Origin of the sequence: Sphingomonas sp. ATCC 31555 (assembly GCF_000282895.1) — a bacterium.
In the GTDB taxonomy this organism is placed as follows: Bacteria; Pseudomonadota; Alphaproteobacteria; order Sphingomonadales; family Sphingomonadaceae; genus Sphingomonas.
Window position 1 is genome coordinate 56,215 of the sequence record NZ_ALBQ01000021.1, and the last position, 113,110, is coordinate 169,324.

General features: G+C 66.7%; 106 protein-coding genes and 1 tRNA gene (2 of these 107 running past the window's edge). 57 read left to right on the plus strand and 50 right to left on the minus strand.

Features of this window, described 5'->3' with window-relative positions; all coding sequences use genetic code 11:
- The 9 genes from B215_RS0111240 to B215_RS0111280 all read left to right on the plus strand — a co-directional run.
- Positions 1-300: the 3' portion of a M20/M25/M40 family metallo-hydrolase gene (locus B215_RS0111240; RefSeq protein ID WP_019369743.1), read on the plus strand. It extends 999 nt beyond the left edge of the window; 300 of the gene's 1,299 nt are visible here — the last part of the coding sequence; its start codon lies beyond the left edge, outside the window; its stop codon occupies positions 298-300.
- Between the two features lie 90 nt (positions 301-390).
- On the plus strand, positions 391-1,116 hold the full coding sequence (locus tag B215_RS0111245; RefSeq protein ID WP_019369744.1) for a response regulator: 726 nt from the start codon (positions 391-393) through the stop codon (positions 1,114-1,116).
- Positions 1,113-2,441, plus strand: coding sequence for an ATP-binding protein (locus tag B215_RS0111250; RefSeq protein WP_019369745.1), 1,329 nt, complete (start codon positions 1,113-1,115; stop codon positions 2,439-2,441). Before B215_RS0111245 ends, B215_RS0111250 begins: the two co-directional genes overlap by 4 nt.
- 107 nt (positions 2,442-2,548) lie before the next feature.
- Entirely contained in the window at positions 2,549-3,643 is a 1,095-nt protein-coding gene (locus B215_RS0111255; protein WP_019369746.1) for a Gfo/Idh/MocA family protein, read from the plus strand.
- On the plus strand, positions 3,640-5,874 hold the full coding sequence (locus tag B215_RS0111260; RefSeq protein ID WP_019369747.1) for a glycoside hydrolase family 3 N-terminal domain-containing protein: 2,235 nt from the start codon (positions 3,640-3,642) through the stop codon (positions 5,872-5,874). The genes B215_RS0111255 and B215_RS0111260 overlap by 4 nt, the downstream gene beginning before the upstream one ends.
- A complete protein-coding gene (locus B215_RS0111265; RefSeq protein ID WP_236704437.1) occupies positions 5,871-7,217 on the plus strand; it encodes a GntT/GntP/DsdX family permease in 1,347 nt (448 codons plus the stop codon). The genes B215_RS0111260 and B215_RS0111265 overlap by 4 nt, the downstream gene beginning before the upstream one ends.
- 13 nt (positions 7,218-7,230) lie before the next feature.
- The gene (locus B215_RS0111270; RefSeq protein ID WP_019369749.1) at positions 7,231-8,283 is read left to right on the plus strand and encodes an SMP-30/gluconolactonase/LRE family protein; all 1,053 of its coding nucleotides are present in this window, start codon (positions 7,231-7,233) and stop codon (positions 8,281-8,283) included.
- 30 nt (positions 8,284-8,313) lie between these two features.
- Positions 8,314-9,051, plus strand: a complete 738-nt coding sequence (locus B215_RS0111275) for an NUDIX hydrolase (RefSeq protein ID WP_026009178.1) — start codon at positions 8,314-8,316, stop codon at positions 9,049-9,051.
- The gene (locus B215_RS0111280) at positions 9,048-9,776 is read left to right on the plus strand and encodes an extensin-like domain-containing protein (RefSeq protein WP_019369751.1); all 729 of its coding nucleotides are present in this window, start codon (positions 9,048-9,050) and stop codon (positions 9,774-9,776) included. Before B215_RS0111275 ends, B215_RS0111280 begins: the two co-directional genes overlap by 4 nt.
- A gap of 6 nt (positions 9,777-9,782) precedes the next feature.
- On the opposite strand, the gene B215_RS0111285 is transcribed toward B215_RS0111280, so the two are convergent.
- Positions 9,783-10,334 (minus strand): hypothetical protein, encoded by a 552-nt coding sequence (locus B215_RS0111285; RefSeq protein WP_019369752.1) that lies wholly within the window; start codon positions 10,332-10,334, stop codon positions 9,783-9,785.
- Positions 10,335-10,750: 416 nt separating this feature from the next.
- Here B215_RS0111285 and B215_RS0111290 point away from each other — a divergent pair, with 416 nt between their 5' ends.
- Positions 10,751-11,278 carry a CHAP domain-containing protein gene (locus B215_RS0111290; protein WP_019369753.1) on the plus strand — a complete coding sequence of 176 codons (528 nt, stop codon included), beginning with the start codon at positions 10,751-10,753 and terminating at the stop codon, positions 11,276-11,278.
- A 6-nt stretch (positions 11,279-11,284) separates the two neighbouring features.
- Here the strand turns inward: B215_RS0111290 and msrB are convergent, their stop codons facing one another.
- The 3 genes from msrB to B215_RS0111305 all read right to left on the minus strand — a co-directional run bounded on the left by msrB (position 11,285) and on the right by B215_RS0111305 (position 14,008).
- Positions 11,285-11,776, minus strand: a complete 492-nt coding sequence (gene msrB / locus B215_RS0111295) for a peptide-methionine (R)-S-oxide reductase MsrB (RefSeq protein WP_019369754.1) — start codon at positions 11,774-11,776, stop codon at positions 11,285-11,287.
- Between the two features lie 88 nt (positions 11,777-11,864).
- Positions 11,865-13,082: an ABC transporter permease gene (locus B215_RS0111300; protein WP_019369755.1), complete on the minus strand. Its 1,218-nt coding sequence runs from the start codon at positions 13,080-13,082 to the stop codon at positions 11,865-11,867.
- Positions 13,079-14,008 (minus strand): ABC transporter ATP-binding protein, encoded by a 930-nt coding sequence (locus B215_RS0111305; RefSeq protein ID WP_019369756.1) that lies wholly within the window; start codon positions 14,006-14,008, stop codon positions 13,079-13,081. The genes B215_RS0111300 and B215_RS0111305 overlap by 4 nt, the downstream gene beginning before the upstream one ends.
- 43 nt (positions 14,009-14,051) lie before the next feature.
- On the opposite strand from B215_RS0111305, the gene queG reads away from it, so the two are divergent.
- The 4 genes from queG (at position 14,052) to B215_RS0111325 (ending at position 17,998) form a co-directional block, all read left to right on the plus strand.
- Entirely contained in the window at positions 14,052-15,170 is a 1,119-nt protein-coding gene (gene queG, locus B215_RS0111310) for a tRNA epoxyqueuosine(34) reductase QueG (protein ID WP_026009179.1), read from the plus strand.
- Positions 15,171-15,237: 67 nt separating this feature from the next.
- A complete protein-coding gene (locus B215_RS0111315; RefSeq protein ID WP_019369758.1) occupies positions 15,238-16,656 on the plus strand; it encodes an amino acid permease in 1,419 nt (472 codons plus the stop codon).
- On the plus strand, positions 16,653-17,519 hold the full coding sequence (mtnP, locus tag B215_RS0111320; protein ID WP_019369759.1) for an S-methyl-5'-thioadenosine phosphorylase: 867 nt from the start codon (positions 16,653-16,655) through the stop codon (positions 17,517-17,519). The genes B215_RS0111315 and mtnP overlap by 4 nt, the downstream gene beginning before the upstream one ends.
- Positions 17,519-17,998 carry an FKBP-type peptidyl-prolyl cis-trans isomerase gene (locus B215_RS0111325; protein WP_019369760.1) on the plus strand — a complete coding sequence of 160 codons (480 nt, stop codon included), beginning with the start codon at positions 17,519-17,521 and terminating at the stop codon, positions 17,996-17,998. The genes mtnP and B215_RS0111325 overlap by 1 nt, the downstream gene beginning before the upstream one ends.
- Positions 17,999-18,061: 63 nt before the next feature.
- On the opposite strand, the gene B215_RS0111330 is transcribed toward B215_RS0111325, so the two are convergent.
- Together B215_RS0111330 and acnA are read right to left on the minus strand one after the other, a co-directional pair.
- A complete protein-coding gene (locus tag B215_RS0111330) occupies positions 18,062-19,237 on the minus strand; it encodes an NF038122 family metalloprotease (RefSeq protein WP_019369761.1) in 1,176 nt (391 codons plus the stop codon).
- A gap of 259 nt (positions 19,238-19,496) precedes the next feature.
- Positions 19,497-22,169, minus strand: coding sequence for an aconitate hydratase AcnA (acnA, locus tag B215_RS0111335; RefSeq protein ID WP_019369762.1), 2,673 nt, complete (start codon positions 22,167-22,169; stop codon positions 19,497-19,499).
- Between the two features lie 340 nt (positions 22,170-22,509).
- On the opposite strand from acnA, the gene B215_RS0111340 reads away from it, so the two are divergent.
- Positions 22,510-23,307, plus strand: a complete 798-nt coding sequence (locus B215_RS0111340) for a hypothetical protein (protein ID WP_019369763.1) — start codon at positions 22,510-22,512, stop codon at positions 23,305-23,307.
- A 9-nt stretch (positions 23,308-23,316) separates the two neighbouring features.
- Here B215_RS0111340 and B215_RS0111345 read toward each other — a convergent pair whose 3' ends face one another.
- The 12 genes from B215_RS0111345 to B215_RS0111400 all read right to left on the minus strand — a co-directional run bounded on the left by B215_RS0111345 (position 23,317) and on the right by B215_RS0111400 (position 38,825).
- Positions 23,317-25,344 (minus strand): TonB-dependent receptor plug domain-containing protein, encoded by a 2,028-nt coding sequence (locus B215_RS0111345; RefSeq protein WP_019369764.1) that lies wholly within the window; start codon positions 25,342-25,344, stop codon positions 23,317-23,319.
- Between the two features lie 161 nt (positions 25,345-25,505).
- Entirely contained in the window at positions 25,506-26,690 is a 1,185-nt protein-coding gene (locus B215_RS0111350) for an NAD(P)/FAD-dependent oxidoreductase (RefSeq protein WP_019369765.1), read from the minus strand.
- Positions 26,691-26,781: 91 nt separating this feature from the next.
- Entirely contained in the window at positions 26,782-28,176 is a 1,395-nt protein-coding gene (lpdA, locus tag B215_RS0111355) for a dihydrolipoyl dehydrogenase (protein ID WP_019369766.1), read from the minus strand.
- A gap of 191 nt (positions 28,177-28,367) precedes the next feature.
- Positions 28,368-29,591, minus strand: coding sequence for a 2-oxoglutarate dehydrogenase complex dihydrolipoyllysine-residue succinyltransferase (gene odhB, locus B215_RS0111360; RefSeq protein WP_019369767.1), 1,224 nt, complete (start codon positions 29,589-29,591; stop codon positions 28,368-28,370).
- A 2-nt stretch (positions 29,592-29,593) separates the two neighbouring features.
- On the minus strand, positions 29,594-32,524 hold the full coding sequence (locus tag B215_RS0111365) for a 2-oxoglutarate dehydrogenase E1 component (RefSeq protein ID WP_026009180.1): 2,931 nt from the start codon (positions 32,522-32,524) through the stop codon (positions 29,594-29,596).
- 65 nt (positions 32,525-32,589) lie between these two features.
- Positions 32,590-33,474 carry a succinate--CoA ligase subunit alpha gene (gene sucD / locus B215_RS0111370; RefSeq protein ID WP_019369769.1) on the minus strand — a complete coding sequence of 295 codons (885 nt, stop codon included), beginning with the start codon at positions 33,472-33,474 and terminating at the stop codon, positions 32,590-32,592.
- Positions 33,475-34,068: a hypothetical protein gene (locus B215_RS0111375; RefSeq protein WP_019369770.1), complete on the minus strand. Its 594-nt coding sequence runs from the start codon at positions 34,066-34,068 to the stop codon at positions 33,475-33,477.
- Positions 34,038-35,000, minus strand: a complete 963-nt coding sequence (gene mdh / locus B215_RS0111380) for a malate dehydrogenase (RefSeq protein ID WP_019369771.1) — start codon at positions 34,998-35,000, stop codon at positions 34,038-34,040. The genes B215_RS0111375 and mdh overlap by 31 nt, the downstream gene beginning before the upstream one ends.
- A gap of 166 nt (positions 35,001-35,166) precedes the next feature.
- Positions 35,167-36,279, minus strand: a complete 1,113-nt coding sequence (gene zapE / locus B215_RS0111385; RefSeq protein WP_019369772.1) for a cell division protein ZapE — start codon at positions 36,277-36,279, stop codon at positions 35,167-35,169.
- 82 nt (positions 36,280-36,361) lie between these two features.
- Positions 36,362-37,144, minus strand: coding sequence for a succinate dehydrogenase iron-sulfur subunit (locus B215_RS0111390; RefSeq protein ID WP_019369773.1), 783 nt, complete (start codon positions 37,142-37,144; stop codon positions 36,362-36,364).
- A 97-nt stretch (positions 37,145-37,241) separates the two neighbouring features.
- Positions 37,242-37,817, minus strand: coding sequence for an ATP-dependent Clp protease proteolytic subunit (locus tag B215_RS0111395; protein WP_019369774.1), 576 nt, complete (start codon positions 37,815-37,817; stop codon positions 37,242-37,244).
- 36 nt (positions 37,818-37,853) lie between these two features.
- Positions 37,854-38,825 (minus strand): C13 family peptidase, encoded by a 972-nt coding sequence (locus B215_RS0111400; RefSeq protein ID WP_019369775.1) that lies wholly within the window; start codon positions 38,823-38,825, stop codon positions 37,854-37,856.
- 132 nt (positions 38,826-38,957) lie between these two features.
- On the opposite strand from B215_RS0111400, the gene B215_RS0111405 reads away from it, so the two are divergent.
- A complete protein-coding gene (locus B215_RS0111405; protein WP_019369776.1) occupies positions 38,958-40,343 on the plus strand; it encodes a PQQ-dependent sugar dehydrogenase in 1,386 nt (461 codons plus the stop codon).
- 44 nt (positions 40,344-40,387) lie between these two features.
- On the opposite strand, the gene B215_RS0111410 is transcribed toward B215_RS0111405, so the two are convergent.
- The 3 genes from B215_RS0111410 to B215_RS0111420 form a co-directional block, all read right to left on the minus strand.
- Complete coding sequence (locus tag B215_RS0111410; protein WP_019369777.1) at positions 40,388-40,693, minus strand: polyhydroxyalkanoic acid system family protein; 306 nt, start codon at positions 40,691-40,693, stop codon at positions 40,388-40,390.
- A complete protein-coding gene (locus B215_RS0111415) occupies positions 40,690-41,106 on the minus strand; it encodes a VOC family protein (RefSeq protein WP_019369778.1) in 417 nt (138 codons plus the stop codon). The genes B215_RS0111410 and B215_RS0111415 overlap by 4 nt, the downstream gene beginning before the upstream one ends.
- Before the next feature lie 245 nt (positions 41,107-41,351).
- Positions 41,352-42,212 carry an aspartyl/asparaginyl beta-hydroxylase domain-containing protein gene (locus B215_RS0111420; RefSeq protein WP_019369779.1) on the minus strand — a complete coding sequence of 287 codons (861 nt, stop codon included), beginning with the start codon at positions 42,210-42,212 and terminating at the stop codon, positions 41,352-41,354.
- A 126-nt stretch (positions 42,213-42,338) separates the two neighbouring features.
- On the opposite strand from B215_RS0111420, the gene B215_RS0111425 reads away from it, so the two are divergent.
- Positions 42,339-45,206 (plus strand): M16 family metallopeptidase, encoded by a 2,868-nt coding sequence (locus B215_RS0111425; protein ID WP_019369780.1) that lies wholly within the window; start codon positions 42,339-42,341, stop codon positions 45,204-45,206.
- A 30-nt stretch (positions 45,207-45,236) separates the two neighbouring features.
- On the opposite strand, the gene B215_RS0111430 is transcribed toward B215_RS0111425, so the two are convergent.
- The 3 genes from B215_RS0111430 to B215_RS0111440 are packed head-to-tail and all read right to left on the minus strand — an operon-like array spanning position 45,237 to position 49,828.
- Positions 45,237-47,021 carry an AMP-dependent synthetase/ligase gene (locus B215_RS0111430; RefSeq protein ID WP_019369781.1) on the minus strand — a complete coding sequence of 595 codons (1,785 nt, stop codon included), beginning with the start codon at positions 47,019-47,021 and terminating at the stop codon, positions 45,237-45,239.
- A gap of 49 nt (positions 47,022-47,070) precedes the next feature.
- Positions 47,071-48,801, minus strand: coding sequence for a gamma-glutamyltransferase (ggt, locus tag B215_RS0111435; RefSeq protein WP_019369782.1), 1,731 nt, complete (start codon positions 48,799-48,801; stop codon positions 47,071-47,073).
- Positions 48,802-48,841: 40 nt separating this feature from the next.
- Complete coding sequence (locus tag B215_RS0111440; RefSeq protein WP_019369783.1) at positions 48,842-49,828, minus strand: quinone-dependent dihydroorotate dehydrogenase; 987 nt, start codon at positions 49,826-49,828, stop codon at positions 48,842-48,844.
- Positions 49,829-50,066: 238 nt separating this feature from the next.
- Here B215_RS0111440 and B215_RS0111445 point away from each other — a divergent pair, with 238 nt between their 5' ends.
- The 11 genes from B215_RS0111445 to B215_RS0111495 all read left to right on the plus strand — a co-directional run bounded on the left by B215_RS0111445 (position 50,067) and on the right by B215_RS0111495 (position 59,346).
- Complete coding sequence (locus tag B215_RS0111445; protein WP_019369784.1) at positions 50,067-51,002, plus strand: AraC family transcriptional regulator; 936 nt, start codon at positions 50,067-50,069, stop codon at positions 51,000-51,002.
- A gap of 43 nt (positions 51,003-51,045) precedes the next feature.
- Positions 51,046-51,561, plus strand: coding sequence for an SUF system Fe-S cluster assembly regulator (locus tag B215_RS0111450; RefSeq protein ID WP_019369785.1), 516 nt, complete (start codon positions 51,046-51,048; stop codon positions 51,559-51,561).
- Positions 51,561-53,024 (plus strand): Fe-S cluster assembly protein SufB, encoded by a 1,464-nt coding sequence (gene sufB / locus B215_RS0111455; RefSeq protein WP_019369786.1) that lies wholly within the window; start codon positions 51,561-51,563, stop codon positions 53,022-53,024. Before B215_RS0111450 ends, sufB begins: the two co-directional genes overlap by 1 nt.
- Positions 53,025-53,115: 91 nt before the next feature.
- The gene (locus B215_RS0111460; RefSeq protein WP_019369787.1) at positions 53,116-53,535 is read left to right on the plus strand and encodes a hypothetical protein; all 420 of its coding nucleotides are present in this window, start codon (positions 53,116-53,118) and stop codon (positions 53,533-53,535) included.
- Positions 53,536-53,540: 5 nt separating this feature from the next.
- The gene (gene sufC / locus B215_RS0111465; RefSeq protein ID WP_019369788.1) at positions 53,541-54,284 is read left to right on the plus strand and encodes a Fe-S cluster assembly ATPase SufC; all 744 of its coding nucleotides are present in this window, start codon (positions 53,541-53,543) and stop codon (positions 54,282-54,284) included.
- Positions 54,281-55,426 carry a SufD family Fe-S cluster assembly protein gene (locus tag B215_RS0111470; protein WP_019369789.1) on the plus strand — a complete coding sequence of 382 codons (1,146 nt, stop codon included), beginning with the start codon at positions 54,281-54,283 and terminating at the stop codon, positions 55,424-55,426. Before sufC ends, B215_RS0111470 begins: the two co-directional genes overlap by 4 nt.
- A 77-nt stretch (positions 55,427-55,503) precedes the next feature.
- The gene (locus B215_RS0111475; protein ID WP_019369790.1) at positions 55,504-56,682 is read left to right on the plus strand and encodes a cysteine desulfurase; all 1,179 of its coding nucleotides are present in this window, start codon (positions 55,504-55,506) and stop codon (positions 56,680-56,682) included.
- Entirely contained in the window at positions 56,679-57,146 is a 468-nt protein-coding gene (locus B215_RS0111480) for an SUF system Fe-S cluster assembly protein (protein WP_019369791.1), read from the plus strand. Before B215_RS0111475 ends, B215_RS0111480 begins: the two co-directional genes overlap by 4 nt.
- Before the next feature lie 139 nt (positions 57,147-57,285).
- The gene (locus tag B215_RS0111485; protein WP_019369792.1) at positions 57,286-57,645 is read left to right on the plus strand and encodes a HesB/IscA family protein; all 360 of its coding nucleotides are present in this window, start codon (positions 57,286-57,288) and stop codon (positions 57,643-57,645) included.
- Between the two features lie 181 nt (positions 57,646-57,826).
- A complete protein-coding gene (gene mgrA / locus B215_RS0111490; protein ID WP_019369793.1) occupies positions 57,827-58,888 on the plus strand; it encodes an L-glyceraldehyde 3-phosphate reductase in 1,062 nt (353 codons plus the stop codon).
- Positions 58,885-59,346, plus strand: coding sequence for a GreA/GreB family elongation factor (locus B215_RS0111495; RefSeq protein WP_019369794.1), 462 nt, complete (start codon positions 58,885-58,887; stop codon positions 59,344-59,346). Before mgrA ends, B215_RS0111495 begins: the two co-directional genes overlap by 4 nt.
- Positions 59,347-59,436: 90 nt before the next feature.
- On the opposite strand, the gene B215_RS0111500 is transcribed toward B215_RS0111495, so the two are convergent.
- The 5 genes from B215_RS0111500 to B215_RS0111520 form a co-directional block, all read right to left on the minus strand.
- Positions 59,437-60,288: a fumarylacetoacetate hydrolase family protein gene (locus B215_RS0111500; protein ID WP_019369795.1), complete on the minus strand. Its 852-nt coding sequence runs from the start codon at positions 60,286-60,288 to the stop codon at positions 59,437-59,439.
- A gap of 128 nt (positions 60,289-60,416) precedes the next feature.
- Positions 60,417-60,683: a hypothetical protein gene (locus B215_RS0111505; protein ID WP_026009181.1), complete on the minus strand. Its 267-nt coding sequence runs from the start codon at positions 60,681-60,683 to the stop codon at positions 60,417-60,419.
- An 81-nt stretch (positions 60,684-60,764) separates the two neighbouring features.
- Positions 60,765-62,195 carry an efflux transporter outer membrane subunit gene (locus tag B215_RS0111510; protein WP_026009182.1) on the minus strand — a complete coding sequence of 477 codons (1,431 nt, stop codon included), beginning with the start codon at positions 62,193-62,195 and terminating at the stop codon, positions 60,765-60,767.
- A gap of 5 nt (positions 62,196-62,200) precedes the next feature.
- Positions 62,201-65,377 carry an efflux RND transporter permease subunit gene (locus B215_RS0111515; protein WP_019369798.1) on the minus strand — a complete coding sequence of 1,059 codons (3,177 nt, stop codon included), beginning with the start codon at positions 65,375-65,377 and terminating at the stop codon, positions 62,201-62,203.
- A 6-nt stretch (positions 65,378-65,383) separates the two neighbouring features.
- On the minus strand, positions 65,384-66,583 hold the full coding sequence (locus tag B215_RS0111520) for an efflux RND transporter periplasmic adaptor subunit (protein ID WP_026009183.1): 1,200 nt from the start codon (positions 66,581-66,583) through the stop codon (positions 65,384-65,386).
- Between the two features lie 101 nt (positions 66,584-66,684).
- On the opposite strand from B215_RS0111520, the gene B215_RS0111525 reads away from it, so the two are divergent.
- From B215_RS0111525 to B215_RS0111540, 4 genes are read left to right on the plus strand one after another with little or no spacing between them, the layout of a single operon-like run.
- A complete protein-coding gene (locus B215_RS0111525) occupies positions 66,685-67,317 on the plus strand; it encodes a TetR/AcrR family transcriptional regulator (protein WP_236704417.1) in 633 nt (210 codons plus the stop codon).
- Between the two features lie 48 nt (positions 67,318-67,365).
- A complete protein-coding gene (locus tag B215_RS0111530) occupies positions 67,366-68,133 on the plus strand; it encodes a (Fe-S)-binding protein (RefSeq protein ID WP_019369801.1) in 768 nt (255 codons plus the stop codon).
- A complete protein-coding gene (locus tag B215_RS0111535; RefSeq protein WP_019369802.1) occupies positions 68,130-69,521 on the plus strand; it encodes a lactate utilization protein B in 1,392 nt (463 codons plus the stop codon). Before B215_RS0111530 ends, B215_RS0111535 begins: the two co-directional genes overlap by 4 nt.
- A complete protein-coding gene (locus tag B215_RS0111540; protein WP_019369803.1) occupies positions 69,518-70,135 on the plus strand; it encodes a LutC/YkgG family protein in 618 nt (205 codons plus the stop codon). Before B215_RS0111535 ends, B215_RS0111540 begins: the two co-directional genes overlap by 4 nt.
- Before the next feature lie 46 nt (positions 70,136-70,181).
- Here the strand turns inward: B215_RS0111540 and B215_RS0111545 are convergent, their stop codons facing one another.
- From B215_RS0111545 to B215_RS0111565, 5 genes are all read right to left on the minus strand, one after another.
- On the minus strand, positions 70,182-70,685 hold the full coding sequence (locus B215_RS0111545) for a DUF4262 domain-containing protein (protein ID WP_019369804.1): 504 nt from the start codon (positions 70,683-70,685) through the stop codon (positions 70,182-70,184).
- 88 nt (positions 70,686-70,773) lie between these two features.
- Positions 70,774-72,054: an L-fucose:H+ symporter permease gene (gene fucP / locus B215_RS0111550; protein ID WP_019369805.1), complete on the minus strand. Its 1,281-nt coding sequence runs from the start codon at positions 72,052-72,054 to the stop codon at positions 70,774-70,776.
- A gap of 34 nt (positions 72,055-72,088) precedes the next feature.
- Positions 72,089-72,856, minus strand: coding sequence for an SDR family oxidoreductase (locus B215_RS0111555; RefSeq protein WP_019369806.1), 768 nt, complete (start codon positions 72,854-72,856; stop codon positions 72,089-72,091).
- On the minus strand, positions 72,853-74,139 hold the full coding sequence (locus B215_RS0111560) for an L-fuconate dehydratase (RefSeq protein ID WP_019369807.1): 1,287 nt from the start codon (positions 74,137-74,139) through the stop codon (positions 72,853-72,855). The genes B215_RS0111555 and B215_RS0111560 overlap by 4 nt, the downstream gene beginning before the upstream one ends.
- Positions 74,139-74,879, minus strand: a complete 741-nt coding sequence (locus tag B215_RS0111565) for an SDR family oxidoreductase (RefSeq protein WP_026009185.1) — start codon at positions 74,877-74,879, stop codon at positions 74,139-74,141. Before B215_RS0111565 ends, B215_RS0111560 begins: the two co-directional genes overlap by 1 nt.
- 120 nt (positions 74,880-74,999) lie before the next feature.
- Here B215_RS0111565 and B215_RS0111570 point away from each other — a divergent pair, with 120 nt between their 5' ends.
- The 5 genes from B215_RS0111570 to B215_RS0111590 all read left to right on the plus strand — a co-directional run bounded on the left by B215_RS0111570 (position 75,000) and on the right by B215_RS0111590 (position 81,124).
- Complete coding sequence (locus B215_RS0111570; protein ID WP_019369809.1) at positions 75,000-75,854, plus strand: IclR family transcriptional regulator; 855 nt, start codon at positions 75,000-75,002, stop codon at positions 75,852-75,854.
- A gap of 73 nt (positions 75,855-75,927) precedes the next feature.
- Positions 75,928-76,569 (plus strand): uracil phosphoribosyltransferase, encoded by a 642-nt coding sequence (gene upp, locus B215_RS0111575; RefSeq protein ID WP_019369810.1) that lies wholly within the window; start codon positions 75,928-75,930, stop codon positions 76,567-76,569.
- A 302-nt stretch (positions 76,570-76,871) separates the two neighbouring features.
- Complete coding sequence (locus tag B215_RS0111580; RefSeq protein ID WP_019369811.1) at positions 76,872-77,273, plus strand: DUF2147 domain-containing protein; 402 nt, start codon at positions 76,872-76,874, stop codon at positions 77,271-77,273.
- A 40-nt stretch (positions 77,274-77,313) separates the two neighbouring features.
- Complete coding sequence (locus B215_RS0111585) at positions 77,314-78,600, plus strand: OmpP1/FadL family transporter (protein ID WP_019369812.1); 1,287 nt, start codon at positions 77,314-77,316, stop codon at positions 78,598-78,600.
- Positions 78,601-78,730: 130 nt separating this feature from the next.
- A complete protein-coding gene (locus tag B215_RS0111590) occupies positions 78,731-81,124 on the plus strand; it encodes a hypothetical protein (protein ID WP_026009187.1) in 2,394 nt (797 codons plus the stop codon).
- A gap of 8 nt (positions 81,125-81,132) precedes the next feature.
- On the opposite strand, the gene B215_RS0111595 is transcribed toward B215_RS0111590, so the two are convergent.
- A tRNA-Thr gene (locus tag B215_RS0111595) sits at positions 81,133-81,207 on the minus strand.
- 101 nt (positions 81,208-81,308) lie between these two features.
- On the opposite strand from B215_RS0111595, the gene B215_RS21555 reads away from it, so the two are divergent.
- The gene (locus tag B215_RS21555; protein WP_019369814.1) at positions 81,309-81,446 is read left to right on the plus strand and encodes a hypothetical protein; all 138 of its coding nucleotides are present in this window, start codon (positions 81,309-81,311) and stop codon (positions 81,444-81,446) included.
- 34 nt (positions 81,447-81,480) lie between these two features.
- Here B215_RS21555 and B215_RS0111605 read toward each other — a convergent pair whose 3' ends face one another.
- A complete protein-coding gene (locus tag B215_RS0111605) occupies positions 81,481-83,277 on the minus strand; it encodes an aminopeptidase P family protein (protein ID WP_019369815.1) in 1,797 nt (598 codons plus the stop codon).
- 113 nt (positions 83,278-83,390) lie between these two features.
- Positions 83,391-83,717: a hypothetical protein gene (locus B215_RS0111610; RefSeq protein WP_019369816.1), complete on the minus strand. Its 327-nt coding sequence runs from the start codon at positions 83,715-83,717 to the stop codon at positions 83,391-83,393.
- Between the two features lie 93 nt (positions 83,718-83,810).
- Here B215_RS0111610 and B215_RS0111615 point away from each other — a divergent pair, with 93 nt between their 5' ends.
- Positions 83,811-84,545, plus strand: a complete 735-nt coding sequence (locus tag B215_RS0111615; RefSeq protein ID WP_019369817.1) for an energy transducer TonB — start codon at positions 83,811-83,813, stop codon at positions 84,543-84,545.
- Positions 84,546-84,718: 173 nt separating this feature from the next.
- Here the strand turns inward: B215_RS0111615 and B215_RS0111620 are convergent, their stop codons facing one another.
- Entirely contained in the window at positions 84,719-85,012 is a 294-nt protein-coding gene (locus tag B215_RS0111620) for a 4a-hydroxytetrahydrobiopterin dehydratase (protein ID WP_019369818.1), read from the minus strand.
- 47 nt (positions 85,013-85,059) lie between these two features.
- Between B215_RS0111620 and B215_RS0111625 the strand changes: the two genes are divergently transcribed.
- Genes B215_RS0111625 through B215_RS0111635 form a run of 3 tightly spaced genes read left to right on the plus strand, consistent with a single transcriptional unit; the run spans position 85,060 to position 86,662 of the window.
- Positions 85,060-85,464 carry a metallopeptidase family protein gene (locus B215_RS0111625; protein WP_019369819.1) on the plus strand — a complete coding sequence of 135 codons (405 nt, stop codon included), beginning with the start codon at positions 85,060-85,062 and terminating at the stop codon, positions 85,462-85,464.
- Positions 85,461-86,030, plus strand: coding sequence for a heme ABC exporter ATP-binding protein CcmA (ccmA, locus tag B215_RS0111630; RefSeq protein ID WP_019369820.1), 570 nt, complete (start codon positions 85,461-85,463; stop codon positions 86,028-86,030). The genes B215_RS0111625 and ccmA overlap by 4 nt, the downstream gene beginning before the upstream one ends.
- The gene (locus tag B215_RS0111635; protein WP_019369821.1) at positions 86,027-86,662 is read left to right on the plus strand and encodes a heme exporter protein CcmB; all 636 of its coding nucleotides are present in this window, start codon (positions 86,027-86,029) and stop codon (positions 86,660-86,662) included. The genes ccmA and B215_RS0111635 overlap by 4 nt, the downstream gene beginning before the upstream one ends.
- Positions 86,663-86,708: 46 nt before the next feature.
- Here B215_RS0111635 and pyk read toward each other — a convergent pair whose 3' ends face one another.
- Positions 86,709-88,178, minus strand: a complete 1,470-nt coding sequence (gene pyk / locus B215_RS0111640) for a pyruvate kinase (RefSeq protein ID WP_026009188.1) — start codon at positions 88,176-88,178, stop codon at positions 86,709-86,711.
- Positions 88,179-88,250: 72 nt separating this feature from the next.
- On the opposite strand from pyk, the gene B215_RS0111645 reads away from it, so the two are divergent.
- The 6 genes from B215_RS0111645 (at position 88,251) to ruvC (ending at position 92,431) form a co-directional block, all read left to right on the plus strand.
- The gene (locus B215_RS0111645; protein ID WP_019369823.1) at positions 88,251-88,625 is read left to right on the plus strand and encodes a DUF1244 domain-containing protein; all 375 of its coding nucleotides are present in this window, start codon (positions 88,251-88,253) and stop codon (positions 88,623-88,625) included.
- Positions 88,626-88,654: 29 nt separating this feature from the next.
- Positions 88,655-89,980 carry a metal-dependent hydrolase family protein gene (locus B215_RS0111650; protein ID WP_019369824.1) on the plus strand — a complete coding sequence of 442 codons (1,326 nt, stop codon included), beginning with the start codon at positions 88,655-88,657 and terminating at the stop codon, positions 89,978-89,980.
- A gap of 395 nt (positions 89,981-90,375) precedes the next feature.
- Positions 90,376-90,612: a DUF2312 domain-containing protein gene (locus B215_RS0111655; protein ID WP_010543233.1), complete on the plus strand. Its 237-nt coding sequence runs from the start codon at positions 90,376-90,378 to the stop codon at positions 90,610-90,612.
- 84 nt (positions 90,613-90,696) lie between these two features.
- Positions 90,697-91,440, plus strand: a complete 744-nt coding sequence (locus B215_RS0111660) for a YebC/PmpR family DNA-binding transcriptional regulator (protein WP_019369825.1) — start codon at positions 90,697-90,699, stop codon at positions 91,438-91,440.
- 104 nt (positions 91,441-91,544) lie between these two features.
- Positions 91,545-91,946: an endonuclease domain-containing protein gene (locus B215_RS20885; protein WP_236704416.1), complete on the plus strand. Its 402-nt coding sequence runs from the start codon at positions 91,545-91,547 to the stop codon at positions 91,944-91,946.
- Entirely contained in the window at positions 91,943-92,431 is a 489-nt protein-coding gene (ruvC, locus tag B215_RS0111670) for a crossover junction endodeoxyribonuclease RuvC (RefSeq protein WP_019369827.1), read from the plus strand. Before B215_RS20885 ends, ruvC begins: the two co-directional genes overlap by 4 nt.
- A 197-nt stretch (positions 92,432-92,628) precedes the next feature.
- Here the strand turns inward: ruvC and sdhA are convergent, their stop codons facing one another.
- From sdhA to sdhC, 3 genes are read right to left on the minus strand one after another with little or no spacing between them, the layout of a single operon-like run.
- On the minus strand, positions 92,629-94,431 hold the full coding sequence (sdhA, locus tag B215_RS0111675) for a succinate dehydrogenase flavoprotein subunit (protein ID WP_019369828.1): 1,803 nt from the start codon (positions 94,429-94,431) through the stop codon (positions 92,629-92,631).
- Complete coding sequence (gene sdhD / locus B215_RS0111680) at positions 94,431-94,823, minus strand: succinate dehydrogenase, hydrophobic membrane anchor protein (RefSeq protein WP_019369829.1); 393 nt, start codon at positions 94,821-94,823, stop codon at positions 94,431-94,433. Before sdhD ends, sdhA begins: the two co-directional genes overlap by 1 nt.
- Positions 94,816-95,238: a succinate dehydrogenase, cytochrome b556 subunit gene (sdhC, locus tag B215_RS0111685; protein WP_019369830.1), complete on the minus strand. Its 423-nt coding sequence runs from the start codon at positions 95,236-95,238 to the stop codon at positions 94,816-94,818. Before sdhC ends, sdhD begins: the two co-directional genes overlap by 8 nt.
- A 255-nt stretch (positions 95,239-95,493) precedes the next feature.
- Between sdhC and B215_RS0111690 the strand changes: the two genes are divergently transcribed.
- On the plus strand, positions 95,494-96,819 hold the full coding sequence (locus B215_RS0111690) for a methyl-accepting chemotaxis protein (protein WP_019369831.1): 1,326 nt from the start codon (positions 95,494-95,496) through the stop codon (positions 96,817-96,819).
- Between the two features lie 11 nt (positions 96,820-96,830).
- Positions 96,831-98,192, plus strand: coding sequence for a methyl-accepting chemotaxis protein (locus tag B215_RS0111695; RefSeq protein WP_019369832.1), 1,362 nt, complete (start codon positions 96,831-96,833; stop codon positions 98,190-98,192).
- Between the two features lie 18 nt (positions 98,193-98,210).
- On the opposite strand, the gene B215_RS0111700 is transcribed toward B215_RS0111695, so the two are convergent.
- A complete protein-coding gene (locus tag B215_RS0111700) occupies positions 98,211-98,954 on the minus strand; it encodes a dienelactone hydrolase family protein (RefSeq protein ID WP_019369833.1) in 744 nt (247 codons plus the stop codon).
- Positions 98,955-99,535: 581 nt separating this feature from the next.
- Between B215_RS0111700 and B215_RS0111705 the strand changes: the two genes are divergently transcribed.
- Both B215_RS0111705 and B215_RS0111710 read left to right on the plus strand, forming a co-directional pair.
- Positions 99,536-100,240, plus strand: coding sequence for an SDR family NAD(P)-dependent oxidoreductase (locus tag B215_RS0111705; RefSeq protein ID WP_019369834.1), 705 nt, complete (start codon positions 99,536-99,538; stop codon positions 100,238-100,240).
- Positions 100,230-101,171, plus strand: coding sequence for a 50S ribosomal protein L11 methyltransferase (locus tag B215_RS0111710; protein WP_019369835.1), 942 nt, complete (start codon positions 100,230-100,232; stop codon positions 101,169-101,171). The genes B215_RS0111705 and B215_RS0111710 overlap by 11 nt, the downstream gene beginning before the upstream one ends.
- A 9-nt stretch (positions 101,172-101,180) precedes the next feature.
- Here the strand turns inward: B215_RS0111710 and phhA are convergent, their stop codons facing one another.
- The gene (gene phhA, locus B215_RS0111715) at positions 101,181-102,047 is read right to left on the minus strand and encodes a phenylalanine 4-monooxygenase (protein ID WP_019369836.1); all 867 of its coding nucleotides are present in this window, start codon (positions 102,045-102,047) and stop codon (positions 101,181-101,183) included.
- A gap of 219 nt (positions 102,048-102,266) precedes the next feature.
- On the opposite strand from phhA, the gene B215_RS0111720 reads away from it, so the two are divergent.
- Positions 102,267-102,539, plus strand: a complete 273-nt coding sequence (locus B215_RS0111720) for a hypothetical protein (protein WP_037513664.1) — start codon at positions 102,267-102,269, stop codon at positions 102,537-102,539.
- Positions 102,540-102,673: 134 nt separating this feature from the next.
- Here the strand turns inward: B215_RS0111720 and B215_RS0111725 are convergent, their stop codons facing one another.
- Together B215_RS0111725 and B215_RS0111730 are read right to left on the minus strand one after the other, a co-directional pair.
- Positions 102,674-102,922, minus strand: a complete 249-nt coding sequence (locus B215_RS0111725; protein ID WP_019369838.1) for a hypothetical protein — start codon at positions 102,920-102,922, stop codon at positions 102,674-102,676.
- 11 nt (positions 102,923-102,933) lie between these two features.
- Positions 102,934-103,980 (minus strand): glycerophosphodiester phosphodiesterase, encoded by a 1,047-nt coding sequence (locus tag B215_RS0111730; RefSeq protein ID WP_019369839.1) that lies wholly within the window; start codon positions 103,978-103,980, stop codon positions 102,934-102,936.
- A gap of 78 nt (positions 103,981-104,058) precedes the next feature.
- On the opposite strand from B215_RS0111730, the gene B215_RS0111735 reads away from it, so the two are divergent.
- Together B215_RS0111735 and B215_RS0111740 are read left to right on the plus strand one after the other, a co-directional pair.
- Positions 104,059-104,970 (plus strand): XdhC family protein, encoded by a 912-nt coding sequence (locus tag B215_RS0111735; protein ID WP_019369840.1) that lies wholly within the window; start codon positions 104,059-104,061, stop codon positions 104,968-104,970.
- Positions 104,957-105,571: a nucleotidyltransferase family protein gene (locus B215_RS0111740; RefSeq protein WP_019369841.1), complete on the plus strand. Its 615-nt coding sequence runs from the start codon at positions 104,957-104,959 to the stop codon at positions 105,569-105,571. Before B215_RS0111735 ends, B215_RS0111740 begins: the two co-directional genes overlap by 14 nt.
- On the opposite strand, the gene B215_RS0111745 is transcribed toward B215_RS0111740, so the two are convergent.
- The 4 genes from B215_RS0111745 to B215_RS0111760 are packed head-to-tail and all read right to left on the minus strand — an operon-like array spanning position 105,540 to position 110,251.
- Positions 105,540-106,739 (minus strand): ABC transporter permease, encoded by a 1,200-nt coding sequence (locus B215_RS0111745; RefSeq protein WP_019369842.1) that lies wholly within the window; start codon positions 106,737-106,739, stop codon positions 105,540-105,542. The genes B215_RS0111740 and B215_RS0111745 overlap by 32 nt on opposite strands.
- 3 nt (positions 106,740-106,742) lie before the next feature.
- A complete protein-coding gene (locus B215_RS0111750; protein WP_019369843.1) occupies positions 106,743-107,453 on the minus strand; it encodes an ABC transporter ATP-binding protein in 711 nt (236 codons plus the stop codon).
- 1 nt (position 107,454) lies between these two features.
- Complete coding sequence (locus B215_RS0111755; RefSeq protein WP_019369844.1) at positions 107,455-108,780, minus strand: efflux RND transporter periplasmic adaptor subunit; 1,326 nt, start codon at positions 108,778-108,780, stop codon at positions 107,455-107,457.
- Complete coding sequence (locus B215_RS0111760) at positions 108,770-110,251, minus strand: efflux transporter outer membrane subunit (RefSeq protein WP_037513640.1); 1,482 nt, start codon at positions 110,249-110,251, stop codon at positions 108,770-108,772. Before B215_RS0111760 ends, B215_RS0111755 begins: the two co-directional genes overlap by 11 nt.
- A gap of 135 nt (positions 110,252-110,386) precedes the next feature.
- On the opposite strand from B215_RS0111760, the gene acs reads away from it, so the two are divergent.
- On the plus strand, positions 110,387-112,324 hold the full coding sequence (gene acs / locus B215_RS0111765) for an acetate--CoA ligase (protein ID WP_019369846.1): 1,938 nt from the start codon (positions 110,387-110,389) through the stop codon (positions 112,322-112,324).
- Between the two features lie 143 nt (positions 112,325-112,467).
- Positions 112,468-113,110: the start of a M13 family metallopeptidase gene (locus B215_RS0111770; RefSeq protein ID WP_037513642.1), read on the plus strand. 1,388 nt of this gene lie beyond the right edge of the window; 643 of the gene's 2,031 nt are visible here — the first part of the coding sequence; it begins with the start codon at positions 112,468-112,470; its stop codon lies off the right edge, out of view.

The window sequence follows — 113,110 nt, forward strand, 5'->3', positions numbered from 1 at the left end:
GCCACGCTGCGCCGCCTTGCCAGCGCGCCGGCCGCCCCCACGCCGGTGGTGATCGGCGGTGCGCTCGCCACCGACACCAGCGTCAAATGGCCGGCAGTGCCCGGCGCGGCGAAATACCGCGTCTATTGGCGCGCCGCCGATGCCGATGCCTGGAGCCGGCATGTCGATGTACCCGGAAGCCAGACCGAAACGGCGTTGAAGGGCGTGATCGTCGACGATAGCTTTGTCGGCGTCTCCGCCATCGCTGCCGATGGGGCGGAAAGTCTGGTGAGCTTCGGCGGCCGCGCCGCGCCGCGCTGATCTCCTAACGCAGACAATTGAACCCCGGCGCTTCAAGGTTCATAGGGAGCGCAATGCGGGGGCGTATCAGAAGTGTAAGGCAGCGTAATCATGCTCGCAACCCAAGCCGCCATTGACGACCCCGCCACCCTGCTGGTGGTGGATGACGACCGCGACATCCGCCTGCTGCTCGCCAACAGCTTGGGTGCGCGCGGATATCGCGTCGAAACCGCGTCGAACGCGCGCGACATGGATCAGATTCTCGAAACAACGCCGGTCGATCTCGTGATCCTCGACGTGATGATGCCGGGCGAGGACGGGCTCTCCGCCTGCCGCCGCATCGCCACGCCCGACGGCCCGGACGTGATCCTGCTGAGCGCGCTGGGCGAGGAACAGGATCGCATTCTCGGGCTGGAGGTGGGGGCGAGCCATTATCTGCCCAAGCCGTGCAGCCCGCGCGAGATCCTTGCGACGGTGCGTGCCGCGCTGCGCAAGCGCGGCACCGCGCCCACCTCGCCGAGCGGCGATGTTTACAGCTTCGAAGGCTGGCGTATCGATCTGGGCAGCCATGAACTGTTCGATCCGCAGGGAGTGCTGGTGGGCCTTACCGACGGCGAATTCGCCGTGCTGCGCGTGTTCATCGAACGGCCGCGCCGGGTGCTGTCGCGCGAGGCGCTGCTCGCGGCCGCGCGCGGGCCGGATTCCGATGCCTATGATCGCGCCATCGACGTGCAGGTCAGTCGCCTGCGCCGCAAGCTGCGCGCCGGCGGCGACGAGATCATTCGTACGGTGCGCAACGAAGGCTATCTGTTCGTGCCGCGCGTCCTGCGCGCGTGAGCCAGGGGACTGCGGCGCGTTCGCCGCTGTTCCTGCGCATTTTCCTGCGGATGCTCGCCTGTGTCGGCGTCGTCCAGCTGCTCAATCTCGGCTTGTTGTTCGCCATTCAGCTGCCGCGGGCGAAGCTCTACACGGTCGGCCATGTCGCGCAGGCGATGCACCACCCGGAAGCGCCGCCGGATGGCTTCGGGGTCAACATCGTCGCGGATGTCCGCCCGCAACCCTGGAACCCGCGAATCGAGCGAACCCAGCTGGCGCTCGCCACCGCGCTGGGCGTCGCACCCGATCGCGTCATCTTCCGGTTTCCACCCGGCTTTCTGCAACGCCAGCCGGTCTATGATCGCTCCAGCGTGCCGCGAACGCCGCCGCCGGCGAGTCGCGCCGCCGCGCAGGATGTGGTGATCGCCGGCCCGTTCGAAGCGTCGCTGCGCCTGCCCGATGGGCGTTGGCGGACGGTTTCCACGCGCGAGGGGCTGGAGCCCTGGCGCTTGCTCTTCCTTGCCTGGCTGGCGCTATCTGCCGTTGCAGTCGCGCCCTTTGCCTGGGCGCTGGCGCAGCGCTTCGCGCGGCCGATCGGCGCCTTTGCGGCGGCGGCGGAACGGCTCGGCCGCGATCCGCGTGCGCCGCCGATCGAACTCGACGGCCCCGCCGAAATCGCAGAGGCCGCACGCGCCTTCAACGACATGCAGGCGCGGCTGAATCGCTATGTCGACGACCGCGCCACGATGATCGCTGCCGTCGCCCACGATATGCGGACGCCGCTGATGCGGCTCGGTTTGCGCATCGAGGATGCGGAGCCGGGCATACGGGCCGCCTGCGAAAACGATATTCGTGAAATGCAGGCGATGCTTTCGGCGGTGATGGCCTATGTCCGCGAAACCAGCCGGATCGGCATGCGACGCACGCTCGACCTGCGCTCGCTGGCCGAAACGGTGGTGGACGAGGCTGCGGATCGCGGCGCGGCGGTGACGCTGGCGCCCGGCGATCCGCTGGTGATCGAAGGCGATCCGGTCGCGCTGAAGGCGATGCTCGCCAACCTTGTTGGCAATGCGGTCAAATATGCCGGTGCAGCCGACGTGGCGTTGCTGGTCGCCGAGGAAGCGGTGATCCATGTCGCCGATCGCGGCCCCGGCATCCCCGATGCGGATATCGAGCGCGTGTTCGATCCCTTCTTCCGTGGAGAGCGTTCGCGCAATCGCGACACGGGCGGCATGGGGCTGGGCCTGGCAAGCGCACGCGCCACGGCACGGGCGCATGGCGGCGACATCGTGCTTGAAAACCGCGCCGGCGGTGGATTGATCGCAACGGTGACGCTGCCGCACTAGGGCGCCGCGCGAATCTACGACCTCGACTTGCTGGTTCGCCGCCAACTTTGTTGATAACGCTACCGAATGTACGGCGGGCAAGCGCCGCGACGAGGAGGAGCAGGATCATGGGAACGCGACGCGACGTGCTCGGCGGGATCGGCGCGGGCGTGCTGGCGAGCACGCTGGGCGGTTCGGCCTGGGCGCAGGGCAAGCGCAAGCTCGGCTATGCCGTGGTCGGCCTGGGCAGCTACGCCACCAATCAGATCATGCCGCGGATCAAGGACTGCGAATTTGCCGAGCTGAAGGCGCTGGTCAGCGGCACGCCGGCCAAGCTCGAGAAGTACGGCGCGCAGTACGGCATCCCCAAGACGCACTGGTACAGCTACCAAGATTACGATCGGATACGCGACAATCCGGATATCGACCTTGTCTACGTCATCCTGCCCAACAGCCTGCATGCGGAATATTCGATCCGCGCCAGCCAGGCCGGCAAGCATGTGCTGTGTGAGAAGCCGATGGCGACCTCGGTCGCGGAATGCCAGGCGATGATCGCCGCGGCGAAAAAGGCCGGCAAGAAGCTGATGATCGGCTATCGCAGCCGGTTCGAGCCGCACAATCTGAAGGCGATCGAAACGGTGCGCTCCGGCGCGCTGGGCAAGCCGACGCTGATCTTCGCCGAGCATGGTTTTCCGATTTCGCCCAACCAGTGGCGATTGGACAAGCCGATGTCGGGCGGCGGATCGATGATGGATATCGGCATCTACAGCCTGAACGCTGCCCGCTATCTCGCCGGTGAGGAGCCCATCGCGGTAAGCGCGATGGAGTTCACCGATCGCAGCGATCCACGCTTCAAGACGGTGGAAGACCGGATCGACTGGCAGTTTCGCTTTCCCAGCGGCCTGATCGCCAATTGCGTGTCGAGCTATAGTTCGGCGCACAATGCGTATCGCGTCACCGGCAGCAAGGGGTGGGTCGGGCTCGAGCCCGCCACCTCCTATCAGGGGCAGGAGATGTGGACGCGGATCGGCGGCAAGCGCGAGCAACTGGTGTTGCCCCAGCCGCCGAAGAACCAGTTCGTCGGCCAGCTCGATCACCTGGCCGAGTGCGCCATCTCCGGTCGCGAACCGATCGTCTCGGGCGAGGAGGGCTTGCGCGACATTCGGCTGATCGAAGCGATTTACCGCTCGGCCCGCGAACAGCGCACGATCACGCTGGCATGAAGCGTCGGGACGTGTTGGCGGCGGGTGCGGTGCTTGCCGCATCTGCCTGGACTCCGCTCGCCCGCGCCGCTCGGCCGCTGGCTGCCGATCACCGCGCTCGCATCCAGGCGCTGATCGGGCAGATGACGCTCGCCGAAAAGGTCGGGCAGATGAACCAGATCGCGGGCGGGCGGCAGAAATCGCTCAACTCTAAGCTCGACGCGGCGATGCTCGATCGGGTGCGCAAGGGCGAAATGGGCTCGTTCCTCCACGTCGCGGGTGCGGAGCCGCTCCGCGACTTGCAACGCGTCGCAGTGGAGGAATCGCGGCTCAAGATTCCGCTCTTGTTCGCGATGGACGTGATCCATGGCTATCGCACCATCCTGCCGGTTCCCCTGGCATTGGCGGCGAGCTGGGATCCCAAGGTCGCCGAGCAGGCGGCGCGGATCGCGGCGGAAGAGGCTTGGGCGGCGGGGCTGCACTGGACCTTCACGCCGATGGTCGATGTCGCGCGCGATCCCCGCTGGGGTCGGGTGGTCGAAGGCGCGGGAGAGGACGCTTATCTCGGCAGCCGCATCGCCGAAGCGCAGGTCGCCGGTTTCCAGGGTGCGGATCTCGCCAAGGGCGTGCGAATGATGGCCTGCGCCAAGCATTTCGTCGGCTATGGCGCGGCGAGCGGCGGGCGCGATTATGACAGCGCTGACATTGGTCCGCGCACCCTCAACGAGGTCTATCTTCCACCCTTCCACGCCGCGGCGCGGGCGGGGGCCGGCAGTTTCATGACCGCGTTCAACGATCTCGACGGCGTGCCGATGACTGCTCATGCCGATCTGGTGCGCGGCTTCCTGCGCGCGCGCTGGAACTATCAAGGTCTGGTGGTGAGCGATTGGAACGCCATCCGCGAACTGGTCAATCACGGCATCGCTGCCGATGCGCGCGAAGCGGCGGTGCTGGCGCTCAAGGCTGGGGTGGACATGGACATGGCGAGCGGCAGCTACGCCACCTACCTTGCCGAAGCCGCCACGGCCGATCCGGGCCTCGTGCCGCTGATCGACGAAGCGGTTGGGCGCATCCTTGCTGCCAAGGCGCGGCTGGGTCTGTTCGACGATCCCTATGGTTTCGGCGATCCGGCGCGCGACAAGGCGCCGCTGCGGCGTACGGAAGCGCGTGATCTTGCGCGGCGCTCGGTGGTGCTGCTGCGCAACGAAGGCGCGGTCCTCCCGCTCAAGCCGGATGCCAAGCTTGCGCTGATCGGCGCCCTGGCCGACGACGCCTCCTCGGCGATCGGATCGTGGCGCGCGCGCGGGCAGGCGGCCGACGCGGTAACGCTCAAGACCGCGCTGGCCGGCGCAGAGTATCAGCCCGGTGCCGACATCGCGGCGGCGGTCGAAGCGGCAAAGCGCGCCGACGTGGTGCTCGTCGCAATCGGTGAGGATTTCGATCGTACCGGCGAAGCGCGCAGCTATGCCGATATCGGTCTTCCCGGCACGCAAGGCGCGTTGCTGGAGGCGCTCAAGGCGACGGCCAAGCCGATCGTCGCAATTCTGATGGGCGGCCGGCCGCTCGCGCTCGAACGCGAATTGACCGGTGTGCCAGCGGTTTTGCAGACTTGGCTACTGGGCGTCGAGAGCGGGCCGGCGATAGCGGAAATCCTTTCCGGCAAGGCCGCGCCCGGTGGTCGTCTTCCCATCGGCATGCCGCGCAAGACCGGCCAGTCGCCGCAAAGCTATGCGCATCTGCCAACCGGCCGCCCGGCGAACCCGGATCTTGCAGTCGATAGCGCGCGCTATCACGATACCGACATCGGGCCGCTCTTCGCCTTCGGCCACGGTCTCAGCTATGGCGACATCGCATATGGCCCGCTGACGCTCAGTGCGGAGACGCTGGCGCCGGGCGGTCGCGTCACTGCCTCGGTGCAGGTCACCAATCGTGGCACATCGGCGGCGGAGGAGGTGGTACAGCTCTACGCGAACGATCCGGTCGCCGCGGTGTCGCGGCCGGTGGCGGAACTGCGCGGCTTTGCGCGCGTGCCGCTGAAGCCGGGGCAGAGCCGCACCGTGCGCTTCACCCTCACGCCCGAACAGTTCGCCTTCTGGCGTGACGGCACATGGATCGTCGAAGCCGGCGAGATACGGCTGATGGTCGGCGCTTCCTCGGCCGATTTGCGCGGGGAGGCGAAGTTCCACATCGCGGCAGGTTCGGAGGGGCAGGTGCCCGCGGCCTCGCTCGCTACCAAGGTGGAGATCGCATGATGGGCGAGCCCTGGAATACGCTGGCGATCGTCACCGCCAGCATCGCGGCGGTCATCCTGCTGGTGTTGCGGCTGAAGCTGCAGCCCTTCGTGGCGCTGCTGCTGGTGGCGCTGATAACCGGCCTTGTCTTCGGCAACGATCCGCAGGCGGTGATCGCGGCGATCCGCAAGGGCACCGGCGAGGCGCTTGGCTTCGTCGCGGTGGTGATCGGCCTCGGCGCCGTGCTGGGCGGGATGCTTGAAGCCTCGGGCGGCGTCCAGGCGATCGCGCGGCGGCTGCTGGACCTGTTCGGGGAAAAGCGCGTCCCCTGGGCGCTCACTGCAATCGGTATCGTCGTCGGCATTCCGCTCTTCTTCGACGTCGCCTTCATCATCCTGGCGCCGCTGCTCACCACGCTGGCGGTACGCGCCGAGCGGCGCGTCACCTATTTCGCGCTCCCGCTGCTCGCCGGCCTGATGACGATGCACGCGCTGCTGCCGCCGCATCCGGGGCCGGTGGCGGTCGCCGAACTGCTCCAGACCGATTATGGCCGCATGGCGCTCTATGGCCTGATCTGCGGTATCCCCTCCGCGATCCTTGCCGGCCCGGTCTTCGCCAAGCTGGCGCATGGCGCGCCGGGCTATGGTACGATCGGCGCTCCGCCAATGCTCGACGAAGGCGCGCCGCAGACGCACGCGGTGGGGTTCTTGCCGGCGCTCGCGGCCATGCTCCTGCCCTTGGCCCTCATCCTGACCGGCACGGTGGCCGGCGAGACGATGGCGCCGGGGCTTGCGCGTTCGACGCTGGTGTTCCTTGGGCACCCCTTCACCGCACTGGTGATCGCGGTGATCGGCGCGATGCTGTGGCTGCGCCTGGTGGCGGGCGCCGGCTTCGAAACGCTGTCGAAGATCAGCACCCGCGCGCTTGAACCGGCGGGCCTGATGGTCCTCATCATCGGCGCAGGCGCAGCGTACAAGGAAGTGCTGATTCAGTCGGGCGCGGGTCAGCAGATCACCCAGGCGGTGACCGCGGCCCAGGTTTCGATCCCGGTCTTCGCCTTCCTCCTCTCCGCCTTCGTTCGGGTGGCGCAGGGCTCGGCAACCGTCGCCATGGTCACCGCCGCCGGCCTGGCCGCCCCGCTGATCGGGGCGGCGGGGCTCAGCCCGGACCGGATCGCGCTGGTCACCGTCGCGATCGGATCGGGCGCGACGATCGCAAGCCATGTCAACGACACGGGCTTCTGGCTGGTGAAGCAATATCTCGGGCTCACCGAGGCACAGACCTTTCGCAGCTGGACGCTTGGTGCCACCATTGCGGGACTGACCAGTTTCGCCATGGCGCTGCTGCTATGGCCGTTCGTCTGAGGGGATCCTGACCATGCTCGCCACCACCCGCCGCACCCTGCTCGGCGGCCTTGCCGCATTGCCGCTGCTGCCGGGGATCGCGCGCGGCGCGGGGGCGGGGACGATTACCCGGCTTGATCCCGAACTCGATACGCTGCTCGACATCCAGTCGCCGCTTGAGGTGATTGCGGGCGGCATTCAATGGGCGGAAGGGCCGGTATGGATCCGCGACGGCGCGGTGACCGGCGGCGCATCGGGGGGCGCGAGCGCGTTTGATCGCAGCTATCTGCTTTTCTCCGATCCGCCGGCCAACATCGCCTATCGGTGGGACGGCCGCGAAACCAAGCCGTTCCTCGTCCCCTCGGGGCTGGCGGGTCCCATTCCCGCGGGCGTGCGCGAGGCGGGGTCGAACGGCATGATCCAGGGCCGCAAGGGCGAACTGCTGATCGCTGACAGCGGCACCCGCGCGATCGCCGCGGTTGACCTTGAGACCAAGGAAAAGACCATCCTCGCCGGTCGGTATCAGGGCAAGCGGTTCAACAGCTGCAACGATCTGGTGCAGGCGAAAAACGGCGCCATCTACTTCACCGATCCGCCCTATGGCTTCACCGAGGGGGACAAATCGCCGATGAAGGAATTGCCTTTCAACGGCGTATATCGGCTCGATCCGAACGGCACCGTTCACCTGATCGATTCGAAGCTCACCCGGCCCAACGGCATCGGCCTCTCTCCGGACCAGCGGACACTTTACGTTTCGGTTTCCGATGATGCTACCCCCTACACCTGGGCATACCCCCTAGGCGATGACGGCTTGGCGACGGGGCGGCGGATGTTTCTTGATCATAGCGCCGGAACCGCGGCGGGGCTGGAGGGCCATGCCGATGGGATGAAGGTGGCAGCCAGCGGCCATCTCTACGCCAGCGGCCCCGGCGGCATACACGTCGTCGCGCCGGATGGCCGCCGGCTAGGCCTGATCTCCACCGGCAAGAAGGCGGCAAACTGCTGCTTTGGCGAGGACGGCAAGACGTTGTTCATCGCCTCCAGCGACGAGATATTCCGCCTGCGCCTGCGCGCCTCCGGCTGGTAACCCCACGGCAGGCGGCGTAAAGGCGGCGCTATGTCCCCCGTCGCCGAACCCATTCCCGCCGCCACCGTCGTGGTGATGCGCGATCGGGCCGGCGGGCCTCCCGAATTGCTGATGGTCGAACGATCGCGAGCGATGGCGTTCGCGGGTGGCGCGCTCGTGTTTCCGGGGGGGCGGGTCGACCCCGGCGATCATCTCTTCACGCATGCCTATCCCGATGCCGCTGCGCGGGTCGCTGCGATTCGCGAGACGATCGAGGAAGCCGGTGTCGCGCTCGGCATTGATGACAAAGCGGATCGGCTGAAAGAACTTCGAGCCGCGCTTTATGGCGGTGCCCCGTTCGCCCAGCTGCTCGAAGCGGCGGGGCTGACGCTCGATCTGGACGTGCTGGTGCCCTTTGCGCGCTGGCTACCGCACGGCCTGCCGCACCGCGTGTTCGACACCCTTTTCTATCTGGCGCGATCACCCGAAGGCGCGGAGCCGCGGGTCGATGGCAACGAGAATGTGCGGCTGTTCTGGATCACCGCGCAAGGCGCGCTCGATCTGGCGGATCGCGGTGATGCGATGCTGATCTACCCCACGCGCCGCAATCTGGAACGCCTGGCGCTCTTCGACGGTTTCGAATCGGCGATGGCCCATGCCCGCGCCTTTCCCATCGAGCCGATCACGCCGCGCGTCCAAACGCGAGGCGGCATCGACTATCTCTGCATTCCTGAGGGGCTCGGCTATCCGATCACCGCCGAGCGATTGGATCGCGCGGTGCGTGCGTGAGGGCCCTGAAACAGGCCATCTGGGTGGTGATCTTGTTCCTGCTGATCGCAGGCGTCGCGCTGGTGCTGCTGACGCTGGCGCGTAGCCGGCCGCAGGACGTGCCCTGGACCCCGCTCGATCTTGGCCAGCCTATCGGCGCCTTTACCGGCCGCAAGCTGGCGGGACTGGGCGAGGATTTCGGCCAATGCCAGGCGCTGCTCACTCGGGCGGGCGTGCGCTATGACAGGCTGGCGCCGGTCACTCGGCAGGATCAATGCGGCTATAGCAACGGCGTGCGGTTCATGCCGGGCGGCGCGCGGACGATCGGCTTCAGCCCGGCGCTCGGCACCGCCTGTCCGGTGGCGGCGGGGCTGGCTCTGTGGGAGTGGAACATCGTCCAACCCGAAGGGCAGAAGCATTTCGGCTCGCGGGTTGCGCGGATCGAACATTTCGGCAGCTATTCGTGCCGCCGCATGTATGGTCGCAGCAGCGGCGACTGGAGCGAACATGCCCGCGCCAATGCGGTGGACATTGCGGCCTTCGTGCTGGCGGACGGGCGGCGCATCAGCGTTCTGAACGACTGGGAAGGCGAAGGCGAGAAGCCCGCGTTTCTGCGGGCGGTGCGGGACGGAGCCTGCCGACTGTTCGCGACCGTGCTGTCACCCGAATACAATGCCGCGCACCGCGACCACCTCCATCTCGACCAGGCTGCGCGGGGAGAGATGGGGTGGCGTGCGTGCCGCTGAGGAAGTTCAGTTCGGCAGCGCGTTGGTGTCGATCTTTTCCACCCATTGCGGGAAGAAGCTCGGCTGGCGGTTCGACCAGCCCGATGCGGTCGCCGCGGCTTCGCTGATCGACTGGAGCAGCTTGCGGCGCAGATCCGGATGGAGGTGCGGCAGTGCCGATGCCGAGCAGAAGGCCGCCGGCAGCCAAGGCCGCACTTCCGCGCCGAGAAGCCGCTCGTAGAGAAAGCGATAGGCCGAGAAGCTGGTCAACCGACCCTGGCCGAGATCGAATGCCGAAAGCGTCACCAGCGGCGCCATGAACGGTTCGATCGCGTTCAGGTCGCTGTCGTTCGGCAACATCGCGCGGATATCGGAAAGGCGTTCATAGATGCGGGCCTGCGCCCGAATGCTGGCGGCCTCCACCACGTCGCGCGACCAGCGCGATAGCGCGTCGTCCCGCTCCAGTCCCACGTCCAGCGAACGGCGAACATAGCGCTGGGTCGCTGCGGTGAAGCCCGCGAATTCCTTCATTTCCGCCAGCGTCATCGCACCTTCGGCCGGTTTCGCTCGTGCAGCCATTTCGATTCTCCCGCTCGGTTCCTTCTAGCCCCGTGGAAGAGGATCATGCTCCGGACTGGTTAACGCAGAGCTTAATGACCCCCTCCGTATCCCCACGAACATTGGAACCTAAAATGTGCTGCGACGCAACATCGGTTTGCGACGAATGGATGACACTAGGGAAACATCCTTAGGTTACTGATTTAATGTCGTATTTTCCCGTAGGCCGGTGGGCCGGGCTGCAAATCGGCAAACGGTTGCACGCGGCGGGGCAGGGTAGACTCGAACTTGGTTCCCGACGTTCATAAACCGTTCAGCGCACCTCGTCTGCGCATTACAACGGTTCGTCGGATCGGCGTGCCGCAGGGCTGTACGGGCGTCCTATAGTTTGGCTAGCAACCCTCAACCACTTCCTTTCCTGACCGGGGGGTCCAAAGATGTTCACTCGTTTCGCAGCGCGTTTTGCGCTGATGGCGGCGTGCGCCCTGATGACTGTCGTACCCGCGCAGGCAAAGGGGACCTTCTGGCAGTGCGTCACGTTCGCGCGTCAGGCCTCCGGCGTCGAATTGCGCGGCAATGCCTGGACCTGGTGGAACCAGGCGGAAGGTCGTTATCAGCGCGGCGAAACCCCTGCCGTCGGCGCGGTCATGTCGTTCCAGCGCACCGCGCGGATGCCGATGGGCCATGTTGCGATGGTTTCCGAAGTGATCAGCGCACGCGAAGTGCTGCTTACCCACGCCAATTGGTCGCGTCCCGGCGCGGTCGAGCGCGACGTGCGCGCAATCGACGTGTCGCCCAATGGCGACTGGAGCGAAGTGCGCGTGTGGTACGGCCCGGTCGCCGGCCTGGGCACGTCGGTCTATCCGGTCAACGGCTTCATCTATCCGGGCGCTGCGCCGTCGAACGACTGGGCGAACGTGCAGGTCGCCTCGCTGGTCCTGCCGACGCTGGTCGCTACCAACTGATGCCCATCACGCGCGCGCCGTGAAGCGCAGCGCGACCCCGTTCATGCAATAGCGCTTGCCCGTCGGCCGCGGGCCATCGTCGAACACATGGCCCAAATGCCCGCCGCAGCGTCGGCACAGCACTTCGGTCCGCTCCATCCCCAGGCTGCGATCGCTCCGCGTCACCACTGCGCCGCGAAGCGGAGCATAGAAGCTCGGCCAGCCGGTGCCGCTATCGAATTTGGTCGCCGCATCGAACAGCGGTAGCGCGCAGCCGGCGCAGCCGAACACGCCCTTACGGTGCTCCTTGTTCAGTGGGCTGGTGAAGGGATATTCGGTCCCGCCATGTCGCAGCACATTATAGGCGGCCGGGGTCAGCTTCTTCTTCCATTCCGCATCGCTCAGCTTGAACGGAAAATCCGGCAGCGGCGCGGCCGGCGCGCTGCCGCAGGCGAACAGCGGCAGCGCCATGGCGGTGGCTCCGGCGGCGGCAAGCAACTGGCGGCGATCGATCGACATGGCAAACCTCATCGGGAATGGTCCTCGATATAGGTTCGGTGCCGGCAGCTGAAAGGTTGCAGGCGTCCGCCGAAACAAGGTGCACTCTTCAGGTCGTCGCCTTGCGACGCCGCTTCGGCCCGCCGGATTTCAGCACGCCGCGGCGGAACAGCCGCGCGGCGATGCCCAGCGTGATCGCCACCCACAGGGCCTGCCAAGCAAAGCCTAGCAAATGCGGCCACAGAGTCGGCACGGCCGCCGCCCGCGCCACCATCGCCATTGGCGAACTGAACGGCACGATGGCTGCCACAATGGCGACCCAGCTCTGCGGATTGCCTGCGGCATAGGAGGCGAGGCCGAACATCGCGAACTGGAAAATCGTGATCGGCAGCGACAGCATCTGGATCTCGCGCTGCGTAGAAGCGAGGGATCCGACTCCCAGGAACACCGCGCTCTGCAGCAGATACGACATAACGAAATAGCCGACGAACAGCAGCGGAAACAGCGGCCCGACCGCTACGCCCAGTTGCGAGACGAAGCCTGCCACATCGCCCGGCAGCAATCGCGGCAGGTTGGCCACGAGCGCGCCCCAGAAGCCCACGAACAGCAGCGCCGACCCGAACGCGCCCAGCAGCTTGCCGAAGAACACGCTTTCCAGCGGGACGGCGGCGGCGAGCACTTCGATCACCTTGTTCGAACGCTCCTCTGCCATCGCGCCCACCGCTTGGCCCGACAGCATCAGCGTGAGGAAGAAGATGCCGAAGGTCGCGAAATAGGCTGTCTGACCCTTTCCGCTTTCGCTGGGCACCGCGCGCCCGATCGTCTCGAACCGGGGCGTACTGGCGGCACCGGCATCGCCCGCCCGCTCGGCGCGGACGACTTGCAGCGCCAACACGGCGAGGTAGCGGCCCTCGGCCTTGGCGCCAACGCGCTGCAGGATGGTAGGACGGTCCATCGGCCCGTAGAGAATGGCCGCAGGCTCGATCGCGGGATCGTCGAACAGCGCGCGGGCCTGGCGGGCACGATCGCCCGCCAGCGTGTCGACGCGCAGGACAGGGCGGACATCGGCGCGCGTGAAAACCCGGCGCAGCTCCCGATCGACAGCGACAATCCGTGCTTTCTGGTCCTCGGGCGCGATCACCACCAGGCGCTGCCGCGCCTCGCCGGCATTGGTCGCGGTCGATGCGCTCAGGCTACCGATCACGCCGAACCCGATCATCAAGAGCGGACTGAGCAGGAACAGCAGGAAGGTAGGGGTCATCACCGTCGCGGTGATGTCGCGCCGGGCGATCGTCAGCGCCTGACGGAGGAAGCGGGCGGCGCTCATGCTTCGGCCTCCATCTGGGTCCCGGCCAGGGCGTCGGCGCCGACGATCCGCACAAAGGCGTCGTGCAAACCGGGGCGCTCGATCGACAGGCCGGAAATGCCGTGTCCTGCCTCGATCAGCCGCACCAGCAGCGACTCGATGCCGGATTCTGGCACAGTGAAGCGCCAGCTGCCTTCTTCATGGACCGCATCCGGCGGCAGCATCGCGGCGATGCCGGGGCCGTCTTCGCGCGGGGCATAGCGTGCGCGTGCGGGCAGCAGCGCGCGCGCCGTGTCCACCGTGCCTTCGAAACGGACCTTGCCCCCGGCGATGATCGAGATGCGTTCGCACAGCCGTTCGGCATGTGCCATGACATGGGTCGAAAACAGGATGGTCGCGCCACGATCGCGCTGGGCGCGGATCAACTGCTCCAGCCGTTCCTGGTTGACCGGGTCGAGTCCGGAAAAGGGTTCGTCCAGCACCAGCAGATCGGGTTCGTGCACCACCGATCCCAGCAGCTGGACAAGTTGCGCCATCCCTTTGGAAAGCTTGCGGATCTTGTCGTCGGCGGCATGCCCCAGCCCGGCGCTCTCCAGCAGCTCGCGCGCACGCTTGCGGCCGGTGGACCAGGGCAGGCCGCGCAGCGCGCCCATGAAGGCGATCGCCTCGCGGCACTTCATGTTGGGATAGAGCCCGCGTTCCTCCGGCAGATAGCCGACCCGATCGCTCATTTCGCGCGGACGCGGATTGCCGAGCAGCGTCCGTTCCCCGTCATCGGGCTCGATGATGCCGAGCAGCATGCGCAGGCTGGTGGTCTTGCCCGCGCCATTGGGGCCTAGCACGCCGTAGATCAGCCCGCGCGGAACGGCGATGTCCACGCCACCAACTGCGACCCGATCCCCGAACCGCTTGACCAGTCCGGAAGCGCTGACGGCCAGATCGCTCACTTTCGCCTCCCCCACGGTTCGCCAAACGTGGTAGCGGGTGCCGGTGCGACAAGACAAGCCCATCGAAGTGCTGTTGAAGGCAAAGGCGGCGGAAATCGGCTTCGCCGCCTGTGGCATCGCGGATGCCGATGCCGCGCCGCGCACCGCCGAGCGCCTGCGCGCCTGGCTGGACGAAGGCGCGCATGGCGACATGCTGTGGATGGAGGAACGCGCCGAACAGCGCGGCAGCCCGCGTGGGCTGTGGCCGGCGGTGCGATCGGTGATCGCACTGGGCATGAGCTATGCGCCCGCCGCCGATCCGCTGGCGCTGGCGGGCGAGGGTGAGGTGGGACGCATCTCCGTCTATGCCCAGGGTGCCGACTATCACGATGTCGTCAAGCGGCGGCTGAAGGAATTGGCGCGCTGGCTGGTGGAGGCGGCGCCGGGTGCGGATGTGAAGGTGTTCGTCGATACCGCGCCGGTGATGGAAAAGCCGCTATCGGAAGCGGCCGGACTAGGCTGGCAGGGCAAGCATACCAATCTCGTTAGCCGCAGCCACGGCAGCTGGCTGTTTCTGGGTGCGATCTATACTACGCTGGCATTGGCCCCCGATGGTCCAGGCCGGGGCGGCTGTGGAAGCTGCGATGCATGCCAGGCTGCCTGCCCCACCGATGCCTTTCCGGCGCCCTATCGCATCGATGCGCGGCGCTGCATTTCTTATCTCACCATTGAGAACAAGGGACCGATACCGCGCGAGTTCCGCGCCGGTATCGGCAACCGCATCTATGGCTGCGACGATTGTCTGGCGGTGTGCCCTTGGAACAAGTTCGCTGCGGCGGCACAGGCGAACCTGGCGTTCCATCCTCGCGCCGAATTGACGGTGCCTTATCTCGCAGACCTTCTGGCGTTGGACGATGCGGCCTTCCGTCAGGTATTCGCCGGATCGCCGATCAAGCGGATCGGTCGCGATCGGATGCTGCGCAATTGCCTGATCGCGGCAGGAAACAGTGGCAGCGCCCGGTTGCTGCCGCCGGTCGTGGCGCTGCTCGATGATCCGGCACCGGTCGTGCGCGGCGCGGCGGCATGGGCGTTGGCTCAGCTCGATCCGGCACTATGGGCGGCGGAGCGTAGCGCCCGGATGGCCGCCGAAGCCGATGCGGACGTGCTCGCCGAATGGGCCTGAACGCCGGCGTGCTTGCCCCGACGGCGGGCAACGTTATCACCGAGCGACCAGAACCAGGGGAGGAAGCGTGGCAAGTCTGTTCCGTCTGAAATCGATCACCTCGGCGGAGGATCAGCCGCATGCGCATCGCCTGGCGCGTACGCTCGGCTGGTATCATCTGGTAGCGCTCGGCGTCGGTGCGATCGTCGGCACCGGCATCCTTACCCTGATCGGTGTCGGGGCCGATCGTGCCGGCCCGGCGGTGATTCTCTCCTTCGTCGTCGCGGGGGCGATCTGCGCCTGCGCCGCACTGGCGTATGCCGAGCTGGCGACGAGCATCCCCACCTCCGGCAGCGCCTATACCTATAGTTACGTCGCGCTGGGCGAGATCGTCGCGTGGGTAGTCGGCTGGAGCCTGCTCGCCGAATATACGCTGGTGGTCGCCACCGTCGCGGTCGGCTGGTCGGGCTATGCGACGCCCTTCCTGCTCGGCATGGGCGTCCCACCGGAGTTGACCCACGGCCCGCAGATCGTCGCGGGGCAGGTCGCCGCCTGGGGCGTCAACGTGCCTGCGCTCTTCGTCGTCTGGCTGGTCGCCGGGTTGCTGATCCTCGGCACCCGCGAGAGCGCGACGCTCAACGCCATCCTTGTCGTCGTGAAGCTGATCGCCCTGGCCGTGTTCGTCGCGGTCGCGTTGCCCTATTTCGATGCGGCCAATTTCGATCCCTTTGCCCCCTTCGGCTTCGCCAAGCAGTCGAGCGGCGGGGTAGAGCGCGGCATGATGGCCGCCGCGGCGATCATCTTCTTCGCCTTTTACGGCTTCGATGCGATCTCCACCGCCGCCGAGGAAGCCAAGAACCCCGGCCGCGACCTTGCGATCGGCATCGTCGGATCGATGGTGGTTTGCGTCGCGATCTACATGGTCGTGGCACTCGCCGCGGTGGGGGCGCTCCCCTACACGCGCTTCGCCGCCAGCCCCGAGCCGCTCGCGCTGATCCTGCGCGAGGTCGGCCAGCCGGGCGTCGCCAAGTTCCTGGCGCTCAGCGCAATCGTCGCGCTGCCGACGGTGATCCTGGGCTTCCTGTTCGGCCAGAGCCGCATCTTCTTCGTAATGGCGCGCGACGGGCTGCTGCCCAAGAGCCTCGCCAAGGTCTCGCGCCGCGGCTCGCCGGTGCGGATCACGTTGTTCACCGCCGCCGTGGTGAGCTTTTTCGCCGCCTTCCTGCCGATCGACGAGATTGCCGCGCTCGCCAATGCCGGTACGCTCACTGCCTTCGCGGCGGTCGGCCTGTGCCTGCTGGTGCTCCGCCGCCGCGCGCCCGATCTCGCCCGCCCGTTCCGTACCCCCGCCGCCTGGGTGGTGGGCCTCGGCGCGATCTTCGGCTGCCTCTACCTCTTCCTCAGCCTGCCGACTCAGACGCAACTCTGGTTCGGCGGCTGGAACCTCTTGGGTCTCGTCGTCTATTTCGCCTATGCCCGCCGCAACGCAGCAAAGGGTGACGCATGAGCGGTTGGACGATCGGAATCATCGGCGGTTCGGGCCTCTACGATGTCGAGGGCATCGAGGGCGGCGAATGGGTGGAGGTGGCGAGCCCCTGGGGCCAGCCGTCCGACGCCTGCTTCGTCGGCCATGTCGGGCATGTGAAGGTGGTGTTCCTGCCGCGCCACGGTCGTGGCCACCGAATCAGTCCCTCGGACCTCAACGTGCCGGCCAATATCGACGTGCTGAAGCGGCTGGGTGTCACCGACGTGCTTGCCGTCTCGTCGGTCGGCTCGCTCGCCGAGGAGCGCGCACCGGGCACCTTCACCATCGCCGACCAGTTTATCGACCGCACCAAGGGCCGCACGCCCAGCTTCTTCGGCACCGGCATGGTCGCCCATGTCTCGATGGCCGATCCGGTTTGTCCGCGCCTCTCCGCGCTGGCGGCGGCGGCGGCGCAGGCGGCGGGTGCCGTCACCCATGTCGGCGGCACCTATCTGGCGATGGAAGGCCCGCAATTCTCGACCCGGGCCGAGAGCCATCTCTACCGCAGCTGGGACTGCCATATCATCGGCATGACCGCGATGCCCGAGGCCAAGCTCGCCCGCGAGGCGGAGCTGCCTTATGCGCTGGTCGGCATGGTGACCGATTATGACTGCTGGCGCGAGGGCGAGGAGGCGGTCGACGTGGCGCAGGTGATCGCCCAGCTTTCCAGCAATGCCGAGAAGGCGCGGCGGATGGTGATGCACCTGCTGCGCAACCTGCCGGAGGAGCGCACCCCTTCGCCGATCGACACCTGCCTCGACACGGCGCTGATCACTGCACCCTCGGCGCGCGATCCGCAGCTTCTGGCGAAGCTCGACGCCGTTGCCGGCCGGGCGCTCGGCTGATGGCGCGGCATCTTTTCGCCGCGGGCGCGCTGCTGCTTGCCACCCCCGCCATCGCGCAGGAAGCGGCTCCCGATCCATCGCAGGATCTGCGCTGGCAGAGCGCCCAGTCGCTCGCGCTGGCCAGCCGCGGCTCTGCTCAGGGTTGGCGCGTCCTGGAAGGTGGGCTGCGCTGGCGCCGCGTGAAGGGCGACGGGTCGGGGCCGCATCCGGCGGTCAGTGACATGGTGACGCTGCACTATGCCGGCACCTTCGTCGACGGCAGCGAATTCGACAGCTCCTATGGCGGCCCGCCCGCGCGATTCCCGCTCGATCGGCTGATCCGTGCCTGGCAGGTGGCGGTGCCGCTGATGGGCGTGGGGGACACGATCGAAATCGCCGTGCCGGCGGAGCTTGGCTATGGCTTTCGTGGCAAGGGGCCGATCCCCGGTGGCGCGACGCTGCTGTTCAAGATTGAACTGCTCGGTATCGGCGACAGCTGAGACGAATACGGCCCCGCTCCGGATCGGAACGGGGCCGCCTTCTTCCGTTCGGACGCGCTTGCCTCAGGCGTAACGGACCTGCACCTTGCGGGTACGATAGCGCATCGCACCGCCGATCGCGCCAAAGCCCAGGATCAGCATCATCCAGCTTGCGGGTTCGGGCACGGGACCACCGGCGAAGTAGGAAGCGTACACATCGCTGGTCGTCACCTTGTACCCGCTATTGGCCAGCACATCGACGTTCACGTTCCAGCCGATGGCATCGAACAGCGCCAGGTCGGCTGCGGTGATCTCGTCCACGAAGCCGTCGCAGGTATAGGGGTTCATCACGCCGACATAGCCGGTGCAGGTGCCCGGCGCCTTCCAGTGGGAAGCCTGCCAGCCGTCGCCGTTATTCTCGCCGGTCGAGAAATACGCATCGCCCTGGAACACGGTGGCACCGCCGTCGATCGAGAAATATGCTGGCTGGTCGAACGCCCAGTTCAGTTGGCCGTCGCCGGTGTACCGGAACATGTCGGAGGCGTAGGCCCACCAATAATTGTCCGTTTGGAACCCCGTGCCGACGGAATAGTCGAAATCGTCGGCGCCGCTCAGAAAGCCCAGCGCATGGCCCATTTCGTGGATCGCCACGCCGATGAAGTCATAGGCGTTGGTGGTGATGCCGTCCGTCGGATCGAAGTCGAACGCGAAGTCACTTGAGAACAGGATCCGGCCGTCTGTCGCCGCAGCTTGACCGGTAAGGGCTTGCCAGTTCGATGAAGCCACCGCGATGGTGTTGCTGATTTCCATGCCATCGGGCGTCAGGCGCGTGCCAGTCGCCGCCACACCATTTCCGCTGGCCGGCAGGGCATATTGCGGAACGATCGCCTGTACGCTGCCGGTAGCGCTCAGCGGCTGCAGGTTCGCAACGGCGATAGCGTCCAGCGCACTGTTCCCGCCGGATGCCAGCGCGTTGTAATAGTCGGCAATCGGAACATAGGTGTAGAGTGCAGTGGAAGTTCCCCCCAGGACGTTGGGACCCAGCGATGAAAAGCCGACGTCGAAATGCAGCGTCACATTGCTGGTAAGAACGCTCTCCCAATAGCTCGCCGCGATCTGGAAACCGAGTTCGGCCGGCGATCCGGTAACACCGCCAATATCGTTGAGAACAATCTTCGTTTGCGCAGATGCAGGCGCAGCGATGTTGCAAGCAAGCGCCATTGCGCTGCCAACCAGCAGCTTCACAATATTCGATTTCATTCGAACCCCCCTATTGGTCGAAGATGGATGTCGATCACTGCCCAAGGTTAATCAACATTAACCAAGGTGCTGGAGGGACTGCCTGCCGTCAAGAAGATTTGTGCGGGGCACAAGCAACAGGCGGTGTTCGATGCCGCCAAATTGGACATATCGCTGGAAAAGCTGGTGCGTAGCAGCGAAGTAAACAGATCAATCGCGCACAAAAAAAGGGCCGGCGGCATGCCCTTTCAGGCATGCCGCCGGCCCATTGCAAGACGAATCAGGCTGCGAGTTTGCGCAGCACGTAGTGGAGGATGCCGCCGTTAAGGAAATATTCCAGCTCGTTGACGGTATCGATCCGGCAACGGGTGAGGAAGGTTTCCGACGAGCCGTCCGCACGGGTGAGCTTCACTTCCACGTCCTGGCGCGGGCGCAGGCCCGCGACGCCGGTGATGGTGAAGGTCTCGGTGCCGTCCAGCTTCAGCGTTTCGCGGGTCACGCCCTCGGCGAACTGCAGCGGCAGCACGCCCATGCCGACCAGGTTCGAACGGTGGATGCGCTCGAAGCTCTCGGTGATGACCGCGCGCACGCCGAGCAGGTTGGTGCCCTTCGCCGCCCAGTCGCGCGACGAGCCGGTGCCATATTCCTTGCCCGCGACGATGACGAGCGCGGTGCCGTCCGCCTTGTGGCGCATCGCGGCGTCGTAGATCGGCATCACTTCGCCGGCGTACTTGGTCATGCCGCCTTCGACACCCGGCACCATCTCGTTCTTGATGCGGATGTTGGCGAAGGTGCCGCGAACCATGACCTCGTCGTTGCCGCGGCGCGCGCCGTAGCTGTTGAAGTCCTTCTTGGCGACCTGGTGCGACTGGAGGAACGCACCGGCGGGGCTGTCCGCCTTGATGCTGCCGGCCGGCGAGATGTGATCGGTGGTGATCGAATCGCCCAGGATCGCCAGCGGCTTGGCGTCGACGATGTCCTGCACCGGCGCCGGCGTCATCGACATGCCCTCGAAATAGGGCGGGTTGTGGATGTAGGTGGAGCTGGTCGGCCAGCTATACGTATCCGAACCGGTGACGGTGATGCCCTGCCAGTGGCGATCGCCCAGATAGACGTTGCCATAGCGCGAGCGGAACATGTCGTCGTCGATATTCGCGGCGATCAGGCCCTGGATTTCCTCGTTCGAGGGCCAGATGTCCTTCAGGAAGACCGGGCCGTTGGTGCCCTCGCCGATCGGCGTCTCGTACATGTCCTCGGTCACCGTGCCCTTCAGCGCATAGGCGACGACCAGCGGCGGCGAGGCGAGGAAGTTGGCGCGGACGTCCGGCGAGACGCGGCCCTCGAAGTTGCGGTTGCCCGACAGCACCGAGGCGGCGACGATGTCGTTGCCGTTGATCGCCTGGCTGATCGGCTCGGCGAGCGGACCCGAGTTGCCGATGCAGGTGGTGCAGCCATAGCCGACCAGGTTGAAGCCGATCGCGTCGAGGTCCTCGGACAGGCCTGCCTTGTTGAGGTAATCGGTGACCACCTGCGAACCCGGCGCCAGCGAGGTCTTCACCCACGGCTTGCGGGTGAGGCCCAGCGCGCGCGCCTTGCGGGCGACGAGGCCGGCGGCGATCAGCACCGACGGATTCGAGGTGTTGGTGCAGCTGGTGATCGCGGCGATCACCACGTCGCCGTCGCCGATGTCATGGTCGCGGCCTTCGACGCTCACGCGCGCCGGCTGCTCCTTCTTGTACACCTTGGTCAGGTCGCCGTTGAACACTTCGTCGACGCTGTCGAGGCTGACGCGGTCCTGCGGACGCTTGGGGCCGGCGAGCGACGGCCGGACCGTCGACATGTCGAGCTCGAGCGTGTCGGTGAATACCGGCTCGGGGCCACCCACGTCGTGCCACATGCCCTGCGCCTTGGCATAGGCCTCCACCAGCGCCACGGTCTCGTCCGGACGGCCGGTGAGGCGCATGTAATCGAGCGTCTTGTCGTCGATCGGGAAGAAGCCGCAGGTCGCGCCATATTCCGGCGCCATGTTGGCGATGGTCGCGCGGTCGGCGAGCGTCATCGAATGCAGGCCGGGGCCGTAGAACTCGACGAAGCGGCCGACGACGCCCTTGGCGCGCAGCATCTGCGTGACGGTGAGCACCAGATCGGTCGCGGTGATGCCCTCGGGCAGCGCGCCGGTCAGCTTGAAGCCGACGACTTCGGGGATCAGCATCGACACCGGCTGGCCGAGCATCGCGGCTTCCGCCTCAATGCCGCCCACGCCCCAGCCGAGCACGCCCAGGCCGTTGACCATCGTGGTGTGGCTGTCGGTGCCGACCAGCGTGTCGGGGTATGCGATCGTCGCGCCATCGGGGGCCACCGACGACCAGATCGACTGGGCGATATATTCCAGGTTCACCTGGTGGCAGATGCCGGTGCCCGGCGGGACCACCGAGAAATTGTTGAGCGCCTTGGAGCCCCACTTGAGGAACTCGTAGCGCTCGGCATTGCGCTCATATTCGAGCTTGACGTTGTCGTCGAACGCCTGGGGCGTGCCGAACTCGTCGACCATCACCGAGTGGTCGATCACGAGGTGCACCGGCACCAGCGGGTTGATCTTGGCCGCGTCGCCGCCGAGCTTGGTGATCGCGTCGCGCATCGCGGCCAGGTCGACCACGCAGGGCACGCCGGTGAAATCCTGCATCAGCACGCGTGCCGGGCGATACTGGATCTCCCGGCTGGGCGCCTTGGGGTTCTTCTGCCAGTCGACGATCGCCTGGGCATCCTCGGGCGTGACGGTCACGCCGTCGTCGAAGCGGAGCATGTTCTCCAGCAGCACCTTCATCGAGAAGGGCAGGCGGCTGATGTCGCCGAGCTTCTCCGCCGCCTTGGGAAGCGAGTAGAAGCTGTAGGTCTTGCCGGAGACGGTGAGCGAGTCACGCGTGCCGAGCGTATCGTTGCCGATGGCGGTCATGAGGCGCGGGGTCCTTTCCCTAATTAGGTCCGCCGGGCGCTCGGGGGACGCAGCCCATTATAGACCGCGCGGGCGCACCGTCGGGGTGCTGCGAATGCGAAGATTCGCCTGCGGCCTTAGCGCGGGTTTACGGGGAGGGGAAGGGTGCCCGCATAGGGGTAAACCCTGTGATAGCGCTAACTTCAATGGCTGCCTTCCGTGGCAGCGGCTGCGACATTGTGTGCGAATGCCGTCACCGTTTCGCCGCACTCTTGCCGCGGGCGAAACTGTGTATAGGGCGCCATCCAAGCGGTGACGGATTCCCCGACGCCGTTCGCTTTTGAGTGTCCGGCCCGCAGCGATGCTATCGACCACGTCCGCCTCGCCCGCGCGCCGGCTGCGCGTTTCGCTGCGCGGGCGAGGCGCCGCCATTCTGCTGGCGCTGGCGATCGAATTGCTGATCGCGCTGACGCTGCTGTGGATGGCGCCGAAGATCACGCCGAAGGAGAAGTCGAAGACCGTCGTTTTCGGCATCGAGGCGTCTGACGGCAGTGAGGCGCCTGCGCGGCAGGAAGCGGAAAAGGCGGAGCAGACTGCGCGCAAGCCGGCTGGCGCCCGTGCGCAAGCGCAGGAGCAGCAGCCGACCGCGGAGACGCCGCCGCCGCCCGTGCCCCCGCCGGTTTCGAGCGGCCCGCCCAGCTTCATCCAGATGAGCCGCGCCGAATATGCCGCATCCGACGTGTCGCGCGTGCCCGCGGCCAAGGCCGGCGAAGAAGGCGATGCCGAAACCGCGGCGGCGAGCGGCGGCGGCAGCGCCGGCGATACGCCGCGTGCCGGCACCGGCCCGCATGGCGAGACGCTCTACGCCGCGGACTGGTATCGTCGCCCGACTAATGCGCAGCTCTCTCCCTACCTCCCGCAGCGGGCGCTGGGTCGGGAAGGCTGGGGCGAAGTCGCCTGCCGCACCATTTCGCGCTACCAGGTGACGGATTGCCAGGAACTGGGCGAGTTTCCGCGCGGCTCCGGCTATGCTGGCGCAGTGCGTCAGGCGGCATTCCAGTTCCTGGTCAGGCCGCCGCAGCTCAACGGCAGGGCGATGGTGGGCACCTGGGTGCGGATCCGCATCACCTATACGCAGCGCGCCGGCGGTGATGATTGAGGCCGTCCGTCAGAACAGGCGGCGGATCTGGAAATACACATATTGGCCCCGCCGCTGCTCGCGCCGTTCGCGGTACAGCAATGGGGAGGCATTGCGCGGGCCCGCATAGATGTCGCGGTCATAGAAGCGGGCCGCATTGTTGATATTGGCCAGGTCGAGCCGCAGCGTCAGCTTCTTGGTGGGCTTCCACTGGCCGAAAATCTCGAACGAGGGCTCCAGCTCGGTCGTGCGATATTCGGCGATGCGATACAGGTGATAGGGCCGGTTGCCGCAGCTGGCATAAGCGCCATAGGTGAAGCGGCCGCCGAAAATGTCGTGGCTGAAGGTGGCGCTGCAGGTGAATGGAATCTCGTTGGCATAGCGGCGGCGCTCGCCGGTCAGCGGATCGGTGACGCGCGAGCGGACGATCGATCCGTTGGCTCGCAGCCGCGCGTTGCGGATGCCCAGCTTGTCGAACGGCAGCGTCATGCTGCCCGACAGGGTGTTGCGCGTGCCGTTGCCGATATTGCCGGTGGCATCGAAACCGTCGAGCAGCGGGATATAGTCGATCACGTTGCGGGTGGCTTCGTGCTTTGCGCTCAACTCGATCGCGCCATTTCCCCAGAAACGATGCTCGTACACCGCCTCCAGCGTCAGCGTCTGTTCGGGCACGATCCCGCCATTGCCGGCCAGCACCGTGCCCAGATTGTTTTCGGTCGATGCGACGAAATCGCTGAAATCGAGCTGGCTTACGGTGCGCTCGGCGCGGAGCCGCACCTGGTCGCGCTTGCCGGGGCGCCAGGTCAGCTGCACGCGCGGCTTGGGGTAGAAGAAGGAACGGCTGCGGTCTGTGTCTCCGTCGGCGGCGATGCGGGAAACCTCGGCGCGCAGGCCGGCCTCGATCGTCAGCCGCGCCCCGGGCTGCCAGCGGGCAAGGCCGAACAGCTCGCCGCGCACTTCGTTGACGAATACCTTTGCGTCCTGCAGCACAACAAGCACCCCCTGCTCGCTATACTCGGTGCGGTTGTCGAGAAAGTTGTAGGCGATCTCCCCGCCGCCTTCGAACGACAGCGTCTTGTTCAGCTTGTAGCGCAGGATCGGGCGCAGGATCGATTCTCCGTTAAGCGATCGAGAGCCGAAGCGGCTGGCGAAGCTGCCGGACACCACGGACGAATCGTACCGCACGCTCCCCAGCCGCTGGAGCGCGATCAGTTCGGCCTCGCCCTTGTCGCCCAGCGCCCGGCGCCAGTTCGCGCCAAGCTCGCCCTTCCATTGACGCGTGCTGTCTTCCGCTCGCCCGTCATTGCCGGTGCCGGCGAGCAGCGTGACGGTCTGGCTGGTGGGATAATCGAGATAGTCGATCCGGCTGTTGATGGTCAGGACCCCGCCCCCGGCCCGACGCTGCACCAGCCCCCGTGCGATGACGTTGCGGACATGGTCCCACAGATCCAAGTCGTGGCGTTGAAGCAGTGTACCGTCCGCGTTGGTGCGGTCGCGCGTGCCATAGGCGGTGCCCGGCGTGCGATCGCTCACGCCTTCGATCGAGGCTTCCTCTCGCGCATCGCCGTTGCGATGGGTGTACTGCAGCGTCAGGTCGGGGCCGATATAGCCGTCGCGATAGGCATAGCCTTGAAGATCGATCAGCTTTTCGGTCGTGTCGGTGCGCTTCAGGACGATGTTGGCGATTACCGCGCGACCCTGCATGTCGATGCCGGGCGCACCGCCGCGAATCAGTTCGATACGCGCGATGCTGGCGATCGTGATGCGGCGCAGTATCTCTCCCAGCCCATCCGTCTTCGATGCCGGCGGCTTGCCGTCGATCAGCACATTGCCGGTGTTGCCTGCCAAGCCGCGTGCGTCGCCGTTGCCCACATCGAGCGCGAAGCCGGGCAAGCGCTGCACCACCTCCAGCGCGGTCGCCAGTGCCGTCCCGGAAAAGAATTCCGGGCCATACACAAGGACACCCTGCTGCGTTGCGGGCGCGGCTTCGGGCGGCGGGGTGGGCGGCTGTTGCGCCAGTACGGCGCCAGGGCAGATCGCTGCGGCGACCGCAGACACGCAACGAACCCTCATCCGATTCAAAACACCCCCCGGCTCCAGCACGATAGCCAAAAGCCTTCATGAACTTTGAAACAGCGCGGCGGGCGCGCGCAATTGAAAAGCGCAGGTGCGCATTTTCGCGGGTTCCGCGTTGCCGCCGAGCAACAACGCGGATCAAGTCAAAGCGCTTGTGCCGCCGCCCAGCCGCTCGCCCAGGCCCATTGGAAGTTGTAGCCGCCGAGCCAGCCGGTTACGTCCACTGCCTCGCCGATTGCATAGAGGCCGGGGACGCGGCGCGCCTCCATCGTCTGTGAGGAAAGATCGGCGGTGCTGATCCCGCCGACGGTCACTTCGGCCTTGGCGAAGCCTTCGGTGCCGTTCGGCGTGAATCGCCAGCCGGCCAGCTGCGCCTCGGCCCGCTCCAGCAGCGCGTCGCGGCAATTGCCGAGTTCGCTGGGCAGCGCGATGCGTTCGGCCAGGGTGGTGGCGAGCCGCTCGGGCAGCTGGCGATTGAGCAGGCTGCGGAGGCCCAGACGGGGTTCGGTACGCTTGGCCTCGCGCAGCCAGCCCTTTGGCTGCTCCGGGAGGAAGTCGATCGCGATCGACTCGCCATGCTTCCAGTAGGAGGAGACCTGGAGGATTGCCGGGCCGGAAAGCCCGCGATGGGTGAACAGCGCCGCTTCGCGGAAGCTTGCCTTGCCCGCGTTTGCGGCCACGGGCGTGGATACGCCCGAGAGATCGCGGAACAGCGCCTGGTCGGGGCCGAGGGTGAGGGGGACGAGCGCGGGGCGCGGTTCGACAACCTTGAGACCAAAGCGGCGGGCAAGGTCATAGGCGAAGCCGGTCGCGCCGAGCTTGGGGATCGCCGGCCCCCCGGTGGCGATGACCAGGGCAGGGGCCTCGGCCACGCCTTTGCTGGTGGTAACGCGGAAGCGGCCGTCGGCGTGGTCGACGTCGGTGATGCTCGCGCCGAGCTGGATCGTCACGCCGCCCATCGCGCATTCGCCGAGCAGCAGGTCGACGATCTGCCGCGCCGAGCCGTCGCAGAACAGCTGTCCCAGCGTCTTCTCGTGCCAGGCAATACCGTGGCGCTCGACCAGCGCGAGGAAATCCTGCGCGGTGTGGCGGCCCAGCGCCGACTTGGCGAAATGCGGGTTGGCGGAGAGGTAGCGATCGGGCGCGGTGCCGACATTGGTGAAGTTGCACCGCCCGCCGCCCGAGATCAGGATCTTCTTCCCCGGCGCCTCGGCATGGTCGAGCAGTAGCACGCGGCGACCCCGCTGCCCCGCCATGGCGGCGCAGAACATCCCCGCCGCACCCGCGCCGAGAATGATTGCGTCATGGGTGCCGAGGGAGTTGGTCATGTCGGGGTCGTTAGCGCGGTTCTCGGGCCCCGAACAGCAAAACGCCGCCGGGGATGCCGGCGGCGTCTGCTTCGGTTCGGGAGGGCCCGGATCAGATGTGGATCGGCTTGCCGAGCACGCCCATCGCCGCTTCCTTGATCGCTTCGGAATGCGTCGGGTGGGCATGGCAGGTGTACGCAATGTCCTCGGAGGTCGCGCCGAATTCCATCGCCTGGGCGACCTGGGCGATCATCGTGCCGGCCGGCGCGGTGATGATCCAGGCGCCGAGCACGCGATCGGTCTTGGCGTCGGCGATCACCTTCACCCAGCCGGTGGTGTCGTCGATCGCCTTGGCGCGGCTGTTGCCCGCCATCGGGAACTTGCCGACCTTCACCTCGCCCTTTTCGCGCGCCTGCTCCTCGGTGAGGCCGACGCCGGCGATTTCGGGGTGGGTGTAGACCACGCTCGGGATCACCGCATGGTTCACGATGCCGGTGAGGCCCGCGATGTTCTCGGCGACCGCGATGCCTTCGTCCTCGGCCTTGTGCGCGAGCATCGGGCCCGGGATCACGTCGCCGATCGCCCACACGCCGTCGACGGCGGTGCGGAAGCTGTGGTCGGTCTCGATCTGGCCGCGCTGGTTGGTGGCGAGGCCGATCTTGTCGAGGCCCAGGCCCTCGGTGTTCGGACGGCGGCCGATCGCGACGAGCACGACATCGGCTTCGAGCGTCTCGGCGGCACCGCCGGCGGCGGGCTCGACGGTGACGGTGGCCTTGTCGCCATTGACGGCAACGCCGGTCACCTTGGTGGAGAGCTTGATCTCCATGCCCTGCTTCTTGAAGATCTTGGCGGCTTCCTTGCGGACTTCGCCGTCCATGCCGGGGAGCAGCTGGTCGAGATATTCGACCACGGTCACCTTGGCGCCGAGGCGCTGCCAGACCGAGCCGAGCTCGAGCCCGATCACGCCGCCGCCGATGACGACCATGTTGGCCGGTACTTTCTCCAGCGCGATCGCGCCGGTGGAGTCGACCACGACCTTCTGGTCGATCGTCACGCCCGGCAGCGGGGTGACCGACGAACCGGTGGCGATGACGATGTTCTTGGCGGTGACGGTACGCTCGCCGACCTGCACGGTGTGCGCGTCGATGAAGGTGCCGAGGCCCTTCACCCACTCGACCTTGTTCTTCTTGAACAGGAATTCGATGCCGCCGGTCAGGCCCTTCACGGCCTTGTCCTTGTCGGCCATCATCGTCGGCAGGTCGAGTTCGACCGAGCCGAGCTTGACGCCGTGCTTGGCGAGCGCGCCCGAGGCGGCTTCGTAGAACAGCTCGGACGCGTTCAGCAGCGCCTTGGAGGGGATGCAGCCGACGTTGAGGCAGGTGCCGCCCAGCGTCTCACGGGCTTCGACGCAGCCGGTCTTGAGACCCAGCTGCGCCGCGCGGATCGCCGCGACATAGCCGCCGGGGCCGGAACCGATGATCAGGACGTCGAAATCATATTCAGCCATTTTCCGCTCCATGCGTGCGCGTGCGGGCGCTTAAACTATCGGCCGTGTCGCCCGGGGCTCTGGGCCCCTGCTTTCGCAGGGGAGCGGGCGGGTCCAGCCATATCCGTGCTCCTGCGAAGGCAGGAGCCCAGGGCCACAAGCGATGTACTTTCCTACCCTGGGCCCCCGCCTTCGCGGGGGCCCAAGATGTATCAGAGGTCGATCAGCAGACGGGTCGGATCCTCGATCGCGTTCTTGATCGCGACGAGGAAGGTCACCGCCTCGCGGCCGTCGATCAGGCGGTGGTCGTAGCTGAGCGCGAGATACATCATCGGGCGGACGACGACCTGGCCGTTCCGCACCACAGGACGATCCTCGATGCGGTGCAGGCCGAGCACGGCCGACTGCGGCGGGTTGATGATCGGGGTCGACATCAGCGAGCCGAACACGCCGCCGTTGGAAATGGTGAAGGTACCGCCCTTCATCTCGTCCATCTTGAGCGAGCCGTCCTTGGCGCGCTTGCCGAAGTCGCCGATCGTCTTCTCGATGCCGGCGACCGACAGGTCCTGCGCATCGCGGATCACCGGCACGACCAGACCCTGCGGGGCCGAGACCGCGACCGAGATGTCGCAATAATCGTGGTAGACGATCTCGTCGCCCTCGATCGAGCCGTTGACGCCGGGGATGTCCTTCAGCGCCATGCACGCGGCCTTCACGAAGAAGCCCATGAAGCCCAGGCGGACGCCGTGCTTCTTCTCGAACAGGTCCTTGTACTTGGCGCGGGCCTCGATCACCGCGGTCATGTCCACGTCGTTGAACGTGGTGAGCATGGCGGCGGTGTTCTGCGCTTCCTTGAGGCGCTTGGCGACCGTCTGGCGCAGGCGGGTCATCCGCACGCGCTCTTCCTTGCGGCCGCCGGTCGAAGCCGGAGCGGCGGCAGGCGCCGGCGTGGCGGCCGGAGCCGGCGCAGCGGGCTTGCTGCTGGCGGCGGCGATCACGTCGTCCTTGGTCAGGCGGCCGTCCTTGCCGGTGCCCTGCACGGTCGAGGGATCGACGCCGGTCTCGAGCACCGCACGACGCACCGACGGCGACAGCGCGGCGGCATCGGCCGAGGGGGCCGGGGCAGCGGCGGGCGCAGGCGCCGGCGTCGCAGCCGGAGCGGCAGCGGCGGGGGCAGCAGCCGGAGCGGCGGCCGCACCTTCACCCGCGATGATCGCGATCACCGCACCCACTTCGACGGTATCGCCGACCTTGACGATCTGCTCGCCCATCACGCCGGCGACCGGCGAGGGGACTTCGACCGAGACCTTGTCGGTCTCGAGGCTGGCGATCGGCTCGTCGACGCGGACGGGATCGCCCGGATTCTTCAGCCATTCACCGACGGTGGCTTCGGTGATCGATTCGCCCAGTACGGGGACTTTGACTTCGGTGGCCATTCTCAACCTTTCCGGGTGCGGCGGATTTCATCGCGGACATTATGGCCGAGCGCGTCGGCAACGAGCGCGCCCTGCTCTGCGGTGTGGCGCTTCATCAGGCCGGTGGCGGGCGAGGCCGCCGCGGCGCGACCGGCATAGCGCGGACGCTGTACCTTGGTGCCGGCATCGATGAGGCACTGCTCGATCAGCGGCTCGACGAAGAACCAGTAGCCGTTGTTCTTCGGCTCTTCCTGCGCCCACACCACCTCTTCGAGGTTGGTCATGCGCTTCAGCCGCTCGGTCAGCGGCTCGCCCGGGAACGGGTAGAGCTGCTCGATCCGGACGATCGCGGTGTTCTTGTCGCCGGCCGCGTCGCGCGCTTCGATCAGGTCGTAGGCGACCTTGCCGGTGCAGAGCACGAGGCGCTTCACCTCGGTATCCGCCGGCGCGTTCGGGTCCGACAGGATCCGCTTGAAGTGGCTGTCGCCCAGGAACTCCTCGGCGCTGGACACTGCCATCTTGTGGCGGAGCAGCGACTTCGGCGTCATCTGGATGAGCGGCTTGCGGAAGTTGCGGTGCATCTGCCGGCGCAGCAGGTGGAAGTAGTTCGCCGGCGTGGTGATGTTCACCACCTGCATGTTGTCCTGCGCGCAGAGCTGGAGGAAGCGCTCCGGACGCGCCGAGCTGTGCTCGGGCCCCTGGCCTTCATAGCCGTGCGGCAGCAGCATCACCAGGCCGTTGGCGCGTAGCCACTTGGACTCGCCCGACGCGATGAACTGGTCGATCATGATCTGCGCGCCGTTCACGAAGTCGCCGAACTGCGCTTCCCACAGCACCAGCGCCTTCGGATCGGCCAGCGCATAGCCATATTCGAAACCGAGCACGCCATATTCGCTGAGCGGCGAATCGAGCACCTCGAAGCTGCCGTGCGGCACGGTGGTTAGCGGCACGTACTTGGCCTCGGTCTTCTGGTCGACCCAGACGGCGTGGCGCTGCGAGAAGGTGCCGCGGCCCGAATCCTGGCCGGACAGACGCACCGCATAGCCTTCCGAGAGCAGCGCACCGAAGGCGAGCGCCTCGCCGGTCGCCCAATCGAAATTGGTGCCCGACTTGAACATCTCGCGCTTGGCATCGAGCACGCGGCCGAGGGTCTTGTGGATCTCGAGACCCTCGGGAACGGTGGTCAGCGTGCGGCCGAGACTGTCGAACAGCTTCTTCTCGATGCCCGTCTCGACATTGCGACGCGCAGATTCGCCGTCCGAAGGCGCGCCCAGGCCGGACCAGCGGCCCGCGAACCAATCCGCCTTGTTCGGCAGATAGCTCTTGCCCGCCTCGAACTCGCCTTCGAGCAAGGTCGTGAACTGATTGGTTTTCTCGTCGATGAAGCCCTGGTCCACCACGCCTTCGCCGATCAGCTTCTGGCCATAGATGCTGCTCACCGGCGGATGCTGGCGGATCTTCTGGTACATCAGCGGCTGGGTGAAGCCGGGCTCGTCGCCCTCGTTATGGCCGAAGCGGCGATAGCACCACATGTCGATCACGATGTCGCGATGGAACTTCTGGCGGAATTCGATCGCCACTTTGCACGCGAAGGTAACCGCTTCGGGATCGTCGCCGTTGACGTGCAGGATCGGGGCCTGGACGCCCTTGGCGACGTCCGACGGATAGGGCGAGGAGCGCGCGAACTGCGGGCTCGTCGTGAAGCCGACCTGATTGTTGATGACGAAGTGGATGCAGCCGCCGGTGTTATAGCCGCGGATGCCGGAAAAGCCGAGGCATTCCCACACGATGCCCTGGCCCGCAAAGGCCGCGTCGCCATGGATCAGCACCGGCAGCACCTGCTCGTGCTCGCCCAGGGCGCCGCGAATCGTCTGCAGCGCGCGGGCCTTGCCGAGCACGACCGGGTTCACTGCTTCGAGGTGCGAAGGATTCGCCACCAGCGACATATGCACGTTGATGTCATCGAAGCGACGGTCGGTGGAAGTGCCGAGGTGGTACTTCACGTCCCCCGAACCGGCGACATCGTCAGGATTGGCCGATCCGCCGCCGAATTCGTGGAAGATCACCCGGAACGGCTTCTCCATGACGTTGGCAAGCATGTTCAGGCGGCCGCGATGGGCCATGCCGTACACGATCTCGCGGACGCCCATCTGGCCGCCATACTTGATGATCGCTTCCATCGCCGGGATCATCGATTCGCCGCCGTCGAGGCCGAACCGCTTGGTGCCGACATATTTCTTGCCGAGGAATTTTTCCCACTGCTCGGCTTCGATCACCTTGGAAAGGATCGCCTTCTTGCCATCGGCAGTGAAGTTGATCTCCTTGTCCTTGCCCTCCATCCGGTCCTGGAGGAAGCGGCGCTCCTCCACATCCGCGATGTGCATGTATTCGAGGCCGACATTGCCGCAATAATTGGCCTGAAGGATCGCGACGATCTCGCGAACGGTGGCCTGCTGCAGCCCAAGCGTGCCGCCTAGAAAGATCGGGCGATCAAGGTCGGCGCCGGAGAAGCCGTGATACTCCGGCGTCAGATCGGCCGGCAGATCCTGGCGGGAGAGGCCCAGCGGGTCGAGATTGGCCGCGAGATGGCCGCGCACCCGATAGGTGCGGATAAGCATCATCGCGCGGATCGAATCCTCCGCGGCCTTGGTCACATCCGCGGTCGACGCGGCGGGGGCGGCCGGCTTGGCGGGCGCGCCGCCCTTGGCGGGCTTCGGCGCGGGCTCCATCTGGGTGGGGTCGAGCCCGGCCGTCAGCGCGTCGGTTTCAGTCAGCGGCCAGTTGGCGCGCTGCCAGCTGGGGCCAGAGGCCGTGGATTCGAGACCCTCGAACCAGGCACGCCAGCTCGGTTCGACAGATGCCGGATCGCTCTTGTAGCGCCGGTACAGGGTCTCGACGAAGCCGGGGCTAACGCCGCCGGCGATGTCGTCGAAGTCGAGGCCTTCATAGCCCATGATCATGCTTCCGTTCGTGTTAGCGCTCCCATTCCCACCTATATAGGAGCGCTACCGTTGCAAATTCAGCCCTTGAGCACTTCCATCAGCGTTTCGCCGAGCAGCGAGGGGCTGGGGGAAACGCGGATGCCGGCGGCTTCCATCGCCGCGATCTTGTCTTCGGCGCCGCCCTGGCCGCCCGAAACGATCGCGCCTGCATGGCCCATGCGACGACCCGGAGGGGCCGTGCGGCCCGCGATGAAGCCGGCCATCGGCTTCTTGCGGCCGCGCTTGGCCTCGTCGATCAGGAACTGCGCGGCCTCTTCCTCGGCCGAGCCGCCGATCTCGCCGATCATGATGATCGACTGGGTGGCTTCGTCGGCCAGGAACAGCTCGAGCACGTCGATGAAGTTGGTGCCGTTGACCGGGTCGCCGCCGATGCCCACCGCGGTGGTCTGGCCAAGGCCGGCATTGGTGGTCTGGAACACCGCCTCATAGGTGAGGGTGCCCGAGCGCGACACGACGCCCACCGAGCCCTTGGAGAAGATCGAGCCCGGCATGATGCCGATCTTGCACTCACCCGGCGTCAGCACGCCTGGGCAGTTCGGGCCGATCAGGCGCGACTTGGAGCCGGAAAGCGCGCGCTTCACCTTGACCATGTCGAGCACCGGAATGCCTTCGGTGATCGCGACGATCAGCGGGATCTCGGCGTCGATTGCTTCGAGGATCGAGTCCGCCGCGAAGGGCGGCGGCACATAGATCACGCTGGCGTCGGCGCCGGTCTTGTCCTTGGCGTCGGCTACCGTGTCGAACACGGGCAGGCCGATATGCGTGCTACCGCCCTTGCCGGGGGTGACGCCGCCGACCATCTGCGTGCCATAGGCAAGCGCCTGCTCGGTGTGGAACGTGCCGGTGGCACCGGTCATCCCCTGGACGATGACCTTGGTGTTCTTGTCGACGAGGATGCTCATTCAGTTCGCCTTTTCCGGGTCGCTGGGAGGGGTGTAGGAGCGCAGCGCAATCCAGCCGCCGAACGTGGCGAGCGTATATTGCGTCGTGCCGAACGAAGCGGCGACGAAAGTCGCGCCGTCGGGCTTTGAAGCGGGGCGTGCATACAGCGGCACCTTTGCTTCGCCCGGCAGCACGATCTTGCGTGCCGAAAGATAGTCTTCGCCGCTGCTCAGCCACAGGACCAGGCAGGAATCGGCGATCATGCCGGCATTGGTGCCGGCCTTGGGTACGAACAGATAGGTGTTGCCGCCGGCGATCCGATAGATCGTGTTGGGCACGCGTGCGGCCGCCGGGACAGTCGCCTTCAACGCCGCGGCCGCGTCTGCTTCCGCCGATTCGCCCAGCGCGCGCTGCGCCGGGAGCGGCAGGGTGGCATAGCTTGCCGGTTCGGCCATGCCACGAGTCAGCCGGGCGGCGCCGCCCATGCACACGGCACGGAACAGCTCCACCGGCTCCGTCGGTGCCGTGGCGATCGCTTCCTGCGCGGAAGCGGCGCCCGGCACCGTCAGAAGCGCGGAAAGGATCAGCCGAGCGAAGGTTCGATCGACTTGCATGCGGCGACCAGTTCCTTGACCGCGTCCACCGAGACATCGAAGTTCTGCTTGGCGGCGGCGTTCAGTTCGATCTCGACGATACGCTCGACGCCATCCTTGCCGATAACGATCGGCACGCCGACATACAGGTCGTCGACGCCGTACTGGCCGGTCAGGTGCGCGGCGCACGGCAGCAGGCGCTTCTTGTCCTTCAGATAGCTCTCGGCCATCGCAATCGCGCTGGTGGCGGGCGCATAATAGGCCGAACCGGTCTTGAGCAGCGCGACGATCTCGCCACCGCCCGAACGGGTGCGCGCGACGATGGCGTCGATGCGCTCCTGGGTGGACCAGCCCATCTTGATCAGGTCGGGCACCGGGATGCCGGCGACGGTCGAATATTCGATCACCGGGACCATGGTGTCGCCGTGGCCGCCGAGCACGAAGGCGGTGACGTCCTCGACCGAGACGTTGAATTCTTCGGCGAGGAAGTGGCGGAAGCGCGCCGAGTCGAGCACGCCGGCCATGCCGACGACCTTCTGGTGCGGCAGGCCCGAGAATTCGCGGAGCGCCCACACCATCGCGTCGAGCGGGTTGGTGATGCAGATCACGAACGCATCCGGCGCATACTGGGCGATGCCTTCGCCCACGGCCTTCATCACGCCCAGGTTGGTCTTGAGAAGATCATCGCGGCTCATGCCCGGCTTGCGCGGGATACCGGCGGTGACGATGCAGACATCGGCGCCCGCAATGTCCTCATAGCTGTTCGCGCCCTTGAGGTTGGCGTCAAAGCCTTCGACCGGACCGGACTGGGCGAGGTCGAGCGCCTTGCCCTGCGGGGTGCCCTCGGCAATGTCGAACAGGACGATGTCGCCCAGTTCCTTGATGGCGGCGAGGTGCGCGAGCGTACCGCCAATCATGCCGGAGCCGATCAGCGCGATCTTCTTGCGAGCCATGGAATCTCCTTGGTTGGATCCAAGCAAAGCGGTCGCGCAACGGCACGCCGCGGAAGCGGAGGCGGGATAGGCCTATAATAGCGTGGCTGCAACCCGGGATTCAGCTTCTGGTCGGGATTATTTTTGCAACTAATTCGCAGAAGCAATAATACGCATTTGCGCGGGTTCAGCTGGCGCCATGCCCCTTGGCCAGATAGGCATCCGATTGCATCTCAAGCAGGCGGCTGACCGTCCGGTCGAACTCGAAGCGCCCGTCCCCCGCCTCATAAAGCTGCTCCGGAGGCGCATCGGCGGCGGCGAGCAGCTTCACCTTGTTCTCGTACAAGGCGTCGATCAACGTTACGAAACGCGCCGCTTCGTTGCGATTCTCGGGCCCGAGCTTGGGAATGCCAACCAATATGACCGTGTGGAAACGGCGAGCGATGGCCAGATAGTCGGGGGCACCTCGCGCCTCGCCGCACAGCCGCTTGAACGAGAATACCGCCACGCCCTTAACGCATTTCGGCACTTGGATCTCGCGTCCCCCCGGGATCGGCACCGCACAGGCGGGCACGCGCGCGCGGTCCTCGACGGGATAGTCGGTCAGGCGGAAAAAGGCGGCGGACAGCGAGGCGGTCGCCTCCGCCCCGTTCGGCACCAACCAGGTCTCTACGCTGCCCAGCCGATCGCGCCGGTAATCGACGGGCCCGTTGAGCGTGAGCACGTCCATTTTCTCTTCAATCAACTGAATGAACGGCAGGAACAGCTCGCGGTTGAGCCCGTCCTTGTAGAGATCGCTGGGCGGGCGGTTGGACGTCGCGATCACCGTCAGCCCATGCGCCATCATCGCCGTGAACAGCCGCGACAGGATCATCGCGTCCGGCGGGTTGTTCACCACCAGCTCGTCGAACGCGAGCAGACGGATGTCGCCGGCCAGGGCGTCGGCGACGGCGGTCACCGGATCGGGGGTGTCCTTCTGCCGTTCGGCATTCAGCCGCTCGTGCACCTCGATCATGAATTCGTGAAAGTGGACGCGGCGTTTGCGACGGATGTCGAGGCTGTCGAAAAACAGGTCCATCAGCATCGATTTGCCGCGGCCGACCCCGCCCCAGAGGTACAGTCCGCGCGGCACCGCCGGCTTGCGGCCGGTGATCCGCCACAGCACGCTCCCCTTGCGGGGCGCCGCCTGCAGTTCCTCTGCCAGCGCATCCAGCCGTGCGGCGGCGGCTTCCTGTTCGCGATCGGGCTGAAGCTCGCCTGCGGAGACGAGGGCGTGGTACCGATCGAGAAGGCGGGTCATGGAGGAGGCTTCACCAAAAAAATGAGCTGCCGGGCGGTGTGCCCGGCAGCTCGGCATTATCGTATCGACGGAACGGCTGCGCTCAAAGCACGCGCTCGGCCGCCATCTTCTTCACTTCGGCGATTGCCTTGGCCGGGTTCAGGCCCTTCGGGCAGGCGTTCGCGCAATTCATGATCGTGTGGCAGCGATACAGGCGGAAGGGATCCTCCAGCTGGTCGAGCCGCTCGCCGGTCATCTCGTCACGCGAGTCGGCGAGCCAGCGATAGGCCTGGAGCAGGATCGCCGGGCCGAGGAACTTGTCGCTGTTCCACCAATAGCTCGGGCACGAGGTCGAGCAGCAGGCGCACAGGATGCACTCGTACAGGCCGTCGAGCTTCTCGCGATCCTGCGGGGTCTGCAGCCGCTCCTTGCCCGAAGGCGTGGTGGTGACGGTCTGCAGCCACGGCTTGATCGAGGCGTACTGTGCGTAGAAGTGCGTGAAGTCGGGCACCAGGTCCTTGATCACGTCCATATGCGGCAGCGGGGTGATCTGCACCTCGCCCTTCACATCCTCGATCGCGGTGGTGCAGGCCAGGCCGTTCTTGCCGCCGATGTTCATCGAGCACGATCCGCAAATGCCTTCGCGGCACGAGCGGCGGAAGGTCAGCGACGAATCCTGCTCGCCCTTGATCTTGATCAGCGCGTCGAGGACCATCGGACCGCAATCGTCGAGATCGACCTCGAACGTGTCGTAGCGAGGGTTCTCACCCGAGTCCGGATCGTAGCGGTAGATCTTGAACTTCTTGACCCGCTTGGCATCGGGGCTCGCCTTGTGCTCCTGGCCCTTGGTGATGCGGCTGTTCTTGGGCAGGCGGAATTCGGCCATTCCTGAAACTTCCTCTTTCGCTTCGGCGCGACGCCTCTTTGAGGGGCGAGCTATGCCTTTCGCATCCGCAGCGCAAGTGTCCTTTGGATCGCCGCACTTAGATCACGTCGAGCACCAGCCCCAGATCGCGCGCCTCCTGCGCCTCGATATACCAGTTATAGGGCGCGCGGCGGCGCAGCTCCTCGAAATCGATGCGCGAACCCGCGACCAGGGCCCGGAACCCTTCTTCCTCGATACGGATCGAATGCTCGATCTCGTTCAGCTTGGCTTTCAGGATCGCCGGCAGCATCTGCAGCGGACCGGATAGCTCCAGCGACGAGTGCATCTGCCGCTCGTGCAGCATCAGCCGGGTACCGCGCGTGAGGAACCTTTTGTCGACGGGGAAAGCGGACATGAACGTCGCTCCGGCCGAATACACGGCCACCTTGCCCAGAAATAGCAGTTCGCGGCCGCTCTGGTCGTGCAGCAGGCGGAGTTCGTCCGCCATCAGCCTGGCGACTTCCGGATCGCCCCCCAGCGTGGAGAGCGCCACCACCAACGGCCCGTCGCCGTCCGCGCCCAGCAGCTGCTCGCGAAAGCGCTGGTACATCGCATCGTCGACGGTGCCTTGCAGTCGCACATGCGGCGTGGCGAGCAGCGGATAGCGCTGCAGCGGGCTCTGGGTCTCGGTCATCTGCCGCCAACCGGCGAGCGGGGGCAGGGTTCCGCGTCAGGGTTCCAGCGCATCGGTCGCCGGTGCGCCGACGGGCGTAGTGGCGGCCTTGGGCATCCGCGCCTCCAATGGGCCGAGCCAGCTTGCAACGCCATCGCCGATCGTTACCTGCGGATGCGAAGGATCGAGCCGGCCGGCGCGTTCCCAGCCGATGATCGTCTGGCGCGCTTCCGCTGCAGCATCGGCAAGCGGCTGCGGCTTACGCAGCGCATGGTTGATCAGTGCGTCGCCAAAAAAGGTCCAGTCATTCTCGGCCCGGCACCCGAAGGACGTGCGCGCGGCGGAGGCGGCCGTCAGAATTGCACTGGTATCGCTCAGCAGCCGAGGCACGAACGCGCCCGAATAGCAGGCAGAAAGCAGCAACAGCCGATTGCGGATGCCAAGCCCGTCGAGCATCGCCGCCAGCCGTGCCGGCGAAAGGATGCCAAAGCCTTCGTCGCCGTCGTGATAGGCGATGCCAGCATCGGGCGCGCCATGCGCGGTGACGAAGAGGACCAGCGCATCCTGTTTCCGGTCCATCACTTCCGCGACTCGGGCCAGCGCCAGGCTCAGCGCAGTGATGCTGCCGGCAGGCATCGGCGGTGCGCCGCGGCCGTCGGCGCCGGCAAGCACCAGCGATCGCCCCTCCGCGTCATAGCGGCGCGAGAGCACCCGGGCGCTCTCGCGCGCCTCCCGTGCGAACACGGGATCGCTGTCCAGCGCAACGCTCACGACATAGGCGTCCACCACCCCCTTGCGCTCCGGCTGGAGCCCGGCCAGCGCCGCCGTGAGCCGGCGCTGCTCGGCGAGCATGGCCTGGGGGCTGCGCCCTCGCTGGAGTTCCGGTCCGCTTTCCAGCCCATCGATTCCGGAGTCGCCCGAGACAAGGCCGGGCCATTCGGTGCGGTGCTCGGGCGGTTGTTGCTGGGCGACAGCGGGCAGGGCGCCCAACGAAGCGAGCAACAGGGCAGGCACACGCCAGAACCGCATTTGGCACAACCGCATTCGGGCAATTTCCCCCGGAACAGGTGAACCGCCATCCTTGCCTGCGCGGATGCGAAGTCAAGCGCCGGCCGCAGAAACGGATTGGCTTCGCCGGCGCCGCACCGTATCGCTGGCGCCATGCTCAAGCGCCTTCTGATTGTCTTCGCCCTGCTCGCCGTTGCTGGCGCTGCCACCTGGTATTGGCTCGGCCGCCCGGACATCGCAACGCTGAGCGAGACCGCCGTCACCGGCCGCGTGCCGCAGATCACCGATCCGCGCTATCAGAATGTGCCCACCGTCGGCGTCGCCAAGGCGGTCGGCTGGCCAGCGGGTGCGATGCCGAAGGCGGCGGCAGGCCTGAAGGTGCAGGCATTCGCTGACAAGCTCGATCATCCGCGCTGGATGTACCAACTGCCCAATGGCGACATCCTGGTGGCGGAGAGCAACTCGCCGCCGCGCGATGGCGGCGGGATCACCGGCTGGGTCATGGGCCTGCTGATGAACAAGGCGGGCGCCGGCGTGCCCTCCGCCAATCGCATCACCCTGTTGCGCGACAGCAATGGTGACGGCGTGGCGGATATGCGCACTGCGTTCCTCACCGGCCTCAACTCGCCCTACGGCATGGTGCTGGCGAACGGCTGGCTCTATGTCGCCAACACCGATGCGCTGGTCCGCTATCCCTATCGCGACGGCCAGACGAAGATCGCCGCCAATCCGCAGAAGATCCTGGCGCTGCCCGGCGGCGGCAACCATTGGGCGCGCAACGTGGTCGCGTCGCTGGATGGCAAGAGCCTCTATGTCAGCGTCGGATCGGCATCGAACATCGCCGAAGGCGGGCTGGAAGAGGAAGGGCCGATCTACACCGCCGAAAGCCCCGGCCAGATGGCGACGGCGGCAACCCAGCCGACCAACCGCGCCGTGATCCTGGAAGTCGATCCCGAGCGCAAGACCAGCCGTATCTTCGCCTGGGGCATTCGCAACGCCAACGGCATGGCCTTCGAACCCAAGACCCAGGCGCTGTGGGCAGTGGTGAACGAACGCGACATGCTCGGTTCGGATATGCCGCCCGATTATCTGAGCCGCGTCGATCTGGGCGCCTTCTTCGGCTGGCCCTGGCAATATTGGGGCGGCTATGTCGACAAGCGCGTCGAGCCCGGCCGCCCGGACCTTCGCGAATATGTCCGCCGCCCGGATTTCGCGCTGGGCGCACACACCGCGCCGCTCGGCCTGACGTTCGCCGACGGTGCGCGCCTGGGCGACGCCTATGCCAACGGCGCGTTCGTCGGGCTGCACGGCTCGTGGAACCGCAAGCCGCCCTCGGGCTATAAGGTTGTGTTCGTGCCTTTTGCGGAGAACGGTTTCCCGAACCGCGATGCCAAGCCGCAGGACGTGCTCACCGGCTTTCTTAATGCCAAGGGCGAGGCGCAGGGCCGTCCGGTCGGCGTAATTGTCGGCACCGGCGGCGCGTTGCTGGTGGCGGACGATGTCGGCAACAGGATCTGGCGGGTGAGCGCGGCGCGCTGACCGTCGCCCGTTCGCCTCTCCCCTCAGGGAAGAGGCGGGCGCATTCAGGCGAGCAGCCGGGGGCCTTGCGTCACCAGCAAGTCGCGCACCTTGCCCGCGAACAGGGCGAGCATGCCAGGCAGCGCGACTTCGACATGGACATGCGAGTCGGCCACGTCGAGCCGACAGGCCACCGTCTGGCCCATTGCCCCGACGGTGAAGAACATGCTGTCGCCCTCCCAGCGATGCTCCACGGTGGCCCCGCCAGGGATCTTGTCCGCTAGCCGCCCGATCTTCGAATCGATGCGGGTGCGCGCGTCGGCGCGGGTCAGCTGGTGCGGGATATCGGCTTGGGTGGGCTGTGGAGTCATTTGGCGAACACCATGGCGTCATCGGCAAACGCCTTGAATTCCAGCGCGTTCCCGCTGGGGTCGCGAAAGAACATCGTCGCCTGCTCGCCCACCTGACCCTGGAAGCGGATGTGCGGGGCAATGCCGAACGCCACCCCGGCCGCTTCCAGCTTCGCGGCAAGCGCGTGCCAGTCGTCCATCGTCAGCACCACGCCGAAATGCGGCACGGGCACGTCGTGGCCGTCGACCGGGTTGGTCGCCGCGACCGGCTTCGCGGTCGGATCGAGATGGGCGACGATCTGATGGCCGAACAGATCGAAGTCGATCCACTGTGCGGAGGAGCGCCCCTCCGGGCAGCCGAGCAGCCCGCCGTAGAAGGCGCGCGCGGCGGCGAGGTCGTGGACCGGGAAGGCGAGATGGAAGGGGCGTGGCATGGGGTCCGGCTTAGCGCCGTGCTGGTTTGCGGACAATGTTCGGCCGTTTTCGATTTCACGCAAAGGCGCGAAGGCCCGAAGAAGGAGGTTCGCGCGGAGCCGCAGAGGGGGTGCACCCGCCGCGACAGCGACCGGAACTTCAAACGCGGCATAAGGATGCCGGGCCAGCAGCGGTGCGATCGCTCTCTGCGCCTCAGGAAGAATTCACGCCTTCGCGTCTTCGCGTACAATCAACAAGCCGAAGCTTACCCTTCGGCGAGTTGCTCCCCCCGGTGCCAGCGGCACAGATTGGCGCGCGCCTCCTGCACGAATGCCGAACGGCGCAGCACACCCAGCAGTGTATCGGCGACCCAGCGGCCGGGATTGCGCAGGGGCCGCCGGAACTGGATCAGCAGCACGATGCGAGTATGGGCGCTGTCGTTCCACACCTCGTGATCATAGGTGTCGTCGAACACCAAGGTCTCGCCCTCCGCCCAGCGTACCGTGCGGCGGCCGATCCGCATCCGCACATCGCCATCGCGCGGCACCACCAGCCCCAGATGACAGGTGATCAGCCCCTTCGTGACGCCGCGATGCGCCGGGATGTGAGTGCCGGGCGCGAGGATCGAGAACATCGCGCTGTTGAGGCCGGGTACCTGTTCCATCAATCGGGAGGTATGGGGGCAGCGGGCAAGATTTTCGTCAACGCGGTAGCCATAGCCCCACAGGAACAGGCTTCGCCATTTGCCGATCGGTGCGATCGCGCGGTGATCGGGCGAAATTGCGGCGAGCGAAGGTGCCCCGGGTTGCGCCGTGATCGCCGCCAGTGCCTCGTCGCGAATCGCTTCCCAATCGGCGCGCAGTGCAGCGGTCCAGGGAAAGGCGCGCATGTCGAGCACCGGCGCGTTGGGGACCAGTGAGGATGCCGCGATCAGCCGATCGAAGGTGCCGCGCAAATGCTTGCCCCAGCGCAGCAGCAGCGGCCGGGGGCGCCGCGCGCGCCCCGAATCGGAAAGGACGGCCCTGTCGGCCGGCGGCCCGATCGGCGCCTCGCTGGTGGCAAATTCCACGCGCTTCTTCCCCGCAACTCTGGCGCCGTGCCCGTTTTCGGTGCTGCGGCGCAACAATTTCGCCTTCGGGTCTAGGCCGTCACTTGGGTCTAAAACATGGCGGGTCCATGGATTCTTGTGGCGTACATCCGGCAGAAAGGTTGCCGGTGGCATGGCGCGCCACTCGCCTCTAGAAAGGGCTTCATGCTGTCTTTCCTGCGCACGCCGCGCTTCGCCCTGCTTCTCCTCGCGCTTGCTGCGCCCACATTGCCTGCTCCGGTGCTGGCGCAGGGCCGCCCCGAAGGCGTTCAGACCGCCGACGATCCGTGGCTCTACAAGGGCAGCGACCTCGTCCATGACGATAAGTGGAAGTTCGGACGGCTCTCCAACGGCGTGCGCTATGCGGTACGCAAGAACGGCGTGCCGCCGGGGCAGATCTCGATTCGGGTGCACATCAATGCGGGATCGCTGATGGAGCGCGATTCGGAACGCGGCTTCGCCCATCTGCTCGAACATCTCAGCTTCCGCGGCTCGGCCTATGTGTCCGATGGCGATTCGAAGCGCATCTGGCAGCGGCTGGGCGTCACCTTCGGGTCGGACAGCAATGCCTCGACCACGTTCATCAGCACCACCTACAAGCTCGATCTGCCCAATGCGACGCCGCAAGGGCTGGACGAAAGCTTCAAGATTCTTTCCGGCATGATGGCCGCACCGGCGATCACCCAGACTTCGCTCGATGCCGAGCGTCCGGTGGTGCTGGCCGAGGGGCGCGAGCAGCCGGCACCGCAAAAGCGCATGCAGGATGCGCTCTATCAGCTGATCTTCGCGGGCCAGCCCATCGAGAATCGCGAGCCGATCGGCACGGTGGAGGCGCTGAACGCCGCGACGCCCGCCAGCGTGCAGGAATTCCACGATCGCTGGTACCGCCCGGAACGCGCCACGGTGATTGCGATCGGCGATGTCGATCCGGCGGTGCTGGAAGCGATGATCGCCAAGCATTTCTCCAGCTGGCAGGGCAAGGGCGAAGCGCCCAAGACGCCCGATTTCGGCAAGCCCGAGGCCGATCACCCGATCGCTGCCAGCATCGTCGAACCGGCGCTGCAGCCGATTGCGCTGATGGCGATCGTGCGGCCCTGGACGGTGCTCGCCGATACGGTGATCTTCAACCAGAAGCGCATGATCGACATGGTGGCGATCCGCATCCTCAACCGGCGCCTCGAATCGCGCGCGCGTTCGGGCGCGTCGTTCATCGCTGCGGGTGCCGATCTCGACGATATCGCGCGGTCGGCCAACGTCACCACGCTCACCGTGCTGCCCAATGGCGACGACTGGCAGAGCGCGCTGCGCGATGTGCGCGCCACCGCCGCCGAACTGATGGCGGCGCCGCCCACCCAGGCCGAAATCGATCGCGAGCTCGGCGAAATCGATGCCTCGATGCGCAATCGCATCTCCACCGCGCCGGTCGAATCGGGCGTATCGATCGCGGACGATCTCGTCCAGGCGGTGGACATCAACGAAACCGTGACCACGCCCGAGGGATCGTACGCGATCTTCAAGGGCGCGATCGCCAAGCGCATGTTCACGCCCGCCACGGTGCAGGCCTCGGCCCGCAAGGTGTTCGAAGGCACCGCGACGCGCGCGCTGGTCAACACCCATGCGCCCGATCCGGATGTGATCGGCAAGGTCACATCGGCGCTGCAGGCGGATGTCAAGGCTGCGGCGATGAAGCGCCGGGCGCTCAACGTACGCTTCGATCAGCTGCCCCGCATCGGCGCGCCCGGCAAGGTCGTGCAGCGCGAGCGGCTCGATCCCGATCTGGCGATCGACCAGGTCACCTATGCCAATGGCGTCAAGCTGCTGATGCGCGAGGACACGTCGGAAACCGGCAAGGTCTGGGTCAATATCCGCTTCGGGCGCGGCCTGCGGGCGCTGCCGGGCGATCGTCGTGTCCCGGGCTGGGCCGGCACCACGGCGCTGATGGCCAGCGGCATCGGCAAGTTCGGCCAGGAGGAGCTCGACGCGTTGACGGGCAACCGCCAGATCGGCCTGGGCTTCGATATCGAGGAAGACGCCTTCGTCTTCCAGGCGCAGACCAACAAGCAGGACCTGGCCGATCAGCTTCGCCTGTTCGCCACCAAGCTGGCCGCCCCGGGCTGGGATCCCAACCCGATCACCCGCGCCAAGGCGGCGACGCTCGCATCCTATGCCGGCCTGTCCGCCTCGCCGGATGCGGTGCTCAGCCGCGATCTCGACTCGCTGCTGCACGACGGCGATCCGCGCTGGGGCGTGCCCAGCCGCGAGGAAGTGGCCGCGCTTACGCCCGAAGCGTTCCGCAAGCTGTGGGAGCCGCTGCTGCAGACCGGCCCGATCGAAGTGTCGATCTTCGGCGACATGAGCGCCGAGGAGACGGTGAAGGCAGTGGCGCAGAGCTTCGGCGCGCTCAAGCCGCGCGCGGCGGGGGCGGACAGCGGCGCAGCGGTGCGGTTCCCCGCGCATGTCGCCACGCCGGTGGTGCGCACGCACACCGGCGCCGTCGATCAGGCGGCGGCGGTGATCGCCTGGCCCACCGGCGGCGGCAGCGAGAAGATCGCCGAAAGCCGCAAGCTGGAAGTGCTCGCCGCGGTCTTCCGCGATCGCCTGATCGATCAGCTCCGCAGCCAGGCCGGCGTCAGCTATTCCCCCAATGTGATGAACGACTGGCCGGTAGGCCTGCCGGGCGGCGGCAAGATCGCCGCGCTGGGCATGGTGCCGCCGGACAAGACCGCCTTCTTCTTCAAGCTCGCTCGCGACATCGCGGCGGACCTGGTGGCCAAGCCGGTCGAGGCGGACGAACTGAACCGCGCGCTCACCCCGCTCAAGCAGCAGCTGCTGCGCATGTCGAGCGGCAACATGTTCTGGATGAACCTGGTCGAAGGCGGCACCCAGGATCCGGCGCGGATCGCCGGCATGCGCACCCTTGCGCGCGATTATGCGCTCACCACGCCCGGCGAGCTGCAGGCACTGGCGGCCGCCTATCTGCGCCCCGACAAGGATTGGACGATGGTGGTGCTGCCGGAGAAGGCGGCGAAGTAATCGGATCCTCCCCGTTTCGGGGAGGATCGATCAATACAGCTTGTCGAGCTGTTCGCCGTACACCGCCTTCAGCACGTGGCGGCGAATCTTCATGCTCGGCGTCAGCTGCTCGTTCTCGATGGTGAAGGCTTCGTCGGCCAGGATGAACTTGCGCACCCGTTCGATGACCGAAAGATCGCGGTTCACCCGCTCCACCGCCGCGCCGATCGTCGCCTTGAAGTCGGCGTCGCGGGAAAGATTGCGGAACTTGCAGGGCGTCGCGGTCTTGGCGCAGAATTCCTGCACCCATTCCGGATCGGGCACGATCACCGCGGTCATGTACGGCCGCTTGTCGCCATAGATCATCGCCTGCAGGATTTCGGGCTGCAGCGTCAGCATGCCCTCCACCTTCTGCGGCGAGACATTGTCGCCCTTGTCGTTGACGATGATGTCCTTCTTGCGATCCGTGATCTTGATCCGGCCGGCGTCGTCGATCACGCCGATATCGCCGGTGTGCAGCCAGCCGTCCTTCAGCACGCGCTCGGTTTCGGCTTCGTTGCGCCAATAGCCATGCATCACCAGCTCGCCGCGCACCAGGATCTCGCCATCCTCGGCGATTCGCACCTCCACGCCTTCCATCGGGGGGCCGACCGTGTCCATCTTCAGGCCGGCCTTGGGGCGGTTGCAGGAGATCACGGGCGCCGCTTCGGTCTGGCCATAGCCCTGCAGGAAAGTGAGCCCGAGCGATTCGAAGAAGATGCCCACCTCCGGATTGAGCGGCGCGCCGCCCGAAACCAGCGCCTTGATCCGCCCGCCGAACCGCTTGGCCAGCTTCGGCCGCAGCGTAGCATTCAGCAGCAGGTTCATCGGCAGGTCGCGCAGGCCGGAGGTGCCCGCCGCCTTGCGCCCGCCGATCGCCACGGCCTTTTCGAGCAGATACGCAGGGAAGCTGCCCTGCTTCTCCACCTGCTTGGTGATGCGCGTGCGCAGCACTTCGAACAGGCGGGGGACGACGACCATGATCGTCGGGCGCACTTCCTCGATGTTCGAGGCGAGCTTCTCCAGCCCTTCGGCATAATAGATCTGGCCGCCCAGCGCGATCGGGAAGAACTGGCCGCCGGTATGCTCATAGGCGTGGGAGAGCGGGAGGAACGACAGGAACACCTCGTCCGCCCAGCCGAAATCCTCCGAGATGATCGCGGTGCAGCCTTCGCAATTGTGCAGGATCGCGCCGTGATGCTGCATCACCCCGCGTGGCGATCCCCCGGTGCCGCTGGTGTAGATGATGCAGGCCAGGTCGCTGCGATGGAACTGCGCCGCAGCCGCGGCGGCGGCCGGATCGGCGGGATGGGCGGCGATCAGCCCGCGCCAGTCGTGCAGTTCCAGGCTGCCATGCTGGGCCAGCCGAACATCGTCGATGCCGATCACGATCCGCCCGGTGGAGGACCGCAGCACCGCCGGCAGCAGCGTCTTCGCCAGCCGGTCGTTGGAAACGATCACCGCGCAGGCGCCGCTATTTTCCAGGATGTGCTGATGATCGCGCTCGGTATTGGTGGTGTAGGTCGGCACCGTCACGCAACCCGCGGCCATGATCGCCAGGTCGCTGATGCAGAATTCGGGCCGGTTCTCCGAAACCAGCATCACCCGATCGCCGCGCCTCAGCCCCACCGCCTTCAGCCCGGCGGCAAGGCTCGCCACCTGCTGCGCCGCTTCGGCCCAACTCGTCGGGTGCCACTTCCCGCCGGCCTTGTGCCACAGGAACGGGGCATCGCCCTTCTCGCGCGCCCGGGCGAAGAACATCGCCACCAGATTGTCGAAATGTTCGAGCTTGCGCATACCATCTCCCCCTGCAGGCGCCCCGTTTTTGTCTATCGCGCGTCCTGCGTCATTCCGAAGGGCGGTTGGGCTTCACTCCCACCCGCTGAATAACGGCTACCGTGCCGTCCTGATCCATTGCCACGCCTTCGCTGCGCGGATCGGCGGCGCCCACCCAGCGGCCGGCGACCCGCTCGATCGCATTGGCCTTCAGACCCAGCGGAGCGGGGCGGACATCTTCGCCCAGCGCGCGCAGCGCCGGCAGCATGGCATCCAGCTGCGTACCCTGCTCGGCGATCGCCGTCTTGCCGGGCGCATAGAGCAGGCCCAGGCCGATCGCGTCCTGGGCGGAAAGCTTCCAGTCGACCACGCCGATGATGGCCTTGGCCACCTGCGCGATGATCGTCGATCCGCCCGCCGCGCCCACCGCCAGCCGCACCTTGCCGTCCGGGCCGAACACGATGGTCGGCGCCATCGAACTGCGCGGCCGCTTGCCCCCCTGGACGCGATTGGCGGCGAGGAAGCCGTCTTTCTCCGGCACGATATCGAAATCGGTGAGCTGGTTGTTCAGGATCGTGCCGTCCACCGCCAGCCCGGATCCGAACGGCCCTTCCACGGTCGTCGTCACCTGCACGACGTTGCCCGCCGCATCGCTCACGGCAAGATCGGTGGTGCCGGCGACTTCCTGCGCCTTGGCCCGCACGCGCTTCGGCGCGCCGCGCGGGGTGCCGGCGGCAATGCTCGCCATCGTCTTCGCCGGATCGATCAGCGCCGAGCGGCTGGCGATATAGCGGCGGTCGAGCAGCCCTTTCAGCGGCACCTGCACGAAGTCCGGATCGCCCAGATACAGGTCGCGATCGGCATAGGCGAGGCGCGAGCTTTCGGCGAACAGGTGCCAGGCGGTGGGCGAGTCCTTGCCCAGCGTGCCGAGGTCGAAGCGCTCGAGCTGCGCCAGGATCATCAGCACCGCTGCCCCGCCGGAAGAAGGCGGCCCCATCGAACAGACCCGATAGCCGCGATAGCGCGCGCACAGCGCCGGCCGTTCCTTGGCGTCATAGGCGGCAAGATCGCCGATCGTCATCTTCGAAGGGTTGCGCGCCGCGCCGTTCACCGTCGCGACCAGCTTCGCCGCCTGCGGCCCGACATAGAAGCTGTCCGGGCCGTGGCGGGCGATGCGGTCGAGCAGCGCCGCCTGTTCGGGGTTGCGCACGCGGCTGCCCACCGGCAGCGGCTTGCCGTCCGCGCCGAAGAACAGCGCGCGATACGCCGGGTCGACATGGCCGGTGAACTGGGTGAGCGAATTGTTGAAGCGCGGGGTAACGTCGAACCCGTCGCGCGCCAGGCGGATCGCCGGCGCGAACAGTTTCGCCCAGGGCAGCCGGCCCGACTTGCGATGCGCCACCGCCATCGCCCGCAGCGCGCCCGGCACGCCGACGCTGCGCCCGCCTGGCACCGCCGCAAACCGGCCGAGCGGCTTGCCGGCGGCGTCGTAGAACCAGTGATCGTCGGCAGCCATCGGCGCGGTCTCACGGCCGTCCACCGTCGTCGTCGCCTTGGTCTTGGCGTCGTACAGCACCAGGAAGCTGCCGCCGCCGATGCCCGAGCTTTGCGGCTCCACCACGTTCAGCGCCAGCATCGTCGCGATCGCGGCATCGGTGGCGGTGCCGCCCTGGCGCAGGATTTCCACGCCCGCCGATGCGGCCCGCGGATCGGCCGCGCTCACCATTCCCTGCGCCTGGGCCACCACGGGAGCGAGCAGCAGGGCGAACAGGGCGGACAGCAGCGCGACAATCGTCTTCATGGCACCATGGGGTAGCGCGCTTTCCCCGCGTGGCAAGGTGCTAGCGGCGCGCCAGGCCATGCGCGATGTCCCGCGCTAGGCCGGGGCCGCGATAGACCAGCGCCGAATAGACCTGCACCAGCACCGCTCCGGCATCGATCCGGCGGCGCGCCTCGTCCGGCCCGTCGATGCCCCCGGCGGAAATCAGCGGGAGCTGCCCGCCCGATGCTTCGCGTGCCTCCACCAGCTTGGCGCGGGCAAGCTCGGCGAGCGGCTTGCCCGAAAGGCCGCCGGTTTCGCCGGCATGGGGCGACCGCAGCGGCGGGCGGGAAATCGTGGTATTGGAAACGATCAGCGCATCGATCTTGTGGTCCATCGCTGCCCGCACCGCGCCGTCCAGGCCCGCCCGATCCAGGTCGGGCGCGATCTTCAGGAACAACGGCGTGCTGCCCCGCGCCGCATGGGCGGCCGCCAGCAGTTCGTCGAGCGCGGGGCGCGACTGCAGGTCGCGCAGGCCGGGGGTGTTGGGCGAACTGACGTTGATGGTGATGTAATCGGCATGCGGGGCCGCCTTGGAGACGCCCAGCGCATAATCGGCGACGCGATCGGCCGAGTCCTTGTTTGCGCCGACATTGATGCCCAGCACGCCGGCGCGCCGCCTCAGCCGGGCGATCCGGGCCAGCGCTGCATCGATGCCGCCATTGTTGAACCCCATGCGGTTGATCACCGCCTCGTCTTCCACCAGCCGGAACAGGCGGGGGCGGGGATTGCCGGGCTGGGGGCGCGGCGTCAGCGTGCCCACCTCGACGGCGCCGAAGCCGAGCGCGAACAGGCCGGGGATGGCTTCGGCATCCTTGTCCAGGCCTGCCGCCAGCCCGATGCGGTTGGGAAAGGTGAGTCCCGCCAGCGTCACCGGATCGGCCGCCGCCGGGCCCTTGCTGAACGGCGTTCCGGCCGCGCCCCACGCGGCAAGACCGCGAATCGCTGCCCGATGGGCGCGCTCCGCATCGAGCGATAGGACGGCCGAATGAAGAAAATTTCGCATCATGCCCCTCATGCATCGCAATGCAAACGTCGTCAAAAGCGGGAATGTCGATTCCGTACAATACCGGCGTCTGAAAACGGTTTAGAGCCGTTTCTGCGACCCGAGGGGTTCCGCTTAACGGGGGGAACCCTTTCCTTTAGGCCCGGTCGGCTTGCCGACCGGGCCACTTTTCCGTTGCGCTTTGCGCGCCGCCATGCTCCTTGAGTGCGACGAACCGAAGCACAGGGGACGCAGGCATCCTATGCATGGCGCCGCGGAGGGGGGTCGAACGTCGGTCGCGGAACGCGCGCCTTCGCCCATCAATCGGCCATTCAGTATCCGTTTTCAGCCGTCCTCGGGGCGGCTGCTGCCGCATATCGAAAGCTTTTATCTCTACAAGAATTCCGCGCCCGAAATCACCGGGGTGGAGCGGGTCGATCTCGGCCAATGGCGGTTCATGCTGGAAGGCGCGGGTACCGTCACCTTCCCCGACGGGCGTGAAGAACAGACGATGCCGGTGGTCATCAACGGGCCCGGCACCGCGCATTGGACCTATCGAATTCGCGGGCCCTTTCACTGTTTCGGCATTTCGCTGCGCGGCATCGGCTGGCGGGCGCTGGTCGGCCTGCCGGCCGATCGGGTGGCGGATACGCTGGTCGATGCGGAAACCATCTACGGCCAGGACATCCTCGACCTTCATGCGCGGCTCCGCGAGATGGAAACGCTGGAGGAAATGGTCGCTGCGATCGAGCCGCTGCTGATACGCCGGCTGGACGCGACCCGGCGGGTGCCGCGCCCGCATGTCGCATTCCTGCGCATCGTGCGGGAATGGGCTGCCGCCGGCGATCCGACGATCGAGGCGCTCTATGCCGCGATGGCGGCGGAAACCGGCATGGGCCAGCGCCAGGTGCAGCGGCTGTGCAAGGAATATTTCGCCGGACCGCCCAATCATCTACGCCGCAAGTTCCGCGCGATCGGCGCCGCGATGCGCATCTATCAGGGTGCCTCGCTCGATGAGGTGATGGGCCCCTTCGCCGATCAGTCGCACCTGATCAACGAGATCAAGCATTTCACCGGCCAGACGCCGGGGTCGCTTCGCGATGGCATCGATCCGGTGCTGGCGGTGACGCTCGAGAACGAAAAGTTCCATTTTCTCCCCGATGTGATCCCCGAGACAGTTGACCTCGACGGTCGCTGAGCCCACATGCCCAATCGGATCAACTTTGTCCGATTGGGAGTCGATGCGTCTTTCCAGCCTAGCCGATTATGCCGTGGTGATGCTGGCCGCTGCCGCGCGCCACTGCGGCGCGTCGTGCCGGCTGAACGCGACGCTGCTCGCGGGCGAGACCGGCCTGCCGCTGCCGACCGTGCAGAAACTGGTGAGCAAGCTCTCCGCTGCCGGCCTGATCGAAAGCGCGCGCGGTACCGGTGGCGGCTTCCGCCTTGCCAGGCCGCCCGCGGCGATCAGTCTCGCCGAGATCGTCGAGGCGATTGAAGGTCCGATCGCGCTGACCGTCTGCGTCGATTCGGCCCGGCATGACTGCGCCGTCGAGGGCGCCTGCCGGGTGAAGCCGCATTGGGGCGTGGTGAGCGACGCGGTGCGCTCGGCGCTCGCCCAGGTCAGCCTCGCCAGCCTTTCCAATCCTCCCGCGCTTGCGGGCGTGTCCGCGCCGGGGCATGGGCACGCGCCTTCGCTTCCCGACCTTTCTTCTTCTCCTTCTCCGGTGCTCGCCGGGGAAAGCCAGGTATCTTTCTGATGGCCACCAAGAATGCCGAGGCGCTCGCCGCCGCGAACAAGAAGTATGAATGGGGCTTCGCCTCGGACGTCGAACAGGAGTTCGCGCCCAAGGGGCTGAGCGAGGATACCGTCCGCTATATCTCCGCCAAGAAGAGCGAGCCCGAATGGATGCTCGACTGGCGGCTCAAGGCGTTCCGCCTGTGGCAGACGCTGGAGGCGCCGGACTGGGCCAAGCTCAACGTGCCGCCGATCGACTATCAGGACGCGTATTATTACGCCGAGCCGAAGCAGAAGAAGACGATCGCCAGCCTCGACGAGCTCGATCCGGAAATCCGCCGGACCTATGAGAAGCTGGGCATCCCGATCGAGGAGCAGAAGGTGCTCGCCGGCGTCGAGGGCGCGCGCAAGGTCGCGGTCGACGCGGTGTTCGACTCGGTGTCGGTCGCCACCACCTTCCGTGCCGAGCTCAAGGCCGCGGGCGTCATCTTCCTGTCGATCAGCGAGGCGATCCGCGAATATCCCGAGCTGGTCCAGAAGTGGCTGGGCAAGGTGGGGCCGCAGCGCGACAATTATTTCGCCACGCTCAACAGCGCGGTCTTCTCCGACGGCACCTTCGTCTATGTGCCGGAGGGCGTGCGCTGCCCGATGGAGCTTTCCACCTATTTCCGCATCAACGCCGAGAATACCGGCCAGTTCGAGCGCACGCTGATCGTCGCCGACAAGGGCGCGTACGTCTCCTATCTCGAAGGCTGCACCGCGCCGATGCGCGACGAGAACCAGCTGCACGCCGCGGTGGTGGAGCTGGTCGCGCTCGACGATGCCGAGATCAAATATTCGACCGTCCAGAACTGGTATCCGGGTGACGAGAACGGCAAGGGCGGCATCTACAATTTCGTCACCAAGCGCGCGCTCTGCCAGGGCCGCAACTCGAAGGTGAGCTGGACCCAGGTCGAGACCGGCTCGGCGATCACCTGGAAATATCCGAGCTGCGTGCTGGCGGGGGAGAACAGCGTCGGCGAATTCTATTCGGTGGCGGTGACCAACAACCGCCAGCAGGCCGATACCGGCACCAAGATGATCCATCTCGGCAAGGGCAGCCGCTCGACCATCGTGTCGAAGGGCATTTCGGCCGGGCGCAGCGACAACACCTATCGCGGGCTGGTCCGCGTCGCCGCAAGCGCAGAGAATGTCCGCAACTTCACCCAGTGCGACTCGCTGCTGCTCGGCGATCAGTGCGGTGCGCACACCGTGCCGTATATCGAGGTGAAGAACCCCAGCGCCCAGATCGAGCATGAGGCGACCACCAGCAAGATCAGCGACGACCAGCTGTTCTACGCGCTCCAGCGCGGGCTGGACCAGGAAGCGGCGGTGGCGCTGATCGTCAACGGCTTCGCCCGCGAAGTGCTGCAGCAGCTGCCGATGGAGTTCGCGGTCGAGGCGCAGAAGCTGCTCGGCATCTCGCTCGAAGGCTCGGTCGGATGAGTCGGCCCGCTGCCTCCGCTCAGCCTGCGCTCATCTCGGCTGATGTATCGAATACGCAGGGCCGCGTTCCGGGCCCGCAGGAGTATCATGCATGTTGAACGCCCTTCTCGCCGCAGCCTTCGCCCTCCAGAGCGGCGTCGCGATCGACAGCGCGGCGCAGTTCGGCGCGGCGACCAACCATGCCCGCTGCATCGTCCGCGCAATCGGCGTGGCGCCGGCGGATGCGGGCGCGCGCTCGGCAAAGGTCGCCGGCGCGATCAAGCAGTGCCGCGACTTCCTGAATTCGGACTTCCAGGCCGGCCGCCTGTTGCTCGACGACCGACCCTATCAGCCGAGCGCCTGGCGCAAGCTGACCCCGGTGCTGGACAAGCTGGAGGCCGACATCAAGGCCAGCGTCACCGCGCCCAAGCAGTACAAGATCATGTGGAAGCTGCCCGATGGCTCGCTGGTCGACGCCTATGACGCGGGCACTCCGCCCAAGACCCTCTCTCTCGTGACCGTGGCGATCTGAACCCCATGCTGAACATCCAGAACCTGCACGCCGAAATCGACGGCAAGGAAATCCTCAAGGGCCTGACCCTGTCGCTGAACGCGGGCGAAGTGCACGCGATCATGGGGCCGAACGGCGCCGGCAAGTCGACGCTGGGCTATGTCCTTGGCGGCCGTGGCGGCTATGAGGCGACCAGCGGCAGCGTCACCTTCGACGGGCAGGATCTGCTGGAGCTGGAACCGCACGAGCGCGCCGCCGCCGGCCTGTTCCTCGGCTTCCAATATCCGGTCGAGATCCCAGGCGTCTCCAACGTCCAGTTTTTGCGTGAGGCGGCCAATGCCCAGCGCCGCCACCGCGGCGAGGCCCCGCTCTCGGGTGCCGAATTCCTCAAGCTGGCGCGCGCCCAGGCGGCGGCGCTCGGCATGGATGCCGAGATGCTCAAGCGGCCGGTGAATGTCGGCTTTTCGGGCGGCGAGAAGAAGCGCAACGAGATGGTGCAGATGGGCATCCTCAACCCCAAGCTCGCCATCCTCGACGAGACCGACAGCGGCCTCGACATCGACGCGCTGAAGGCGGTGGGCGAGGGCATCAACCGCATCATGCGCGCGCCCGACAAGGCGGTGCTGCTGATCACCCATTATCAGCGCCTGCTCGATTATGTGAAGCCGGACTTCGTCCATGTGCTGGCCGATGGCCGCATCGTCCGCTCGGGCGGGCCGGAACTGGCGCACGAACTCGAGCGCGAAGGCTATGGAGCGCTGGCGGCGTGACCGTGCTCGATCTTCCCACGAAGAAGGCGGAGGCGTGGCGCTGGTCCGACATGGACACGCTGCGCGCTGCGGCCGAGAGCCCGCAGGCACCAGCAGGCATCGACCCGACGGATCTGTTCCTCGACATCGAGGGTCCGCGGCTGTGCTTCGTCGACGGCGTGTTCGAGCCTGCGCATAGCCGTCCGGGGCCGGTGGAAGTCACCCGCCAGATCGCCGCGACCGACCATCCGCTCGGCAGCCTGGCGATCGGCGAGGGCTGGGCGCTGCACCTCGGTCCCGAGCATGCCGCGACCTGCATCCAGATCGTCCATCTCGGCACCGGCGGCGAGAATCACGTGCCTGCGCGCATCCTGCTCGCCGACGATGCCGTGGCGAGCGTGGTCGAGACCTTTGCCGGTACCGGCTGGGCGAACCGGCTGACCGCGATCGCGCTCGGCAAGGGCGCGCGGCTGATGCGCTCGGTGCGGCTGGTGCAGACCGGCGGCTTCGTCTCGATCCGCGACGAGGCGGAGATCGGCGAGGCGGCGAGCCTGGTGTCGATCTTCCTCGGTGCGGGCGGCATGGGCAGCCGGATCGACGGCGCGCTGACGCTGACCGGCAAGGGCGCGTTCGCCGAGATGGGCGGCGCGCTGCTCACCAGCGGCACGCAGCGGCAGGAAGCCGCGGTGGCCGTGCGCCACGAGCAGATCGAAGGCACGTCGCGCCAGATCTGGCGCGCGGTCGCGGCCGACCAGTCGGTGGCGAGCCTCGCCGCGCGGGTGGAAGTCGCACGCGGCGCGCAGCAGACGGATGGCGAACAGTCGCTGCGCGGGCTGCTGCTCCAGCGTACCGCGACGGTGAACCTCAAGCCCGAACTCGAAATCTTCGCGGACGACGTGAAGTGCGCGCATGGCGCGACGGTCGGCGAACTCGATCGCAACGCGCTCTTCTATCTGCAGAGCCGGGGCATCGAAGACGCGCAGGCCAAGGCGCTGCTGACCCACGCCTTTGTCGCGGACGCGCTGGCGCGGATCGGTGAGGAGCCGGTGCGCGAGGCGTTCGCGGCGGATGCGGCGGCTTGGCTGGAAACCTCCCTCTCCCAGCGGGAGAGGGAAGGGGCCCGCTCGGCGGAGCCGAGTGGGAAGGGTGAGGGCGACCAATGAGCGCTCACCCTCACCCTTCCGCGGCTGCGCCGCTCCCTCCCTCTCCCAATGGGAGAGGGAATGCAGCACCCCTCGACGTGCTCGCCGACTTCCCTGCGATCCCGGCCGGCTGGGCTTATCTCGACACCGCCGCCACCTCGCAAAAGCCTCGCCCGGTGCTCGATGCGATCGCGCGCGGCTATGGCGAGACCTATGCCACCGTGCATCGCGGCGTGTACCAGCGTTCGGCCGACATGACGCTCGCCTTCGAGGCGGCGCGCGCCCGAGTGGCGAAATTCATCGGCGGCAAGCCGGAGGAAGTGGTGTTCGTCCGCGGCGCGACCGAGGGGATCAACCTCGTCGCCCATTGCTACGCCGCCACCCAGCTCAAGGCCGGCGACCGCATCCTCCTCTCCGCGCTCGAGCATCATTCGAACATCGTGCCGTGGCAGATGGTCGCCGAGAAGATCGGCGCGCAGATCGACGTGGTGCCGCTTACCGCCGATCACCGCATCGACCTCGACGCGATGGCAGCGATGCTGACCGATCGGCACAAGCTGGTCGCGCTCGCGCATGTTTCCAACGTCCTCGGTTCGGTCCTCGATGTCCGCCGCGCTTCGCAACTGGCGCACGGCGTCGGCGCCAGGATCCTGGTCGACGGCTGCCAGGCGGTCGCCAGGCTCCCGGTCAACGTCGCCGAGCTCGGCTGCGACTTTTACGTCTTCTCCGGCCACAAGCTTTACGGCCCGACCGGCATCGGCGTGCTTTGGGGCCGTTACGACCTGCTCGACGCGATGCCGCCTTATCAGGGCGGCGGATCGATGATCGACCGGGTCACCTTCGCCAAGACGACCTACGCGCCGCCGCCGGGCCGGTTCGAGGCGGGCACCCCGCATATCGTCGGCGTGGTCGGGCTGCATGCGGCGATCGACTATGTCGACGGCATCGGGCTGGACCGCATCCACGCCCACGAAACCGCGTTGGTGAACGAGGCGCGCGCCGCGCTGTCCGCGATCAACAGCGTGCGGCTTTTCGGGCCGGAAGACAGTGCGGGCATCGTCAGCTTCGCGGTGGAGGGCGTGCACCCGCACGACGTCGCGACGATCCTCGACGAGGGCAATGTCGCGATCCGCGCCGGGCATCACTGCGCCCAGCCGCTGATGGAGTTGCTGGAGGTCCCCGCCACCGCGCGGGCGAGCTTCGGCGTGTATAACGGGCCGGCGGATGTCGCCGCGCTCGTGCGAGGAATCGAACGGGTGACGAGGATCTTCGGATGAACGAAGAACGCAAGATCATGGTGGAAGAGGTGGACGCGGTCGAGGCGCCGCCCAAGGCGCGCGTCGATGATGCCGTGGAGCCCGCCGCCGAGCGCAAGCGCGACTATCTCTCCGGCTTCCTCTCGCAGAAGCCCGTCGAACCGGGTGCCGGCGAACCGGGCGGGCCGCTGTACGAAGCGGTGATCGATGCGCTCAAGGAGATTTACGATCCGGAAATCCCGGTCAATCTCTACGATCTCGGGCTGATCTACGGCGTCGATATCACCGCCAACGGCCATGCCGCGATCACCATGACGCTGACCACGCCGCATTGCCCGGTGGCCGAATCGATGCCGGGCGAGGTCGAGCTCCGCGTGAGCGCGGTGCCGGGGATCGCGACCGCCGACGTCAACCTCGTCTGGGATCCGCCCTGGGATCCGCAGAAGATGAGCGACGAGGCGAAGCTGGAACTGGGGATGTTGTGATTTCTAGCCCCCTCCCGCGTGCGGGAGGGGGTTGGGGGTGGGCCCCCGGCACCCAATATCCGGAGCGCTCGCGGAGAGCGGGCGCCCACCCCTCGGTCCCCTCCCGCACGCGGAAGGGGAAGAAGGCGAAAGACAGACGATGACCACCGCGACCACTTCCCGCCAGCGCCCCGCCGCGCTGCTCCTCACCCCCGCCGCCGAGGCGCGCATTGCCGCGCTGATGGCGAAGGCGCCGGAAGGCACGGTCGGCGTCAAGCTCTCCACCCCGCGCCGCGGCTGTTCGGGGCTGGCCTATTCGGTCGATTATGTCAGCGAAGCCAAGCCGCTCGACGAGAAGATCGAGACGCCCGGCGGCACCTTCTTCATCGACGGCGCCTCGGTGCTCTATCTGATCGGCTCGACCATGGATTGGGTGGAGGACGATTTCACCGCCGGCTTCGTGTTCACCAATCCCAATGCCAAGGGCACCTGCGGCTGCGGCGAGAGTTTCATGGTCTGACGACGCGGCTGCGTATGTGTCACGACCCTAAACTTCCTAAACTTAACACCACCGCAAACGCCCCAGGATCCTAAACTTAAGCCTGCCTGCAAATGCGCAGGAGCCTAAACTTCCTAAACTTAAGCCACACCGCGGCCGGCGCACAGAACGTCGCCGGTCGGCTGAAACGAGAGGAAAAACAATGCCCTATCCTCAGCCCTGGCATGCCGATGCCGAACGCTATGATGGCCGGATGCCGTATCGCCGCTGCGGCGTCAGCGGGCTCGATCTGCCGGCGATCAGCCTCGGGCTCTGGCAGAATTTCGGCGGCGAGGACGTATTCGAAAATGGCCGCGCCATGCTGCGCCGTGCCTTCGACTGCGGCGTGACGCACTTCGATCTCGCGAACAATTACGGCCCGCCCTACGGCTCGGCCGAGGAGAATTTCGGCCGCGTGCTGGCGACCGACTTCGCGAGCCACCGTGACGAGCTGATCATCTCGAGCAAGGCGGGCTGGGACATGTGGCCGGGGCCCTATGGGGACGTCGGCGGCAGCAAGAAATATCTGATCGCCTCGTGCGACCAGAGCCTCAAGCGGATGGGGCTCGACTATGTCGACATCTTCTACTCGCACCGCGTCGACCCCAAGACGCCGCTGGAAGAGACGATGGGCGCGCTCGCCCAGATCCACCGCCAGGGCAAGGCGCTATACGTGGGCATCTCCAGCTATTCGCCCGAGCTCACCCGCAAGGCCGCCGCGATCCTCGCCGACTACAAAGTGCCGCTCCTTATCCACCAGCCGAGCTATTCGATGCTCAACCGCTGGGTCGAGGAGAGCCTGCTCGATACGCTCGAGGATCTCGGCACCGGTTGCATCGCCTTTTCGCCGCTGGCGCAGGGAATGCTGACGCGCAAATACCTGAACGGCGTTCCGGAGGATGCGCGCGCGGCAAAGGGCGGCTCGCTGAACACCGCGCTGCTCTCGGACGAGAACATCGCTCGCATCCGAGCGCTTAACGCCATTGCAGAGAAGCGCGGCCAGACGCTCGCGCAGATGGCGATCGCCTGGGTGCTGCGCGATCCCCGTGTGACTTCGGCGCTGGTCGGCGCGCGGACGGTGCAGCAGCTCGACGACTCGCTCGATGCGGTGAAGAACCTCGGCTTCACCGCCGAGGAACTGGCCGAAATCGATACTCATGCAACCGAAGGCGCGATCGATCTTTGGAAAGTATCGTCCACGCTTGAGGAACTGCCGCAACGATGAGCGTCGCCTTCCGTCGCGAGAGCGATGAAGAACACAAGGAACCGAAGTTCGAGCTGCCGCTGCCGGCCGGCCCCAATCTGGTCACCGCGGCGGGGCCGGCGCTGATCGCGGGCAAGGTCGTGGCGCTGGAGGCCGCGATCGAAGCCGAGGGCGACGCGGAGGCCAGGGAAGGGCTGAAGCGCGAACTGCGCTACTGGAACACCCGCGCCGCCACCGCGCAGGTCGCGCCGGCTATCGAAGACGGCGTTGCGGGTATCGGGGCGCGGGTGCGGATCAAGCTGAATGGACGCGAGCGGGTTATCGAAATCGTCGGGCATGACGAGGCCGATCCCAGCGCGGACCGGCTGGCCTTCCAGGCTCCGCTCGCGCACGCGCTGCTCGGCGCGGAGGAAGGGGAGCGGATCGATTTCGGCGGGAAGTCGGAAGCGATAGAAGTATTGGCGGTGGAGGCCATGTAGCAGCCGGAGGGCGTTCCTCCCTCTCGCCGTGTGGGAGAGGGAGGAAGCGCCGAAGGCGCGGAAGGGTGAAGGGGATTGTTCCCCTTCAGATCACCCCTCGAGCTTGGCCAGATCGAAGGCGATCACATCCTGCCGCTGCGTGCCGAGACCGGCGATGCCGAGCTCCATCACGTCGCCGGGCTTGAGGAAGATCTTCTCCGGCTTCTGGCCCTCGCCCACGCCCGGGGGCGTGCCAGTGATCAGCAGGTCGCCGGGGTGGAGCGTGATGAAGCGGCTCATATACGCGATGCATTCCGCCACCGGGAAGATCATCGTCGACGTGTTGCCGGTCTGCATGCGCTTGCCGTTGAGGTCCAGATACATGTCCAGCGCCTGGCAGTCGGCGATCTCGTCCGCCGTGACCAGCCACGGGCCTACCGGACCGAAGGTGTCGCAGCCCTTGCCCTTGTCCCACTGGCTACCCAATTCCTTCTGGAAGGCGCGCTCGGAAACGTCGTTGGCGAGGACATAGCCGGCGACATGATCCAGCGCATCGGCTTGGTCGACATAGCGGCAGGTCTTGCCGATAATCACGCCCAGCTCGACTTCCCAGTCGCTCTTTTCGGAGCCCTTGGGGATCATCACGGGATCATTCGGGCCAGTCAGGCACGAGATCGCCTTGGTGAAGAAGATCGGCTCGGGCGGCGGCTCGAGGCCGGCTTCGCGGGCGTGGTCGGCATAGTTGAGGCCGATGGCCAGGAACTTGCCGATGCCGGCGACCGGTACGCCCAGGCGTGGATTGCCCTCGACGATGGGCAGGGTAGTGGGGTCAACGGCGCGAATTCGTTCGATCACGTCGACGGTAAGGTCGGGCACCAGCCCGGACAGATCACGGATACGGCCGTCCGAATCCAGCAGGCCGGGCTTTTCGGCACCGCGCGGACCGTAGCGAAGCAACTTCATGCAAGCGTCCTCAATTGGGGATGAAAGACGATTGCGCGATAGCGCCAAATTGCAGACTTGCCAAAGCGCGATTTGCGACGGCGTCTCAAAATATGAGACTGCACATCATAAACCGCGTTGGAGAGGGTTCAGCCCACCCGGCGCAGGTGCTTCCCGCCATATCGCTGCCCGAGATAGGCAGTGAGGCGCTGGAGATAGTTGCGTGCGTTGCTCGCCTTGTCCGGGCAGCAGGGCAGCGGGTTCTTGCTGATCCCGGCGGCACGTCGCTCGACCTTCTGGCACAGCAGTTCGATATCCTGGCGCGAAAGCAGGTTCTTCTCCCGCATCACGCACAACAGGCTTTCGAGGATGATCAGGCTCTCGTCACCCGCCTCCACTGGGGGCAGTTGAGCCATTTGTGAGTCGTTCTGCGACACCGCACCTCTCCTTCACTATTGGATCCAGAGAGTATGCGGATTTTCGCAGGTAGCAAGAGCTCAGTCGAGCCCGCCGCCTAAGGTTCTATACAGCGTTACCAGATTGCTCGCGCGGTTCAGACGAGTCGTGACGAGTTGCTGTTCTGCGGCATAAGCAGTGCGCTGCGAATCCAAGGCGGTCAGGAAGGAATCGACGCCGGCACGATAGCGTGCGTCCGAAAGGCGGGCGGCGACTTCGGCGGCTTGAGCCCGTGCCGCCTGCGCCCGAACCTGCTCGTCGATCGTCCCGCGTTGCGCCAGTGCATCGGCCACTTCGCGAAACGCCGTCTGGATCGTCTTGCGATAAGTGGCGACCGCGCCTTCGCGCGCGGCCTTGTAGTAATCGAGATTCGCCTCGTTCTTCCCGAAGTTGAAGATGTTCAGCGAAGCGGTGGGGGATACCGTGTAGGTATCCGTGCCCGATCCGAACAGCTTGCCGATCGTCGACGCAATCGATCCAACCGTGGCGGTGAGCGACAGGCTGGGGAAGAAGGCGGCGCGCGCTGCGCCGATATTGGCGTTCTGGGCAATCAACTGATGCTCGGCTTGCAGCACGTCCGGCCTGCGCAGCAGCACCTCGGACGGGACGTTGCCGGGCAGTGCGTCGATCGTGGCTCGGGCTTCGCCCAGTGTTTCGGGCAGCAGAGTCTCCGGTACCGGCGCGCCGGTGAGCAGCTGAAGGGCGTTCACGTCCTGCGCGATGCGCGTCTTCGCCGTCGCAACGTCGTTGCGTGCTGATTCATAGTTCGTCTCGGCCTGGCGCGATTCGAGTTCGGACGCGGTGCCAATGCGGAACTGCGCGCGCGTTAGCTCCAGCGACTGTTCGAACGCCTTGAGCGTGCGTTCGGCGATCACCAACTGCTCGCGATCCGAAGCGAGGGTGAGCCAGGCGCTGGCGATTTCACCAATTAACGTGACGCGGGTGGCCCGTTGCGCTTCGCTGCTGGCGAAATACTGTTCCTGCGCAGCGCGGCTGAGGTTGCGCACCCGGCCGAACAGATCGAGCTCGAACGAGGTTATCCCTGCGGAGACGCTGAAATTTTGAATGTCCTGCACGCCGCCGCTGCCCAGCGCGCCGCCGGCACTGGCCGCGAACTGCGCGGTGTTGGTGTAGGTGCCCGTGCCGCTCACGCCGAGCGCGGGGAACAGGTCCGCACGCTGGGCGCGGTACTGTGCCCGTGCCTGCAGCACGTTGGCGGCGGCGAGGCGCAGGTCCTGGTTGTTGTCGAGGCCCAGCTGGATCACCTGGCGCAGACGCTCGTCGAGGAAGAAGTCGCGCCAGCCGATCTTGCTGACGTCCGGCGCGTCGGTGGCGGCGACCGGGTAGACGCCGCCTTGGGGGAGAGCCGCCGGTACCGCAGGCTCGGGCCGGCTGTACTTGGGGGCGAGGTTGCAGGCTGAAAGTGCGGTGCTCGCGGCCAAGGCGAGGAGCAGGGGGAAGCGGTTGGTCACGGCCGTCAGGCTCCCTGGGGCGCCGGAGCGCCGCCGTCATGGGTGGTTGCGGGGGGCATCTCGTCCTTCGGGCGGCGGCGATCAAACATGCGGCGCACCACGACGAAGAACATCGGCACCAGGAAGATGGCGAGCACCGTGGCGGAGAGCATGCCACCCACGACCGAGCGTCCGATGGCGTTCTGGCCACCTGCGCCTGCGCCCGTGGAGATTGCCAGCGGCAGCACGCCGAAGATGAACGCCAGGCTGGTCATCAAAATGGGGCGAAGACGCAGCTTGGCAGCCTCGACCGCGGCGTCGAAGGCACTCATGCCTTCCCGCATCCGTTCCTCGGCGAACTCGACGATCAGGATCGCGTTTTTCGCCGAGACGCCGATCGTGGTGATCAGGCCGACCTGCAGGTAAATGTCATTGTTGAGGCCCGTCAGCCACGCAGCTAGCAGCGCGCCGATCACGCCGAGCGGCACCACCAGGATGACCGAGATCGGCACCGACCAGCTTTCGTAAAGCGCCGCGAGGCAGAGGAACACGATCAGCAGCGACAGCGCGTAGAGTGCGGGCGCCTGGCCGCCGGAGAGGCGCTCCTCGTACGAAAGGCCAGTCCATTCGAGCTGGGTGCCTGGCGGAAGCTTGGCATGAATTGCCTCCATCGCCGCCATTGCATCACCAGTCGACACGCCTGGGGCAGGCGAGCCGAGGATTTCCATCGCCGGCAGGCCGTTATAGCGAGTCAGCTGCACCGGCGCCTGTTCCCAGCTGAGCGTGGAGAAGGCGGTGAACGGCGTCATCGTGCCCGAAGGGCCGCGTACGAACAGGTTCGCGATATCCTCCGGCGCCAAACGATACGGGGCGTCCGCTTGGACATAGACGCGTTTGACGCGGCCGCGATCGACGAAGTCGTTGACATAGGCTCCGCCCCAGGCGGCGGCGATGGTATTGTTGACCGACGACAGCTCCAGGCCAAGCGCTTTTGCCTTGTCCTGATCGACGTCCACCTTGAGCTGCGGCGCGTCTTCCAGCGAATTCGGGCGCACGCCGACCAGGCGCTTGTCCTGCATCGCCATACCCAGCATCATGTTGCGAGCCTGCAACAGGCGCTCATGACCGATGCCGCCAGTATCGACGAGCTGCAGATCGAAGCCTGTCGCATTGCCGAGTTCCTGCACCGCCGGCGGAGTGACCGCGAAGATCAGGCCGTCGCGATACTGCGAGAAGGCGCCCATGGCCCGGCCGACCATCGACTGCGCCGAATTGGCGGCGCCCGAACGGTCCGCCCAGTCCTTCAGCGGGATGAACACCAGGCCGCTGTTCTGGCCGGAGCCGGCGAAGCTGAAGCCGTTGATGGTGAACACGCCCTGGACGTTGCCGCCTTCCTGCTTCAGGAAGTGGTCGCGGACGAGTTCCAGGCCTTTTTCGGTTCGCGTCGAAGTGGCGCCGGCTGGACCCTGTACCAGCGCGATGGCAATGCCTTGATCTTCCTCGGGCAGGAAGCCCGACGGCAGCCGCAGGAACAGGAAGGCCATGCCGCCGATGATCAGCAGGTAGACCAGACCCGAGCGCTTCCAGCTGCGGGCGGTGCTGCGCACGCCCCTTTCGTAGCGGCGCTGGCCATTGTCGAACTTCTCGTTGAACCAGCGGAAGAAGCGCGCGAGCGGCCCTTTGCCTTCACCCTTGCTTGGATCGTGCGGCTTGAGGATGGTGGCGCAGAGCGCGGGAGTAAGCACCAGCGCGACGAAGACCGAGAGCACCATAGCCGAGACAATGGTGATGGAAAACTGGCGATAAATCACGCCCGTGGAGCCGCCGAAGAACGCCATCGGCAGGAACACTGCCGACAGCACCAGGGCGACGCCGACCAGCGCGCTGGTAATCTCGTCCATCGACTTGCGGGCCGCGTCGATCGGGCTGAGATGCTCGGTGGTGATCAGGCGTTCGACATTTTCGACGACGACGATCGCATCGTCGACGAGCAGACCGATCGCCAGCACCATGCCGAACAGGGTGAGCGTGTTGATCGAGTAGCCGGCGATCGCCATCACCGCGAAGGTGCCGAGCAGTACGACCGGCACGGCGATCGTCGGGATAAGCGTCGCGCGGAAGTTCTGCAGGAAGAGGAACATCACCAGGAAGACAAGCACCACCGCTTCGATCAGCGTGTGCACAACCTGCTCGACCGAAAGGCGGACGAACGGCGTGGTGTCGTACGGATAGATGACCTTGATGTCGGCGGGGAAGGTCTTAGCGATCTCGTTGACGCGCGCCTTGACCAGATCCACCGTGCTCAGCGCATTCGCGCCGGGCGCGAGCTTGATGCCGAGACCGGCGCCAGGCTTGCCGTTCCACTTCGAATCGAAGCCGTAGTTTTCGGCACCCATCTCCACCCGGGCAACGTCACCCAAGCGCACAACCGAGCCGTCGCTGCCGCTCTTCAGGCGAACCTGGGCGAACTGGTCCGGCGTCGTCAGGCGCGATTGCACAGAGACGGTGGCGTTGAGCATCTGCTCCTTGGGTGCGGGCTGCGCGCCCAACTGACCGGCAGAGACCTGCGCATTCTGCGCGCGAATCGCTGTGGTCACGTCGTCCACGGTCAGGGCGTATTTGGTGAGCTTCACCGGATCGACCCAGACGCGCATCGCATATTGCGAGCCGAACACCTGCGTGTCGCCCACGCCGTTCACGCGGGACAGCGGATCCTGCAGCTTCGATACGGCGTAATCGGCAAGATCGGTGCCGCTGTGCGAGCCGTCTTCCGAATAGAGGCCGATCACCACCAGGAAGTTCTGGGTGGCCTTGGCGACCTGGATGCCCTGCTGCTGCACTTCCTGCGGCAGGAGCGGGGTGGCCGCCTGCAGCTTGTTCTGCACCTGCACCTGGGCGATGTCCGGATCGGTGCCCTGCTCGAAGGTCAGCGTGATCGTCACCGTGCCAGCAGACGACGAGGAGGACGAGAAGTAGCGAAGGTGGTCGATTCCCTTCATCTGCTGCTCGATGATCTGCGTCGTCGTGTTTTCCAGCGTCTTCGCATCCGCACCCGGATAGGTCGCGGTGATCGAGACGGCGGGCGGCGCGATGGCGGGGAACTGCGCGATCGGCAGGCTGCGGATCGCGAGGATGCCCGCCAGCATGATGATGATCGCGATGACCCACGCGAAGATGGGTCGATCGATGAAATAGCGCGACATGGGGCTTTACTTCCCTTGGGCGGGAGCGGCGGCGCCCGGCTGGCCCTGCGCGGGCTTGGCGTTCGGGTTCCAGGGCTGCGGCGTCACCGGCATGCCCGGCCGCAGCATCATGGCGCCTTCAACGATGACCTTGTCGCCCGGCTTGAGGCCGCTGGTGACGATCCAGGCGTCGCCGGCGGTCCGGCTGGTCTGGATCGGCCGCGGCTCGATTTTGTTTTCGGCGCCTACCACCAGCACGGTGGGGTTGCCACGCTCGTCACGGCTCACCGCGCGCTGTGGCACCAGCATCGCATTCTGCTGCGTGCCCTCGACGATGCGGGCGCGCACGAACATGCCCGGCAGCAACAGGCCGTTGGGGTTCGGGAACAGCGCGCGGATCACCTGGCTGCCCGTGGTCTCGTCGACCGTCACGTCGGCGAATCGTAGCGTGCCCTGCGGACCATAGTCGCTGCCGTCTTCCAGCTTCAGCGCAACCTTGGCGTTACCGTCGCGGGCGACCTGGCCAGCCATGATCTGCTGGCGCAGCTTGAGCAGGTCGGCGCTCGATTGCTGGATGTCGACATAGATGGGGTCGAGCCGCTGGATCGTCGTCAGCGCATTGGTTTGCGCGGCGGAGACCAGCGCACCCGTGGTGGAAACCGAACGCCCGATGCGGCCGCTGATCGGCGCTCTAATGGTGGTGCGAGCAAGATCGATTTCCGCCGTCCGCACTGCGGCCTGCTGCGAAGCGACGTCAGCGCGCGCCTGCGCGGCGCTGGCGACGGCGTTCTCATATTCCTGCTTCGAAATCGCGTTGATCTTGACCAGTTCGCCGTAGCGTCTGGCCAGCGCTTCCGTGGAAGCGATCGTCGCCTGGGCACGGGTCAGCGCGGCGCGGGCGCTGGCCACGGCGGCACGATAGGGGGCAGCATCGATCCGGTAGAGTGGCTGGCCCTGGCGCACCATGTCGCCTTCGGTGAACAGGCGGTCGAGGATGATGCCGTTGACCTGGGGGCGGACTTCCGAGCTCTCATAGGGGCTCAGCCGACCCGGAAGTTCACTGGTCAGCGGCACTGCCTGCTGCTGGACCGTGACATAGGATACCGGGGGTGGGCCTGCCTGACCGCCGGGGCCACCAGGCCCTCCGGCGCCCTGCTGCTGGGGCTGACTGCCACAAGCGGCGAGTGCAAGCGCGAGTGCCGGCGCGGTGTGACGGAAAAAAGTCATGCTAAGGCCTGCCGTTTGATATATGTGAGCGAACGTTCACTCACATTTTCCGCTACTGCGAAGTGAGTGACTCGGTCAAGATGGTTTTATAGGGGAGTCGAATGGCAGAAACTATGGAAGAAGGCGGTCTGGCTCCCCGCGAAAAGGCGTTGGTGCGACGCGAAAAAATCGTTTCGGCGGCTCGCAGGTTGTTCATTGCGAACGGTTTTCACGCGACGGGGGTGGCCCAAATCGCGAAAGAATCAGGCATTGCTGTCGGTCAAATTTACCGGGATTTCTCGTCGAAAGAGGCGATCGTCGCTGCAATTGTCGAAGTCGACTGCATTGAATTTCTCGCGCATGAAACCTTGCGCCGGGGCATCGACTCGGGCGATCTCGAGGCGGTGTGGACCTGGCTGGCCGATTTTCTGGACCATGAGCCCGACGAGTCTGATCCGTTGTTCGCCGAGATTTTCGCTGAGGCGGCCCGCAACGAACGGGTGGCGGCGATCTTCGAAAAGGTCCGCGAGGATGTTCGTGCGACGATGCTGGCGGCGCTGGAGGCACTTGCCCCCGGGGACGCATTTGCCGAGCGCCGATCCGGTCTCTCCGAACTGATTCTGGCGACGTCGCTGGGGCTGATGCAACACAGCTTCCTCAGCGATCCCAAGGATACGAAATGCGCGGCGGAACTGGCGACGAAGATGATCCGGATCGAGCTTGCCGCGATGCGGGCAGAAGGCGCAAAAGGATGAGTTTTCCCATTTTCTGGAGCGCGCGTTCGTAATGTGCAATAAAGCGGCATGAGCGAAGCCCTTTCGTCGCCGCGCATCGCGCTGTTCGTCACCTGCCTGGTCGATGCGATGCGGCCGCGGGTGGGCTTTGCGGCCCTGCGCGCCCTCGCCGATGCCGGGTGCGAGGTGGTGGTGCCGGAAGAGCAGACCTGTTGCGGGCAGCCGGCACTCAATTCGGGCGATCGCGCGACCGCAACCGACTTCGCCCGGCGCAACGTGGCGATGCTGGAATCGTACGAGGCGATCGTCGTCCCCTCCGGCAGCTGTGCGGGGACGATCCGTTGCCACTATCCCGAATTGCTCGCTGGCGACCCCGAATGGGCCGCGCGGGCCGAGGCGGTGGCGGCGAAGACATGGGAAATCCTCGCCTGGCTCGATGCGCGCGGCTGGCGGCCGGAGGGCGTGACGCTGCCCGCCACGGCGACCTATCATGACAGCTGCTCGGGCTTGCGTGAACTGGGCATCAAGGTGCAGCCGCGGCGGCTGCTCGGCGCGGTCGACGGGCTGGCGCTGGTGCCGCTCGCGGGCGAGGAGACCTGCTGCGGTTTCGGCGGCACCTTCTGCGTGAAATACCCGGCGATCTCCAACGCCATCGCCGACGAGAAGGCGGCGGCGGTGGAGGCGAGTGGCGCGGGGTTGCTGCTCGCGGGCGATCTCGGCTGCCTGATGAATATGGCGGGCAAGCTCCACCGGCGCGGATCCGAGGTGCGCGCCTTCCACACCATCGAGGTGCTGGCCGGCATGGCCGACGGCCCGGCGATCGGCGAAGCGCAATGAGCCGGGCGTTCGACGCGCGGGTCGATGCCGCGCTCGCCGACCGCCAGCTCAAGATCGCGGTCGAGCGCACCGCCGGCACCGCCGAGGCCAAGCGCGGCGCGGCGATCGACGCCTGGCCCAGCTTCGCCGCGGCGCGCGAGCGGGCGGCGGCGATCAAGGACCATGTGATCGCCAATCTCGGCAGCTACCTCGTCCAGTTCGAGGCGGCGGCAACCGCGGCGGGGGCGACAGTCCACTGGGCCGCCACTGCCGACGAGGCCTGCGCGATCGTGGTCGACCTTTGCCGCAAGGCCGGGGCGAAGAGCGTTGCCCGCTCCAAGTCGATGCTCGGCGAGGAGATCGGCCTGCCGCACGCGCTGGAGGCGGCGGGGATCGGCCGGGTCGAGACCGACCTTGCCGAACACATCATCCAGCTCGCCGGCGAGCGGCCCTCGCACATCATCTGGCCGGCGATGCACAAGACGCGCGAGCAGGTCTCGGCGCTGTTTCACGCCCGCCATCGCGAACCGCCTGTCGAGGAAAGCATCGTCGCGATGGCGGCGAGCGCGCGGCGGCAGTTGCGGGGCGAGATGCTGGGCGCCGATGTCGGCATTTCGGGCGCCAATTTCCTGATCGCGGATACCGGGCAGGTCTGCACCGTCACCAACGAGGGCAATGCCGAGCTCTCGCTGGTGCCGCCGCGCGTGCATATCGTCACCGCGGGGATCGAGAAGCTGGTCCCCTCGATGGACCATGCCGTGCATCTGCTGCGGCTGCTCGCCCGCTCGGCGACCGGCGCGGCGCTGACCCAGTACACCACCTTCTATGCCGGGCCGAAGCGGGCCGGGGACCGCGACGGGCCGGAAGAGATGCACATCGTACTGGTCGACAATGGCCGCAGCGCGATGCGCGACAATGGGCTGGGGGAGATGCTGCGCTGCATCCGCTGCGGCGCGTGCATGAACCACTGCGTGGTGTTCCGCCAGATCGGTGGCCATGCTTACGGCGGCACCTATCCTGGGCCGATGGGATCGGTGCTGACCCCCGCGCTCGACGGGCTGGCGGCGAGCCGCGATTTGCCCAACGCCTGCACGATGAACGGCAAGTGCCAGGAGGTGTGCCCGGTCGCGATTCCGCTACCCACGCTGCTGCGCGGCTGGCGCGAGAAGAGCTGGCGCGAGGGGCTGGAGCCGGTGACGCTGCGCTCAGGGTTGGGGCTCTGGGCCTGGGCGGCGCGGCGGCCGTGGCTGTATCGCGCAGGCGTGCGCTGGGCGATCCGGGCGATGCGGCTGGCCGGGCGCGGCTGGATCTCGCGGCTGCCCTTGGCCGGCGGCTGGACCGGCGGGCGCGACTTCCCCGCCCCCGCGGCGGAGAGCTTCATGGACCGCTATCGAAAGGGCGAACGATGAGCGCGCGCGACGCGATCCTGGCGCGGCTGGGGCCGGCGCGGGCGGCGGCGGATCTGGCTGCAGAGGCGGCGGCGCTGCTCGCGGGCGAGGAACGCGAGCGGCCGGCAGGGCCGGAGGATCTGGTGGCGCGCTTCCTGGCGCAGCTTGCGCTGCCGAGCGTGGCGGCGACGCATGCGCGGATCGGGTCGCTGGCAGAACTGCCGGGGGCTGTGGCGGGGTATCTGGCGGCCGAGGGTGCGGAACCGGCGCTGTGGCTGCCCCCCGATGCGCGGATGGACGGGCTGGACTGGTCGGGGCTCACCCGGCTGGCGGACTGTCCGATCGACGACGGCACGGTACTGGCGTTTGCGCGGGCCGGGGTGGCGGAGACGGGCTCGCTGGTGTTCGAGACGTCGCCGCAAGCGCCGATGCTCCCCAACTTCCTGGCGCTGCGCCACATCGTCGTGCTGGAGGTGGCCGGGTTAGTCCGCTGGCTGGAGGAGGCGGCACCGGGCGGCGCGGTGCCGCGCGCGCACTATTGGGTAACGGGCGTCAGCGGCACGACCGACATCGAAGGCACCTATGTCCGCGGCGCGCATGGCCCGCGGTTTCTGCATGTGGTGCTGGTGGGGTGATCGTCTTCTTAAGCCCCTCCTCGGAGGAGGGGCTTAGGATCGGCCATCAGCCGCTGACTTCCTGCTTCCAGCCGCGCTCGCTCAGATCCGGCTGATCATCGGCAAACTCCGGATTAAAGCCTGGCTGCCAAGGGAAGCGGCTCTCCCGATCGGGCCATACGATCTGGAGGCAGGGGAAGTCGTCCCCACCGTAAAACCATCGGCTGCGTCCGAGATATTCGGGGTAGAAGCGCGTCGCGACGGGAAAGGCATAGGCCGGCAGGTTCGCGAACGCGCGATCGGTCGACTCGCTGGTAGGCAGTCGGTTCCCAGCCTTCGCTGCTCGGAACAGGTCGGCGAACACATCCCGCACGATGTCCCGCTTCATGGAGAAAAGGATCAGTTCGGCGTGGCCGGTGGAATGCCACAAGCCGGTGGTGAACCGGAAGCCGGGGCCTTGCTCATCGGCCGGCACCGATGTGAAGGCCCAACCATATTGCCGCACCTTCTCGACGAAGTCCTGGTCTGACTCGTCGAGGGCTTCGAGCGGTGCATCAAGTGCGGTTCGCATGTGTGTTTGCTAGCGGGTTTGCCGGCGCAACGACATAGCAATTCCGCCACCCCATCCTCCCCTTTCAGGGGAGGGTCTTTTCAGTGCCTCAATGCCCCGCCGCCACCATCTTCACATCCTGCGCCGTCCCCCGCGCGCTCGCGCCGAAGGCGAGCACGACCAGGAACGCCGCCGCCGGCACCAGCAGCGCGAGGTTGATCCCCGCGAGGTCGGACAGATGCCCCATCGCCGCGGTTAGCACCGCGCCGCCGATGATCGCCATCACGATCAGCGAGGCGCCGATCTGCTTGAGCGGTCCCAGCCCGCCGATGCCGATCGCGAAGATCGTCGGGAACTGGATCGACATGAAGAAGCTCGCCGCGACCAGCGCATAGAGCCCGGTCGTCCCGCCGACGAACACCGCCGCGACGGTCAGCGCCGCCGAGAGCCCGGCGAACACCACCAGCAGCTGCGGCGCCGCGACCTTGCCGAGCATCGCCGCACCCACGAAGCGGCCGATGCCGAACAGCACCAGGCTGGCGAACAGATAGTCGGCCGCGCCCTGCTCGGTGAGGCCGGGCAGGTTCACCTGGGCGTAGCGGATCGTGTAGCTCCACAGCCCCACCTGCGCGCCGACATAGAAGAACTGCGCCACCACCGCGAAGACCAGCGTGCGGTCGCGCAGCACGGTGCCGAGCGCCTCGCCCGTCGGCACCGCGGGCGCGTCGCCGTCGCGGCGGTTGTCCGGGAAGGCGATCAGCGCGGCAGCGATCGCGAAGGCGAGGACGACGAGGCCGATCACCAGATAGGGCGTCTGCACCGAGGCGAGCTCGCCGCGCAGCGTCGCGGTCCGCTCGGCGGCGGACATCGCCGCCAGCGCCTTCTCGTCCTGCGCGAAGCTGGAGAGGATGAAATATTTCCCCACCAGCACGCCGAAGATCGTGCCGAGCGGGTTGGCGGCCTGCGCGAAGTTCAGCCGGCGGGCGGCGCCTTCGGGGCTGCCCAACTCGGCGATCAGCGGGCTGGCCGAGGTCTCGAGAAAGGCGAGGCCGCAGGCGATCACGAACAGCGCGGCCAGGAACCAGCGATATTCGCCGAAATGCGTCGCCGGATAGAAGAGCAGCGCGCCGATCGCGTAGAGGGTCAGGCCCGTCACGATCGCCGCCTTGTAGCCCCGCCGCCGCGCGAGCATCGCTGCCGGCGTCGCGAGCAGGAAATAGCCCATATAGAAGGCCTGCTGGACGAAGCTGGTCTCGAAATCGCTCAGCGTGAAGGCGCGGCGGAAATGCGCGATCAGGATGTCGTTGAGGTTGTTCGCCATTCCCCACAGGAAGAACAGCGAGACCGTCAGGATGATGGCGGGGGTGTAGCGTCCGGCCTTGCTGGCCATGAATCCTCTCCTTGGTGCGACGCCCCTGTTGGGGTCATTCGATGGCACGGTCCAGATGCGTGTAGCCGCCGTCGACGAACAGCCACTGGCCCGTGGTGTGGCTGGCCCGCGCGGAAAGCAGGAACAGCGCGGTATCGGCGATCTCTTCGGGCGTGGTGAAGCGGTGGCCGAAGGGCACCCGCCGCTCGATTTCCTCGCGCCGCGCTTCGGGGTTGTCGAAGCTCTTCAGCCATTCGGCATAGGCGGGGGTCTCGACCTCGGCCGGCACGATCGCATTGACGCGGATGCCGTCGCCGCGCAGCGCCACCGCCCATTCGCGGGTCAGCGCCAGCACCGCGCCCTTGGCGGCGGCATAGGCGCTGGTGTGCCCCTGGCCGGTGATCGAGGTCTTCGAGCCGATGTTGACGATCGCGCCTTGCGCCGCCTTGAGTTGCGGAAGTGCTGCCCGCGCCATGCCGAAATAATGGACGAGGTTGATGTCGAGCGAGGCGCGGAACTGCGCCGGGGTCGCCTCGAAGCCGAGATTGTCGTTGAGCCCGGCATTGTTGACCAGCCCGTCGATCCGCCCGAAGCGCGCGGCCACCGCGTCGACCGCAGCGACCACGGCATCGTCCTCGGCCAGCTCGCAGGGGTGGAACAGCCAGTCCTCGCCCAATTGCGCGACCAGCTCGGGCCGGGGCGGCTCGCGCGAGACGATGGCGGGGACCGCGCCTTCGCGCGCCAGCCCCGCGGCAATGGCCGCGCCGATTCCCGACGAGCCGCCGGTGACGATCACGACCCTGCCGGCGAGCCCCAGATTCATGCGCCGAACCGATACTGGACGAGCGTCTCGGGCTTCATCTCGATTGAATAGCCGGGACGCTGCGGCGGCATGTACGCCGCGTTCCTGATCACGCAGGGCTCCAGGAAATGTTCATGGAGATGATCCACATATTCGATGACCCTGCCGTCCATGGTGCCGGCAAAGCACAGATAGTCGATCATCGACAAGTGCTGGACGTATTCGCACAGCCCCACGCCGCCGGCATGCGGGCACACCGGCAGGTTGTAGCGCGCGGCGAGCAGCAGCACCGCCAGCGCCTCGTTCACGCCCCCGATGCGGCAGGCGTCGAGCTGGATCACGTCGACCGCGCCCACCGCCATGAACTGCTTGAACAGGATGCGGTTCTGGCACATCTCGCCGGTCGCGACCTGCACCTGGCCGATGCCGTCGCGGATCGCCTTGTGGCCGAGCACGTCGTCGGGGCTGGTCGGCTCCTCGATGAACCAGGGCTTGGCGAAGGCGAGCGCGTTGACCCAGTCGATCGCCTGGCCGACCTCCCACACCTGGTTGGCGTCGATCATCAGCTTGCGGTTCGGCCCCAGCACCTCGCGGGCGATGCGGACGCGGCGGATATCGTCCTCTAGGTCGCGGCCGACCTTGAGCTTGATATGGTCGAAGCCGGCATCGACCGCTTCCTGCGCGAGGCGGCGCAGCTTCTCGTCGGGATAGCCCAACCAACCGGCCGACGTGGTGTAGCAGGGATATCCGTTCGCCTCGAGCGTGGCGACGCGCTCCGCCTTGCCCGCCGCGCGCTCGGTAAGCAGGGCCAGCGCCTGCTCGGGCGTGATCGCATCGGTGAGGTAACGGAAATCGATCGCGCGGACGAGCTGCTCGGGCGTCATGTCCGCGACGAGCTTCCACACCGGCTTGCCCTCGGCCTTGGCCCAGAGGTCCCAGATCGCGTTGACCACCGCGCCGGTGGCGAGGTGCATCGCGCCCTTGTCCGGGCCGATCCAGCGGAGCTGGCTGTCGCCGGTCAGGTGCCGCCACATGCGCGCGGGCTCCTCGGCGATCCAGGCGAGGTCGAGGCCGATCACCAGGTGGCGCATCGCCTCGATCGCGGCGACGCAGATGTCGTTGCCGCGGCCGATGGTGAAGGTGAGGCCATGGCCTTCGAGTCCGGGCACGTCGGTTTCAAGGATGACATAGGCCGCCGAATAATCGGGGTCCGGGTTCATCGCGTCCGAGCCGTCGAGCGAGGCGCTGGTCGGGAAGCGCAGGTCGACGGTGCGCAGGCCGATGATGCGGGCGTTCATCGTCATCAGTTCACCCAGCCGCCGTCGATCACATGCACCGCGCCGGTGGTGAAGGCAGCCTCGTCACTGGCGAGATAGCAGACCAGCGCGGCGATTTCCTCCTCACGGCCGAGCCGGCCCATCGGCTGGCGGGCAACAAAGGCGGCATGCGCTTCCTCTACCGCGATGCCCTGCTGCGCAGCTTGTTCCGCAACGCGCTGGCGCAGGCTCGGGGTGTCGACGGTGCCCGGGCATACTGCGTTGCAGCGGATTCCCTTGGCGACGAAATCCGCAGCGACCGATTTGGTAAGACCAATAACGGCCGCCTTTGATGCGCCATAGGCGTGGCGGTTGGGGATGCCCTTCACGCTCGACGCAATCGACGACATGTTGACGATCGCGCCGCCGCCCTTGGCCAGCATGCCGGGCAGGAAGGCGCGGATCATGCGGTGCATGGCGTGGACGTTGAGATCGAAGGACAGCATCCAGTCCTCGTCGCTGCCGTCGAGGATGGAGCCCGCTGCGACGAACCCGGCGATGTTGGCCAGAATGTCGACCGCGCCGACAGTTTCCGGCAGCGCAGCGATCGCCTGCGCGTCGAGCAGGTCGAGCACGACGGCTTCCACGCCATCCATCGTCGCCAGCGCAGCACCATCGCGATCAAGGGCGTAGACTCGCGCGCCTTCGTCGCGGAGCCGCAGCGCCGTTGCCCGGCCGATGCCATGCCCCGCGGCGGTTACGATCGCGGTCTTGTTCCGGAAACGCATTGCCTCCCCATCTCCTTCGAACGTTTTCATAGGTCAAAATGACTTTCATCTTCTTAGGCGTAAGCGGCCGTTCTTCGCAAGTGGCATGACAGGCCGCGTCGCTTTCGGTAGCGTTACCTTATGACCGACCATGCATCGACCGCACCCGCCGACAAATCCCCCAGTTATGCCGCGCCTGCGCTGGAAAAGGCGATTGACGTGATCGAGCTGCTGAGCAGCGAGCCGCAGGGACTGACGATCAGCGAAATTGCGCAGCGGCTGGGCCGGTCGATCAGCGAGCTGTTTCGAATCATCGTGGTGCTCGACCGGCGCGGCTGGCTGCACAAGGACGGCGGCAGTGATCGCTACCGCGTCACCTATCGTGTGCTGGAGATCGCCCATCGTGCGACCCCGGCGCAGGAGCTGACTCATGTCGCCACGCCGCTGATGCACAGCCTGGCCGCGGCGACGGTGCAGTCCTGCCATCTGGTGGTGGTGAACGGCACCCGCGGGCTAATCGTGGCGCGGCAGGAAAGCCCAGGCCAGACCGGCTTCGCAGTGCGGCTGGGCACCGAGATCGACCTGCTTACCAGCTGCTCGGGCCATGTGCTGCTGGCGGCGATGGAGCCGGAACGCCGTGCCACACTGTATCCGAAGGGGCTGCCCAAGGGGCTTGCCGCGCGCCTTGAGGTGGTGCGCGCGCAAGGGCACGAATCGATCCCTAGCGCCCGGATGGCAGGCGTATCCGACATGAGCTGCCCGGTCTTCGGGTTCGACGGCCATGTCGTGGCGGCGCTGACCATCCCATTTCTCGCCGCGATCGACGACGCGCCGCACGTCTCGCACGACGAGGCGCTGGAGCGTCTGAAGGCAACCGCGACCGCGATTTCCACGGCGCTGGGCTGGTTTGATCGGGTCGAGGCGCCGGTGGTGCCCAGCCTCTCCGTTGCCACGCCGGTCCGGCGGCGGCGGGCGGTGCGCGTCCAGCCGGCGTAACGCCAGCGGGTGCCACCGGCCCGTGCTTCCCGAAAGCTTGCGCCAGGCGACGGCACCGGGCAGTGCTGCTCGCATGATCGACGGCCTCACGATCGCCAGCCATCCGCTCGTCCAGCATAAGCTGGCGGTTCTGCGGAATCGCGAAACCTCCACCGCCCGGTTCCGCACCGAATTACGGGCGATTGCTGCGCTGATCGGGTACGAGGCGACGCGCCATCTGCCGCTGGCTGCAATGTCGATCGAAACGCCGATCACAGCGATGGCTGCCCCAATGCTGGCGGGGCCGCCGCCGGTGATCGTGCCGATCCTGCGGGCGGGCCTGGCGATGGCGGAGGGCGTGTTGGATCTGTTGCCCGAAGCGGCAGTGGCGCATCTCGGGCTGTACCGCGATCCGGCGACGCTGGAAGCGATTGAATATTACTTCAAGGCACCGGAGGATCTGGCCGATCGGCTGGTGCTGCTCGTCGATCCGATGCTGGCGACCGGCCACAGCGCAATTGCAGCGCTTGATCGGCTGAAGGGCGTCGGCGCGCGGTCCCTAAACTTTCTCTGTTTGCTAGCCGCCGCGCCCGGCGTGGCGGCGGTGCGTGCGGCACACCCGGACGTGCCAATCTGGGCGGCGGGCTTAGACCCGGCGCTGAACGACCATGGCTATATCGTGCCCGGTCTCGGCGACGCGGGCGATCGCAGCTTCGGAACGCTCGCCGCCGGTTGAACCGGCGATTCGATCGAAGTTCGCGGGTCGGCGAGGCCCCCTGCGGGATTTTTTTGCTCCGTGTGGCGGCCAGGCTGCCGGGTTTCCTGCCGTTACGGCATGCAGGACGCGCAACGTTGCGCTTTGGTGCTTGCCCTCCCGCGATACCGCCTGTCCGCTCCGTCATCAGCCATGCTGCCATTGCGGAACTTTGATGGTTCGGTATGGTTTCCGTCAGGAAAGGCTTTTCAGGTAAACGTACCGATAGCCGTTCCTTGCCACACTTTTCTGTGGCGAGAGTTGTTGCTGGTGGAATAATAAGTATGCTGATCAGCTTGATTGCTGCGATGGTCGCGTCGCAGATGGGAGAGGGTGTCGAAGGCCGCTGGAAAACGGAGACGCGCAATGCGATCGTCGAGATCCAGCGTTGCGGCCCCTCGATTTGCGGTAGAATTCTCACCTCGGATGCGTTGCGCGCGAACCCCGGCCTGCGCGATGCGAAGAACCCCAAGCCGCCGTTGCGAACCCGCCCGCTGCGCGGGTTGCTGATCCTCGAAGGGTTTCAGCCGGCTGCCGATGGCTGGCGCGGCGGGCGCATTTACAATGCCGAAGACGGCAAGACCTATAGCGGCGAGATCCGCCTGGCCGGCCGCGATCAGCTGAAGCTGCGCGGCTGCGTCTTCAAACCGTTCTGCCGAACCCAGACCTGGACCCGGGTGCGCTGAGGCGCGCGTCTCCCGGCCTCTGACATTTTCGAGGGACATCATGTTGTACACGCGTACCCTGTTTGCCGCCGGCACTGGGCTGACGGCCCTGTGCGGCTTTACGGGCCTGGCCCACGCCCAGGCTTTTTATCTTCAGGAACAGTCCGCGCGCGCCGCCGGCCGTGCATTTTCGGGCGAGGCCGCCGATACGGGCGCCGCGTCGCTTTGGTGGAATCCGGCTGCGATCGCCGATGCGGCGGAGAGCGAGGTGGTGCTCAACGCCTCGCTCATCCTCCCGCGCGGCCAAGTGGTCGATACCGGCACCCGCATCGCGCGGCCGGGCCAGCCCGCCACCGCGGTGGGCGGCGACCCGATCTCGCGAAACCCGATCAACAACGGCGTGCTGCCGTCCGGTGCCATCGCGGTGCCGGTGGCGCGCGGGGTGGCGTTGGGCCTCGCAGTCACGTCGCCATACAGCTTCACCACCGATTATCCGGCGAACAGCTGGGCGCGGTACAGCGCGGACAAAACGCGGCTGCGCACGATCGACATCCAGCCGTCTGTCGCGGTGTCGGTAACCGATTGGCTGCGTGTGGGCGCCGGTGCGAATGTCGAATACACCGATGCTAGCCTCAGCAACGCGCTTCCCAACGTGCTTGCCACGCTGCCGGACGGCCGCCAGGAACTGAAGGGCGACGGCTGGGATGTGGGCTGGACCGCGGGCTTCCAGATGCACAACGATAGGGTGACGGTCGGCTACAGCTACAAATCCGCCATCCGTCACAAGCTGAAGGGCGATCTGGTGGTCAGCGGACTGGTAGGGCCGCTTGCACCGGGGAACAGCACGCTTTCCGGCGTCGAGGCCGATTTCTACACACCCGCGCAGCACATCGTCGGCCTGCGCTATCGTGCGAATGACGCGATTACATTGAATGCGCAGCTGGTGCATTTCGGCTGGGACAAGTTCGATGCCATCCGGCTTGGCGCGCCGCTTAACGCCGCGATTCCCGAGCAATATCGCGAAAGCTGGAGCTATGCCGCCGGCGTGGATTATGCCGTGTCACCGGCTCTTACGCTGCGCGGCGGCGTGCAGCGCGCTACCACGCCGACCCAGAATGGTCGGCGCGACGCCCGCGTGCCCGATGCGAACCGATGGAACTTCGCGCTCGGCGGCTCCTATGCGCTCACGTCGCGGATCACGCTGGATGCCGCGGCCAATTATGTCGACTTCGCCAATGCAACCATCGATCGCCCGACGGTGGATGCCGGCTCGACGATATTGACCTCCGGTGAGGTGCGCAATGCGCGGGCGCTGGTCTTCTCGCTGGGCGGACGTATGCGGTTCTGACGGATGCGGGCGGGCCGTGGAACCGGCTCGCCGGCATGGCGATTATCAGGGGGGTACGGCGTCGGCGATGCGGCGGGCGCATGCGCCTGCGCGCTGGCGGAGGCTGGCGCGTCTCCCCTATAGGTCGGCCATGGTTCGCGTATCCTCACTCCTTGTACTTCTGGCGGCGCTGGTATTGGCCGCCGTCCCCGCACGTGCCCAGCAGAACGGCTTCGATCTGGCCGGGCCGGTGCTGGCGTTGACCGTGACGCGCGGCGACGTTGAGCTTCCGATCGGTGCCGTGCCGTCGCTGTTGCCCGGCGATCGCCTCCGCGTGGAAGCAGATTTCCCCGAGCATCAATCGGCGCGGTACCTGATGATCGTCGTGTTCCTGCGCGGCGCGACGAATCCCCCGCCAAAGGATTGGTTCTACGCGGCCGAAACCTGGCGCAAGAAGAAGAACCGGCTGGATCTGAAGGTGCCCGATGGCGCAGAGCAGGCGGTGGTGCTGCTCGCACCGGAGACGGGCGGCGGGTTCGATTCGGTACGCGACGCGGTACGGGGGCGGCCGGGCGTGTTCGTGCGCGCCGCGCAGGATCTGCACCAGGCATCACTTGATCGGGCACGGCTGGATGCGTTTGTCACCGCGATCGGGCGCATCGGCGAAGCGACGCCCCAGCGGCTGGCGGAAGCTGCGCCCGTGCTGGCCAATGCGCTGCGCATCAAGCTGAAGGCCGAATGCCTTTCGCGCCCGCGCGGGCTGCAGGCGGCCTGCCTGACGCAGGATCGCGACAATCTGGTGCTCCAGGCACAGCGCGGAAGCACCCTGGCTGAAACGCTGACCGGCACGCCTGTGGACCTCGCTTATCGAATCGCGGCGACTCCCGAGGGCGGCGGGGGCTATTTCAGCCCCTATATCGGCTTGGCCCGTGATCTGGCGCGGCTGTTCGGCGCATTTCGCAGCCCCCAATATCAGTATCTGCCGGCGCTATCGCTGGCCCGGTCGGCACAGATGCAGTTGCTGCTCAATGCGGCGCCATCTTTCCAGAGCCCACGATCGGTGCTGGTCGCCGCTTTGCCGCCGATCGGGCCGGCAAGCCGCCCCTTGTGGCGCGCCGCCGGGCCGGCGCCGGTGTGCCTGGGCAAGCCCGATCTGGCGCTGCCGCTGGACGATGCGCCGCTGCTCTACGCCACCGACTACGCACGGGACCTCGCGGTGCAGCTGACCGGCCCCGACGGCAAGGCGCGGAGCTTGCCAGTGCTGGCGGACGTCGAGAAAGGTGGTGTGCGCTTGGCCGGTGGCGTGCCCGAAGATCTCGGCGCCGTCTCCAACGCGGTGCTGCAGGGCCGCTGGGGCTTCGATGGGTTCACCGGGCCTCGGCTCCCCGTCCAGCGCGATGCTGCCGGCGCGTGGCATGCCGAGCCCGATGCGGGCGTGGTGGTCGGTCGCGACCATCCCCTCGTCCTGCGCGGCGGCGCGGCTTTTTGCGTGTCGCAGCTGGTGCTGCGGGATGCGAAGGGCGTCACCCGGCCATTGACCTTCAAGATCACCGGGCAGGACGAAATCTCCACCACGCTGCCGCTGGGTGACGCGCGGCCCGGCAAGATGGGGATTACCATCGCCCGCTTCGGCACCGCCGCGCCGGAGACGCTGGAGCTCGCCGCCCGGCTCGAGGCGAGTCGAATCGACCGCTTCGTGCTGCATGCCGGGGATCGCGAGGGCGTGCTGGAAGGCGCGCGTCTCGATCAGGTAGCCGGGCTTGACTTGGGCGGCGTCCGCTTCGCGCCCGGGGCACTTTCGCGAGGGGAGAAAGGCGATCGGCTCGTGCTCGCCGCCGACGCGGAACCGCTGACGGGGCCGGGTGAAGCTACGATTCGCCTGCAGGACGGCCGAACGGTGCGCCTGGCGGTGAAGATTGCCGAACCGCGTCCGGCGGCCGCGCTGCTCAGCCGGGCTGCATCGGGCGCTGCCGCGCCGGGCGCGCTGCCGCTCACGCTGCCCGATGGCCTGTTACCGGCCGATGCCACGATCGCCTTCTCGTTCAAGATCGCGCGCGGCAGCCTGGCGCGCAGCGACCATGTGGAAATTGCGACCATGTCCGGCGGCGCTACCGGTCGGCTCGGCTTTGCCGACGGCGCGTTGCAGCGCGTCGCGGGGGACGTGATCGTCGCCCGGTTTGATCCGCGCGCCCTGCTCGGTCCGGGCGTAGCGGGGCAGCTACGCTTCCGGCTGGTGCAGGATGGCGTGGCGGGCAATTGGCAGCCGCTGGCGACGCTGGTGCGTTTGCCGGTGCTGACCGGCGTTACCTGCACGGAGCTATGCGACCTGCATGGGCGCGACCTGTTCCTCTTGTCTGCCGTCAGCACCACCGCCGACTTTGCCAAGGCCACTTCCGTTCCGCTAGGCTTTGTTGGGGACTCGCTTCGCCTGCCGCGGCTCGCGGGCAAGATGCTATTCGTGCGGCTGCACGATTCCGGCGATGCCGTTGTCGGTGTCACGCTAGGGGAGGCAGAGTCGCCGGCCCGTCAGGCGGGCGGTGAATGAAGGGGAAATGGTGCTGCCGGCGAGGATTGAACTCGCGACCTCAGCCTTACCAAGGATGCGCTCTACCACTGAGCTACGGCAGCACTGTTTCCGATGCCCGCTGGCCAGCGCCAATCGGGAGGCGCCTATGTGCAGCGCGGGTGCCGATTGTCAACCCGCATCGTGCCGGTTTATCGCAATTGCCATGAAGGATGTGGAAAAGCAGGCCCGGCTGGCCGAAAAGCTGCGCGAAAACCTGCGCCGGCGAAAGGCGCAGGCGCGCGAGGCGAAGGCCGAAGCCGGTGCCCAGGGACCGGGCGACCGCCACGAATCAAGCGATTAGCTCGATCCACCCCTGCGAGGGGGATCGAACCACCTCACCCGATCGGCGCGCACTTGGCTTCGAGCCAGGCGCGCTCCTCGCCCTCCAGCTGCGGGCCGACGATCGCCAGCACCTGGGCGTGATAGGCGTTCAGCCATGCGCGCTCCTCGGGGCTGAGCAGTTCCGGCAGGATGAGGCTGCGCTCTATCGGAGCAAAGGTGAGTGTCTCGAACGCGAGCATCGGCTTGTCGCCGCCGGGGATCGTCCGCTCGATGATGTGGACGAGGTTCTCGATGCGGATCCCGTATTCGCCCGCCTTGTAGTAGCCCGGCTCGTTCGAGAGGAACATGCCAGCGCGTAAGGGCTCCAGCGCCTGCCCGCCCGGATAGGAGGGCGGCGCGATGCGCTGCGGCCCCTCGTGCACCGAGAGATAGGCGCCGACGCCGTGGCCGGTGCCGTGGGCGAAATCGAGCCCAGCTTCCCAGAGCGGGCGGCGGGCGAAACCGTCGATCTGTGCGCCGGTGGTGCCGTCCGGGAAGATGGCGGTGGCGATGGCGATATGGCCCTTCAGCACGCGGGTGAAGCGGTCCTTCATCTCGTGGCTCGCCGCGCCCACCGGCATCACCCTGGTCACGTCGGTGGTGCCATCGCCATATTGGCCGCCCGAATCGATCAGGAACAGCTGGCCGGGTTCGATCGGAAGGCTCGATTTTTCGGTGACCTTGTAGTGCGGGATCGCGCCGTTCGGGCCGGTGGCCGAGATGGTATCGAAGGAAAGGTCCTTCAGCATACCGGTCGCCTCGCGGAAGTCGCGCAGCTTTTCGGCCACTGACAGTTCGGTGAGCCCGCCTTGCGGCGCGGTTTCCTCGAACCACTTCAGGAAGCGGCTGAGCGCGGCGCCGTCGCGGGCCTGCGCCGCCTTGTGGCCCGCCACTTCCGCGGAATTCTTGATCGCCTTGGCGAGGATCACCGGATCGCGCTGCGCGACGACGGTGGCGCCGCCGGCCTCCAGCGCATCGAAGATCGCCGCCACGGCGCTGCCCGGATCGGCGACGACTCGCTTGCCGGCGAGCCCGCCCAGCGCGGGGGCGAAGGCGGCGCGATCGTGGATGCGCACCGCGTTGCCGAGATGCTGGCGCACCGCATCGGTGACCTTGTCCGGCGCGACAAAGAGGTCGGCGGTGCCGTCGGCGTGCACCAGTGTGTAGGCGAGCGCGACCGGCGTGTGGGCAACGTCGCCGCCGCGAACGTTGAAGGTCCATGCGATCGAATCGAGCGCGGCGATCACCACGGCATCGGCCTTGCGGGCCTGGAGCCAGTCGGCGATCTCGGCACGCTTGGCGGCGGAGGATCTGCCGGCCAGCGCCTCGTCGAGCACCGCCAATGGCGCGTCCGAAGGACGGGGCTGATCGGCCCAGACGGCATCGATGGGGTTACGGCCGACGGCAACGAGCGTCGCTCCTTTCTCGGCCAGCGCCTTGCGCGCTTCCTCAACCCAGGCTCGGGTGTGCAGCCACGGATCATAGCCAATGCGGCCGCCATCCGGCGCGTGCTCCGCCAGCCAGTCGGCGACGCTCGTCGCAGGCACGCCGACATAGTGCCAATGCTCGTGCGAAACCTGCTGGCGGACCTGCAGCGTATAGCGCCCATCGGTGAAGATCGCCGCTTCCTGTGGCAGCACCACGGCGGTGCCCGCCGAGCCTTGGAAGCCGGTGAGCCAGGCGAGGCGCTGGGCGTAGGCGCCGACATATTCGGACATGTGCTCGTCGGTGAGCGGCACGACAAAGCCGTCGAGCGCGTCGCGGGAAAGCTGTTCCCGCAGGGCGTTCAGACGATCGGCATAGCTGGACATGAATGAACTTCCTGCATCGTGTCGGCGGCGCCGGGCGCCGCGATCATGGCCGGTTTCTGGCCGATGCAGGGACGTTTGGAAAGGGGCGGGACTGCGCCCGCCCCCAAGGTAGATCAGCGACGGACGCGCACATAGGTGCAGCGGTTCTTCGCAGTGATCGACCGATCGATGGCCCGGCCGCCGAGCGCACCGGCAACACCGCCCGCGGCGGCACCCAGAAGGCCGCCGCCGACCACCGACGGACCCGCCAGGGCACCGGCGACGCCGCCCGCGATCAGGCCGGCTTCGCCCTTCGACTTGCGACACTTTTTCACATAGCGATAGTTGCGACTCGACTTCGACTTGCCTTCGTAGCGCTGCTGGGCATTCGCTGCCGTGATCGGCATGGCGACCGGCATTACCAGGGCAAAGGCGGCGAGCGCGGCGATTGTCTTACGCATATTCGGACCCCATCTTTGGTTCGTGTTCGATGCGTATCAATGTGCCATGCCGCATTTCGGTTGCATGAACCCGCAACAACGATTGGGCGGGCGGTGAGAACCGGCAGCGTCCGGCTCCGTGGTGCGGCCGCGGCGATTGCGGTCGAGGCGCTGCTCGCCGCCCTTCTGTTGGCGGGCCTAGGCGTGCAGCAGGGCACGCGCGACGGCGCGGGTGCCAGCCTGCTCAGCTTCGACGTCCCGCCACCCCCGCAGCCGCCTGCGCCCGAGCCCGCTAAACGTCGTGCGGCCCCCAAAGAGGAGGGAGCGGCGGCACCGCCCAACCGAGTCTCCCGGGCCACCGAGATCGTCGCTCCGCCGCCGCCGATTGTGCTGCAACCGCCGCCGCTGGTGACGGCACCGAAGCCCGCCACCGCGAGCGACTCTTCCTCGGGCGCCGCACCCGTGGCGGGCCCGGGGACTGGTGCGGGTGGCGAGGGCGCCGGCACAGGTAGCGGGGGCAGTGGCGATGGGCCTGGCGGCGGGGGCGGAGAGCCGCTCCGCTGGATTGGCGGGCGGATCACCGATGCCGATTATCCGCGTCGGGCACTGAATGCCGGTTTCAGCGGCACGGTGGGGCTGCGCTTCGTCGTGGGTGTGAACGGACGCGTTTCGAGCTGCACCGTCACGCGCAGCAGCGGCAATCGAGACTTGGACGAAACCACCTGCAAGCTGATCCAGAAACGCTTCCGCTACGTGCCGAGCAAGGATGCAGCCGGCCGCCCCTATTCCGATACGGTGACCGGCGAACATCGCTGGGATCTCTACGAGCGGGAAGACGCCGGGCAATAGCGGCGAAGCTTGCCCTTTGTCTCCCGCCCTCCCGCTGGGCGGATTATCGAATAGGGCCGAACGTCATCGTCATCCCCGGCTTCGCGGGAAGGACGATCATCTTGTACGCCCTGTTATCCCTTCGCCCACCACGCGACTCGCCACCCGCCGGGCACAGGATTGGCGGTCGTCGATTACCCCTTCGCCAGCGCGTCGATCGCCGCGGCCATCTGCAGGTCGCGCGTAGAAAGCCCGCCCGCATCATGGGTGGTCAGCAGCACGTCCACGCGGTTCCACACGTTGGACCATTCGGGATGGTGATCGGCCTTTTCCGCGATCAGCGCCACCCGGGTCATGAAGGCGAAGGCCTCGCCGAAATCGGCGAACAGGAAGCGGCGGGTGATCGCGTCGCGGGCGGGATCATAGGTCCAGGCCGGCAGGGCGGCGAGCGATTCCTCGCGAAGTCCGTCGGTCAATCGCGCTACCATAGATGCCTCCTTGCTCCCGCTCCGCGCATCCGCCTATGCCTTGGAGCATGCCGGAGCAAGCACCAACCCTCGCCCCCGATGCGGCGCTGATCGAGCGGCTCGCCCGCGCCGCGCTGGCGCGCATCCCGGAGCCATTCCAGTCGCACTTGGCGGACGTGGTGCTGCTGGTGGAGGAGTTCGCCGACGAAGATACGCTCGATGCGCTCGACATCGACGACCCTTTCGCGCTGAGCGGCCTCTATCACGGCCGGCCGATCGGCGAGAAATCGGCATTCGACTCGGGCGCATTGCCCGATCGTATCCACCTCTATCGCCGCCCGATCCTCGACGAGTGGGTCGAAACCGGCGAATCGCTCGAGCGGCTGGTCCACCATGTCGTGATCCACGAAGTCGGACATCATTTCGGCCTTTCCGACGAAGACATGCACGCGCTGGAAGACGCCGACGATTGAGCAGCAGCCTGGCCTTTGAGAACGTCACCTGCCTGCGCGGCGGGCGGATCCTCTTCGAAGGGCTCGGCTTTGTGCTGGCTGCCGGGGAGGCTGGGCTGGTGCAGGGGCCGAACGGCGTCGGCAAATCGAGCCTGATCCGCATCGCCGCGGGCCTATTGGCCCCGCTGGGCGGCCGCGTGAGGGGGGACGGCGCCCGGGCATTGCTCAGCGAAAGCGCGGCGCTCGATGCGGAACGCAGCCTGGCCGCAGCGCTCGGCTTCTGGGCGGGGCTGGACCAGCGGACGGCCGCGGTAGGCGCGGCGCTAGATGCGGTGGGATTGGCGGACATCGCCGATGTGCCAGTGCGGCTGCTCTCCACCGGACAGCGGCGGCGGGCTGCGTTCGCGCGGGTGCTGGCCAGCGGCGCGCCGGTGTGGCTGCTCGACGAGCCCGCCAATGGCCTCGACACCGCGTCTATCGGGATGCTGGAGGCGCGGATCGCCGCGCACCGGGCGGACGGCGGCATCGTGCTGGTCGCTACGCATCAGCCGATCGGACTTCCCGGCGCGCGGGAGATACGGCTGTGATCGCGCTGGTCTGGCGCGAATTGCGGCGCGCGTGGAGCAGCGGCGGGCTGGTGCTGCCGATCGCCTTCTTCCTGCTGGTCGCGATCCTGTTCCCCTTTGCGATCGGGCCGGACGGGCGGCTGCTCGCGCGGATCGGTGGCGGCGTGATCTGGGCGGCGGCGCTGCTCGCCGCCTTGCTCCCGGTCGAGCGGCTGGTGACGCCCGATGCCGAGAGCGGCGTGCTCGATCAGTTGGTGGCGCGGGGCTATTCCGATGCCAGCATCGCGGCAGCCAAGATGCTCGGCCATTGGCTCGGCTTCGGCCCGGCGCTGCTGGCGGCGACCTGCCTTGCGGCCGCATTGTTGCACGTATCGGGCGCCGCGTTGGGCACGATCCTGCTCGGACTGGCGATCGGAACGCCGGGGCTGGCGGGGCTGGGTGTGGCGACGGCGGCGCTGGTGGCGGGGCTGCGCGGCGCAGGCGCGCTGGCCGGGCTGGTGATGCTGCCCTTCGCGGTGCCGCTGCTGATCTTCGGTGCCGGCGCCACCGGCGGCGAACCCGGCGCGATCAAGCTGCTCGCGGCGATCAGCTTGTTGCTGGTGGCGGGCTGCCCTTGGGTCGCCGGCGCGGCGATGCGGATGGGGCGGGGCTAGCCGGCTTCTCCCTCCCCCCGAAGAAAGGGGGAGGGAGAAGGGTGCCTCAGTTGCCTTCCGGCCCCTGATAGTTGGTCAGCTCGTCGCCCAGGATGGTGACGACGTGCAGCACGTTGGTGGAACCGGGCGTCTTGAACGGTACGCCGGCGCAGACGATCACTCGGTCGCCCGCCTTGGCGATGCCGTGGCGCAGCGCCATGCGCTTGGCCTTGGCGACCATTTCCTCGAACGAATCGACGTCGCGGGTGTTCACCGCATGCGTGCCCCACAACAGGCCCAGACGGCGTGCGGTGTCGCGCTCCGGGGTGAGCACCAGGATCGGCACCGAAGGCCGCTCGCGGGCGATGCGCCGGGCGGTCGAGCCCGAGCTGGTGAAGCAGATGATCGCCGCCGCCGAAACCGTGCTGGCGATGTTCTTCGCCGCTTCGGCGAGCGCGTCGGCGGTTGTCGGATCGGGCTTGGTGACGGTGAAGTGGACGCGGTCGCCATGCGCCGGATCGCGCTCCACCGCGTCGGCGATCGAGTTCATCATCGACACCGATTCGACCGGCCACTTGCCCGCCGCGCTCTCGGCCGAAAGCATGATCGCGTCGGCGCCGTCATAGACGGCGGTCGCCACGTCGGACACTTCCGCGCGCGTGGGCGAGGGGCTCTCGATCATCGATTCGAGCATCTGCGTGGCGACGATTACTGGCCGGCCCAGCCGACGGGCGGTCTCGACGATGCGCTTCTGCAATGGCGGCACCGACTGCGGCGGCAGCTCGACGCCCAGGTCGCCGCGGGCGACCATCACGCCGTCGCACTGCTCCATGATCTCGTCCAGACGCGCGATCGCGCTCGGCTTCTCGATCTTGGCGAGCAGTGCTGCCTTGCCGCCGATCAGGCGGCGGGCCTCCATCAGGTCCTCGGGACGCTGCACGAAGCTCAGCGCGATCCAGTCGGCGCCCTGCTCGACGGCGAAGCTCAGGTCGCTCCGGTCCTTGTCGGTGAGCGCGGCGAGCGGCAGCACCATGTCGGGCACGTTCAGGCCCTTGTTGTTGGAAAGCGGGCCGCCGACCTCGACGATCGTCGTCAGCCGATCGTGCGCCACGTCGGTCACGCGCAGCACCAGCTTGCCATCGTCGAGCAGCAGGCGCGCATCGGGGTGCGCCGCTTCAAAGATTTCCCGGTGCGGCAGCTCGACGCGGGTGGCGTCGCCCGGGGCGGGATTGCGATCGAGCGTGAATTCATGCCCAGTGACAAGCATCACCTTGCCCTCGGCGAACTTGCCGACGCGCAGCTTCGGGCCTTGGAGATCGGCCAGAATCGTCGTCGGGCGGCCGGTGGTCTTCTCCATCGCGCGGATGGCTTCGAACAGCGGGATCTTCGAGGCCTGATCGCCATGGCTCATGTTGATGCGAAACGCATCGGCGCCGGCGCGGAACAGGCGCTCGATCATTTCGGGGGAGGCGCTGGCCGGTCCCAAGGTTGCCAGAACGCGCACCTTGCGCGAGCGGGGGGAGATCGCCTGTGTCATCGTTGTCTTCCTCGGCTTGTGCGTGCCCGCCTCTAGCCCCAAATGCGTTAACATCAACTCCGGAGGTGCCGAATGGATGAACTTGATCGCCTGGACGACGCAACAGCGGCCCAAGCGTTCCGCCGGCTGGTGCGCCATCTGCGGCACCGGCATGACGCCCAGAACATTGATCTGATGGGGCTTTCGGGCTTTTGCCGGAACTGCCTGGGCGACTGGATCCACGAAGCGGACCCCGGCATCGCCAAGGCCGATGCGCGTCGAATCGTCTACGGCATGGAGCAGTCCGACTGGAAGGCGAAGTACCAGAGCGAGGCCACGCCCGAGCAGCTGGCGCGCATGGAAGAAAGCCTGAAGAAGAACGAAGGCCGCGAGGACGCGCTGGACGAGGCGCTTGACGAGAGCTTCCCGGCCAGTGATCCTCCCAGCATGACTGACCCCCACGCCTGAGCCGGGGGCGCTTCAGGGGGATTGAGAGGATGAAGAAGCTGTTTCTGGCCGCGCTTGCGTGCACCGCGGCCTGTCCGGCACTCGCGCAGACATCCGTCGGCGTCACCTATGTCCAGGCGGGGCGGCTGCTCGATCGGCCGGGCCAGGCCCCGCGCGGAAACAGCACCCTCATCCTGCGTGACGGCAAGGTCGCCGAAGTGCGAGATGGTTTCGTCGCGCCGGAAGCCGGGGCGACCTTGATCGACCTGCGCGACAAGTTCGTGCTCCCTGGCCTGATCGACCTCCATGTCCACCTCTTCTCCGAGGGCGATCCGCTGAAGGAGCGGATGAATGCGCTCACCGAGGATGAGGCCGACGAATTCGTCATCGGCATCGAGGATGCGCGGCGCGACCTGGAGGCGGGCTTCACGACGGTTCGTGACCTGGGCAGCAACCCGCGCGCGATCCGGGCGCTGCGCGACGCGGTGGAGCGGGGCGCAGTCGCCGGGCCGCGAATCGTCAATGCCGGGCGCATGGTCTCGGTCTCCGGTGGGCATGGCGACGGCACCAACGGGCTGGCCGAGGAATATGCCGAGGCGGTGGCGCACCGGCAGATTAACACTTGCGACGGCCCCGATGATTGCCGCCGCGCGGTGCGCCAGCAGATCGGTCTTGGCGCGCAGGTGATCAAGTTCGCGGCCACCGGCGGCGTACTCTCCAACGTCGCCGGCGGCCTCGGCAAGCAGATGTCCGACGAAGAAATGAAGGCAATCGTCGATACGGCGCATGCCTTCGGCCGCCGAGTCGCGGTCCACGCCCATGCGGCGGAGGGCGTGCGCGGAGCAGTGGAGGCGGGGGCCGACACGATCGAGCATGGCAGCTTCCTCGACGACGCGACAATCGCGGCGATGAAGGCGCGCGGCACCTGGCTGGTGCCGACGATGATCGCGCCGGTCACCGCGCTCGCCAATGCCCGCGCCGGCAAGTTGCCGCCTGCCACCATCCCCAAGGCTGAAGCGGCGGCGGCGGCCGCGGCGGCTAGCCATGCCAAGGCGATCAAGGCCGGCGTCAAGGTCGCGTTCGGCACCGATACCGGCGTGTCGCGGCATGGCGAGAATGCCAGGGAATTCGCGCTGCTGGTCCGGGCGGGGCTTACGCCGGCGTCGGCGATTCGCGCGGCGACGCTGGATGCCGCCGATGCACTCGGCCGCAAGGACCAGCTCGGCTCGCTCGAGCCCGGCAAGGCGGCGGACCTGATCGCCGTTGCGGGCGATCCGCTGCAGGACGTAACCGTGCTGGAGCGCATCGACACGGTGGTCCGCGGCGGCGTGGTGCACAAGCTGGGCGGCAAGCGGCAGGTCTTCCCGCAGGACTAGAGCGTGATGGCATGGTTGCGACACGCCGTGACGGAGCCGATTTTGGCTTGTGGCTAGGAGCGAGGAGGGGCGGGGCTTTGCCCCCGTGACCGACGAGGGACGACGCCACGGGCCAAAATCGGCCCGCCGCTTCGCGGTTGCCCTGCGCCGCCCGCCGGACGTCGTCGCACCGCTTGCACGGGCCACCAGCCCGCGCTGCGCGATGCTCCTAGCCGACGAACGGCGCAGGGCAATCACGGCGTGTCGAAACCATGTCATCACGCTCTAAGGTTGAGCGGAAGCTCCGGCTGGCGTACAGGGCCCGCCTGATTCCGTATCCTTGTCGGACGATCCGGCCGGCGCGACCCTCGCGCGGCGCGTTCGTCCGATCCCATGCTTCAGGAGCTAGAACACCCATGTCCGACAATATTTCCGCCGAGCAGCTCCGCCTCCTGATCGAGCGTGTCGAGCGTCTCGAAGAGGAGAAGAAGGGCATCGCCGACGACATCAAGGACGTCTATGCCGAAGCCAAGTCGACCGGCTTCGACGTGAAGACGATGCGCACCATCGTTCGCCTGCGGAAGATGGAAAAGCATCACCGCGAAGAGGCTGAGATGCTGCTCGAAACCTACAAGCAGGCGCTGGGCATCTAAGCCCGCCTTGTTGGCGCTCGCCGGGCATCCGCGCTAAGGCGAGCGCTTCCACTTCTTCCAAACCGCAGGCAGTTCGGGTTCACCATGGCAGGCCATTCCAAATTCAAGAACATCATGCACCGCAAGGGCGCGCAGGATAAGAAGCGCTCGGCGATGTTCTCCAAGCTCAGCCGCGAAATCACCGTCGCGGCCAAGTCGGGCCTGCCCGATCCGGACATGAACCCGCGCCTGCGCGCGGCGATCAACGCCGCCAAGGCGCAGTCGATGCCCAAGGACAATATTCAGCGCGCGCTGGATAAGGCCAGCAAGGGCGAGGGCGAGAATTACGAAGAGATCCGCTACGAGGGCTTCGGCCCGGCAGGCGTCTCGCTGATCATCGAGGCGCTGACCGACAACCGCAACCGCACCGCGACCAATGTGCGCACTGCGGTGTCGAAGAACGGCGGCAACCTCGGCACGGCCGGTTCGGTGAGCCACGGCTTCGATCGCATGGGCCTGATCACCTATCCAGCGAGCGCGGGCGACGCCGAGAAGGTGTTCGAGGCCGCGTTGGAAGCGGGCGCCGAGGATGTCAGCAGCAGCGAGGACGGCCACGAGATCTGGACCGCGCAGGGGGACCTGCATGAAGTCGCCAAGGCACTGGAGCCGGTACTCGGCGAGTCCGAAGGCGCCAAGCTCGCCTGGCGGCCGCAGACCATGGTGACGGTGGGCGCGGACGATGCGGCGACGCTGTTCAAGCTGATCGATGCGCTGGACGACGACGACGACGTCCAGACGGTCTGGGGGAATTACGAAGTTCCTGACGACGTCATGGAGAAGCTGGGTTGATCTTCAACCTAAGCCCCTCCCCTTCAGGGGAGGGGTTGGGGTGGGGCATGGCCGAGTAGCCAGATGCCCCACTCGTGGTGCATCCTGCCCAGGAGGGTACGGAGATGATCACCGAAGCCGGGCTACTGGCCCGCGCTCGCGAAATGCGGCGTAATCCAACCGAGCTCGAGAAGCACTTGTGGCGGCATCTTTCCAATGCGCAGCTCGGGCATAAATTCCGCCGACAGCAGGTGGTCTTTCCATGCATCTGCGACTTCTTCTGCCCGGCCAAAGGTCTGGTGGTTGAAGTCGACGGCGACACGCATGACCCCGCATATGACGAGCGCCGGGATGCGTTTCTCCTGAGCCAAGGATTTCTTGCCCTGCATTTCTCCAATCACGACGTCTTCGACAATATGGACGGTGTTCTGGCGGCGATTGTCCAGGCACTCAAAACTCGTCCGGGTCGCTGGTCTGCCAGTCCCCACCCCAACCCCTCCCCTGAAGGGGAGGGGTTGGGCTCGTGATCATTCTCGGTCTCGATCCCGGCCTCGGCACCACTGGCTGGGGGCTTATCCGCGCTGAGGGGAACCGGATCAGCCATCTCGCGCACGGCAAGCTCGTCACCGACACCAAGGCCACTCTGCCCCGGCGTCTCGCCCATCTCGATGCGATGCTTGCCGCGCTGATCACCGATCACGCGCCCGAGGCGGCGGCGGTCGAGGAAGTGTTCGTGAATTCCAACGCCCAATCGACCCTCAAGCTCGGGCAGGCGCGCGGGGTGGTGCTGTGCGCCGCGGCGCGGGTGGGGATCGATATCGGCGAGTATAAGCCGAGCACGGTCAAGAAATCCGTCGTCGGCGTCGGCAATGCCGACAAGGAGCAGGTCCATGCGATGGTCTCGCGGCTGCTGCCGGGGGTGAAGATCGTCGGCGCCGATGCCGCCGACGCGCTCGCGGTGGCGATCTGCCATGCGCACCATCTGGCGAGTGCACGGTTCGGAGTGCGGTAGGGCCTCCGTGTTCTCAGTTGTCATCCCGGCGAAAGCCGGGATCCAGACGCCATTCGCTATCAGCAAGAGCGGCAACGTGGGCCCCATTGGATCCCGCCTTACGTCGGGATGACGGCTGGAGCGAAGTGTGTCCACCGCGCAAACAAAAAGGCCGGAGCGTCGCCGCCCCGGCCTCCTTGAACCCATCCGCAATCGGATCAGTACACCCGCTTCTTCGGCTTGATATAGTCGATTTCGTCGGTCAGCGTGTATTCGTGAACCGGGCGGTAGTCGATGTCGGTCTTGCCGCCCTTGCCGCCCCAACCGTCGAATGTCGCGATGGTGTGCTTCATCCAGGTCGCGTCATCACGCTCGGGGAAGTCCTCGTGCATGTGGGCGCCGCGGCTTTCCTTGCGGTTGATCGCGCTGCGGATCGTCACCATCGCCTGGCCGAGCAGGTTGTCCAGCTCGAGCGTCTCGACGAGGTCGGTGTTCCAGATCAGCGAGCGATCGCTGACATGGACGTCCTGGAAGCCGGCATAGACCTGCTCCATATGCGCGACGCCCTCGGCCATCAGCTCCTCGGTGCGGAACACGGCGCAGTGGCGCTGCATCGTCTTCTGCATGTCGGCGCGGATCTGCGAGGTGCGGGTGCCGCCATTCGCGTTGCGGAAATGGTCGAGCCGGCCCAGCGCCATTTCTTCCGAGCCCTTTGGCAGCGGGTGATGCGCGGTGTTCGGCTTGATGATGTCGACGATCCGCTTGCCGGTCGCGCGGCCGAACACGACAAGGTCGATCAGCGAATTGGAGCCGAGGCGGTTGGCGCCGTGCACCGAAACGCAGGCCGCTTCGCCGACAGCAAACAGGCCGGGGACCACCGCATCCGGATTGCCGTCCTTCAGATGGACGACTTCGCCGTGATAGTTGGTCGGGATGCCGCCCATATTATAGTGGACGGTCGGGACCACCGGCAGCGGCTGGCGGGTGAGGTCGACGCCGGCGAAGACCTTGCCGGTCTCGGTGATGCCGGGCAGGCGCTCTGCCAGGATCTTCGGGTCGATATGGTTCAGGTGAAGGAAGATATGGTCCTTCTCCTTGCCCACGCCGCGGCCCTCGCGGATCTCCATCGCCATCGAGCGCGACACGACGTCGCGGCTGGCGAGATCCTTGGCGGACGGCGCATAGCGCTCCATGAAGCGCTCACCCTCGGAGTTGGTGAGATAGCCGCCTTCGCCGCGCGCACCCTCGGTGATCAGCACGCCCGCGCCGTAGATGCCGGTCGGATGGAACTGGACGAACTCCATGTCCTGCAGCGGCAGGCCGGCGCGGAGAACCATCGCGTTGCCGTCGCCGGTGCAGGTGTGCGCCGAGGTGGCCGACTGGTAGACGCGGCCATAGCCGCCGGTCGCCAGCACCACCGCATGGCTGCGGAAGCGGTGGATCGAGCCGTCGTCCATGCACAGCGCGATCACGCCGCGGCACTCGCCATTCTCCATGATCAGGTCGAGCGCGAAATATTCTATGAAGAAGTCCGCGTCGTACTTCAGGCTCTGCTGGTACAGCGTGTGCAGCATCGCATGGCCGGTACGATCCGCCGCGGCGCAGGTGCGCTGCGCGGGCGGGCCTTCGCCCATGTTCTGCATCATGCCGCCGAACGGGCGCTGGTAGATCTTGCCTTCGTCGGTGCGGCTGAACGGCATGCCGGCATGTTCGAGCTCGTACACCGCGGCCGGAGCCTCGCGCGTCAGATACTCGATCGCGTCCTGGTCGCCGAGCCAGTCGGAGCCCTTGACGGTGTCGTACATGTGCCAGGTCCAGTGGTCCGGACCCATATTGCCCAGGCTGGCCGCGATGCCGCCCTGCGCCGCGACGGTGTGGCTGCGGGTGGGGAACACCTTGGTGATGCAGGCGGTTTTCAGGCCGGCCTGCGCCACTTCCATCGTCGCGCGGAGGCCCGAGCCGCCCGCGCCGACAACGACGGCGTCATAGATATGGTCGATGATCTTGTAGGCGGCGGGCATCAGGCAGCCACTCCGGTGGAGGTGAAGGCAATCTTCAGGATGGCGAAGATCGCGAGCACGCGAACGGTGATCGTGAAATATTCGAGCAGGACGATCAGCACGAAGCGCGTCTCGTTGTGCTGATAGTCCTCGATCACGACCTGCAGGCCGTGACGGAAGTGGAAGGTGACGCTGAGCACCAGGAGGATCAGCGGCACGGCGACCAGCGGCTGTGCGATCCAGCCGGCGACGGTCGCGTAATCATAGGCCGGCAGCAGGGCGATCGAGACGATCAGCCATAGCACCAGCAGCAGGTTCGATCCGGCGGAAACCTTGTGCTTCCACCATTCGCTCGCGCCTTCATGCGCAGAGCCGAGGCCGCGGACGCGACCGAGCCGGGTTCCGTTACCCATGGGCCTTCTCCAGAAGCACGACCCAGAAGATCGCAGTGGCGACGATGCTGAACGCGAAGGTGCTGAGCGCGCTGCGCTTGTTGGCGCGCAGCTCGAAATTCGCGCCGGCGTCGAGGAACAGGTGTCGGGTGCCCGAGGCCATGTGCTGGAGGAAGGACAGGCTCAGGCCGATCCCTACCACATAGCCCAGGATGTTTAGCTGGCCATTCTGCAGCGTGAACACGTTCTGGAACGTCGCATAGGCATCTGGGCCATAGGCCAGCGCGACCAGCCACCAGACGAACAGGCCGGTGCCCACGGTCGCCATGCCGGAGCCGGTGGCGCGGTGGAGGATCGAGACCGCCATATGCGGTCCCCATTTGTAGATGCCGAGATGCGGCGACAGCGGTCGTGCCGTGTTGCGGACGTTGGCCAACGATAAATCCTTTCGGTCGACGCGGGCTTCCTTAATCCCGCAGGACGAGGATGCAAGACGGATTGCCCTTAGGTTCAGCCGGGCGGTGGACGCAAGATATTGTCGTGCGGCGATAGCAGCTGCGCTCCTAACCGCCCCTTAACCACTGAACCGGCATAGCTTCGGGCTAACGCGGCCGAAGCCCGGCCGCCGACCGGGGATGAGAATTAGGTGAGCGATTCGATATCCACCCATCCGTTTGCCGCGGCGGGCACGATGAGCGCGCGGATCGAAATGGCGGCGCGGTTGCACGTGTTCGATTTTGACGGGTCGTTGCTTCAATCGAGTCGCGTCTGCTGGGAAGTGCTGGAGCCGGAGATCGAGGCGGTGTCCGCTGCCTATTGGCACCAATGGGTGCGCTGCTTCCCCGAGGAGCGCGACTGGGCGCCAGCGGATGCCGCGAAGATGATCGATGTCGGCGTGGTGTTCCTGCGCAACCGCTTCCTCGACACCCAAGGCAAGACCTGGATCGAATCGATCGAGCGATCGGTCGCCGCCGCTTATGAGGCGGGCGTGCAGCCGATGGCGCTGCTGTCGATGATCAGCGCGAGCGATCGGGCTGCGTTGGAAGTGCTGCTCCGCCGGGTCGGCGGCACCGATCCGCGCCTGCCGTCGCTGCTCGACACGCTGATGCGCCTGTCTGCGCTGGAGGCGGATATCACCGTCGAGATCTACAACATGTTCCGCGAGCACAGCGCTCAGGTCGCGCGCGACCGGCTGGCGAGCGAGTTCCGCGATTCGATCGGCGCGACGGTCGAGCGTGCCACCCGCGAGGGCGACGAGTTGCGCGGCCAGGCGGCGCACACCTCGGCGTCGGCACGCGGCATGCTCGGCAAGGCCAGCGAAGTCGCCGCCGCCGCCGAGCAGTCGGCGGTGGCGATGCGCGAGGCGGCGATGACCGCGGCCGGGCTGATCCGTGCGATCGAGGATGCGCGCACCGAAGTCGAAGCCGCCGCCGCGATCGCCACGCGCGCGTCGTGCCAGGCGAGCGAAGCGGTGGGGATGAGCGAGATGCTGTCCGATCACGCCAAGTCGATCGAATCGATCCTGGGCCTCATTCGCGACATTGCCGGGCAGACCAACCTGCTCGCGCTCAACGCGACCATTGAGGCCGCCCGCGCCGGCGATGCCGGCCGCGGCTTCGCCGTCGTCGCGCAGGAAGTGAAGAGCCTCGCCAACCAGACTGCCCGCGCCACCGACGATATCGCCGCCAAGATCGCCGCCATTCAGTCGGCGACGCGCTCGACGGTGGATACCAGCGCCTCGATCCGCACCACGGTGTCGGAAGTGCAGGAAAGCGCCAACCGCATTCGCAGCGCGATGGAGGTGCAGGCGCAGACGGTCACGGCGATCACCGCCGCGGTCGACGAAACCGCGCTCGCGGCCGATTCGATGTCCGCCACGATCAGCGCGATTCGCGAGGATACCGAAGCCGTCGCGTCCGAAATCGACCGGGTCGGTCAGGGATTTGCGGCGCTCGACGCCCAGCTCGGCGCGCTGAAGGGCCGCGCTGGCGATTTCGTTGCCAAGGTCGCGGCTTGAGGGGACAGTCCATGTTGGCCATGCTGGAATTCGAAGCGCGCAGCGGTCCGCGATCGCCCGAGGAATGGCTCGCCGATTATGACTGGGACGGTACGATGCGCGCCGCCTGTGCCGACATCGCTGTCCTGCTCGCCGACGGGGATGCGCACCAGGAGATCGCCCGCGGCTGCCAGGTCCGGCTGCGGACGACCCCGCTGGGCGCCCGGCTGCTCGACGCCTTTGGGCAGGAGGCGCATGCCGAAGGCGCTGCGACTTATAGCCGCGTCAAGTTCGAGCAGGCGTTCGGCGACGCCTGGTCGCGAATGATGTGCGACTATGCGGCGGAAACCAATCGGCTCGGCGTGCCCTTGTCGATCGTGATTGCCCAGTTCGCCCATGGTCATTCGCTCACCATCGAGGTGCTGCGCCGGAAGCTGGAAACGGAGCCGGAGCGCCTGGCACGCCTGTGCGATGCGATACAGCGCCTCGCCATGGCCGAGGTGGACCTGATGGCGACGCATCTCGACGCCCTCCACGCCGAAGCCTTGCACGACGAACGGCGGGTGCGATCGGATCAGTTCCGCGCCAGCATCGCCGAATCGATCGAAGGCGCGACGATGCTCGGGAACCGCATTCGCGTACAGGCGCAGGGCGCGTCGGGTGCGGCGCGCGGCATGCTCGGCAAGACGAGCGAAGTCGCCGCAGCCGCCGAGCAGTCGGCCGTGGCGATGCGCGAAGCGGCCATGACCGCGGCCGGCCTCATCCGCGCGATCGAGGATGCACGCACCGAAGTCGAAGCCGCAGCCGCGATCGCCACGCGCGCGTCGGGTCAGGCGAGCGACGCGGTGGGGATGAGCGAGACGCTGTCCGATCACGCCAAGTCTATCGAATCGATCCTCGGCCTCATCCGCGACATCGCGGGGCAGACCAACCTGCTCGCGCTTAACGCCACCATTGAGGCCGCGCGTGCCGGCGATGCCGGCCGCGGCTTCGCTGTCGTCGCGCAGGAAGTGAAGAGCCTCGCGAACCAGACTGCCCGCGCCACCGACGATATCGCCGCCAAGATCGCAGCGATCCAGTCCGCCACCCGATCGACCGTGGACACCAACGCCTCGATCCGCACCACCGTCGCCGAAGTGCAGGAAAGCGCCGATCGAATCCGCCGTGCCATGGAAGTCCAGGCACAGACCGTCACCGCGATCACCGCCGCGGTCGACGAAACCGCGCTGGCAGCGGATTCAATGTCGGCGACGATCGGCGCGATCCGCGAGGATACCAAGAACGTCACCGACGATATCGATCGGCTGCAGCACGACGTTACCGAGGTCGACGATCGTCTGAATCAGCTCCGCGCTGCGGCGGATAGCTTCTCGGCGGCGGCGGAGGCAGCATGACCGCCTCCGCCCAGGGGATCAGGCCAAGGCGCGGCGATAAAAGGCGAGGGTGATCGCCATCGACTGAAGGAACAGCGCCGGATCGTAGCGCGGCCCCTCGTCGCGCAGGAAGGCGTGCTGCGCGTTCAGCTCGTGCCATTCATAGGCGATGCCATGCGCCTCCAGCCCCGCGCGGATCGCCTCCCGCCCGGCAAAGGGGATGTGCGGATCCTGCCGGCCCCAGACGAACAGCATTTCGGCCTTGAGATCGGCCATGCGGGCGAGGCTGTCATCGGCCTTGCCTTCGCCCAGCGTACCCGAATGGATGTCGGTAGGATAGAAGCACGCCGCCGCCGACACGCGCGGGTCGAGCGCGGCGCGGTAGGCGAGGTGCCCGCCCAGGCACACCCCGAAACTGCCCAGCCTGCCGTTGCACGCCGGATGCGCGGCGAGCGCGGTGAGCGTGGCGGCGGCATCGGCGTCGAACGCGGCGACGGGCTTGGTGAACTTCAGCGCATTGCCGCGATCGGTGCCGGCCGGGTCATAGGCAAGCACGGTGCCGGCGGGCTCATATTCGTGATAGACCTCGGGCACGGCGACGACATGGCCATTCCCCGCCAGCATCGCCGCCAGCCGCCGGATGGGTGCTGTGACCTGGTAGATCTCGGAATAGAGGACGATGCCGGGGAAGGTGCCTTCCACCGCCGGGCGGAACCAGTGAATCCGCATCGCGCCGCTGCCGGGGACGGGGACGTCCGTGGTTTCGTCGCTGCGCAGGATCATCGCGGGCTCCCTGGGGTGCCGGAGGAGGGGCACCGATCGGCGCTGCCGTAGCGTGTGTGGTGGCCGAGGGGAAAGGGCTGGCCGGCGAATTCTGGTGGTTAGCGGTCATTCGGCCTTTTCTGGCGTAGCACTCTTAAGCAGTGGAGTTTCGCCGCTCAGGTCCGCCCAACCGGAGTATTTGTGCCACTTATTCTGCTCTCGCCGTTGCCATGAGCAGGACATCTGGGTGTCTACCATTCCGACACAGCCAATAGCTGCGACGTTACGCCTTTCAACACTGCGGCCTTCGAATTTGGATACTGCCGCAGCCCAAACGTCGGGACCCATCCACACCCGCAGAAGCTCATCGTCTTGACCGATTGCGGACGCCCAGAGGAACAATACGGCCAACATATCCGATCCTTTGTCGATAATCTGTGATTATACTCGCCCGCGCATTATGAGCGCAATATCGGACAGCTGTGGAGTATGGGCGCAAGCCCAACGTCCTCTATTGGGGCGAGAGCCGCCGGTCCATGACGGCATTTTAACGCCGCTGCTCCATGGTGACGCGCCCCCGCGCCCGCGCTAGGGCTGCGCCCATGACTACCCATATCCTCCTCACCGGCAGCAGCCGGGGCATCGGTGCGGCGACGGCGGCGCTGCTTGGGCAGGACGCGCGCGTGACGCTCGTCGGCCAGGGCACGCGCAGCGGCATTCCCGCCGACTTCACCGATCCCGCCGCCCCGCAGGCGCTCTGGCAGAAGGCGCTCGACGCGCTCGACGGCCGGATCGACGTGCTGATCAACAATGCCGGCATCTTCGAGGCCAATCCGCTCGATGCCGATCACGACGATTGGGTCGGGGGCTGGGAGCGCACGATGCGCGTCAACCTTACCGCCTCGGCCGAATTGTGCCGGCTCGCGGTGCGCCACTGGCAGGCGCGGGGCAGCGGCGGCCGGATCGTCAATGTCGCCAGCCGCGCCGCCTATCGCGGCGACAGCCCGGCGCACTGGCATTATGCCGCCTCCAAGGCGGGCATGGTCGGCATGACCAAGTCGATCGCGCGCGGCTATGCGGGCGAGGGCATCCTTGCCTTCGCGATCTGCCCCGGCTTCACCATGACCGGCATGGCCGAGGACTATCTGGCGAGCCGCGGCGGCGACAAGCTGCTGGCCGACATCCCGCTCGGCCGCGTGGCGAGTCCGGAGGAGATCGCCGCCATCGCCAGATTCTGCGCGCTCGATGCGCCCCCCTCGATGACCGGTGCGGTCCTCGACGCCAATGGAGCCAGCTATGTCCGCTGAGATCGATAGCTGGAAGGTCAGTCTGCCCTGCACCCGCGCCGAGGCCGAGGCGATCGACGCGGGCACGATCGAGATCGACGCGGTGCTGATGACCACCGAGACGGTGGAGGACGATGTCGAGCATTGGCGGCTCGACGCCTATCTGGAGCAGGAGCCCGATGCGGCAATGCTCGCGGCGCTCAAGGCGCTGGTGCCGAGCGCGGGCGATGTCGAGCCCGAGGTCGAGGCGCTGACCGCGCAGGACTGGGTGACGCTGAGCCAGGAAGGGCTGGAGCCGATCCGCGAGGGCAGGTTCGTCGTGCATACCAGCGCGCATCCGCTTGCGGCGCCGGCGGGAGGGCGCGCCTTTCTGATCGACGCCGGACGGGCGTTCGGCACCGGCCATCATGCGACCACCTCGGGTTGTCTGGCGATGCTCGACGGGCTGGCGGCGAAGCGCTTCGCCAACATCATCGATATCGGCACGGGCACCGGCCTGCTGGCCTTTGCCGGCGCGCATCTCTGGCCCGATGCGGCGGTCATGGCGACCGACATTGATCCCGCCGCCGTCGAGGTGACGCGCGAGAATGCGGCCGCCAACGGCATTGCCGGCGTGGCGCTAGTGGTGGCGGACGGCGCCTTGTCCGACGCGATCACGGCGCGCGCACCATATGATCTGGTGATTGCCAACATTCTTGCCGGGCCGCTGGTATCGATGGCGCCCGAACTGGCAGCGATCGCGGCGCCGAACGCCACGATCGTGCTTGCCGGCCTGTTGGAGACGCAGCGCAGACAGGTGGTGGCGGCGTTCGAGGCGTGCGGCTGCACGCTGGAGGCCATGGATCGCCGCGGGGACTGGACGATCCTGCGGCTGGTGGCGGGCGCCGTGCGCTATGTCCCCTCCGCGCCGCCCGACCCCAAGGGCCGCGACGGCTGGGCGCTGGACATCTGACCCCGTTCCTCAGGCCTTGCGGTGCGCATAGGCCTGGGTGCCGTGGGTAATCACCCGATCGCCGGGTAGGATCGCGGCGATCGGGATGTCCGGCTGGGGCAGGATCTCGGCGTAGAGCGGCGCGAAGTCGGTCTCCACCGTCTGGCGGAGCAGGTCCTCAAAGCTCGGGATGACGAAATAGTTCTGCTGGAAATCGTCGATGCGATAGTCGGTCCGCATCACGCGCTTCATGTCGAATCCGATGCGATTGGGGCTGTCGCTGTCGAGCGCGAACATGCTTTCCGCCGAGCTGGAAACGATGCCGGAGCCGTAGATGCGCAGCCCGTCGGCCTCCTCGACCAGGCCGAATTCCACCGTGTACCAGTAGAGCCGCCCGAGCTGCTTGAGCGCTCCCAGCTCCAGCGCGCGCATGCCCCCGCGGCCATAGGCTTCCAGATAATCGGCGAACACCGGATCCGCGAGCATGGGGACATGACCGAAGACATCATGAAAGACGTCCGGCTCGCGAATATAATCCAGCTGCTCAGGCGGGCGGATGAAATTGCCGGCGACGAACCGGCGGTTTGCCATGTGATCGAAGAAGACGTCGTCCGGCACCAGCCCGGGGACAGCGACGACGCGCCAGCCGGTCAGGCGCATCAGCCGATCCGACAGCTCTTCGAAATCTGGGATGCCGGAATCTGACAGCCGCAGCGCCTCCAGACCTTTCAAATACGCCGAGGAGGCACGCCCGGGCAGCAGCTTTGCCTGGCGGGCGAACAGCGTGTCCCAGGTCGCATGTTCCTCCGCCGTATAAGAATTCCAGCCCTGCGGAATCGTCCAATCCGGTGCGGCCCCTTCGGGTGGGTGGTCCAGCACGTGTGTTTCCTTGTCCATGGCACGGGCATAGCATTGCGCTGATTGCGGTGAAATGCCGGGGAATATCTTGCTGCGCCGGAGTGCGACGGGGTCCATTCCGCACATCGCGATCGCAACGGTTCGCCGCATTTGCGCCCTTTTCGCATTACGCTTTCGGAACAAACGCCGCACTGGTCGATTGCCGACACCGAAAAAGCAGCCGCTTTTCCGAATGTACCAACGACAGGGCGATAGATGATGAAGAACAAGATGCTCGTGCTGAGCGCCGCCGCGGGTTTGATCGCGCTTTCTGCTTGCAACACCAGCCCGCGCGAGCAGGCCGCCGACAACATCGAGGCGAATGCCGAGAACGTTGCTGAGCGCTATGATGCGGCGGCGGATAACGCCACCACCGACGCTGCGGAGAGCGCGATGGAAAATCAGGCCGCAGCGGTCCGCGCCGAGGGCGACGCCAAGGCCGAAGACATGCGCAAGCACGACGCGGATACCAATCTGCACAACGGCATGTAACGCAAGGCGCGTTCGATATCAGGCTAGGCTGTTCCCACGCAGGCAGCCGGGCCTGGAGGGGTGCTCGCACGACGCGAGCGCCCCTTTTTAATGCGCGTTGCACTAGCAGCCGGGAGGATCCGGCATTGTGTCGCTTATCCCTGGCAGCGATCCGGGTGTTCGCGGCACTCCTTGTCCCGCTTGCGCCGCTCGCGCCCTTCGCGCTCTTCCTTCTCCCGCATCTTACGGCCGTAATTGCGGTCGGACTCGTCCTGGCTGGTCGTTGCCCAGTCCGCGGCCTGGGCGCCGGCCTTCACCGGCAGGGTGACGATGTTCGCGGCGGTCTTCACCACGCATCCCCCGGCGAGCAGCGGTAGCGCGAGCAGGACGGGAAGGATACGCATGATCGAAAGCCTTATCTGCCGTTGGTCATAAGGAAGTTATCCCGAGCGGCCACGCCGATGGAAGGAAAATCGGTGAAGAAGCCGTCGATCCCTGCCACCAGAAACGCGGCGATCTCGTCGGCGAGCCGACCGTGCCCGGCAGGATCGGTGCCGACGCGATAACTCGGCATCAGGAACAGGTTCTCGGCGCGGAAGGTCCAGGGGTGGAGTTTCAGCCCCGCTGCATGCGCATCGGCGACCAGGGTGGAGGCGGTGCCGTCGGGATCGAGGATCTGGCCCAGCTCGGGACCGATGCCGGTCGCATATGCTGCGATCGCCTGCAGGCCTGCCGGCGTCGCCATCTCCTTATAGCTGGCGACGGCATGGTCGGCCGGGCCCTGGCTTCCGGCCATCAGCTGGATCAGGGGCACCTTCGTCATCGTCTTGAGCTGCTTGAGGTTGTTCACCTCGAACGACTGGATGAACACCGGCGCATCCGCCCGGTCCCAGCCGGCTGCCTTCAGCGCCGCCACCAGCCGTGCCTCCAGCGGCAGGCCGATCGATGCGAAATAGCTGGGGTGCTTGGTTTCGGGATAGATGCCGATCGTGCGGTGAAGCCGCGCCGCTTCCCGCTTCGCCAGGGCGATCACTTCGTCCAGGGTCGGGATGGTCGCCTGGCCGTCATAAGAAGTATTGCCCGGGCGGATCTTGGGCAGCCGTTCCTTCGCGCGCAGCGTCTTCAGTTCGGCGAGCGTGAAATCCTCGGTGAACCAGCCGGTGATTGTCTGGCCGTCGATCGTCTTGGTGGTCTTGCGCGCGGCGAATTCGGGATGCGCCGCCACGTCCGTCGTATCGGTGATGGCGTTCTCGTGGCGGGCGACGAGCACGCCGTCCTTGGTAGGCACAAGATCAGGCTCGATGAAATCGGCGCCCTGGTCAATTGCGCGCTGATAGGCCAGCAGCGTGTGTTCGGGCCGCTCGCCGCTGGCGCCGCGATGGCCGATCACGATGATGCGAGGCACTGGCTTGTCCATCGGCATCTCCTGCCCGAATGCGAAGGCGGGCGCCATCAGTGCCATCGCCAATAGCAGCAGTCTCGTCACGAAACTCTCCTTCGGCTAGGCGGTTAGGCAGCGGATGTGACGGGAGCGAGACAAGTGGCCGACAACGATAGCGTCCTGGCAGCTGCCGAAGCCTGGCGTGGGGCGCCGATGGCGCTTGCGACGGTGGTGACGACCTGGGGATCGGCCCCCCGCCCGCGCGGCAGCCATCTGCTCGTGCACGCCGACGGCCGGTTCGAAGGCTCGGTGTCTGGCGGCTGTGTCGAAACCGACATCCTGCAGACCGCCGCTGAGGTGATTGCCGGCGCTCCGGCGGTGGTGAAGGACTATGGCGTCGCCGATGCGGCTGCCTGGGAAGTGGGGCTCCCGTGCGGCGGGCAGATCGCGGTGCTGGTGCAGCCAGTGTCGATCAAGGGCTTCCCGCCCGAGTTGTTCGATGCGATCCGAGAGGCCCGTGCTGAAGGGCGGTCGCTGGACGTGGGAACCGACCTCGTGACCGGCCGCAGCGCGATCGGCGCCGGTGGTTTCGTCAACCGCTACGATCCGCCGCGCCGCCTGCTGATCGTCGGCGCGGTGCAGATCGCACAGGGACTGGCCGGGCTCGCCCGCGAGCTCGGCATCGCGACGACGGTGATCGATCCGCGCGGACGCTTCCTGACCGAGGAGCGCTTCCCGGGCGTGGCGCTCGACGATCGCTGGCCAGATGAGGCGGTGACGGCGCTGAAGCCCGATCCGGCTACGGCGGTGGTTACGCTGAGCCATGATCCTAAGATCGACGATGCCGCGCTTCTCGCCGCGCTGGCGCACCCGACCGGCTATGTCGCCGCGCTCGGTTCTCGGCGCAGTCACGCGGCACGGCTGGAACGTCTGGCCACGGCGGGCGTCTCGCCTGAGGACCTAGCGCGGGTCGAGGGGCCGGCGGGACTTCCGATCGGGGCGATCGGTCCTTCGGAGATCGCCCTGTCCATCGCAGCCTCTATGGTGAAGACCTTCCATGCTCACGCCTGAGAATACGGCTCTCGTCCTCCTCGCGGCAGGGCGTTCGGAACGGTTTGCGGATGGCGACAAGCTTACCGAGCTCTATCTGGGCCAGCCGCTCGCCTTCCATGTGGTGACCGCGCTCGAAAAGATGCCGTTCCGCGCGCGGATTGCGGTGGTTTCGTGCACTGCGCTCGACTTCGCTGCGCGGGGATTCGAAGTGGTGGAGAATCCCGATCCTGCGCAGGGCCAGGCGCGTTCGGTGCGCCACGGCGTCGAGGCGGCGGAAGCCGCCGGGGTCGAGGCGGTGCTGATCGCCTTGGCCGACATGCCACGGCTTACCGTCGCGCATTGCTATCGCCTGTTCGACGCCTCCGAAGGCGCCGCGACGCTGGTTGCCTCTAGCGATGGCGTGCGGCCGATGCCGCCGGCCCTGTTCGGTCGCGATCATTTCGCCGCATTGCGCGGCCTGGAAGGCGATGCGGGCGCGCGGACGCTGATCCTGCGGGGCCACCACGTCATTACCCAGCCCGACGAGCTGGTGGACATCGACACGCGCGAAGACCTGGCCGCGCTGCGGGACCGCGAAGCGGCGGCGGCTATTCGTGCCGCAAGGCGTCGATCGGATTGAGCGCCGCGGCGCGCCGGGCCGGGAAGAAGCCGAAAACGATCCCGATCAGCGCCGAAATCCCGAAGCTGAGCAGGTTGATCGAGAGATCGAACTCGAACGGCAGCTTGGCGAGCGTCGCCAGCCCCCAGGAGGCGAAAAACGCCAGCGCCACGCCCATCAGGCCACCCAGGCAGGAAAGCGCGACCGCTTCAACCAGGAATTGCAGCAGCACTTCCTTGCCCAGCGCGCCGATCGCCAGACGAATGCCGATCTCGCGGGTACGTTCGGTCACGGAAACGAGCATGATGTTCATGATGCCGATGCCCCCCACCAACAGGCTGACGGCCGCGATAGCGGCGACGAACAGCGTCATCTGTTGCATCTGGTTCTGAACCGTCGAGGCGAATTCGGCACTGTCGAAGATATCGAAATTGTCGGGCTGGCCGGGAGTGATGTGGCGGCGTTCGCGCAGCAGGCCGATCAACGACTTCTTGACCACGGCGGTGTCATAGCCCGGCGCCACCGCCACTTGGATCGCCAGCACGTTCTGGTTGCCGACGAAGCGGCGCTGCACCGTCTTCAGCGGCAGCACGACCGTGGAGTTGGGGTCGCTGAACCCGGCATTGTCGCGCTTCTTGAGCACGCCGATCACTTCGCAGCTGACCGTACCCAGGCGGAAGCGTTCGCCGACGGGATCTTCATTCGCGAACAGGTTGGTGCGGATGGTGTCGCCGATTACACAGACGGACTTACCGGCGCTCTGTTCGGCATCCGTGAAACGGCGGCCCCCGGCAAATTCCAGATTCTGGGCGTTGAAATAGTCGTTGCTGGTGCCGGTGACCGATGCCTGCCAGTTCTGCGCATTTCGCACTGCCAGCGCTGAGGAGGATGCCTGGGGCGCGACCGCGCTGACGCCGCTCACCTGTTGGCGGATCGCCAGCACGTCGGCATTTTCGAAGCTGGGCGGGGCATTGCCGCCGCCGCGACGCCCGCCGCTTGGGAAAACGGTAAGCGTGTTGCTCCCGAGCGAACTGATCGAATCTTGCACTGAAGCGGAGACGCCGTTGCCCAGCGTGACCATGGTGATGACAGCGGCGACACCGATGATGATGCCCAGCGTCGTGAGGAACGAACGCAGCAGGTGCCGACGGATTTCGCGGAGCGAGAGGAGGAGGGTGGTGAACAGCATGGCTCAGGCCCCGATCGCAGACGGAGCGTTGGTTTCCGTTCGCTCCACCAGCCCGTCCTTGAAATGCACGATCGTTTTGGCGAATGCGGCCATGTCCGGCTCGTGCGTCACCATCAGCACGGTGATGCCCAGCTCCGCGTTCAATTGCTGCAGAAGGCGCATGATTTCCACCGACCGTTCGCTGTCGAGATTACCGGTCGGCTCGTCCGCGAGCAGCACGTCGGGCTTGGTGACGATCGCGCGGGCGATCGCGACGCGTTGCTGCTGGCCGCCCGACAGCTCCGACGGCGTGTGATCGGCCCAGCGATCGAGCCCGACCTGTTCGAGCGCCGCCATCGCGGCTTCGCGCCGCGCCCTGCGGTGCTCGCCGCGGTAGAGCAGCGGCAGCTCGACATTCTCCAGCGCGGTGGTGCGGGCCAGCAGGTTGAAGCCCTGGAACACGAAGCCGAGATAGCGGCGGCGCAGATAGGCGCGCTGATCGCGATCCAGCTCTTCCACATGCACGCCGCGGAACAGATAGCTGCCCCCGGTCGGCACATCGAGGCAGCCCAGGATGTTCATCGTCGTCGACTTCCCCGATCCCGAGGCGCCCATCACCGCCAGGAACGCACCGGGTTCGATCGCGAGATCGACGCCCTTCAGCGCTTGGAATGCGGTCGGCCCCTCGCCGAACGTCTTGGTGATGCCCTCAAGCTGGATCAGCGGATCGGCCATGTCAGTTCTGGTCACCCTTGGCGGGGGCGGCCGGGCCGTTGGCCTGCACGCCGACGATAACCTTCATGCCCGGCTTGAGTTGGGTGCTGGTCACCGCGGTCCGGCTGCCGTCGCTGGGCCCGGTGACGACCTCGACCTTCTGGGGCTTGCCGTCCTTCCCGACAACGTAGACGGTCTGCTTGCTGCCGCGGCCGATCGCCTTTTGCTGATCGCGCTGGCGCGGACCAAACTGGATGCCCGCGCCACCGGACTTCGTATCGGTCTCTTCTGGCGTGAAGCGCAAGGCGCCGTTGGGGATCAGCAGGGCATTGTCCAGCCGCTCGACCCCGATGGTCGCAGTCGCTGTCATGCCCGGGCGCAACGTCATGTCCGGATTGGCGACCGACAGGATCGCCGCATAGGAAACGACCTGGTTGGCAGTGGTGGTGGTGGTCGACGCGCTGGTCGACGCGGTAGACGCGGTGAGGTTCGAGCCCAGGTCGACCCGGGTGATCTGCGCGGGGAAGGTGCGGCCGGGGAAGGCGTCCACCGTGAAGCTGGCGGGCAGCCCGACCTTGACGGAGCCGACATCGGCTTCGTCGATCGCGACTTCCAGCTTCATGTGCGTCAGGTCCTGGGCGATCACGAACATGTTCGGCGTGCTGAACTGTGCTGCGACAGTTTGGCCGGCATCGACCTGGCGGGCGAGCACCACACCGTTCACCGGCGAGCGGATGATGGAGCGGGTGCGCTGGGTTTGGTTCGAGGAAAGCGAGGCCTGTGCGGAGACCACGTTCGCCTCGGCCGAGCGGAGGTTGGCGCGTGCGCGGGCGACGGCGGCGCGGGCGGTATCGAGTTCGGCCTGAGCCGGCACCTTGCCGCCCGAAAGCCGGCTGACCTCTTCCATGCGGCGGAGCTGCGCGGTCGATTCGTCGAGCGTCGCGCGGCTTTGTGCCACTGCGGCCTGATTGGCGGAGAGTGTTGCTCGGCTCTGGGTGATTGCGTCGTCCAGGCGCGCGGGGTCGATGATGGCGATCGGCTGGCCCTCGCTCACCCGGTCGTTGACGTCGACCAGCACCTCCAGAACGAGGCCCGAAATCTCGGAACCAACCGTCACCTGCCGGATCGGCGCCAGGCGACCCGTGGCGGAGACGCTGACGGCCAGCGCGCCGTTCTCAGCCGGCACTGTGATGTAGGAGGGTGGCGGCTTGGGCGCGAAGCAGCGCGAGACGAGCAGTCCCAGCACCACCACGACCAGCGCGATCACGATCCAGCGCAGGTTGCGCCGCCACCAGGGGCGCCGCTTCGTGCCCAGAAAGGCGTTGAGGTCCTGAGGTTCACTGGCCATCGGTGGCGCTGCCTGTCGTTGGAGGAAGGGGCGGGATCGGCGCGGCTTCGTCCCAGCCGCCGCCCAGCGCGACATAAAGCTGGATCAGCGCTGTCGCCTGTTCGGACTCGGCCTGGGAAAGCCCGTTCTTGGCCGAAAGCAGCGCGCTTTCGGACTGATTGAGCGTGGTGAAATCGGTGAGGCCCGAGCGATACTGGAAACGGGCGAGCAGCGCCTGGTTGGTCGCCGCCTCCAGCGCCGTGCGGAACTCGGCCTCGCGCGTGCGAGCAGCCTGGAGCGCAACGATTGCGTTCTCGATCTCCTCCAGCGCTTTCAGCACGCTTGCCTTATAGGCATAGAAGGCGCCATCCGCGCCGGCGCGGGCCGAGCGAAGCTGGCTGCGCAGCCGGCCCGAATCGAACAGCGTCTGCGCAACGTTGGCGAAGGCGCGGCCGGTGATGATGTCGAACAGCGAGCCGATCCGGCTGCTGCCCATGTTGATGCTGCCGCCCAGTGTAAGGCTAGGATAGAGCTGCGCGCGCGCCACACCGATCTGCGCGGCGGCGGCGGCGAGGCTGCGTTCGCTCGCCCGCACGTCCGGGCGCTGGCGGAGCGCATCGGCGGGAATGCCGGTATCGACGTTTAGCGGGCCGCGCGGGATCGGCTTGGGAGCTTCCAGCGCGCCGCGCAGCGCGCCGGGCGCCTGCCCGGTTAGTACACCGAGCCGCGCGACATACGAGGCATAGTTGCTTTCCAGCTGCGGGATGGTCGCCGCGGTCTGGGCGCGCTGCGACCGTGCCGTTTCGGCGTCGAGCGAGGAAACGAGGCCGGCTTGGACCCGCCAGCGGGCGATGCTGAGATTTTCGTCCTGAATGGAAAGGCTCTCGCGCGCATTGGCGAGCTGGGCCTGCGCCTGCCGGGCGAGCACATAATTGCGCGCGGTTTCCGATTCGACAGAGAGCAGCACCGCCGCGCGGTTGAACACCGTGGATTCGTACGTCGCCTGCGCGTTGCGCACGCCCGCTCTGACGCCGCCGAACAGATCCACCTGATAGCTGGCATCGAGTCCGAGCGAGAAATTGCTGCTGCCGCCCTGCGAGAAGGAGGCGATGGTGCCGTCCGGCAGGCGTGTGGTGGTGCTGCCGCCCCGCAAAGGCTCGTTGCGCGAATAGCCGGCCGAGCCGCTCACTGTCGGCAGCAGTGCCGACCGCGACTGGACCAGCGACTCGCGTGCCTGGCGCAGCCGAATCACGGCTTGGGCGATATCGAGATTGGCGGACTGCGCCTGGCCGATCAGTTGGCCAAGCATCGGATCGTCGAACCGGTCCCACCAGCGAGACAGGTCCTCGCGCGCCTTTTGCTGCACGTCGACGGAGAACTGATCGGGTATGCCGAGTTCGGCGGCAGTCTGTTGCGGACGGGCGGAGCCGATAGAACAAGCTGCCAGCGGCAGCGCCGCACAGAGCAACAGAGCAATCGCAGGTCGTGCCATAGCGTTTTATATGGCTGATACGCTTTTACCGATCCACTAAAAAAACATGTGTCTCCGTAACGATCTTGCGGCGGCAGGTGCCTTGCCTAGCCACCCCTTGCGATCCTAGATGCCCCGCGACCAGGAGGGGTCTAGATGAGCGAAAATCTGTATCCGGTGCCGGAAAGCTGGGCGAAGACTGCCCGCATCGATGCCGCAGCGTATGAACGTCTCCATGCCCAGTCGCTGTCCGACCCTGACGGGTTCTGGCTCGAACAGGCCAAGAGGCTCGACTGGATCGTGCCGCCCGCAACTGCCGGCGACTGGTCGTTCGAACAGGCCGATTTCGGTATCCGCTGGTTCGCCGACGGCAAGCTCAACGTCGCTGCCAATTGCCTCGATCGCCATCTGGCGAGCCGCGGCAGCGAGACCGCGATCCTGTGGGAGCCGGACGATCCCAAGGAGGAAGCGCGCCGGATCACTTATCTGGAGCTCTTCGAAGAGGTCTGCCGGTTCGCCAATGTGCTGAAGGCGGAAGGCGTGCGGAAGGGGGACCGGGTCACCGTCTACATGCCGATGATCCCCGAGGCGGCGGTGGCGCTGCTCGCCTGCGCGCGGATCGGCGCGATTCATTCGGTGGTGTTCGGCGGCTTTTCGCCGGAGGCACTGGCGGGCCGCATCGTCGATTGCGACAGCCGCATCGTCATCACCGCCGACGAAGGCCGGCGCGGTGGCAAGCGAGTGCCGTTGAAGGCCAATGTCGACGCGGCGCAACGCCACGCACCCGTCCTCGAGAAGGTGATCGTCGTGCAGGCGACCGGCGGCGACGTGGCGATGCAGTCCGGCCGCGACCTCTGGTATCACGAGGCGGCGGCGAAGGTTTCGGCCGACTGTCCGGCCGAGCCGATGGATGCCGAGGATCCGCTGTTCATCCTCTACACCTCGGGATCGACCGGCAAGCCCAAGGGCGTGCTGCATTCGAGCGGCGGCTATCTGCTCTGGGCGGCGTACACGCACGACGTGGTTTTTGATTACCGACCAGGCCAGATTTACTGGTGTGCGGCGGACATCGGCTGGGTCACCGGGCACAGCTATATCGTCTATGGCCCGCTGGCGAACGGAGGCACCACGCTGATGTTCGAAGGCGTGCCCACCTGGCCCGACGCAGGCCGCATGTGGCAGGTGGTCGACCGCCACCAGGTCGAAATTCTCTACACCGCGCCCACTGCGTTGCGTGCGCTGATGAAAGAGGGAGACAGCTACGTCACCTCGACCAGTCGCAAATCGCTGAAGCTGCTCGGCTCGGTCGGCGAACCGATCAATCCGGAGGCGTGGCGCTGGTATCACGACGTGGTGGGCGAGGGGCGCTGCCCGATCGTGGACACCTGGTGGCAGACCGAAACCGGCGGCCACATGATCACCCCGCTGCCGGGTGCCACTGCGCTCAAGCCGGGTTCGGCGTCGATGCCGTTCTTCGGCATTGAACCGCAGCTGGTCGATGGCGACGGCACGCTGCTGGAGGGCGCGACCGAGGGCAATCTGGTCATCGCGCGCAGCTGGCCGGGGCAGATGCGCACCGTCTGGGGCGATCACGAGCGCTTCTTCCAGACCTATTTCACCACCTATCGCGGCAAATATTTCACCGGCGATGGCTGCCGCCGCGATGCCGACGGCTATTACTGGATCACCGGCCGGGTGGACGACGTGATCAACGTCTCGGGCCATCGCATGGGCACCGCCGAGGTAGAGAGTGCGCTGGTGTTGCACGACAAGGTGGCGGAAGCTGCCGTCGTCGGCATGCCGCATGACATCAAGGGCCAGGGCATCTATGCCTATGTGACCTTGAACGCCGGGGTGGAGGCGAGCGAAGCGCTGCGCAAGGAATTGCGCGATTGGGTGCGCGGCGAAATCGGCCCGATTGCAACGCCCGACGCGATCCAGTTCGCGCCGGGCCTGCCCAAGACGCGCTCGGGCAAGATCATGCGCCGCATCCTGCGCAAGATTGCCGAGGGCGATGTGAGCAGCCTTGGCGATACCTCGACACTGGCGGATCCTGCGGTCGTGGACGATTTGGTGGCCAATCGCGTCTCCTGAGGCCGTGTGTCTCAGGAAAGAGCGGGTGCGGGGGGCAGCGATGCCCCTCCGTACAGTATCGCTTGTAACAAAATCCCGTTGCGACCGGCCGAACCCCCCGTTACACTCGCCTAATACACATCGAGATGGGGGTTCTTAACACGATGAAATCCGGTCGTTCTTTGTTGCTCGCGAGCGTCGCCGCGCTGCTCCTCTCCGCACCCGCGCTCGCCCAGACGGGCAAGCCGCATTATGGCAGCTTCGGCGTTGACCTGACGGCCCAGAAGCCTGGCGTGAAGCCCGGCGACGATTTCTGGACCTATGCCAATGGCGGTTGGGCGGAGCGCACGCAGATCGCGGCCGATCGGACCTCGGCGGGGCCGTTCGTCGATCTCGCCATCGCGGCCGAGACCAATGTGCGCACGCTGCTCGACGAGATGGCCAAGAACCCTGCGACCTATGGCGCAAGCGGCAAGCAGATCGGCGACTTCTACGCCAGCTGGATGGACGAGGCGGGGATCGAGGCGCGCGGTGCCGCGCCGCTGAAGCCCTATCTCGATCGCATCGCCGGCGTGCAGGACAAGAGCGCGCTGCAGGTGCTGTTCGCCAGCACTGGGTATGCCAGCCCTGTCGATATCGACATCATGCCGGGCCTCGCCGATCCTACGCGCTATACTGCCGCGGTCGGCCAGGGCGGACTGGGCATGCCGCGCGACTATTTCCTGAATCCGGGCGAAAAGTTCGACGCGTTCCGCAAGGCCTATCGTGCCTATGTGCAGCAGATCCAGGAGCTCGCCGGGATTCCGG

Bases quoted from the DNA above. Each gene is read 5' to 3' on its own strand.
- B215_RS0111245 (WP_019369744.1), top strand. From the start codon at position 391: ATGCTCGCAACCCAAGCCGCCATTGACGACCCCGCCACCCTGCTGGTG.
- B215_RS0111255 (WP_019369746.1), top strand. From the start codon at position 2,549: ATGGGAACGCGACGCGACGTGCTCGGCGGGATCGGCGCGGGCGTGCTG.
- B215_RS0111260 (WP_019369747.1), top strand. From the start codon at position 3,640: ATGAAGCGTCGGGACGTGTTGGCGGCGGGTGCGGTGCTTGCCGCATCT.
- B215_RS0111265 (WP_236704437.1), top strand. From the start codon at position 5,871: ATGATGGGCGAGCCCTGGAATACGCTGGCGATCGTCACCGCCAGCATC.
- B215_RS0111270 (WP_019369749.1), top strand. From the start codon at position 7,231: ATGCTCGCCACCACCCGCCGCACCCTGCTCGGCGGCCTTGCCGCATTG.
- B215_RS0111275 (WP_026009178.1), top strand. From the start codon at position 8,314: ATGTCCCCCGTCGCCGAACCCATTCCCGCCGCCACCGTCGTGGTGATG.
- B215_RS0111285 (WP_019369752.1), bottom strand. From the start codon at position 10,334: ATGGCTGCACGAGCGAAACCGGCCGAAGGTGCGATGACGCTGGCGGAA.
- B215_RS0111290 (WP_019369753.1), top strand. From the start codon at position 10,751: ATGTTCACTCGTTTCGCAGCGCGTTTTGCGCTGATGGCGGCGTGCGCC.
- msrB (WP_019369754.1), bottom strand. From the start codon at position 11,776: ATGTCGATCGATCGCCGCCAGTTGCTTGCCGCCGCCGGAGCCACCGCC.
- B215_RS0111300 (WP_019369755.1), bottom strand. From the start codon at position 13,082: ATGAGCGCCGCCCGCTTCCTCCGTCAGGCGCTGACGATCGCCCGGCGC.
- mtnP (WP_019369759.1), top strand. From the start codon at position 16,653: ATGAGCGGTTGGACGATCGGAATCATCGGCGGTTCGGGCCTCTACGAT.
- B215_RS0111325 (WP_019369760.1), top strand. From the start codon at position 17,519: ATGGCGCGGCATCTTTTCGCCGCGGGCGCGCTGCTGCTTGCCACCCCC.
- B215_RS0111330 (WP_019369761.1), bottom strand. From the start codon at position 19,237: ATGAAATCGAATATTGTGAAGCTGCTGGTTGGCAGCGCAATGGCGCTT.
- acnA (WP_019369762.1), bottom strand. From the start codon at position 22,169: ATGACCGCCATCGGCAACGATACGCTCGGCACGCGTGACTCGCTCACC.
- B215_RS0111340 (WP_019369763.1), top strand. From the start codon at position 22,510: ATGCTATCGACCACGTCCGCCTCGCCCGCGCGCCGGCTGCGCGTTTCG.
- B215_RS0111350 (WP_019369765.1), bottom strand. From the start codon at position 26,690: ATGACCAACTCCCTCGGCACCCATGACGCAATCATTCTCGGCGCGGGT.
- lpdA (WP_019369766.1), bottom strand. From the start codon at position 28,176: ATGGCTGAATATGATTTCGACGTCCTGATCATCGGTTCCGGCCCCGGC.
- odhB (WP_019369767.1), bottom strand. From the start codon at position 29,591: ATGGCCACCGAAGTCAAAGTCCCCGTACTGGGCGAATCGATCACCGAA.
- B215_RS0111365 (WP_026009180.1), bottom strand. From the start codon at position 32,524: ATGGGCTATGAAGGCCTCGACTTCGACGACATCGCCGGCGGCGTTAGC.
- sucD (WP_019369769.1), bottom strand. From the start codon at position 33,474: ATGAGCATCCTCGTCGACAAGAACACCAAGGTCATCGTCCAGGGGATG.
- B215_RS0111375 (WP_019369770.1), bottom strand. From the start codon at position 34,068: ATGCAAGTCGATCGAACCTTCGCTCGGCTGATCCTTTCCGCGCTTCTG.
- mdh (WP_019369771.1), bottom strand. From the start codon at position 35,000: ATGGCTCGCAAGAAGATCGCGCTGATCGGCTCCGGCATGATTGGCGGT.
- zapE (WP_019369772.1), bottom strand. From the start codon at position 36,279: ATGACCCGCCTTCTCGATCGGTACCACGCCCTCGTCTCCGCAGGCGAG.
- B215_RS0111390 (WP_019369773.1), bottom strand. From the start codon at position 37,144: ATGGCCGAATTCCGCCTGCCCAAGAACAGCCGCATCACCAAGGGCCAG.
- B215_RS0111395 (WP_019369774.1), bottom strand. From the start codon at position 37,817: ATGACCGAGACCCAGAGCCCGCTGCAGCGCTATCCGCTGCTCGCCACG.
- B215_RS0111400 (WP_019369775.1), bottom strand. From the start codon at position 38,825: ATGCGGTTCTGGCGTGTGCCTGCCCTGTTGCTCGCTTCGTTGGGCGCC.
- B215_RS0111405 (WP_019369776.1), top strand. From the start codon at position 38,958: ATGCTCAAGCGCCTTCTGATTGTCTTCGCCCTGCTCGCCGTTGCTGGC.
- B215_RS0111410 (WP_019369777.1), bottom strand. From the start codon at position 40,693: ATGACTCCACAGCCCACCCAAGCCGATATCCCGCACCAGCTGACCCGC.
- B215_RS0111415 (WP_019369778.1), bottom strand. From the start codon at position 41,106: ATGCCACGCCCCTTCCATCTCGCCTTCCCGGTCCACGACCTCGCCGCC.
- B215_RS0111425 (WP_019369780.1), top strand. From the start codon at position 42,339: ATGCTGTCTTTCCTGCGCACGCCGCGCTTCGCCCTGCTTCTCCTCGCG.
- B215_RS0111430 (WP_019369781.1), bottom strand. From the start codon at position 47,021: ATGCGCAAGCTCGAACATTTCGACAATCTGGTGGCGATGTTCTTCGCC.
- ggt (WP_019369782.1), bottom strand. From the start codon at position 48,801: ATGAAGACGATTGTCGCGCTGCTGTCCGCCCTGTTCGCCCTGCTGCTC.
- B215_RS0111440 (WP_019369783.1), bottom strand. From the start codon at position 49,828: ATGATGCGAAATTTTCTTCATTCGGCCGTCCTATCGCTCGATGCGGAG.
- B215_RS0111445 (WP_019369784.1), top strand. From the start codon at position 50,067: ATGCATGGCGCCGCGGAGGGGGGTCGAACGTCGGTCGCGGAACGCGCG.
- B215_RS0111450 (WP_019369785.1), top strand. From the start codon at position 51,046: ATGCGTCTTTCCAGCCTAGCCGATTATGCCGTGGTGATGCTGGCCGCT.
- sufB (WP_019369786.1), top strand. From the start codon at position 51,561: ATGGCCACCAAGAATGCCGAGGCGCTCGCCGCCGCGAACAAGAAGTAT.
- B215_RS0111460 (WP_019369787.1), top strand. From the start codon at position 53,116: ATGTTGAACGCCCTTCTCGCCGCAGCCTTCGCCCTCCAGAGCGGCGTC.
- sufC (WP_019369788.1), top strand. From the start codon at position 53,541: ATGCTGAACATCCAGAACCTGCACGCCGAAATCGACGGCAAGGAAATC.
- B215_RS0111480 (WP_019369791.1), top strand. From the start codon at position 56,679: ATGAACGAAGAACGCAAGATCATGGTGGAAGAGGTGGACGCGGTCGAG.
- B215_RS0111485 (WP_019369792.1), top strand. From the start codon at position 57,286: ATGACCACCGCGACCACTTCCCGCCAGCGCCCCGCCGCGCTGCTCCTC.
- mgrA (WP_019369793.1), top strand. From the start codon at position 57,827: ATGCCCTATCCTCAGCCCTGGCATGCCGATGCCGAACGCTATGATGGC.
- B215_RS0111495 (WP_019369794.1), top strand. From the start codon at position 58,885: ATGAGCGTCGCCTTCCGTCGCGAGAGCGATGAAGAACACAAGGAACCG.
- B215_RS0111500 (WP_019369795.1), bottom strand. From the start codon at position 60,288: ATGAAGTTGCTTCGCTACGGTCCGCGCGGTGCCGAAAAGCCCGGCCTG.
- B215_RS0111505 (WP_026009181.1), bottom strand. From the start codon at position 60,683: ATGGCTCAACTGCCCCCAGTGGAGGCGGGTGACGAGAGCCTGATCATC.
- B215_RS0111515 (WP_019369798.1), bottom strand. From the start codon at position 65,377: ATGTCGCGCTATTTCATCGATCGACCCATCTTCGCGTGGGTCATCGCG.
- B215_RS0111520 (WP_026009183.1), bottom strand. From the start codon at position 66,583: ATGACTTTTTTCCGTCACACCGCGCCGGCACTCGCGCTTGCACTCGCC.
- B215_RS0111525 (WP_236704417.1), top strand. From the start codon at position 66,685: ATGGCAGAAACTATGGAAGAAGGCGGTCTGGCTCCCCGCGAAAAGGCG.
- B215_RS0111530 (WP_019369801.1), top strand. From the start codon at position 67,366: ATGAGCGAAGCCCTTTCGTCGCCGCGCATCGCGCTGTTCGTCACCTGC.
- B215_RS0111535 (WP_019369802.1), top strand. From the start codon at position 68,130: ATGAGCCGGGCGTTCGACGCGCGGGTCGATGCCGCGCTCGCCGACCGC.
- B215_RS0111540 (WP_019369803.1), top strand. From the start codon at position 69,518: ATGAGCGCGCGCGACGCGATCCTGGCGCGGCTGGGGCCGGCGCGGGCG.
- B215_RS0111545 (WP_019369804.1), bottom strand. From the start codon at position 70,685: ATGCGAACCGCACTTGATGCACCGCTCGAAGCCCTCGACGAGTCAGAC.
- fucP (WP_019369805.1), bottom strand. From the start codon at position 72,054: ATGGCCAGCAAGGCCGGACGCTACACCCCCGCCATCATCCTGACGGTC.
- B215_RS0111555 (WP_019369806.1), bottom strand. From the start codon at position 72,856: ATGAATCTGGGGCTCGCCGGCAGGGTCGTGATCGTCACCGGCGGCTCG.
- B215_RS0111560 (WP_019369807.1), bottom strand. From the start codon at position 74,139: ATGACGATGAACGCCCGCATCATCGGCCTGCGCACCGTCGACCTGCGC.
- B215_RS0111565 (WP_026009185.1), bottom strand. From the start codon at position 74,879: ATGCGTTTCCGGAACAAGACCGCGATCGTAACCGCCGCGGGGCATGGC.
- B215_RS0111570 (WP_019369809.1), top strand. From the start codon at position 75,000: ATGACCGACCATGCATCGACCGCACCCGCCGACAAATCCCCCAGTTAT.
- upp (WP_019369810.1), top strand. From the start codon at position 75,928: ATGATCGACGGCCTCACGATCGCCAGCCATCCGCTCGTCCAGCATAAG.
- B215_RS0111580 (WP_019369811.1), top strand. From the start codon at position 76,872: ATGCTGATCAGCTTGATTGCTGCGATGGTCGCGTCGCAGATGGGAGAG.
- B215_RS0111585 (WP_019369812.1), top strand. From the start codon at position 77,314: ATGTTGTACACGCGTACCCTGTTTGCCGCCGGCACTGGGCTGACGGCC.
- B215_RS0111590 (WP_026009187.1), top strand. From the start codon at position 78,731: ATGGTTCGCGTATCCTCACTCCTTGTACTTCTGGCGGCGCTGGTATTG.
- B215_RS21555 (WP_019369814.1), top strand. From the start codon at position 81,309: ATGAAGGATGTGGAAAAGCAGGCCCGGCTGGCCGAAAAGCTGCGCGAA.
- B215_RS0111605 (WP_019369815.1), bottom strand. From the start codon at position 83,277: ATGTCCAGCTATGCCGATCGTCTGAACGCCCTGCGGGAACAGCTTTCC.
- B215_RS0111610 (WP_019369816.1), bottom strand. From the start codon at position 83,717: ATGCGTAAGACAATCGCCGCGCTCGCCGCCTTTGCCCTGGTAATGCCG.
- B215_RS0111620 (WP_019369818.1), bottom strand. From the start codon at position 85,012: ATGGTAGCGCGATTGACCGACGGACTTCGCGAGGAATCGCTCGCCGCC.
- B215_RS0111625 (WP_019369819.1), top strand. From the start codon at position 85,060: ATGCCGGAGCAAGCACCAACCCTCGCCCCCGATGCGGCGCTGATCGAG.
- pyk (WP_026009188.1), bottom strand. From the start codon at position 88,178: ATGACACAGGCGATCTCCCCCCGCTCGCGCAAGGTGCGCGTTCTGGCA.
- B215_RS0111645 (WP_019369823.1), top strand. From the start codon at position 88,251: ATGGATGAACTTGATCGCCTGGACGACGCAACAGCGGCCCAAGCGTTC.
- B215_RS0111650 (WP_019369824.1), top strand. From the start codon at position 88,655: ATGAAGAAGCTGTTTCTGGCCGCGCTTGCGTGCACCGCGGCCTGTCCG.
- B215_RS0111655 (WP_010543233.1), top strand. From the start codon at position 90,376: ATGTCCGACAATATTTCCGCCGAGCAGCTCCGCCTCCTGATCGAGCGT.
- B215_RS0111660 (WP_019369825.1), top strand. From the start codon at position 90,697: ATGGCAGGCCATTCCAAATTCAAGAACATCATGCACCGCAAGGGCGCG.
- B215_RS20885 (WP_236704416.1), top strand. From the start codon at position 91,545: ATGATCACCGAAGCCGGGCTACTGGCCCGCGCTCGCGAAATGCGGCGT.
- sdhA (WP_019369828.1), bottom strand. From the start codon at position 94,431: ATGCCCGCCGCCTACAAGATCATCGACCATATCTATGACGCCGTCGTT.
- sdhD (WP_019369829.1), bottom strand. From the start codon at position 94,823: ATGGGTAACGGAACCCGGCTCGGTCGCGTCCGCGGCCTCGGCTCTGCG.
- B215_RS0111690 (WP_019369831.1), top strand. From the start codon at position 95,494: ATGAGCGCGCGGATCGAAATGGCGGCGCGGTTGCACGTGTTCGATTTT.
- B215_RS0111695 (WP_019369832.1), top strand. From the start codon at position 96,831: ATGTTGGCCATGCTGGAATTCGAAGCGCGCAGCGGTCCGCGATCGCCC.
- B215_RS0111700 (WP_019369833.1), bottom strand. From the start codon at position 98,954: ATGATCCTGCGCAGCGACGAAACCACGGACGTCCCCGTCCCCGGCAGC.
- B215_RS0111705 (WP_019369834.1), top strand. From the start codon at position 99,536: ATGACTACCCATATCCTCCTCACCGGCAGCAGCCGGGGCATCGGTGCG.
- B215_RS0111710 (WP_019369835.1), top strand. From the start codon at position 100,230: ATGTCCGCTGAGATCGATAGCTGGAAGGTCAGTCTGCCCTGCACCCGC.
- phhA (WP_019369836.1), bottom strand. From the start codon at position 102,047: ATGGACAAGGAAACACACGTGCTGGACCACCCACCCGAAGGGGCCGCA.
- B215_RS0111720 (WP_037513664.1), top strand. From the start codon at position 102,267: ATGAAGAACAAGATGCTCGTGCTGAGCGCCGCCGCGGGTTTGATCGCG.
- B215_RS0111725 (WP_019369838.1), bottom strand. From the start codon at position 102,922: ATGCGTATCCTTCCCGTCCTGCTCGCGCTACCGCTGCTCGCCGGGGGA.
- B215_RS0111730 (WP_019369839.1), bottom strand. From the start codon at position 103,980: ATGGCACTGATGGCGCCCGCCTTCGCATTCGGGCAGGAGATGCCGATG.
- B215_RS0111740 (WP_019369841.1), top strand. From the start codon at position 104,957: ATGCTCACGCCTGAGAATACGGCTCTCGTCCTCCTCGCGGCAGGGCGT.
- B215_RS0111745 (WP_019369842.1), bottom strand. From the start codon at position 106,739: ATGCTGTTCACCACCCTCCTCCTCTCGCTCCGCGAAATCCGTCGGCAC.
- B215_RS0111750 (WP_019369843.1), bottom strand. From the start codon at position 107,453: ATGGCCGATCCGCTGATCCAGCTTGAGGGCATCACCAAGACGTTCGGC.
- B215_RS0111755 (WP_019369844.1), bottom strand. From the start codon at position 108,780: ATGGCCAGTGAACCTCAGGACCTCAACGCCTTTCTGGGCACGAAGCGG.
- B215_RS0111760 (WP_037513640.1), bottom strand. From the start codon at position 110,251: ATGGCACGACCTGCGATTGCTCTGTTGCTCTGTGCGGCGCTGCCGCTG.
- acs (WP_019369846.1), top strand. From the start codon at position 110,387: ATGAGCGAAAATCTGTATCCGGTGCCGGAAAGCTGGGCGAAGACTGCC.